The organism is Ruminococcus sporogenes (assembly GCF_054655175.1).
The window spans coordinates 57,672-173,014 of sequence record NZ_BAAHOA010000003.1; the positions used below are offsets into that span (position 1 = coordinate 57,672).

Below are 115,343 nucleotides of genomic sequence, written 5' to 3' on the forward strand. Positions count from 1 at the left end.
AAAAGAATCTATAACGGTTGTAGGAACTGATGTGTCCATGCATGTAAGAACAACTATTACAATAAATCCCAAAACTATATTCATAAACGCTCCTGCTAAAACGACAATCATTCTCTGCCACACAGGTTTGTTTCCGAATGCGCTGCTGCTGTCGCTTTCAGCGTCTTCTCCCTCCATAGCGCAGAAACCGCCTATCGGAAACAGCCTTACTGAATATTCTGTTTCTCCCCATTGCTTTTTCAGCAGACACGGGCCCATGCCCAAAGCGAACTTATTCACTCTTATTCCGCATAGCTTTGCCGCGGCAAAATGTCCGAACTCATGAATAAGTATAATAATTCCGAATATCACAATAGCGAGAATATATTTCATTGCTGCCTCCTAATTTATCTTGCTTAACACATAATCTCTTGCTTTTTTATCCCATTCAATCACGTCCTCAAAACACGTTATATCATGATACTTAAATTCCTTAAACGCTCCGTTTACAAGATTTCCTATCTGATTAAAGCTGATTTTTCCGCCGAGAAAATGCTTTACAGCCTCTTCATTAGCGCCGTTTACTATACACGGATAAGCTCCCCCAATAGTAATTGCACCGACGCAAGCAGAGAGACATTTAAATGTTTCATAATCGGGCTTTTCAAAGGTCAAGGTTCCGCAGTCGGTAAGAGAAAGGGGCTTGCAGTCGCATTTAAACCTGTCCGGATAGAGCAGGGCATATTGTATAGGTATTTTCATATCAGGCGTCCCCATCTGAGCAATTACAGAATTATCGTTATACTCAACCGCTGAATGAACCACGCTTTGCCGGTGAACGACTACTTCAATCTGCTCAGGCTTTAAATCAAAAAGCCATTTTGCTTCAATAAATTCAAGTCCCTTATTCATGAGAGTAGCGGAATCGATAGTTATTTTGTTTCCCATGCTCCAGTTAGGATGGTTCAATGCCTGCTCTATCGAAACGTTTTCCAATTCACTTAATTTCTTACCGAAAAAAGGTCCTCCCGAGGCCGTTAATATTATTTTTTTTAGCTGCTCTCTCTTATTACCCTGCAAGCATTGGAATATTGCTGAGTGTTCACTGTCGACCGGATAAATTTTTACATTTTTTTCAGCCGAAAGCTTCATAACAAGATTTCCGCCTGCAACAAGAGTTTCCTTATTGGCAAGCGCAATATCCGTCCCGCTCTCAATAGAGGTAAGAGTGGGAAGAAGCCCTATCATTCCTACAACAGAATTGACAAGCATATCAATTTCCCGGTCCGCCGCTATTTCACAGAGTCCTTCCATACCGCTGACAACCCTGACTCCGTATCCGAACAGCGCGTTTTTCAGATTAACCGCATATTTCTCATCGTATATACAAGCGGTTTTTGCTCCGGTTTCAATACACTGCTTTGCAAGAAGCTCCCAGCTTGAACGCGCCGCCAGCGATTTAACAGAAATGTTATGCTTTTTTGCAACTGAAAGAGCCTGAGTACCTATTGAACCCGTTGATCCTATAACAGAAATCATTTTCACTCTGCCCATATAATTATATGCCGTAAAACGGCATAATACCATCCCTTCACGATATTTTCGAAAAAAGGGGCTTATCAGCCCCTATTTCATTTATATATACTTATCAAAGAAACAAACGCATAGAAACAGGGAGCGACAAAAAGTACGCTGTCAAACCTGTCCATAGCACCGCCGTGTCCCGGCATAATATTTCCATAATCCTTTATTGCGCACTGCCTTTTCAGAACGGACGCTGAAAGATCTCCTATAGTTCCGACAACCGCAAGAGCCATTCCAAGTAAGCAGACTTCAAAATAATTAACGCTGACAGTACTGTCCGTAACGAGAGGAAGTATCTTTGAATATCCAAAGTTGATAAGCATAAACAGCAGACCTGTAACAACAATTCCGCCGATAAAGCCCTCCACAGTCTTTTTGGGACTGACCTCCGGGCAAAGCTTATGCTTTCCGAAAAAAGTTCCTGCAAAATACGCGCCTGAATCAGCGAGCCATGCGCCGCAAAGTCCCATTATAAGATACATAAGACCATGCGTTTTATCCATACCGTTTAATATAATAAGACAGCTCATTGCTTTGCTCACTAAAATTGTACAGGATAAAATGAATAACAATCTGTAATATTTAAGCGTTTTATGCTGCGCTATATAAGTTATGAAAATACATAATATCAATATTAAATTAACTGCAAACCTATATTTGGAAGCGGATCCGTATGCTAAAAAAGGAGAAACAGCGCCGTAAATAAAAGCCGGAATGCAGGTCAGCCGCAGTCTGAGACATCTTCCTGCCCTGAAAAGCTCAAAAAGCATCAGCAGCGTTACTGCCGCAATTGCAAGCTTAAGCAGTATAGTGTTGTGCAGTATCAGAATAATAACAGCAATAACGATTCCGACTGCTGCGGAAATAAGTCTTACCCCCATGTCATACTCCTCCGAATCGTCTTGAACGGCCGGCATAATCGATCAGAGCCGCTTCCAGTTCCTTTTCCGAAAAATCAGGCCATAAAACGTCTGTAAAATAAAATTCGGCATATGCGGACTGCCATATCAAAAAGTTTGAAATTCTCAGCTCTCCGCTTGGCCGTATCAGCAGATCCACGTCCGGCACGTCCCTTGTATATAAATTTGCTCCAAACGTTTCCTCTGTTATATCCTCAGGACTGATTTCACCGTCCGCCGCTTTATCGGCAAGTATTTTTGCAGCATGAACAATCTCGTCTCTACCGCCGTAATTTATCGCCAGAAGCATAGTCATTTCCCGATTATCCTTCGTATCCTCTTCGAGATCGTTCATTTTCTTTTGAAGATCTTCGTCAAATATGGATTTATCTCCAAGAAACAATACCCTAACTTCTTCTCCGATGTAGTTTCTTACGTCTACAATATATTCCCTGAACAGCTCTATAATAGCTTCAACCTCGTCCTTAGGCCTTTTCCAGTTTTCAGTGGAAAAAGCGTAAAAGGAAATATTTTTTATGCCTATATCCTTGCAATATCGAGCTATTCTCCTGAAATTTTTAGCGCCCTCCCTATGGCCGAATCTTCTGGGCATAGCTCTTTTTTTAGCCCATCTTCCGTTGCCGTCCATGATGAAAGCTATATGTCCGGGCAGGTTATCGGGGAGACCGCCCGTTTCATTTTTATTTTTTTTGAAAAATGCCATTATTCAGACCTTAAAGACTCATGATTTCATGTTCCTTTTCAGAAACAAGAGAGTCAATGTTCTTACAGAATTTATCAGTCAGGTTCTGTATCTCTTTTTCACAGTCCTTGAGATCGTCCTCAGTTATTTCAGAATTTTTCTTCATAGTTTTAAATGCCTCCATAGTATCACGGCGTATGGAACGAACGGCAACCTTTGTCTCTTCGCCGTACTTTTTTATTTCCTTGCATAATTCCTTACGTCTGTCCTCTGTCGGCTGCGGGAAAACAAGACGAAGCGCCTTACCGTCGTTTGTCGGAGTAATGCCTACGTCAGATGTTAATATAGCCTTTTCAATAGCCTTTATTGAAGAAGCGTCCCAAGGCTGTATAACCAATATTCTGGATTCGGACACCGAAACCGCAGCCATCTGATTAACCGGAGTGGGAGTTCCGTAATAATCAACCATAACCTTATCAAGAACCGCAGGATTCGCTCTGCCGGCTCTGATAGATGAAAATTCGCCTTTAAGTCTTTCTGTTGATTTAGTCATTTTTTGTTCAGCTTTTTTAAGTGTATCCTTCATAATTTCAGTTCTCCTTAATAATCGTTCCTATATTTTTGCCCATAACAGCGTCGTAAATATTATCCGGTCTGCTCAGGTCGAAAACCAGCAGACTCATATTATTGTCCCGACACATTGTAGCCGCGGTACTGTCAATTACGCCAAGTCCCTGATTCAGCACATCGCTGAAATTAAGCGTATCGTATTTGACCGCGTCGCCGTATTTGTTCGGATCCTTGTCATAAACTCCGTCAACCATCGTAGCCTTAAAGAATATATCCGCCTCAATTTCCACAGCTCTAAGAGCGGCGGCAGTATCAGTTGAAAAAAATGGATTACCTGTGCCGCAGCCAAATATAACGACTCTGCCCTTCTTCAGATGACTCATAGCCTTAAGCCTTATATAAGGCTCTGCAACCTGCTGCATAGTTATAGCTGTCTGAACCCTGACGTCTATATCCAGAGATTCAAGCACGTCCGCTATTGCCAGAGCATTTATAGTCGTTGCCAGCATTCCCATATGATCGGCTCTGGTTCTGTCCATTCCCCCGCTTGAACGGCCTCTCCAGAAATTTCCTCCTCCTACAACAATACCGATTTCAACACCTGCGTCCAAACATTTCTTAACGCTTTCGCATATATTTGTAATAACGCCGTAATCGAGCCCGAATTTATTTTCTCCTGCAAGCGCCTCGCCGCTCAGCTTTAATAATATTCTCCTGTATTTGGGTTCCATTTTTACACCTCTCAAATTATTCTTTATATTATTTTACACTAAAATCATAAATCTGTAAAGTATAATTTCATATTTTTGCAAAAAAGAAACTCAAAATTATATTTTATTCTGCTTTTATAGTTATTTCACTTTTTGGCTCGATATAATTTGCATAGATATTAAATGCGTCGTGAATGGTAAGCCAGTAATCATAGGACAGAACTGTTACTGAAACATATTCCTTCCCCCCTTTTGTACCAAATGTAGCCAGACAGTTTTCCGCTTCGTCCGTATACCCGGTTTTTCCTCCTTCTATCAACGCTCCGGTAACCTCGTCGCCGTACATTCGGCCGAACATGGTGCTTTCAAGAAGAATTCCGTCGGGATGCTCTTTGGTTTTCGAAGTTGTATACTGATAAGTGGAGAGAATTTTTCTGCATAACTCGTCCTTCATAGCGTATTCCATAATCATTGCCATTTCAACAGGCGTACTGTAATGATTTTTATCATGAAGCCCGCTTGTATTAATAAAATGCGTATTTTCAAGGCCCATTTCATTCACCTTATCGTTCATAAGATCTACAAAGCCTTCCTCCGAGCCGCTGATTGCCGTCGCTAGACCGACCGTTGCGTCGGCGCCGGACGGCAGAACCGCCCCGTAAAGCATATCCTCCATAGTCACCGTTTCATTTTCCTCAAAGCCGGCCCGTGAAGCGTCCGCGTCAACGAGCGGTTCAAGTATTTCATGCGTCATAGTAAACGTATCGTCAAGAGAGTTTATATTTTCGGCTGCGACGATAAGCGTCATTATTTTAGTCATGGACGCCGGATAAATAATTTTATTCTCGTCCCGTCCGGCAACAATAGTGTTGTCGCTGACGTTTATTAAAACGCCGGCCTTGCTTACTATATCTCCTCCGAATAATGTTACATTCCCCGGATTTTCCGGATATTTAATTTTTATAACAGGTTTTTCAGTCGAATTTTCTATAATAATTGATTCCTCTGCCCATGAACCGTTTTCTCCGGCAATTCGCTGCTCTGATTTTTCAGTCCTGAATATCATTTTTACGCCGGCCAGCAACAGCGCTATAATCAGAAAAGCAAGAAAAATACATAATACTCTTATACCGCTTATTTCCTTTTTTCTTCCGTCACCAGACATATGCCTATATTTTCCTTTCCGTTTCGTAATACCGTATTTAATTTTATAACATTTAAATTCAATTGTCAAATATTGCTTTCAGCCTTATAAAAAAACTACCTGTCGCCGCAAAACAGCGTCAGGTCTTAATTAAATCACTGCTGAATATTTCGTTGGTCACAAGCAGTAAAACTGTTACATAAGCGGTAATATTATATGTGCCGGCGCTGTAAAAATAGATTATAAGTAACACTCCCGTCAAAACTGCGGCAAGCTTGAGTACAATTCCACACAATTTCCCATATCCGCCTAATACGACTCTGATTATACTTCCTCCATCAAGACTGCCGAAGGGCAAAAGATTAAATAATCCGAGTATCAGATTTATTCCGAAGGCGGAGTTCATGCCGCATACGGCATAACCCGCGGCAAATATAAAATTGAATAAAGGACCGCAGAGCAGTATAACGGCTTCATCACCTGCGGAAATAAGCCTGCATTCTCTCCGCATCTGTATACCGCCGGACCAGAATGTTATCCGGCTCATCTTAACGTTAAGAATAACGGCTGCAAGGCAATGTCCAAGCTCATGTATAACGCATGAAGCAAGCGCCAGAAATGCAAGGGCCGGAGAATTCAAAAGCGCCGTAAGACTTATTATAAACAAAAATCCGAATGTTACGGCTATTTCAAATCCGAAAACGCTAAATTTAATCATTAAAATATTTTAAAACTGTAAATACCGCTCTTTCAAATATCTTTTCAGTTTCACCGCCCGACATTTCTCTGAGCTTTTCAGCGTACCATCGAGTAATATCCGATTCCAAAATATTTATAACTGCAAAAACAAGCAGCAGGATAACGCATAACGTTAACTGCATTACCAATACGTCTCCTATGCGTTCCGTTTTTATGCTTACGTTATCATGCTTGGATCTTACAAGTTCAATCAGATCGACCGGCTCGTCTCCTCCGCTTTCTGCCTGCGTTTTTTCCTCTGCTTCAAGCTCTTCCATATAAACACCTCTTTATGTTACTGATTGATTATATGCCGTTGTGGAACCGAATATGACTTAAAAAGAGCGTTTCTTTAGAAACGCTCTTTTTGTAATATAATCAATTAAAAATTCAGATCTGCCCCTTCACTTTTGCAAGGGCGCCTTTTTCAAGTCTTGAAACCTGAGCCTGAGAAATGCCTATTTCGTCGGCCACCTCTACCTGGGTTTTTCCCTGAAAAAAACGAAGGTAAAGAATATTTTTTTCTCTTGGCTGAAGAGCCTTGATAGCTTCACGAAGCGAAAGCTCGTCCAGCCAGCTGTCAACATCGTTTTTATCGCCTATCTGATCCAGAACGTATAACGTATCTCCCGAATCCGAATAAACAGGCTCGTAAAGCGATATAGGATCGCTTATACTCTCCAGCGCCATTACTACGTCGCATTTTTCCGCGCCTACAGCTTTCGCTACTTCTTCAATAGTCGGTTCCTTCTGATTTTCCGCTGTAAGTCTTTCCTTTGCCTGCATCGCCTTATAAGCCAGATCCCGCATAGAACGGCTTACCTTGATATGGTTGAAATCCCGCAGAAATCTGCGTAGCTCTCCGGCAATCATTGGCACGCAATAGGTTGAAAATCTTACTTCCTTTGTCAAATCAAAATTATTAATTGCCTTGATTAACCCGACAACCCCTATTTGAAAAAGATCGTCGACGTCCTCGCCTCTGTTGGTAAACTTCTGAATAACGCTCAAAACAAGTCTTAGATTACCGTTTATAAGCTTATCTCTGGCTTCCTTGCTTCCTGTCCTCTGTATTTCCTTTAAAAGCGCGATTTTTTCGCTTTCTTTTAATACTGTCAGCTTAGATGTATTGATACCTGATATTACAACTTTATTATAAGCCATAGTCAATACCTCACAATATTTTTCTATTGTAATTATTGACATCTCCGCCATTATAATACATGTAAAGGAAAATTTGCCTAAATATTTTTTATAGCTTCTTTTTCTGCTAAAATAAAGTTTATTTTTACTTTTCGACTTATTTTTTAACTGAGAAACCGACGAATTGAAAAATGTATACGCCGAATACCCGCGATTTATACATTCATGCTAAAAAGGCCGCCATTAATTTTTAGAATATAAATTTTTGGCATTTATTAAAGCTTTTCCAATTCAAGCTTAAGTCTTTTGATTATTTTTTTCTCCAGTCTGGATATATAGGACTGGGAAATTCCTATAAGGTCTGCAACTTCCTTCTGCGTTTTTTCTTTCCCGTCAATCAGACCGAATCTCATTTGCATTATCTGCTTTTCACGGCCGCCGAGGGTTTCAACTGCGTCTCTGAGCATGTCTCTTTCAGCCTCCGTTTCAATACCCTTGTTCACTATATCCTCGTCGGTGCCGAGAATATCGGACAGCAGCAGTTCATTGCCGTCCCAGTCGATATTAAGCGGTTCGTCGATAGAAATCTCATTTCTGTGCTGTGACGACTTCCTCAGAAACATTAATATTTCGTTTTCAATACATCTTGAAGCATATGTGGCAAGCTTTATATTTTTATCCGGTCGGAACGTATTGACAGCCTTTATAAGACCTATTGTTCCTATCGAGATAAGATCCTCTACGCCTACTCCTGAGGATTCGAATTTCTTTGCTATATAAACGACAAGCCTTAGATTATGTACAATCAACGTTTCTCTGGCTTTAGGACTTTTTTTTTCAAGCAAACTGAAGGCCTCCGCTTCCTCTTCCTTGGTAAGCGGAGGAGGAAGAGTATCGGAACCGTTAATATAAAAAACTTCATCCCGAATTGATTTTCTCTTTTTGAAAATAAGTCTGTAAATCCTGTATAAAAATCTTCTGCACCAATTCATATCATAACAGTTCCTTTCATTTCAGCATAATAATTTGGGATTAAATATAGCGGGAACGTCTTTTTCATTAATCCCCACCATAGCGTCCACGCTTCTTTTTCTTCCTGTTTCTTCGTCGCAAATTAGTATCTCATCAGGAGTAAATACAGGAATCATTCCAAAATTACCTATCGTAGAATACGGTATAAATCTAACCGAATTTTTTTCATAGGCTTCTTTTGCATTTTCAAAGCTAATATCATATGAAAAATCTATAATTTTATTAAGATCGCTTCTTCTGCATATAATTACAGGCTTTCCGCTGAAGGAATCCACAAGGGAATTGCCGGAATCAGCTATTGCGTCAATCAACGATACATTATCCCCTTTTCTGATTACAACCTTATAACGATGCTTCATATCACAGCCCTTATCCATAAAAAATCTAAGGGCAGTTACTGCGAAATACGCTGCCGCTGTAAATACAACCAAACTAAGTAACGAAAAATCAATATAAAAATATGAATTCCCCATTGCCATAAATTTCGGCTCAAAAATATTATACAAAAGCATAATAACTCCGCCGAATATAAAATTCACTATGTAAAAATAAGCCACAAGCTTCAGCGTATGCCGTTTATCCTTGATTCCAAAGGCCAGCGCCGTTATTATTACCGCTGCAATCGCCTTGATAAGAAGCGGGATAATAAAATATATATCCGGAAGAAATATGGTAAGTGAAAACAAGCTGCCTACCGTTGCGGAAATAAGGCATCTTGAGGTTTTCAGAGGAGTGTGCGTCAGTTTCGACGTCGCTCTTAACAGAAAGAAATTAACGTAGATGTTCAGCACAATGAGTACATCAACATAAATGCATTTCATATTATGCCCCTTGCTTTTTTATTTATTATAATACTCTATTCCCAAAATTTATGTCGATTAGTGAGAACGCATTATTTTTGTAAGATTGCACAAATCGGCAATCGCTCCATAATAAATAAAAACAGAGGTTATTTTCATATGAAAATAACCTCTGTTCAAAATCAAGCCTGAAAACTTTATTTATTCTTTTTTTTATCCTCGCATAAAGCATTTGAACATCCGCTGCAATTTTTACAGCATCCGCAGCCTCTGCCCTTTACCTGATTGTAAATATTTTTGATAAGCATAGCAACGCCAAGTATAATAAGACCAATACATAAAATTATAACCAAAACACTTATCACATTCATAACCGCCCCGCCTCACATTATTAAACTGCCTATTTGAAAAATAAGCAAAGACGCTATATAAGCAACGCTTATCTGTATAGCCGCTATTCCTAACGCCCATTTCCAACTGTTCATTTCACGTTTTATAGTAGCGAACGCTGAAATACACGGTACGTACAGCAAACAGAATACCATAAATGAATATGCCGAAAGAGGAGTAAATATTCCTGATATAATGTTTGTAAGAGCCGCGGTACTTTCAGCCGAATAAAGCACGCTTAACGTCGAAACAACCGCCTCCTTGGCGACAAGACCGGATAAAAGCGACACGGCGGCCTGCCATGTTCCAAACCCCAGCGGTGAAAAAATTGGAGCTATCGCGCCCCCTATTGCGGCGAATATACTGTCTGAGCTGTTATCAACCATTTTTAGTGTCGGAGAAAAATTTTGCAGAAGCCATATAACTATACTCATAGCAAATATTACAGTACCGGCCTTAATAATAAATCCTTTCGTCTTTTCCCATGTATTTTTAATAACTGATTTCACAAGAGGACGCCTATACGGCGGAAGCTCCATTATAAACGGCGCTTTATTTTGTTTAAATAAAGTTTTCTTAAACAGCGCCCCCATAACAACGGCTGTCAGCATTCCTATAATATACATACTGAATACCACAAACCCTTTATAAGCGCCGAAAAACGCTCCTGCAAACAAGGCGTAAATAGGAAGCTTTGCTCCGCACGACATAAAAGGCGTAAGCATAATCGTCATACGGCGCTCGTTAACATTTTCCTGGGTCCTTGCCGCCATGACAGCCGGAGTAGTACAGCCGAAGCCCATAAGCATCGGTATAAACGACTTGCCTGACAAACCCAGCTTACGGAGAAACCTGTCGGTTAAAAACGCAGCCCTCGCCATGTAGCCGCTGTCCTCCAAAACAGACAAGCATAAAAAAAGTATAGCGATCTGCGGGAGAAATACAAGCACTCCGCCGACTCCTCCTATTATACCGTCGGCAATAAGCCTTGACGTCCATTCCGGAGCTGAAACCGATTCAAGTAATCTGGAAATGCCCGGCGAAATAATATTATTGAAAAAATTTTCAATCAGGTCGCTTAAAAATGTTCCAACGGATCCGAAGGTAAGCATAAACATTACAAGCATTATAAGAGCAAATACCGGAAACGCAAGAAACCTGTTAGTAACAACTGCGTCTATTCTGTCTGAAACCGTAGGCTTATCCGACGATTTAGGCTTGATAACAGTCTTTCTTACAAGCTCTTCTATGTAACGATACCTTGCGTCTGCTACCAGCGCCTCCCTGTCGTTATATGGCGAACGTTCCTCGTATTCCTTTGCTATTTTATCAATTTCATACTTCTGTTTATCGTCAAGCCTTATATAACGGTTTACAAAGGAGTCTCCCTCAAGCAGCTTTGACGCATAATACGGATACGGCTCGTCTGCCGCCTTGCTTCTGCTTACGATAACTGCGAAAATGCTGTTGAGCGCGTTTCTGGTTGTAAGATTATAATCTATTTCACAGGGCTTATGCTGATGATTAATAACATGACGTATTTCCTCTGCTATCTTATCGGTGTTTTCAGCTTTTCTGGCAGAAATCGGTATAAAAGGTATGCCGATAAGCTCTGAAAGGTATTCACAGTCTATATCTCCCCCGCCGGCTCTTACATCATCCATCATATTAACGGCTATAACCATCGGCTTGTTCAGCTCTATTAGCTGAACTGTAAGATACATGTTTCTTTCAAAATTTGTTCCGTCTATAATATTTATTATAGCGTCCGGATTTTCTTCAAGAAGAAATTCCTGCGTAACCCTTTCCTCAATAGAATAAGGCGAAAGAGCATAAATACCGGGAAGATCAACTATCTCGTAATCCGAGTCCTTCATCATTCCCGTCTTTTTTTCAACGGTAACGCCCGCCCAGTTGCCAACATATTGATTACTTCCGGTCAAGAGATTAAAAAGCGTGGTTTTACCGCAGTTAGGATTTCCTATAAGCGCTAATTTCCGGGACATTTATAGCTCCTCCTTATTCAGAGGTCTGACATTTATATTCTTAGCCTCTGAACGCCTTATCGAAAGCTCGTATCCGCGCAGTCTGATTTCAATAGGATCTCCCATAGGAGCCGTCTTTTTGACCTTTATTATAACGCCGGGAGTTATCCCCATATCAATAAGCCTGCGCTTAAGAGGCCCCTGTATTCCAATCCTTGTAACCTGCCCGCTGTGTCCGATTTTTATATTATCAAGAGTGATTTCTTCCATTTTATCCTCCGATTGGTTAGCCTATATTTACTTTTATTATACCATTCGCAATAATCAAAGTCAATCTATTAATTTTTATTCAAATAAAGCAAAAATATTTCAGGAAGTATTCGATTAAAAGATATTAAATCCTCAAAAATTATATGTATAAAAAAATTTTAATCATAAACACAATAAATTAAAATAAATATTTTTGTATTTTCACTAAATTTTCACTTTACAAAGTTCGCAAATTGTTATATAATTACAAGTGTAAAGGAGTATAAGCTCCCTATGAACAAAAAATTTATATTTACGGAGGATTAATACAATGGCAAGATTTACTTTACCCCGTGACCTCTACCACGGCAAAGGTTCTCTTGAAAATCTCAAAACCTTAACTGGTAAAAAAGCTATCGTAGTGGTCGGCGGCGGTTCAATGAAAAGAAACGGCTTTCTTGATAAGGCAGTAGATTACCTTAAAGAAGCCGGAATGGAAGTCAGATTATTTGAAAACGTTGAACCGGATCCTTCAGTTGAAACTGTTATGAAGGGCGCGGCTGCGATGACAGAATTCCAGCCGGACTGGATCGTAGCAATGGGCGGCGGTTCTCCCATAGACGCCGCAAAGGCAATGTGGGCGTTCTATGAATATCCGGAAACCACCTTTGAAGATCTTATCACTCCATTTAACTTTCCTACTCTTCGCACAAAGGCAAAATTCTGCGCTATTCCGTCAACATCCGGCACCGCAACTGAAGTTACGGCATTTTCCGTAATAACAGACTATTCAAAGGGTATAAAATACCCCCTTGCAGATTTTAATATTACCCCTGACGTAGCTATCGTTGATCCTGTTCTTGCCGAGACTATGCCGAAAAAACTGACGGCTCATACAGGTATGGACGCTATGACTCATGCTATCGAAGCATATGTTTCTACGCTTCACTGTAATTATACCGATCCGCTTGCGCTGCATGCTATAAAGATGATCCACAGCGATCTGAAAAAATCCTTTGACGGCGACATGACGGCCCGGGATAATATGCATGACGCTCAATGTCTTGCCGGAATGGCATTTTCAAACGCGCTTTTAGGTATCGTTCATTCCATGGCGCATAAAACCGGAGCCGCATTTTCCGGAGACCATATAATTCACGGCTGTGCAAACGCAATGTATCTTCCGAAGGTAATCAAATATAATTCTAAAAATGCGGAAGCAGCGGAGCGTTATGCTGAAATAGCTAAATTTATTGGATTAACCGGAAATACAAACGAAGAATTGGTTAACGCTCTGATTTCAGAACTGCGGTCAATGAACGATCAATTAGAAATTCCGCAGGCAATTAAATATTATGGCGCGGGCGGCGTAAAATCAGAAACAAGCGTAATAGACGAAAATGAATTTATAGAAAAATTACCTGAAACAGCAAAAAATGCTATTGGCGACGCATGCACAGGATCTAATCCGCGTCAGCCAAGTCAGGAAGAAATGGAAAAGCTTCTTAAGGCATGTTATTATGACCTTGATATTGATTTCTGATAATTATTTAAATTCAAAGCTCAAAGCAGCGGCTGAACTTCTGTTCAACCGCTGCTATTTTTATAATTAATATTTTATGTACATCGGCGCCGACTTTTCTATGGGACAATCATTTTTATACGGACATGCATTATGATAATAGCTGACATAACTGCACTCGCTTTTTACCTTTACATAATAATTGATTTCCTTTAACTTATATCCTATATTAACAAAATACGTAGTATCCTGAACAGGGCAATAACCGAACTGAATTATGGACTTATCCATTCTTACACATCCTTCAACTTACTCATAGTTTAATTATAACCCATATGGGATATTTTGTCAATGACACAATTCGTCTTTATAATTTTTAAAGTAATAACGCCGGATTATCAGGCATATAAATAATTGTAATCAAAAACAAAGGAGATTGTAAAAATGATCAATGATGAAAAAAACAACGTCCACAATGTGATTCTGGAGGGAAGAAAAAATCTGACTATATCCGGAGTTACCGACGTAGACAGCTTCGACGAACGCTGTATATCTCTTTACACGCAGCTTGGCGAATTAGTAATAAAAGGCCGCGAGCTTCATATCAATTCAATGAGCGTTGAAACTGGAGATATGACCATAGAAGGAGATATATGGGCGTTAAATTACGGCGATAAAGATAAGAAAAGCTCCGCGACGTTTTTAGGCAAGCTTTTCAGATAAAACAATCGTAGGAGGATTATAATGGATGGACTTGAAAGCTTTTTTACCGCTTCGCAGCAGCTAAGGCTTTTTGTTCTTTCCTGCGCCTTCGGCATACCTATCGGTATATTATTCGATATTTTCCGGGTTATAAGAATGTTTTTTTCTCATGGAAAAATATTAGTGGCGGCAGAGGATATACTGTTCTTTATATTTTACGGTATTTTTCTTATGTGCTTTACAATTACCGCGGCAAGAAGCGAATTCAGATTTTATTTCTGCGCCGGAAATTTCTTAGGATTTATTCTTTATCATTTTACCTTAGGAAACGCGGTTTCATCAGCTATAAAAAAGACAGTAATGGTTATTAAAAAGGGATTATATATTATTTTACGTCCTGTAAGCAGAAAGATTGTACTTTTATGTGAAAAATATACGGCTTTTTTTGTGGGAAGTTTCAAAAATATCAAATTGAAGAAAAAAAATACCGAAACCCCCTTGAAAGTAAGGCATGATTTAGTGTATAATAATAAAGTACATAAAAAGAGCAAAAGAAAGAACGTGAAAAAAGTTGAAAAGAAAACCGGGTAAACGCAAAAGCTTATTCAGCTTTATATCAAAGTTTATAACTATTGCCGCAGTAATTGGTTGCTTTGCGTCAATTATTATAACACAGTCAAACCGCGCGGAAATGCAGAAGGAGCTTAATTCAATCAACAAGAAAGCTGAAGAAATTGAAGCCGAAAACGTTGAACTGCAAAGAATCCTTGAAGATGATGATATGGACGCTTATATGGAAAAGCTGGCTATCGAAAAAATGAATTATGCATATCCTGATGAACGCAGATATTATGATACGTCAAGGAACTAAAACAGCTTGAAAAGCTTAAATATTTAATCATTATAGGGGGATCTTGTATACTATGCAGCTTGAAATCGGAAAGATATACGATGGTAAAGTTAAGGGAATTGCTCAATACGGAGCTTTTGTAGAAATTGAGGGCGCCGGTACAGGAATGGTTCATATTTCTGAAATTGCCAATTCGTTTGTAAAGGACGTTAAGGACTATCTGTCAGAAAACCAGATAGTTAAAGTAAAGGTGCTTTCAATAAGCGACGATGGTAAAATCGGTCTTTCTATAAAAAAGGCCAATGAAAACGACGAAGAACAGCTTAAACCGACTAAACGGCCGGAAAGAAAGCCAAACGTTTGGGAGCCTAAGAAAAAGCCTCCTGTTACCGAACTGGGATTTGAAGAAATGCTGACTCGTTTTAAGCAAAACAGCGAGGAAAAGATTTGTGCGCTGAAGCGAAATACAGAACGGAAAAACGGATCACGAAGAAAATAATTATCGGCGGACTGTCTTAGGACGGTCCGTATTTGTAACCATAATAAATATTCCGCATAAAATAATAATGGGGCTTAAAGCTCATTATACTTATTTATCGGAGATTATTTTTATGGAAAATATAAATTACACTATGAATAGTCTTGAAGAGGGGCGCTGGGGCCGTGTTATACGGTTAGATACCAAGGGAGATATGCGCCGCAGACTTCAGGATATCGGACTTGTTGAAGGAACAATGGTTAAATGCCTTAGAAAAAGTCCGTCAGGAGATCCTGTCGCTTACCTTATAAGAGGCGCGGTAATAGCTTTAAGAAGCGCAGATTCTTCAGAAATATATCTGGCTTAAAATTAATTCAATGAGGGCGACAGCCCTCATTTTTATTTGACAAAAGGAATAAAATATAGTAAAATGAATAAAAGTCATTTTAGGAGATGAATAAGCTTGAATCTGAAGGATTTTTATAAAGGAAACCTCTTTGATTGCTATAATTTCTTTGGGGCACATAAAGAAAACGATGAATTTATTTTCAGAACATATGCCCCGGCCGCCAAAGAAGTAATGATATTCGGGAGCTTCAACGACTGGAAGGAAGAAGAAATGAAAAAAGACGAGGGAGGTATATTTTTATTTAAAACAAATAAGGCCTCCTTCGGTGATATGTATAAATACGTTATCTATACTAAAGACGGTCATAGATACGAACACTGCGATCCTTACGGCTTCGGAATGGAGCTTCGTCCCGCGTTTGCCTCATATATAACGGATTCTGACGAATATAGATTTACTGACGAACGGTGGCTAAAGAATAGAACAAAGAATTTCAACAGCCCAATGAACATATACGAGTTGCATCTTGGTTCATGGAAAACTCATAATAACCAATGGTATAACTACAGCGAGCTTGCAGATATTCTTATCCCCTATGTAAAGGAAAATCATTATACACATATTGAATTCATGCCAATATCCGAACACCCCGCCGACTGCTCTTGGGGCTATCAAAATACAGGTTTTTTCAGTCCTACGTCCAGATACGGCAAGGCGTCGCAGCTTATGGAATTAATAGATAAATGCCATAACGCCGATATAGGAGTTATCCTTGATTTCGTTCCGGTTCATTTCGCTGTGGACGGATACGCTCTTGCACGTTATGACGGAACATACTTGTATGAATACCCTCCGTCTGATGTAGGTATCAGCGAATGGGGCACTTGTAATTTTAACCATGCAAAAGGAGAAACTCGCAGCTTTATACAGTCCTCCGCAAACTTCTGGCTTGATAAATTTCATTTTGACGGGCTTAGAATGGACGCTATAAGCAGAGCCATCTACTGGGGCGGAGATCCGGCCAGAGGTGTAAACGGATATACGGTGGAATTTATTAAAAATATGAACAAAGGATTGCAGGAACGCCACCCTACCGCTATGCTTATTGCAGAGGATTCGACCTCGTATCCTAAGATCACTGCTCCCGTTGAATATGACGGACTCGGCTTTGATTACAAGTGGGATCTTGGCTGGATGAACGATACTCTTGATTATTTCCGTACTCCCCCATGGGAAAGATGCAATCATTATCATAAGCTAACGTTTTCTATGGCATATTTTTATAACGAGCTGTTTCTTCTGCCTTTTTCTCACGATGAAAACGTTCATGGAAAAGCTACTATAATACAGAAAATGTACGGAGATTATGAGGAAAAATTCATGCAGTGCAGAGCGCTTTATATGTATATGTATACTCATCCCGGAAAAAAGCTTAATTTTATGGGAAATGAATTCGGTCAGTTCAGAGAATGGGACGAAAACCGAGAACAGGATTGGGAAATCCTTCATTATCCTATTCATGACGCTTTTCATAAATACATTAAGCAAATCAGCGGCATATATTGCTCCAGAAAAGCCCTGCATTGCGGCGAATATAATATGAAAACATTTAATTGGCTTGTGGCTGACGCTGCTGAAAAATGTGTTTATATCTATGAAAGAGCTTTTGAAAACGATAAAATTATCTGCGCATTTAATTTTTCCGGAATTGAACAGGAAATCAGCTTTGAATTACCTGAGAAATCCTCACTCGAACTATTTATACACAGTCGGTGGGATGAATACGGCGGCGATGTTTCAAAAAGCAATATAACTATTAATACGGAAATTAAAAATAAAAAGAACACCATAACGCTGAAAATTGAACCGCTTTCCGGTATGCTGTTTAACAATATAATATGCTGAAATTTTTCATGGAAATAAATATGTTTATAATTTAAAATTATTGGAGATTAACATGAAAAGAAAAACAATAACCGCATTATTCATTTTAACGGTAAGTATTGTAATACTTATTTGCGCAATAATCGGTAAAAACAAGAATGAAAAGCAATATATAAATAAAAATGAAGTTATTGATAACAGTCAGGATATTATAATTAATACAGAACCGGAAATAATATTAACTGATAAAAACATCGTTGAATCAGACGCTTCAGAAATACAAGCACCTGAAAGCTCCCCTTCAGATTATTATGAAAATGTCGAAATAACTACATCCGAGAGTAAAGAATATGAAAAATACGATATAAAAATTCCGGAAGGTAAAATTACCTTACCGGAAAAATTTAGTCAGAATATTAAAACTAAAGAAAATCAAACAGATGAAAGTTCCCTTTTAACATCTGAAAAAACTAATAAAAATGAAATAGAGCTTCCTGTTGTTCCTGTAAATTAATGAAAAATACCGCTTATTTTAAATAAGCGGTATTTTTTTAATTACCCTTAAGCATTTCCCAATACATATTAATATATAAATCGGCCGAATTATTCCAACTGAAATCCTCATTCATATCGCGTTTTATAACGGCATTCCAGCTTCTTTTATCTTCGTAAAGCTCCTTTGCTCTGAGACAAGCATTAAGCATATCATGGGCATTATAGGTTTTGAATGAAAAACCGTTGCCCTTTTCACCGCCGCAATCTCTAACAGTATCTCTCAGACCGCCGGTTTCACGAACAATCGGAACTGTTCCGTATCTCATGGCAATCATCTGCGCCAGACCGCAGGGTTCACTCTGAGAAGGCATAAGAAACATATCGGCGCCTGCATAAATCTTACGTGAAAGCTCCGGAATAAATCCAAGTGAAACGCTTACCTTATCCCTGTAACGCCATTCCATTTCCTTAAAGAAATCCTCGTAAACTTTTTCACCGCTTCCCAATATTGCAAATTTAAAGCCTGCTTTTATCATATCCTCAAATACATAGCGAATAAGATCGATACCCTTATGTGAAACAAACCGCGTTACAATGCCGATAACAGGCTCCGTTCCCTCCTGAAGCCCCAGCTCCTCCAGTAGAGCCGCCTTGCATATTTTTTTACCTGTGATACTTTTTGAAGAATAATTTTTTGCTATAACCGGATCAGTTTCAGGATCGTATCCGTCTATATCAATTCCGTTTAAGATACCGCAAAGCTTATATCGCTTAGGAACAAGGGCTCTGTCCATTCCGTGAGAATACCACGGATCAAGAATCTCCCACGCATAGCTTGGACTTACCGTAGTCACCTTATCCGAGGTTTCTATCGCGCCCTTCATCATATTTATATTTCCGTCATATTCCAGCAGACTGGTATGGTACATAGGAATGCCCATTACTTCATTTAAAACTTCCTTGCCGTAATTTCCTTGGTATTGAATATTATGAATAGTAAATATAGTTTTTATATTTTCATAGCCCTGCTGATATTTATAAAATATTTCATAAAACACCGGTATCATTGCTGCCTGCCAGTCATTAGTATGAATAATATCAGGCTTAAAATCAATACAGCGAAGCATTTCAAGCACGGCTCTTGAATAGAATACAAAACGTTCGCAATCGTCAAAAAATCCGTATATGCCGTCGCGTCCGAAATAATATTCATTGTCGATAAAATAATACGTAACGCCGTTGCAAATGGAAGTAAAAATTCCGCAATACTGCTTACGCCAAGAAATATCAACCGTAATATGAGTTAAAAAAGTCATATTAACCCGAAATTGAGGCTTAACGCATTTATATAAAGGAATAACTACACGGCAGTCATGCCCTTTTTTATTTATAGCCGCCGGAAGAGAACCTGCAACGTCCGCAAGACCGCCGGAAGCAATGAACGGATTAGCTTCGCTTGCCGCAAATAAAATATTCAATATTTTTCATCCTTTCAAAACGTCATATTACCGCATTTTTACCTATGTAAAGAGGATAAGACGCCGAACCCGTCATTATCTTTTCATCTCCTATTTCCACGTTTTTATCAGTAATAACAGAGCTTATACTGCATTTTTTGCCAATTACAGTATCCTGCATTATAACGCAGTTCTTAACAATAGCGCCCTTGCCTATTTTAGCCCCCCTGCATAGAACACAGTTTTCAACAGTTCCGTCGATAACGCATCCATCAGCTATAAGCGAATTTTTAATATCCGATTCAAGTCCGAACTTTACCGGACCGTTATCACGTATTTTCGTATAAATAGGCGAAGATTTTATAAACAGATTATCTCTGTTTTTAGTATCAAGAAGCGCCATATTTGCGTCATAATAAGCTCTTACAGAATCAATTTTAGAAAAATATTCCTTATGCTCATATCCCATTATTTTATATTCGTTCTTTTTGGCCTGAAGGACATCCTTTGTAAAGTTATATTCGCTTCTGCTTGCTGAATTAACTACAATATTTCTTAAAACCTCCTTAGCTATAACGAACATATTAAGAGATATTGAACATTCTCCTGCAATCTGAGGATTTATCATAACATCGTTAATTCTTCCTGTTTCATCAAAACCGAGTATAGTTGCCGTCTGCTCATTGCTGCTGTCATAGGGATATTTGCCGTAAATAACAGTTATGTCCGCACCGTTGAGCTCATGAAACGCCACCGCCGCTTTATAGTCTATAGTAGTAACAACGTCACAGTCAGACATAATTACATATTCCGCATTTGAATGCTCTACAAATTCCCATACACCGTTGAGAGCCTCAAGGCGGCCTCGATACATACCGCTGTCAACATGACTGAACGGCGGAAGCAGATGTAGACCGCCGTTTTTACTTGACAAATCCCATTCTCTTCCGGAACCCAGATGATCAAGAAGCGAACCGTAATTTGATTTTGTAATAACCCCGACTTCCTTGATTCCCGAATTAACCATATTGGAAAGCGGAAAATCAATAAGCCTGTAACGTCCGCCAAAAGGAATTGAACCCATAGTTCTTTTTTTTGTAAGATCTATAACGTCAGAATCATGCATACTTGCAAAAATCAAACCTAAAACATTTTTCTTAGCACCCATTTCTATTCTTTTCCTCCTTAGACGTTCTTGGATATAATATCCTTAGGAAGAACCTCTGCTCCCTCAGAAATATCTACATTATGTCCGATTACAGCTATGCCCCATTCGTCTCTGTTCTCAACGGTTTCAGGACTTAAACCGATTTTTGCGTTTTCATGAACAACACAGTCTTCTCCGACGATAGAATATTCAACAACAGCTCCCGACTTGATAACCGTTCCCGGCATAACTATACTGTAATTCACAGTTGCCCCCTCTTCAATCTTAGCGCCTGCAAATATAATTGAAAAATCCACCTTTCCGTTAATAGTGCTGCCCTCTGCGATCATTGAATTTTCCACCTCGGCCGTACTTCCTATATACTGTGGAGGCATATTATTGTTTCTTGTATATATCTTCCATTCGTTATCATAAAGATCCAGAGGAACGCTTGGACTGAGAAGATCCATATTTGCTTCCCACAGACTATCAAGAGTGCCAACGTCCTTCCAATAGCCGTCAAAAGTATAGGCAAAAAGATTTTCCTTTTTATCAAGCATTGAAGGAATTATATCCTTGCCGAAATCCTTTGAACCGTTATTGGCATTCTCATTTTCTATAAGATATTCCTTCAGCTTTTTCCATGTAAACACATAAATACCCATTGAAGCAAGAGTCGATTTCGGCTCCTTTGGTTTTTCGGTAAAATCAACAACTCTCATATCGCTGTCACATGTCATAATTCCAAGCCTGGTCGCTTCCTCTAAGGATACTTCCTGAACGGCGATCGTCAGATCGGCGTTATTCTTTTTGTGAAAATCCACCATCTTAGAATAATCCATTTTATATATATGGTCGCCTCCGAGAACAATTACATACTCGGGATCGTATCTTTCAATAAAGCTCATATTCTGGTAAATAGCGTTCGCCGTACCCTCGTACCACGAAGCTCCCAACGAGGTCTGATACGGAGGAAGAACATGAACTCCCCCATGAAGCCTATCGAGATCCCACGGCTGCCCGTTTCCTATATAATCGTTCAGCACCAGCGGCTGATACTGCGTTAATACTCCTACCGTATCAATTCCGGAATTTGTGCAGTTAGAAAGCGGAAAATCTATAATCCTGTATTTTCCGCCGTATGGAACAGCCGGCTTTGCCATATCCTGTGTGAGAGCATAAAGCCTGCTTCCCTGACCGCCGGCAAGAAGCATGGCGACGCATTCCTTTTTTATATACATAATTTTTCCTCCTGACTTTGCCGCACCCTTGAAACGGCAAAATTTATAATATTTATTAAAAAAATGTTAAAGCATCGTATTATCGTTAATAATCTTATCAGTGATCTTTTTCTTTTTTCCTGTAGTCTTCTTGCGCTTTTTATCTTCTTTATCAGGAATAAGCATACTCTTCGGCTTCTGATAAGGATAAGGCTTCAGATAAATAACCGAAAGCGGAGCCAAATCAAGAGAAATACTGTCGTCAAAACCATGCATAGGATAGGATTTTGATTTCATTAATTCTGACGTAATGCCCTCTCCCCCGAATTCAACTGCGTCCGAATTAAAAACAAGCTTATACTCTCCTTCAAAAGGCACGCCGATTTTATAGTCATTTCTCTCAACCGGTACAAAGTTGCATACGACAATAAGCTCTCCGCCGTTATCGTCAAATCTTCTGAATGCAATAACGCTCTGACGGTAATCATCGTTAGATATCCAGCTAAAGCCCTGCCAGGAATCATCATTTTGCCATAAAGGCGCGTTTTCATAATAAAACTTATTCAGCTTTTCCGAATAAAAATGTATTTTTTTATGCTTATCCTCTTTAAGGGCGTTCCAATCCAACTGAGACTGATAATTCCATTCGGCAGTCTGAGCAAACTCCTGACCCATAAAAAGAAGCTTTTTACCCGGATGTGCCATCATATAAGCCAGAAAAGCACGGTATGAGCTGCATTTCTGCTCATAGCTCCCTGGCATTTTTTCAAGCATAGAGCATTTTCCGTGAACCACTTCGTCATGTGAAATAGGAAGAACATAATTTTCAGAAAAGCAGTAAAAAAATGAAAAAGTAAGCTTATCATGATTGAATGCTCTGTAAATAGGATCAAGGGACATATATTGCAGCATATCGTTCATCCAGCCCATATTCCATTTGAAGTTAAATCCGAGACCGCCTATATCCGTCGGTTTCGTAACCATCGGCCAAGCAGTCGATTCTTCCGCAATCATTAACACGTCCGGATTTTTAAGGAAAACCGCTTCATTCAGGCGCTTTAGAAATTCAATAGCCTCAAGATTTTCCTTTCCTCCGTAAATATTCGGACACCATTCCCCATCACGCCTATCATAATCAAGATAAAGCATGGAAGCTACCGCGTCTACGCGAATCCCGTCTATATGGAACTCGGAAATCCAGTAATTAGCGCTCGATATCAGAAAAGAACAAACCTCGCCTTTTCCATAATCAAACACTCTGGTACCCCAGGATTTATGCTCGCTTTTTCTTTCGTCTGTATATTCATAGCAGCAAGTGCCGTCAAATTCGTATAACCCACACGCGTCCTTAGGAAAATGAGCCGGAACCCAATCTATAATAATACCTAATCCGGCGTTATGGAACATATCTACCATGAGTTTGAAATCGTCAGGAGTACCGAATCTTGAAGTCGGCGCAAAATAACCGGTTACCTGATATCCCCATGATCCGTCAAAAGGAAATTCTGTCAGCGGCATAAGCTCTATATGCGTATATGACATTTTCTTCATATATGGTATAATTTTCTCAGCAAAGCTGACGTAGCTTAACGGATTATCGTTGTCGTCGTGCATCCACGAACCGAGATGAACCTCGTATATATTAACGGGACTCTTATATATTATTCTTTTTGATTTTTCAGAAATCCATTTCTCATCAGTCCATTTGTATGAGCATTCATAAATTTTTGAAGCCGTTCCAGGTCTTGTTTCAAAATGATGCGCATAGGGATCAGATTTCAAAAGGAATTTTCCTTTAGGAGTTTCAATGCAGTATTTGTATGAGTCAAACTGAGAAAGACCGGATATAAACGTTTCCCATACTCCGTCGGCAATCTTTTCCATATAATTTGCATTCCGGTCCCATTTATTAAAATCACCGACTACTGACACATTTTTTGCATTCGGAGCCCAGACACGAAAGCAATGACATTTGCTGTTATTATTTTCTGCCGAATGTACGCCGAAAAATTTGTAAGCTTCGCTGTTTTTCCCCTGGTAGAACAGATATAATGGAAATTCGTAGGTTTCCGGAATATTACCGGATTTAGCTGTGTTCATGTCAATTCCTCCTTATTACATATATTTTAACATTTTTCGTATCAGTATTCAAGCTTTTTTATGCAAAATAAATAAATTTCATAAATTCTATATAGTTTCACTTGTATATTTTAGTGCAATTGCCACAAACTATATGTTTAAATTTTTCACAATAAATTTCATTATGAAAATACGGCCGTTTTTCTTTTATCAGACTGCCTTTCAATTATTTTAAGTGCGGCTACCGTTATATCATCTCTGAGCATGGCTTTACTCTTTTTTCCCGCGCTCTCGCAAACGTTATCCGCTATTGTTTCAAGCTGCCCTACTGTCATTAGCTGTTCTTTAATATAAAGATAAAGCGATTCGTCCACACCATCTGAAAGCATTACCAAAATATTTTCCTTGCTGAAATTGCATGTTCTTGAAAAAATCTGCGTATCCGGAATTATGCCTATCGGATTTGACGGCGAATTGAACATCATTACCGAATCGTCATACTTGATAAGTGTTGAAGACGCCCCGGATTTATATAATGTAAGCTCGCAGGTTTCAAGGTCGATTCTTGCTATATCCAAAGTAGCAAAGCTTTCCTCTTCGGATTTTGTTAGCATTATTGAATTTATCATTTTAACGGCGCTGCTGCAATCTATACCGGATTTGATAAGCCTTTTAAACAGCTTGGACACTATTGCCGAGTCAAGAGCAGCCTGCTTGCCGCTTCCCATACCGTCAGAAATAAAAATGTATGCATAGCCTAATCCGTCTTGAAAGAATCCCCAGCTATCTCCTGACGGCTGACCGTCCTGCGCACTGCTCTGTGACGCTGCAAATTCAACGGTGTATTTTGTCTGCCTGTTGAAACGATATCTTGTTTCTCCGCCGCAGCTAACAGGCTCCGACGCTTCCATAGGAACATGAAATTCTTCTGAAAGGATTTCCGCAAGCTCAGTTTCAGTTTCCTGAGGCTTTTCCTTTACATATATTTCTGCTATAAGACGATCATTATTGTTAAAATACGCTATTGCAGTTGTATATTCAATATCCGACTCTTCAAGAATGCTGCATAACGCCTGAGTCATATTTTTGCTGTAGCTGAAATTCATTTTATCAGACAGCGAGGACAGAATTCCTTCGGTCGTTTCCATCTGGGAAAATAAAAAGCTTCTGCTTTCGTTAAGCCTTGCCGAAAGCATTTTATTGATTGCGTCCTCTTTCCGGCATCTCAGAAAATTTTCCACAATATCGCGCTTCCGGCTGCAATGATCGAGTCCTCCCGGAAAATTATCAACGCTTGGCAGACTCTGCTTTTCAAGCCTCAAAAAGCAAGCGTTTGTCTTTTCATAGTTATTTTCCCAGCATATAAGCTTGTTACGGCATTTTCCGCATACCCTTGCGCTGACCTCGTTTACCGTATTAAATGGAATCGTATTCTTTTCAAGACATTTTATAATGTCCTCAACATTCTGACGCACGTCTACCAAAGCCCCCGCTACAAAATCCATTCTGGCTTTAACAAGCTGTTCGCCGCCGTCCTCGCTGACGTCCCTTATAACCTGCCCGTACATAATATACTTTTCCGGTATGAGCATAAAGACGATACAGCCTATTACTGCGTCTGCCTGAAGAAAAAACGAAGCGTCGTTCATGCCCGTCAGCAGCTGGCCGCAGAAATTTACCGTAAGAAAAGCGGCTCCAACGCTTACCTTGCTGTAGTCAGCCGCGAAGCCTGCCGCAAAGCCCGCTATACCGAGAAATGCGGCCGGAAGTCCAAGCTTTGAAGAACTTAAAAATATTCCGGCAGTAGTCAGGACTCCGCAGATTACGCCTCCGGAATGCCTGAAGCGTTTAGCGGCGCAAAGAATGACTGCTATTCCTGCTATTCTGCCGATATTAATTACAGATATTTCAACAGAGCACAAAGCCGAAACCGCAAGCATAAAAACAACCGCCGCCGACGTTTCAGTTTTACGGTCAAGCTTAAAGGGGTGGTCCATACAAATAAGTATACTTGAATTATATATGAAATATACCGAAACGCCCATGAGAATAGCAAGTAAAATATGTATAATAACAGACGATATACTTCTTTCTATCAGCAGTCCGAATATCAATCCGGAAAAGGCCAAACTGATAGCGGCAATACCTCCGCAGAATACGGGTGAATCCTCATCTCTTATGATCCATTTCCCCACCGTAATAAGAAGCAGCGCGCAAAGAACCATCGCAGCGCCTCCGATACCTCCGGATGCCAAATATGTAATCAAACTGCCGGCCAGCACCGCCGCAGAATATATCGGTGGAACCGCCGCTGCAAGAGCGCAGTTCAGCGGCGACGGACCGCCTCCCAGCGTAGAATATGCAAGAAGCATAGACGCTCCGAGCGTCATAATCATCAGAGGAATATTTAACCTATTCCCGCTTTTTTCCAAAACCATTTCTTTAAACATCTTTTTAACCACCTGCTATAATTATTTACTGTGATATTTAACAGTATTCTATATAATTATATCCAGTTTTACAGCAAATAAATGTCATTTTAACACATAGCTTTTAGACGGGAAATAATGTATTTAAGGCAAAACAGTATATTTCTGCTAAGTTCTGATTAAATAACATTTTTAAGTCGGTTTGCAAATAAAATCAATTCTTCCATAGATAGCTGCTCAGCCCTGATGTTCTTTTCTATACCGCAAAATTCCAGACATTCAGATAATAAACTTTTTGGAACTCCAAGCACAGACGAAAGGGAATTTACCATTGTTTTCCTTCTTTGAGAGAAAGCTCCTCTGACTACTTTAAAAAACAGATCCTTGTCGTCAACCATGCTTCTGTAATATTTATCAGGCTTTATTCTTATAACTGCGGAATCCACATTAGGCGAAGGCATAAAGCTTCCTCTTGACACCTCAAAAAGCAGCTCGGCTTTTCCGTAAAACTGAACCGCTGCGGTAACGGCTCCGGCCTGCCTTGTTCCGACCTTTGCACATAATCGCTGAGCCGCTTCCTTCTGAACCATCACAGTTATCGCTTCAACGGGTATGCCGCTTTCAAGTAAAAGCATAATGACCGGAGATGTAATATAGTAAGGAAGGTTTGCACAGACGGCAGTTTTCATTCCGGCAAATTCATCTTTAATCAGTTTTTCGAGATTTATTTTCATTATATCGCCGTTTATAACGTTTATATTGTCAAATTCTGAAAGCGTTTCATTTAAAACAGGCATAAGTCTCTTATCTATTTCCACTACAGTTACTTTATCAGCCCGTTTTGCAAGCTCTGCAGTCAAAACACCGAAGCCCGCGCCTATTTCAAGTATTCCGTAACCATTTCCGGCAAAACCGAATTCGGCAATTTTAGGACAAACCGTCGGATTTATCAGGAAATTCTGTCCCAATCCCTTAGAAAAGGAAAAACCATATTTTTCCAAAAGCTCTTTAATAACGCCAATATTAGTAAGATTTTTCATAATTGCATTTCCTTATTACTTTATTTTCGTACTATTGCATAATGCGCCGAAATTTTATATAATTAAAGTATAAACTCTAAAAAATCGGAGGTCATTATGAAAAGACGTGACAAAATTAACTACTATCTTGATATTGCTGAAACAGTTTTAGAGAGAAGCACATGTTTAAGACGCAATTTCGGGGCAATAATAGTTAAAAACGATCAGATCATATCAACCGGCTATAACGGCGCGCCGAGAGGACGCCAGAACTGCTCGGATACCGATATATGCAGCCGCGACAGATTAAACATTCCAAAAGGACAAAGATACGAGCTATGCAGGGCTGTCCATGCCGAGGCAAACGCTATAATAGCCGCTTCGAGAGCAGACCTGATAGGCTCAGATATTTATCTCGCCTGCCATGACGCAAAAACAGGAATGATCGACGGCAACATAGAACCTTGTATGATGTGCAAACGATATATTATCAATGCCGGCATTTCCCGCGTCATCGTAAGAAAAACCAAAGACGAATATAAAATAATCTATGTCAGCAGCTGGATAGAAAACGAAGAAACCATAGCCGAAGCCGGATATTGATAAAATTGTTTTATTATACGTTTTTATTATACCATTTTTTTATGAAACAGTCAAAAAAGTTTGATTAATTTAACATGTATTTAACTGTTGACATATGTGCGGAAATATGTTATATTTGATACGCAGACACAAGATATAGTATGTTAGTTGTTGCTAACGACACTATATTTAGTGATTTCAAAAAAAATAAAGGAGAAAAAATATGATTTTCAAGAACGGCGAATGGAACGAAAAAATCAATGTGCGCGATTTTATCGTCAGAAATTATACACCGTATGAGGGCGACTCAGGATTTCTTGCGCCTCCGAGCGATAAAACCGTTAAGCTGTGGAATGAAGTTTCCGATTTAATGAAAAAAGAGCGTGAAGCAGGCGGCGTTCTTGATATAGATGTAGAAACAATTTCTACAATAACCTCGCATAAGCCGGGTTATATTGACAAGGAGCTTGAAACGATAGTAGGTCTGCAGACCGACGCTCCGTTAAAAAGAGCTATTATGCCGTTCGGCGGAATCAGAATGGTCCGCAGCTCCGTAGAAACCTACGGAAGAAAGCTTCCGGATTCTGTTGAAAATGTATTTAAATACCGGAAAACTCATAACGACGGCGTTTTCGACGTTTATACAGACGATATGAAAAAGGCAAGACACGCCGGAATTATAACGGGACTTCCCGACGCTTACGGACGCGGAAGAATAATCGGAGATTACCGCCGTGTGGCTCTTTACGGAGTTGACAGACTTATAGAGGATAAAATTGCCGCTAAAAAATCACATGATTACGATCCGATGTACGGCGATACCGTAAGAGATCTTGAAGAAATTGCGGAACAGATAAAGGCTCTCAAAGAGCTAAAGCAAATGGCGGCTTCATATGGCTTCGATATATCAAAGCCGGCTCAAAATACAAAAGAGGCTATACAATGGCTTTATTTTGGCTATCTCGGAGCAGTCAAAGAACAAAACGGAGCGGCTATGTCTCTCGGCAGAGTTTCAACATTCCTTGACATCTATGCCGAACAGGATCTGGCTGACGGTACGTTTACCGAAGATGAAATACAGGAAATGGTAGATCATTTTGTTATGAAGCTACGCCTTGTAAAGTTTCTGAGAACTCCCGCCTATGACGAACTGTTTTCAGGAGATCCCACATGGGTTACGGAATCTATTGGAGGAATATGCGAGGACGGTCGCCCTATGGTAACCAAAATGTCCTTCCGTTTTCTTCACACCCTTACGAATCTTGGTCCGGCTCCAGAACCTAACCTTACTGTTTTATGGAGCCACAAGCTGCCTGAAAACTTCAAAAAATACTGTGCTGAGGTTTCTATAAAGACATCGTCCATACAATATGAAAACGATGAAATTATGAGAGAAAAATTCGGTGATGATTACGGCATCGCTTGCTGCGTTTCAGCAATGAAAATAGGAAAGCAAATGCAGTTTTTCGGCGCAAGAGCAAATCTTGCAAAGGCTCTGCTCTATGCTCTCAATGACGGCCGTGACGAAAAAACCGGCGAAATGCTCTGCGAGGGCGTCGGACCGATTTCAGACGGGCCGCTGAAATATGACGAGGTACTTGAAAAATACGGTTATGTTTGCGAATGGCTCTCAAAGCTCTATATCAATACTCTGAATATAATTCACTTTATGCATGACAAATACTGTTATGAACGGCTCCAGATGGCCTTGCATGACGAAGAAATAATAAGAACCTCCGCCTGCGGTCTCTCAGGTCTTTCAGTTATAGCGGATAGTCTTTCGGCAATAAAATACGCTGCCGTTACGCCTATTAAAAATGAAAACGGACTTATAGTAGATTTTGATATACAAGGAGATTATCCTAAATTCGGAAACAATGATCCAAGAGTAGACGAGCTTGCCGTTGGAGTTGTCGAGAGATTTATGAAACGTCTTTCCAGACGCAGAACCTACAGAAATTCTATACCGACAATGTCTATTCTTACTATTACTTCAAACGTTGTTTACGGTAAGAAAACCGGTTCTACCCCTGACGGCAGAAAAGCCGGCGAGCCTTTTGCTCCCGGAGCCAATCCAATGCACGGAAGAGATTGCAACGGCTGCGTAGCTTCGATGATGTCCGTTGCCAAGCTTCCTTACGAAAGCTCTGAAGACGGAATATCGTATACATTCTCTATAATACCTGAAGCGCTGGGTAAAACAGATGAAGAAAAAATCAGCAACCTAACTACCCTGCTTGACGGTTACACTCGAGAAACAGGACATCACATCAACGTAAACGTACTAAACAGAGAAACCTTGATCGACGCAATGGATCACCCTGAAAAATATCCGCAGCTTACAATTCGCGTAAGCGGCTATGCCGTAAATTTTATCAAGCTGACCAGAGAACAGCAGGAGGAAGTGTTAAAAAGAACATTCCATACTAAAATGTAAGGCGGAATTTTAATGACGTACGGTTACATTCATTCCTTTGAGAGTTTCGGCGCTGTAGACGGACCTGGAATAAGATTTATAGTATTTCTTAAGGGCTGTCTTCTCAAATGCCTTTACTGCCATAATCCGGATACATGGCGAGGAGAACAAAGCTTAAAAATGACTGCCGTCGAAGTAATGCAAAAAATTATACAGTATAAAAATTTTATATCCGGCGGCGGAGTAACCATTTCCGGAGGCGAACCGCTGCTTCAGCCGGAGTTTTGCCGCGAATTGATAGATCTATGCCATACGGAAGGAATTCATACGGCGATTGATACAAGCGGAGCCGTTCCTCTTGAAAAGTCCGGCACAGCAATTAAAAAAGCCGACTTGCTGCTGCTTGATATAAAGGATATCGACGAAAACGACTGCGTCGCTCTGACGGGAAGGTCTAATAAAAATACGCTGAAAACACTTGATTACTGCGAGGAAATTTCAAAGCCTGTATGGATAAGGCATGTAATAGTGTCGCAATATACGTTATGCTATGAAAAGCTAAAGCGTACTGCCGAATATTTAAGCCGTTACAAATGCATTCAAAGAGCGGATATTCTTCCTTATCATTCTATGGGAAAATACAAATGGAACGAACTGGGACTTGATTATAAACTTGATAATATTCCCGAACCGACTAAAGAAGAAATTGATTCCGCGCGCAGAATATTTAGAAAATACAATATCAACGTAATATAAGAAAAGGACGCTTTATGCGTCCTTTTGCTTTTTTACATTTTTCTTTTTTAAATTAAATTTTAAGCTGTTTTATAATATCAGAAAAAAATGATTACACTAAAACATCTGTGTCGGTTTTGAATAAAGATAGCCTTGAGAAAAACGTATATCGTTTTGTTCTACAATTTTCTGAATCTGATAATTTTCAACAAATTCCGCAATGATTTCCTTTGAATGCTTTCTTGCCCAATATGAAATCATTTCAAGGAATTCAAGCGCATAAATATCGCTGTTTATATTTCTTATAATTTCACCGTCAATTTTTATATAATCGGACTTTATTTTGAAAATATGTACAATATTTGAAAATCCGCTGCCAAAATCGTCTATAGCAATTCTGCCTCCCGCCTGATGAACCTTCTCAACAAATTCGAAAATAACCTGATAATCGTCTATTTCTTCTGTTTCTGTCAATTCAAAAATAAAATTTTCAGGATGAGACGAGGATCTGAGAGAGGTAAGAATCGCATGTACCACCTTATAATTATAAATATCGCTGATATTCATGTTTATTGTTACCTGCTCTGTTCTGTCACAGAAAATTTTCATTACTTTATTTATCATTATATATGATATATCGGCATAATATCCATATTCCTTTGCAATTTCCATAAAGTGATAAGGAGTATATACATTTCCCTCCGAATCTTCGATACGCATCAGCGATTCATACATTTTAATAACGCCGCTCTCATTATCTCGTATACCTTGAAAATAAGGAATAACCAAATCATTTGAAATCGCATTATTTAGAATCATAATCATTTTCATTTTCTGCGCATTAAATTGTTCCAACCCAAGCTCGGCAGTATACAGCAAAAAACAAAGCTTTTTATTTCTCATCCTAACCAGCGTCAGCTCCGCCTTTTTTATCATATTATCCTCATGCATCACAACAGAAAATTCACTTACAGGAACATAAGACGAAAACTTGAATTCAGAAAGATAATTTTGTAATATTCTTAATTTTTGTATAAAATCATCGTCAGGAATATCCGAGTTTGCAGTTAATATCAAGCAAGTGGCTTTATAGACATAAAAATCATAATCATCATTGTTTATAAAATTAATGATTGTTTTATAAAAGCGATTAAGATGCAGAATAAATTTGGTTTCACTCATAAACGCTTTCAGCAGATTTTCATTTTTCATGGTTATCATGCACATTTTATCAAATTTACCGGTATTATAATCAAATAAAAATTTAGTGACATTTCCCAATCCGGTAACGCTGTCTATGAACAAGGTTTTCTCTATTTCATGGCGTCGGGCAATTCCTTTTTCAAAATCTGTATGGGAAATAAGATAATCTATAATATTAACTTTATTATTTATCAGTTCGTCAGCACGGCTTTTTAGTATATCAACATTAAGCTTAACTCTGCTTTCGCTTTCAGAAAGCGATGCGATTGCGAAGGAAAAATTGCAAAAACGGTTTATATTCTGAATGTTTCCTATTTCTCCGGCAACAAGCGCACCGCACAAATTTGTCTTTGAAAACGGAAGCAGTTCCCATTTAGCGCAATTGCTAAATATATCCTGACGTGAAACGCAGCTATATCCGATAATAACCTCCGACGGATATCTGTTAATATTCTCGCATACCGATTCACATACATCAATAGTTTTCTGAATACTTGAATAAGATATTCTGACTATATCCCCCGCTTTTGCCTCGCTTGGAACATACATAAGAGGCTCAGGTTCATTGGGAAATACTGAATATTGTTCATTCTGAGGAGAATAGGTAATAGCCCAAGGCACATTGCTTCTTTCAGCCTTAACCAAAGGAAAAAGAACCGTTGTGCTTAACGCCTCGCTGAAATCAGCAAAATTTATTCCCAAAAGCTCCTGATACCAAACCACCGCGTCTACGCCGTCAACCGATCTTATTATATTACCGTCCGCCTCTGTAATAGTATGAAGCTCTCCAACCGGTTCTGTTACATATATGACATCGCTGTATACTGAAAGCTTTTCAGAGTCTATTACTAATCCGGCAATTGAATTACGGTAAACTCCGTTTTCATTAAACACGAAGCTTTCAGGCTCAAGCATATCCAAAAGAGGCGTTTCATTAGTGTTAGCAACTCCTCCTATAATCTGCACCTCGGAAGCGTTTTTATTAAGACGCTCCACAAAATCATCAATCTTCATAAACGGACGAGAAGCCATGATAATCATAAATTTTGATCTGCTGCCCAATACACGATCAGTTAGTTTATCCGCTATATAAACGCCCTCCAGATCTCTTCCGGCTTCATCAACAAGACTGAATTCAAACGACTTTATATTCGCGCAATTAAAATCTGTTATAGAAACAAGACAGCAGTCAGTCAGTATTTCTCCTTTGTATATCACACCCGACGTACTGCTCCCGATTATTTTAGCCTTCGGAAAATAAGTCAGTATTTTATTTGCAAAATCCATAATTGACTCATATCTGTGAACACATGTATGAATTCTTATTAAATATTCTCCATGTTCTGAAAGCTCGTTAGCTTTTATCAGTTCTTCAAACCTCTGATCTGTTGAATATATAAATCCTATATTTTTCATACTAACCTCCATTCCGCCGCTGATAGTAATATAGCATAGAATTTTTCTCCAGAAATTAAATTAATATGCAGTTCAAAATCTTTTATTTTAATTATAGCATATATTGTATACTTCGTCAATTTTTCTTACCATTATTAATTTAATTTTATCATATTTCACAATTTAGCTTACAATATATATGCAAATTAACTATTGTCTTCTAATTTTAACAAGCGCAAATAATTTAACATATTAAAATTAAATTATGTATTGACATCTAAAAAAAATTGTGATATAATATTAAAGTTGTTGGTTGAAGATATAATCTTTTTAATATGCAGGTGTGGCGAAACTGGCAGACGCGCCAGATTTAGGTTCTGGTTCCGAAAGGAGTGCAGGTTCAATTCCTGTCACCTGTACCATATAGCGCTGACAAAATAGATGAAAGTACAAAAAAGCCCGTAGTTACGGGCTTTTTGGATACCCAAACGGCGAAAAAAAGAAGTTAAAAACCATAGATGAAAAAAGCCGAAAAACACCGGCTAATGGGATTCGAACTCCCAACATTTAAATATTTCAGGAAATGCAGGCATATTTGAGAAAAATAATCTCAGATATGCTCTTTGTAAATATAAAAAATAGTATTTAAGTTTGTGCTATCGAACAGTTCTAAATTGTAAAAAGTCTTGTAAATACTGACTTTTTAGCAGATGAAGGCAAAAATAGTAATAATTTTTGATACATTGGTGCCCAAATGGTGTCCTGATTTCCTATGATGGTACAAAACGACACGAGCAGATATAAAAGAAAACTATACTATGTGAGAGCGAAAGTACTCGTTGCTTTCGCTCTCTTAGCTACCGCATAAGAAGGGGTAGGCGCACTTGTCAATGGAGAGCCAAGCCCGTTCATCTCGACTGTTGACGAGGGGCTCTGTTACTTCGTATAAATGAGGAAAGTAATTGAAAAATCTATGTATAGTTGCTATGATATAAACATACAAAGCGACAAATTTTAATTTGTTGAATAGATAATTTAAGCGAGGAAAATATATGAAGAATAAAGCTGTTTGCTTTTGTAATCTTGCATTAGGGTTACTTTATATTGCCACTACGGTTTGGGGGTATTCCATCGCTTTTCCTATGAAAGAATATATCCATTTAGCCGAATGGTGTTGCATATCGGGATTGCTCGGCGGAACGTTCTATTTATTTGCATTTATATACGAGTTTGTAACGAAAAAAAGACTCAATGCGATATTTTATCTGAACACTGCGGTCGTTTTGTCGCTTATACTTATAGCAACGATAATTATGCAGTTAAATGTTGACGAAGCTTTTGTCTTTATACATATAGTAAACCCGATACTCATTTTAATATACTTTTTTGTGTTTTGTGATTGTTCGGAAAATAAAAAGATATTGAGCGTTATAACCTGCATTACTTTCCCGATATTTTATATACTGTTCGCTCTATGTGTTTGGCAGAGTTCAGGTCAATGTCCGTTTCCTGCAAGCCTGATTTTGGTGTGGGATAATGTCTTAATTCCGATAGGTATAATTTTTGGCTTATGTGCATTGATTATAGGACTAAGTTTCGGCTTTTTTTATTTGAATCGATTAATAAGAAAATTGATTTCAAAAAAATAATAAATTCCTGTTTGGTGTGGGGTTGGGTATTCCCAACAAGTAAAAATCTCTCTTTCTGTCATAGGATTGTCCTAATTGCCTTTGTAAATATAAAAAATAGTATACAAAATTTCAAGGACCGTTTTGTCTGATATCACGAAAGTGATGTTAAACAAAGCGGTCTTTTTTACGCCCTGAAGGAGGCGACAGCAAAAGGCATATAGAAACCGCAAATAAATATTACGGAGGGATAAAATGAAAAAGTTAAGTTTTAACAGTACGCTCAATCACAAGAGGGACGGTTACAATACCTATTATGTCAGCGTGGAAAAGGTCGTTACGCTTTACGGCAACGAATTTTTAAGGCTGAAAAACGATACCCTTGACGATAATTACTGGATCGCCAGGTATCATAATCTGATGCGCATAGACAGCGAAAATGTTTGCTTGAACAGCGTGAAGATATCCGTTCTGTACAGATCAATGAACTTGATATTCCTTTTCAATCGGAAATAGAGGTAGAAGCTAAGCCGCTGCAGACGGAAGAAGAAATGGAAATCAGCCGGAATGAAGAACCCGAAATGAATCTTAAAATGTAAAGGGAAAGCGGTCTTTTTGCGGATAAGTGAGGTGAAAATTTGTAAGGAAATTTTAACGGTATCAAAAGACGGAATTTCGGAATCGAAATAGAAATGACAGGACTGACCAGATGTCAGGCCGCAAAAGCGGCGGCAAAGACGCTCGGCGGACAGGTATCCCATAACGGAGGGTTTTACGATAAATATACCGTAAGCGACAGCAAGGGCAGAAGCTGGTCGTTCGTATCGGATTCCAGTATTATCTGCAAAAACCGAAACGGCGAGGCGGCTTCCAGAGCCTACAGCGTGGAGCTGAATTCTCCTGTGCTGGAGTATGATGATATACCTCTGCTGCAGGAGGTGATCAGGACTCTGCGGCATGCCGGAGGAATTACCGGACCCGCATATAAATGCGGAACGCATATCCATATCTCAGCGGACGATTACACGCCCCGGCAGATTAGAAATCTTGTAAATATCTTCTCAAGCAAGGAGGATTACCTGTGGGAAGCATTGCAGGTCTCGTCAACCCGCGAGTGGTACTGCAAGAAAATCGACAAAAGTTTTGTGGAAAAACTAAATAAACGAAAGCCGGATACGATAGAAGAAATAAAAATGCTGTGGTATAACGGAAATATGTCGGAGGAGCATACCCATTACTCAGAAACAAGATACAGAGCGCTGAATCTTCATAGCTGCTTTCAGCACGGTCATTATGAGATCAGATGCTGCAACGCAAGCCTTCATGCCGGAGAGATCAGAAGCCAGATAGTCCTGGCTCTGGCAATAAGCAACGCGGCGGTTACAAGAAAGTTCTGCTCCACTAAAGTAAGCGGCAGCGACAATATGCGTTACAGCTTTCGGGTATGGCTTCTGAATCTCGGACTCATAGGGGACGAATTCAAAAACTGCCGCATGGCTTTATATTCCTGATACGAGCATAAACTATCCCGTCATGTATTCGGGAGATAACGATTATTACCTGCATAGGGCGTATGACGGCGGCTATTTGTATTCGGGGTCCGTTTTTCTTGACGGCAGATGCGCGCGGAAGCTTTCAGACGGAATAAATATTCTCTACGGTCACAATATGCGTAACGGATCTATGTTTGCAGATGTAATTAATTTTACGGACGAGAGCTATTTTGAAGCTCGCGCCGTCGGCTGGCTGACTGTTTCGGACAGCGTGTACCGTATTGACTTTTTCTCTCTTTCACAGCCGGAATGCTACAGCGGCTTTTACGACGTGACAAAAGATATATCCGTCTGGCTTGACGGTCTGAAAGAAAACTCTTTTATTTGGAAAAATATCGGCGTATCTGAAAAAGATAAGTTTATTTCACTGTCCACCTGTACCGGAGCGGAGGGAGCCTCCAGAACTGTGCTGACGGGAAAGCTTACAGAGGTATGACATGAGCAGAAAAGAAAAAAAGACGGACTATGCTGCAGAGCTTGAGAAATCCTTTAAACGCTGGGAGTATTTAAAGGAACACGGCGGCTCCGATCCGTCTTATTCAGACGGAGTCAATATGAATCTTGTAAGAAATCATATTCTGTATTTCAAGCATAAAATTGAAAGCGGTATGTCTGAAAAGGATTATCCTCAGATATATTTTTGCAAGACGCCGCCGGAAACAGATCGGGACTATATGGCGAGAGCCGATGAAATACGGGAAAACGCAAGAAGTTCTCTGGAGATCATGGAACAGGATGAGAATCTGCTGTATCTCCGTGAAAGGATCAGGGAACTGTCCGACCGCCAGATAAAAGATATGAATATTTTAGTTGTAATTAATTACCCGAAAGCTCTGCATACTGCAATAGCTGAAGACGATCTCATAACGATGCGCAGATTTGAAAATACAGACAATTACCTTGAAAGCTTCAGACGGACCGCTGAAAAAGCGGCTATGGCAGAACCGGAAGAAAATCTGCAGCTTTCAATGTTCTGAATGGAGGAAAAATGAAAAAGAAGAAAATAACCGCGCTTTTAATTTCCGTATGCCTGCTGACTGTATTCTGCTGTATAACGGCATACGCCGACGGAGATGTCGCAGGCGCTGTGCAGAGTACATGGTACTCTGCAAAAAGTCAGATAAAATCGATCGTTAACAACGTCGTATTCCCTGTGATAGACGTAGTTCTGGCAATTCTGCTCTTTGCCAAGCTTTCTTTGGCGTACATGGACTACCGCAAGCACGGTCAGTTCGAATGGACGGCTCCGGCAATAATTTTCGGCTGTCTGCTGTTTTCACTGACCGCTCCGCTTTACGTCTGGTCTATCGTCGGAATGTAAAAATGAAGGGAAAAGGTATAGCCGATATGCAATAAAAGCGGGAAAAATGCCGCGGAAGATTGTTGGGTTATGATATAGCTATTTGGCGGATAGTGTGGTATTGTAGTGTCGGAGGTGAAAGGGGTGGATATATCAGACGAGCTGTACGATAAATTTACACAGGAACTGGACCGATCGCTGTACTTAAGCTCCGAGTACGGCGACATCATAGACAGATTCAATAAGCTGTTTGATAAGTACGCTGATAAGGAAGGCTCTCAAAAATTAGACGAGTTGATCGGAGAGTTTGGAACAGTCGTAGCAAAAAATATCGGAATATCTGCAATGAAGCTCGGAGCAAAGCTTATAGTCTCTCTGCTGAGATGAACGCGTGTAAAGAAAATCAAAAAATAAGGAAAGGCGTCCGCAGGGCTGCTTTTCTTTTTCAGGAGGTGGAAAATGTCGTATATCCCATTTACAGAAGAACAAAAAATTGCCGCAAACAGCGTAGATTTAGCCGATTTTCTGAGGCTGAGAGGAGAAAAGCTGGAATCGGCAGGGAGGGAACACAAGCTCGTTTACTACGACGGCAGCGGCAAGCACGACAGTATTACTATAAACGGATCAAGATGGTTCGACCATAAAAATCAGGTGGGCGGCGGAGCCGTAAAGTTCATGCGGTATTTTTACGGTATGGATTTTCAGACTGCGGTTCAGGAGCTGTTAGGTCGCACGATTACTCCCCTATCCCACAGTCCGCCTAAAGCGGCTGTGCGGGAGGAAAAACCGAAAGAATTCAAATTGCCCGAAGCAAACGGCAATATGCACAGAGTGTTCGCCTACCTCATAAAACAGCGGTTTATTGCTCCTGACATTATCTCGTACTTTGCAAAACGGCATACGCTTTATGAGGATAAGGAGCATCACAACGCTGTGTTTGTAGGAATTGATGAAAACGAGGTACCGCGACAGGCAAGCAAGCGTTCAACTAATTCTTTCGGAAAAACTTTCAGAATAACCTGCGGGGGTTCGGATACTCGGTACAGCTTTGCACACTTCGGCGAATCGGAAAAGCTGTTTGTGTTTGAAGCTCCGATCGATATGTTAAGCTATCTTACTTTGAATCCCGAAAACTGGCAGCAGCACTCGTATATTGCCATGAACGGCGTGTATGAAAACGCCGTTATTACCGCTCTGGAAACTCATTTCCTGAGAGCTGCGGAAGCTTACTCTATACCGACGGAAAGTTTTTAAATATTATTTACAGACAGCACGGAGACGTATTTACCGATAATACAAAGTTCAGGGACGCTCATGAGGAAACAAAAAACAACATATACGACTTTATAAGCTGCAGCTCTAAAGCGGCTATCGTTGTGGACTGTGAAAATTCAGACGTGTACAAGCTGTACAGCGTACTTAAAAATCTAAATCAGGACGAGCTGTCAAAGGTTGAAAAAATAGTTCTTTACGACGACAGCCATACTACCGAGGGCTGGGACTGGTTAGAAAAGTTTACCCGGATACCCGTTGAGCATGTAGAAGCAGACAGAGTAACGGGCAGAAAGTCTCTGGTGGATATTAAAATGACCGCCGGAGTTTGTACTGATTTTTATAAGAACGATATTACGTCATTTATTTTAGTGTCAAGCGATTCTGATTACTGGGGTCTGATTTCCTCTTTGACTGAAGCGAGATTCCTTGTAATGTATGAGTATTCGAAATGCGGAGAAGCAATCAAGAAAGCTCTTACCGAGCACGGCATATACTACTGTTCCATAGACGATTTCTGCTCCGGAAATATTGAAGAACTTAAAAAAGCGGTGCTGTTCGACATCCTTGAAAAGTATCTGCCCGACATTATATATCTTAACGGCAGAGAGCTTGTAAAACATATTTATGATGAAGCCCGTATTACGGCAGGCGATCAGGAAATGGACGTATTCTATAAGAAGTATATAAAGACGCTGAAGCTTAAAATAGACAACGACGGAAATTTCAGTATAGAGATCAGCAAATCATAGGAGATGATATAACTGGCGAAAATAATCGTAACAAGCCGTTATTTAAAAAGCGGCAGCGGAAACAGAAAACAGTTGTACCGCTATGTAAAATACATAGCGACCCGCGAGGGTTCAGCGCCGATACCGAATACAAACGAACACGCTCCTGCCGCTAAAAAACAGCAGGAGCTGATTTTTTCTCTGCTAAAATGTTTCCCCGACGGCAAAGAGTTATTTGAATACGAGGACTACCAAAAGAATCCTACCGTCAAAAACGCTTCCGCTCTCATATCGGAAATACTTGACCGGAACATGGACCGCCTTACAAGCCGTAAAAACTATGTAAGCTATCTTGCTAACCGTCCGGGCGCTGTTAAATTCGGTAAGCATGGTTTGTTCTCACAGTCGGACGAGCCTGTCGAGCTTGAAAAGACCGCAAAAGAGATAGCGGCTCACGGAGGAAACGTCTGGACTCATGTCGTTTCCCTGCGCAGGGACAGCGCTCAGGCGATGGGCTATGACAGGCGGGACTTAGTCAAGCGGCGGATCGCTAATATTGCAAAGAGTTAGATGGTACGCCGCGTTTCATGATAAGAAAACCAATCCTCACGCGCATATAATCGTGTACTCCGCCAACGAGCGCGAGGGATTCCTCACCAACCGCGGAATAGAAAAAATACGAAGCGGCTTTGCAAACGATATCTATCAGGACGAGCTGCACCATTTATATCAGCAACAGACCGACCTGCGAAATCTTCTGAAAAAAGAGTCGTCAGAGTTTATGCGCAGGCTTGTAAATGATATTGCAGGAAACGCCTTTGAGGATACGGAGCTGATAAAGCTTGTTGGTAAACTTAACGATCAGCTTAAATCTGTAACGGGCAAAAAAGTATACGGATATTTAAAGCCGGAGGTCAAACAGACAGTCAACGAAATTTTAAAGGCGAAGCTGTGAACAGGGATCTGAGCAAGGCTGAGAAATATCTGCTCATGGCAGATAAGGACAGCGGATACGCTTGCTATTACCTCGGAAAGCTTTATCAGGAAGAAGAAATATATGACATTGACAAAGCTGTTGAATGGCTTGAAAAAGCGGTAAATTATGATGAAGTCAAGGCGAATGCTTCGTATTCGTTAGCTAAAATACTTTTGGAAGATAACAAATATCATAATTCGGAACGTGCGGTTAAGCTGCTGGTATCGGCAGCGGATGAAAACAATTGGGCTTCGTTTCTGCTGGGAAGGCTTTATCTTTTCGGTACGGAGGATATTGAGAAAGATAAGGAAAAGGCAATGGAATGGCTTAACAGGTCGGCGGACGACGGAAACGTTTATGCTCAGAATTTTCTGAATGAAAGCAGAAGCTTTGAAAATACATTGCTGGCAAATACGGTTTTAAGCTTGTTCATAAATCTCAGCAGATGTATTGAAGATGATTACAGAAGAAGATACAGATCGGTCAGGATGTCCGCAGACAAAAAGCTTAGGCGTATGGTAATTGAAAAGAAACAGGCGATGGGGATTAAGGAGGAACAGAAACAATATTTTGGCTAATTCTGCTAAAATTTTATTGCTATTTTTACGCAAATTATAGAAAATTAAATTAAATTTTAAAAAGTGACAAAAAAGCTGTTGAAATATAAGAGAATTTATGATATTATGTAAAATAATATAGTCATACTTAGTTATTTAAGATTTAATATCATGTGTATTTAACTTGGAGGAAATTATGGATTACGAATACTATTATTATCAGGCAAAAAATAGATATTATGATGCATGCTCTGAGATTAATAGCTGTCAAAATAATGTAAATAATTTAGAAGGAAATAAGCAAGTTAAAATTTCAGAAATAAATAACTTAAAAGCACAATTAAAAAAATATAAAGATGCATTATCAGATATAGAGAATGCAATAAAAAAGGAAGATGATATGCAAAGCTCTATGTCAAAAATTAATAGTAGTGTCAACAGCATATCTGAAAATTTCAACAATATGGCATATTCAGATTCGGTAACACAAAAGAATCTGAAAGATGTTTACAGTACAGAAGCAGACAAAACCAAGAGTACATTAAACAGTACCTTTGAAACACTAAAAAGCAAAAAATCGATTGTAACTAATAAAATTTCAGAATTAGAAGTAAATATTCAGCGCTCTGAAACTGATTTGCAAAATATTAAGAACGAAATTAATTCGATGAATTCTAATATACAAAGCTGGATTACAACGAAAAATAACGCATCGTATGATATGGAGTACTATCGACATAAAATGTATGAAGAGGAATAAATAGATGGCGACTATTACGTTATATTCAGGCAAGATCAATCAGATGCCAAGTCTGATAAACGAAGCAAAAAAATCCGTAAAGGATTACAAGACCGAATTAAACCGGCTGAAATCAAAGGTTATGAAAATCGACAGCAGTATATGCAATGTGGACGATTTAATAAACTCAGTAAAAACGTCTACGGAAACACAGGAAGATAAGATAGAATCCCTTGATAAGCTGAAAGATAAGGTAAATGATTTTATTTCGGATGTCGTGCGTATAGACGGCGACGCGGCCGAGGCAATCAATAAAAGTAAAGACGATTTTTACGATAAATATTATTATTTGAAGCCCGAATGTGAAAAGAGTAATTGGGAAAAGTTCAAGAACGGCTGTAAAAAGGTCGGCGAGTGGTGCAAGGAGCATTGGAAAGGTGCTATGGCATTAGGCGCATTGTTTGGTGCAGGTATAGGAGGTCTTTCCGGCGGTATTATTTCTGCTGCTACAGGCGGTTCATTCTGGGATGGATTTGAAAGCGGAGCATTTTCAGGAGCCATTGCAGGAATCATTTCAGGAGGAATGGGATTTGGATTGTCTGCCGGCGGTAAAGCGGCTTTAGGACTTGGAAAAACTATGCTTATTGGCACTGTGTCTGGATCAGGGTCATCATTAATTAGTGACTTAGGAGATATATTTATAAAGGGCGAGAATACTTCAGTCGGACAGATACTTTTCAAAACTGCATTTTCAGGAATATTTGGAGCAGCATTTTCAGGAGTTAGCTATGGTTTTTCTAAAATCCTCGGTTCATGGCTGATAAATTCTTCTTGGTTATCAAGATCAAAAGAATTATTTAGGTTTGGTAAAACTGCTAATACTAATTATGGGAAAATAACATCTTATACAACAGCAAATCCCAAGGGTATTTCAATAAATTTTTCGAGCTATAATTCTAAATCATTTAGAATTGAATTTGATGTGTCAAGATATTTACATTATCATTTCCCATCTTTATTTGGAAGCAAAGCTCATATTCCTTTATCTCCAATAATTGATTCGAGTATATCTCGTATCATCTCAAATTATTTCTTAAGCGAGGAGTAGTTGTTTTGAAAAACAAGAATGAAGTTTTTATAAGATACAGAATAGATAAAGATTCTATCGTTTTTTGGTGTTCGGACATTAGTATAAATAATTCTGCCACTACAGTATTAAATAACTTTTTATATGATTTTTCCATAGAAAAAAATATATTTTTTCATGGTTACAGATTACCTGAAGAGCATCTTCCCAAAATGGTAGATACAAAAGCGATTTTGGAAAAATCGGAAATTATTCTTGATCCATTTAATATTTTATTGCACTTAAGCAATGCAAAAATAAATATAAATTATTTTGATTATGCATGCGAAACAATGATATATTATTTTGATAATAATATTAAATGGACTGATTTTTTGGCAACCTCTATTATTAATCAACCTATTAATTATATAAAGAATGGGACTTTATTAGCTTATTTTGCTTCTGTAGATCAAGGGGCAGATTATTGGTTTGAATGCAGTAAAGATTATGAAGAAAATGTGTTGAAATTACTTCATGAACTATCCGTATTAGGATGCAGAATAGAACAAGTTTCTCATTTATCGTTTCCATATTCCATATAAATAAGACCGAGAATTTTGAAAATATATTTGGACTTGAGAATAGAAGTTTCATGGAAATTTCTCTCGACATATACGGGTCTGTTGCATTTGCATTTGTTTTAGGGAAAATATTTGAAGGTCCTACAAAAGCAATTACAAAGAAACTAGCCAATAAGTTCCCCGGAATACCGGCTTTGGAAAGGTTGGTTGGTACACATAGCTATTCAGCAGATTTTGCACGGCAAATAACTAGAGCAGCAAATAAACAAGTACCATTTAAATTAGATATTTTTAGTAGATATTTCAAAACTTTTCGCAATGGTGTTTTTGGTGGATATATAGAAGGATTTTTGGAGAATATTGGTCAAGTTGGAATTGATGCAATAACAGAATAAAGGAGTGATCGTTAGTTGAGAAATAAAAATAATTATTTTGAGATCAAACATAACGGATATGCGTTATTGTTTTTATCGGCAATACTGTTCTCTTTTATAATTATACTTGAAATCATCGATTTTGCTGTACACTTTTTTAAAGCAAATTGGTTTATGTATATAGGATTGCTTGTCTTTTGTACTTTACTTTGTTTTCCTGTATTATTTACTACTCTAAAAATTCGCATACAAGATAATAAAATAACGGTTGTTAAAACCTGCGGTATACGATTTAAAATAATGACTGATGAGATAAAGAAAGTTACTATTATTAAACCTGATACAGTTGAACGAGAAACAAATATTGTTACACGAATAAAAGTGCATGCAAGCGGAAAAAAGTTTTATGTTGACAGTAAAATGAAGAATTATGATAAATTTTTGGACTATATAATTGAGAACGTTGACAGAGAAATAATAGAATATAAAGTTAGGCTTCGATATCAACATTTTTAGGAGAAAATCTTGAAAATATTACTGGAGGACAAAAAAGATCAAATTTTGAAATATTATTTGACACTGGATTAAGTGCAGGAACATCTGCGTTATTCAGTAAGGTTTTGGGTAAACTTTCTGGTAAGCTTTCTAAAAATTTCTCTAAAACTTTCCCTGCTTTAAAAAGGTTTTCCGGCAGAGGAAGCTATGAATCCTCATTTAAAATGGTATTAACAAAATTAATACGGGGGAAGTAATAAAAAATTTCATTATAAAACAATTCGAAATGGTGTGATTTCCGGACTTTCTGGAGGAATATTAAAAAATATATCGGGTGGATTTTTTGATGGTATCAAGGAATGGTATGACGAATGGAATGCACTACCACAAAATTAAAAATATAATAAAGAAGGTATTAATTAATGAAATCAAAAACCAAATTTACTGTGAAGATACCATCAGCAATTTATAAAGGAGAAATTTTTATATTTGTTTTTTTCGTTGTTATGAATTTAATGTATACGATTTTTGGTGAGCCCCCTCACTTTCCAATGTATATTTCAACAATATTATTTATTTTTATTCCAATGGTCATTTCCTTATTGTGGATGAGAAAATTTAAAATCTCAGTAAACGGCAGCAAAATTACTGTTGGAAGGTTTTTGGGATTTAAATATACTGTAGATGTTTCAGAAATAACAACAATAAAATGGATAATTAAGGAAACCAAATTAGGGATTAACGAAAAGATTCTAATATATGTGAATTCTAAGAATTTTACTGTCGAAACCCTTATGGAGGGATTTGAAATAATGTCGAAATACCTTGTTGAAAATGTTAGTTCTGATAAAATTGTTTATATCAAAAATAAAAAAGATGATGTATTGTGAAAAAGTTTCGACTCGAGAATTATAAACGGCATCTTGGATTATATACTGGAACCATTAAAAAATATTACAGATAGACACGAGGGCATGTGGAATGTAATTCTTAAGAATTGAATCTAAGGAGTTAATGTGATGGCCGAATTTGTTTTTAAAGTTGTGTTTTCTAAAAAAAGACTTCCATTTGAAATGGCTTTCTTTATAATAGTTGAGACGGTTCTATTTTATATCAGGAAAGAATTTGTCAGTGCCGCTATATATATAATGTTTGCCGCTTATGCTCTTTTGATCGCTTTTTTCTTAGCATCTGCAACCTTGCTGTTTTATGTAAAAGTGAAAGGCTCAAATATTAAGGTTAGAACACGTTTCGGCAGAAAATATGAATTTAACGCTTCGGATATTGAGAAGGTAATATGTTCAAAAAGAAGTAGTGTTAAATATGGTCCATTATTCTATATTACAGTAATAGCAAAGTCAAAAGAACTTTGTATGGAATGTAGGATGGTAGGATTTAACGAAATGGCAGGATATATTCTTGAAAAATACCAAAACGGTGAGATTAATAAACAAGCAATATCCGAGAACTGCCAAAAAGAACTATACCGATATAAAAATCAAGAGTTTTTAGAAAAAAAGAAGAATAAGAGGTCATGAAAAATATATAAAATAAACTGATCAGACTTGTTTTTAATATGGCAATATATTAGGAAGTGAACATATGTCAACCATTACGTTATACGCAAGCAAAATTAATCAGATGCCAAGTCTGATAAACGAAGCAAAAAAATCCATAAAGGATTACAAGACCGAATTAAACCGGCTGAAATCAAAGGTTATGAAAATCGACAGCAGTATATGCAATGTGGACGATTTAATAAACTCAGTAAAAACGTCTACGGAAACACAGGAAGATAAGATAGAATCCCTTGATAAGCTGAAAGATAAGGTAAATGATTTTATTTCGGATGTCGTGCGTATAGACGGCGACGCGGCCGAGGCAATCAATAAAAGTAAAGACGATTTTTACGATGAATATTATTATCTGAAGCCCGAATGTGAAAAGAGTAATTGGGAAAAGTTCAAGGATGGCTGTAAAAAGGTCGGCGAGTGGTGTAAGGAGCATTGGAAAGCGATTGTTACAATCGTAATCGTAATTGCCGCTGTAGTAATTCTTGTGGCCTGTCCGGCATGCGGAGCTTTAATAGCGGGAGCTTGCTGGGGAGCAATATCCGGAGCAGTAATAGGTGGAGTAGCCGGAGGGATTACAAGTCTTGCCGCAGGCGGTTCATTCTGGGAAGGCGTTGAAGAAGGCGCATTCTCAGGCGCAATAACCGGAGCAATTTTTGGAGGAATTGGCGGAGCAGGTTCTATTCTGGGAACAGTGTCTAATTCATGTAAGTTATTTAATGTAATGAAGTGGACATCAAGAATTACCGGTGTTATTTCAGGCGGAATGGGATTATTTGACACTACTGCATTGGTTGTTGGTCTTTTTGACCCGGAAAATGCATTTGTTCAATTTAATCAGAAACTGCATACAAGTAAATTATATAACGGTTTTCAGTTTACCGTTAGTGCATTGGCGGTCTTTAGCAGCACTACATACAGGGCAATGGGTAAACATAGAGAAACATTAACTTGTTTTGTAGCGGGAACAATGATTCTGACGGCTACAGGTTTGGTTGCAATTGAAAATATCAAAGCAGGAGATAAAGTCATTTCGACAGATCCAGAAACATTTGAAACTGCCGAAAAAACTGTACTTGAAACATACATAAGAGAGGTGAACAAACTTGTTCACCTTACAATAAATGGAGAAGAAATAATTACGACATTTGATCATCCGTTCTATGTAAGAGAGCAAGGATTTGTAAATGCTTGCGAAATTTGGGTAGGCGCTCAACTACTTGATGTAAACAATAACATTTTAGTTGTAGAAAACACTCGCTTTGAACTTGTAAAAAAACCCGTTAAGGTTTATAATTTTCAGGTGGAGGACTATCATACTTATCATGTTGGTGAGAATGAGGTTTGGGTTCATAATGCGGATTATGAAATTGAATTGTCAAGAAGTGAGTATCCTGAATCTGCTAAGCATATTGAAGATGCAATAAAAAAAGGTCAACCTGATGAGCTTACTTTAGATAGAAAAAGTGCTTATGCTAATAGAAAAGAAAGCTTAAAAGGAACGAAAACGGTTCCTGGAATGGATAGAGATGAATATCCTTTTGCAATGACTAAAGAGGGTGGCGCAGGTGCGGATATTCGTCATATACCATATTCTGACAATCGAGGTTCAGGTTCATATTTGAGATGGCAATTGGATAAAATCTCTGACGGAAAAACATTTAAAATAAAAATTGTGGATTAAGGAGTAGCAATATGATTAATGTTGATTTATGGAAAAAAATAAATAAAATGCTTCAGTCATCAGACCGAAAGATCGAATTGTTTCAATGCGACGAAGTGAGAGGAATAAATATTATAAAAGAGATAGGGTTGAATAATACCACAACTTTATCAACTATAATTGCCAATTGTGCAGGAGTTATTGTAGATGATTGTATACGTATTCTTGGTCAAGGTGATGTTAATGTTCATGGGATTTACGAAGTAAATTTAATTGAAAATGGTTCTGCAAATAGAGTTATGGGAATGCTTTTAGTAGCATTCGATATTTTCGGCGGTCTTTTTGCAATGAATATGGGAGCTATCAATGATGAGATAGGTGTTATTTATTACTTTGCACCTGATACATTAGAATGGGAATCAATTGAAATGAATTATTCTGAATTCCTTCAATGGTGCGTGTTGGGGAATATTTCTAAATTTTATCAATCGTTTAAATGGAATGATTGGCGACAGATGGCTAAAGAGGTAAAATTTAATGATGGGATATTAATCTACCCTTTTTTATGGTCTAAGGAACATAACATAAACACCGCTGAGAAAAAAATAGTTTCATTTAATGAATTATTTAATCTTAATATGGATTACAGAAAAAAATTTTTTGAATAAAGTGATTTATATGTCGGTAACGGATATGTTATTTCAACAGCCCCTGAAACATTTGAAACCGCTGAGAAAATTGTTCTTGAAACATATATAAGAGCGGTAACAACTCTCGTTCATCTGACTGTTAACGGTAAAGAAATTATTACAACTGTAGACCACCCGTATTATGTAAAAGGCAAGGGTTTTGTTAATGCTGGTGAACTTGCCATTGGAAATGAACTTCTTGATTCAAGCGGCAACATACTTTTTGTTGAAAAGTTTGATGTTGAATTGACAGAAAAACCGACTAAAGTATATAATTTTCAGGTGGAGGATTTTCATACTTACTATGTTGGTTCGTTGGGTGTGTTGGTGCATAATGCTGGTGATGATTATGCTAAACCAACTGAACCATACAATAGAAAAAAGCATTATGGCAATACTCCAACAAAGAAGGACAGGCAAGTAATAGGTGGTTCGCCAGATCATGATCCTCCACTGGTTAAACGATATTATGAAGGTAATCCTAGCATAGGTGAAAAACCAGGTTATCAAATGACTGCTGCTGAAAGGCGAGCAAGCGCACAGGATCGTAGTCGAATGAACCCTTCAACTAAGGCAGAACAAAATTCGCAAGGTGGACGAATGTCAAAATATTCAAAGGAGATGAAAAAGAAGTATGGACTTGATAAAAATGATTAAAGAGCATTACTTATTGAATTGGAATGAATATTCCGAATGTATTTTTAATAAAGAGCATATTCATGAATTATTGCCCTCATTTAATGTACTAAAATTTGCACCTACTGAAAAAAGAAACTCATGGATTTACGCAACTTGTGGAATGTCAGAAAATGATGAGGAACAGGGGTTAGAATTATTTATACTCGCACCAACTGAGAATGACTTTTTAATTAAGTTACTTGCTGCTATAGCACATTACCATGCTAGTGGAAATGTTCTTAACTTAGGGCACACGGTTAATTTTGGTTGCGCTTGGTATGAAGAGTCTAAATGTGATCATGGTTTAATTTCATTACCATATTTATATGGACCGAATTTGGAATGGCTGAAATCAGGTGCTATGGATATTAGGTTTTTATGGCTCATACCGATAACCGCAGAAGAACTTCAATATAAAAAAGATTGCGGTATAGAAGCTTTGGAAGATAAATTTGAAGAAACGCAGTTTAATTACATTGATCCTTTTCGTAACAGTGTGGTATAATAAGTCATTAAAATAAGTTTACATAAATTTGCATAATAGGTCTACATTCTTATGAGGATTCCAAGCTTATTCATTTAGTTATAAATGGCGAAGAGATCATAACTGCTGTGTCTGGATCAGGGTCCTCACTAATTAGTGATTTAGGCGATATATTAATTAAAGGCGAAGGTATTTCATTTGGAGAGGTACTTTTTAATACCACGTTTTCTGGTGTATTTGGAGCTGCCTTTGCTGGTATTGGTTATGGGGTGTCTAAAGGTTATACTGCGTTGAAAACGATAATCAATAGCAAAAACAATCCTTTAAATATAAAACCAAAAGTATCAAATCCTAAATTAAAAAATATTGTTGATGATTTGTACAAGGGGAAAAATGGTAACAATACAATTGGAAACGGCACAACTATGGATGCTGTTAGAAATGAATTAAAAACCGGCATGCCAACTAATGGGAAATTTCATTTGCAAAAAGCAAAAGATTATGTGAATGCATTAGATAGAATACTGCGAAGAAATGATGTTAGTGATGCAGATAAAGCTATAGCAAAAACATTATTAGAAGATCTAATAAAAGCAATATCAGGAAATTAAGTTAATCGTCATTTTTGTCATTAAACAAAAATTTAGCTTGTAATGATTTATCTCAATGTAACAGGAGGTTTATTTATGTTTTTATATAAAAATGCAATTGAATGTTTAATTGAAAATATACCAGAATTAAAGTCTTTATACGAAGAGGATCAAGAATATTACGAGGATTTACCATATGTTTTTTACGAATCTGTTTTTACAAAATATATTGTAGAAATGCTTGAGAAGAAAATGGATTCAAAATTGGTACGATGCTTTGATTTTGTGGAGAAAGGTCTTAGTGAGGGAGATACAGATTTTAAAAACCTATTAGAGGTTTCTGTTATTGAAGCGTTATTTTTTGAAGGAAAATTTAATGATAAGTATACTTTGAGCTTTTTAGGTAAGACATCACAACAAAGTTTGAGAAAATGTAATAATATTTGAGCACTCATTTTGTGTAAAAGGTAAGGGCTTTGTCAATGCTGGTGAACTTGCCATTGGAGATGAACTCCTTGATTCAAGCGGCAACATACTTTTTGTTGAAAATTTTGACGTTGAGATAAAAGATCAGTTCGCTAATATCTTTATGGTATTTAATAAAATCAAATATAAAGTTATGGAGGTGCAAAAATGCAAACCAATCAAGAAAAAACAGCACAGCTTTTAGCCGATTCGCAATTTGCTTTCATAAACAGCCAAAACAGCGAAGCTCTGCATCTGGCGAATGAAGCGATAAGTCTTGCTCCCAAGAATCCTGACGGCTATAAATGTGCTGGAAACGCATATATGTCATTGGGTGATTATAACAAGGCTGTTGAGAATTATGCTTTAGCGGTTAAATACGATTCTAATAATGGCAACAGGTACTATGATCTAGGCTTTGCCCTCGCTACTAACGAAAAAACAGCGGACGCTATAAAAAATCTTGCAAAAGCCGAAGAATTAGGCTGTTCGCCTGAGAATACGGTGCAGCTGTATAATCTGCTCGGAATTATCTGTTTCGATATCGGAAGATATAAGGACGCTCTTGTAAATCTTGAAAAAGCGGAGCAGATAATCGGCGTGGATATGGATATCATGAAGCGCAAGGTCATTATTTACGGAATGAAGAACGATATCAGAAACGGGCTTCTGACTACCAATCAGATGAAGCTTGTCGCTCCGTCCGACTACACAGGCTATCAGCTTGCATTTAAACTGCTTTGTCAGGCGAAGCGTCTGGAAGCCGCAGAACGGGAGCTTGAAATGGCAAAGAAATATGCCGAACTAACCATGGATTATTATTTTGACTGTGTGACCTTTGAAATCCAGAATTATCAGACCGATCAGGACAAGCAGCACTATAATAAGGCGCTGACATTTATTGAAGAAGCGCTTAAAACGTTAAAACCCACATCTGCTGAATTGATCGAAAGTTATATCAATGCCGCAGAAATATATCTGCAGCTTGAAAACCCTGACAAGACAATAGACTGTCTTAATTCAGCGCAAAATCCTGCCGAGTCATATAATCTGGGATTTGATATTATTGATAAGGAATTTGAGCCTGTCAATCTGACAGAATACGACGTTGAGGAAATGATTGAGGCCGATAAGGAACGCATTGCCGAAGAATACGGCGATTACGGTCTGGAGCAACTTGCCGAAAGTATTGAACCTGATGAAAACGGTGCAAGAGAATATCTTACGAACGTTGAAGATGAAGCCGCTACCGAGGAAGCGACGTACAAGCTTGACAAATCGGAAGAGATTGAATTGTCTCCCGAAAATATCGATCAGATTAATCGTCTGTATGTCGGAGCTTATACGCTGAAAAAGGAATTTAATAAAGTAATTAATTATGCAAGAAAATTGCAGACCAGCGAGAGCGTTCATAGTATGTATATTGGTAAATACAGTGAAGTAAACGCTTTTAAAGAACTTGGCAGTCCGGATTCCGATCAGAAATATGAAGAAACAATAAAATTCTTCAGAAATGCTATGATTAAGGATCCGAGTGATATTGCAGCAGTAACATTCCGTATTCAGTGTTATATGGATATTGGAAATTACATCCAAGCTGAACAGCTTTGTGATTTGCTGTCATCAGAAATAAGGAAGCCGCTGCTTGAAAAAATACAGGAAGCAAAGGCTGCGGGGGGTGATAATAAATGAGCTTAGAAAAGGACATTAAGCTTAAAGATACAGCTTTTACAACCGCCTCTGCGGATATGAAAGCGCTTAAAGACAGAGCAGAAAAGCTTAAGGCGGAATTGAATAGTATGTATGAAGATCTCACAACGGCGCTGGACACACCGGCAGGAAAAGAAATTCAAATAACCGCTAAAAATGTCCTTATAAAACCAATTGATGATCTTATACTTGTAATCAAGCAGATGTCAGAAACGCTGGAAGATATAATTAGTTCAGATTATTATAAAGGCGTATTTGACAAATATGCAAGCTTGGTTCAGAATCTTTAATGTAATTAACAGGAGGAAAAGACTATGGCAATGGGAAGTACCGGAACAGTAAATGTGACGCCGGAAATGATCAATAGCGCAATAAGTGCGATTGAAGAGTATGAAACTACAGTAAAATCACTGTATTCAAATCTAGAAAGCACGATGAGCGAATTGATACCGGGCAATTTCAGTGGAAGTGCGGCGCAAGGTTTTAAACAGTTTTTCGATGAAAATATTACTAAACTTGCTGACGCAAATGATGAAAGCACAGCAGTAGCACAAATAATCAAGCTTTTAAAAGAAATAGTAAACGGAATCTCTGACGCAATTCCGAAGGATAATGACGGTCTTGACGATCAGCTTGCAGAGCAAAACACAAAAGCTATGGGAGGTAATTAATTATGGCAGGATGCAGAATAGTAAATCAGGGCGTACTTACAGCTCTTCAGTCAATTGAATCGTGTCGTGCTTCTTATGCAGAAGCGGGACAAACATTGATCAGCTCATTAACCAGTGCAATTGCCGATATGGAGGGAGCGGCAAAGGACGCTTTTCAAGCTTTAATTGATAAAGATATAAAAAAATTTGCAGAAACCGATTTGCCTGAAGCAATCAAAGGTATGCATACTCTTCTTGAGGAAAACAGAAGGAACTTCGAAGAAGTTGATCAGAAAATAGCGGATAATATAAGCGGCAGTTAAATACATAAAAAAAGCGCAGCCTGATATTTTTTTGATTAATAATTTAGGCTGCGCCTTTTTTCGGAGGTGCATACATGGCTTTTAGAATACTTAATGAAGAAGAAATTTTATTGCTTACCGATAAACAGCGTGAGAATTATGAAAACGAACTTGAAGTCCATTGTCAGAGAGCAGCTTTTGTAGAAAAGCTTACCGAAATTGAAAAAGCTGAAATCAAAGAGTATAAACCGTCATTGCACTCTGTCTTCGTTATTAAAGAGCGTCCGTCGGCATTTTTCACAAAACCCGAACCTACGAACTTTAATTTTAAGCGTTTGGTTAAACCTGAGCTTCCTCTTAAACTTTATGGCAAATCAGATATTAAAATTGATTTATCTGAAATTATTAATAAAGCAGATGTAACTAAAGGCGGCAGTAAATTGAACAATATATCTTCCTTAACTACTAAAACGAGCGGTTTCATTAAATACGAGCCGAGGCGATATAATGTCACAAAATTTTCTAAACCAACCGTACCTAATAGAAATTTTATTCAGGTATATACCGTACTTCAGGAACACGTAAAATTTAAAACTCCTTTAAATATAAACTTTAAGCCTTTCAATACTTCTGTTCAAACTAAAGTGGTCTTATCCAACATATCAAAACCTTGTAAAATTGAGAGGTCTTTTGTTAAACCCGATAAGCCTAAGTTTAATAATAAAATAAATAACAGACATGATATTCATATAAAAAACTTTAAAATGCCTGAATTTAAATTGAAAGCTTATTCAGATATATATAAACCAAATATAAAAATTGACGATTTTAAACCTATAAAAATTAATAAACCTGAATTTGAAATCAATGTTACAAGTAATATTAATTTCAGGTCATTTAAAATGCCGGAAATCGTATTGGAGAATATGTCCGGTGTGTTTATTCCTAAAGTTGAAATCAAAGGTTTTCAGCCTCCTGCGAAGCCTGCCTTCAGCATTACGGTAAATGCCGGAGCTGCAAATATTAAACCGTTTAGTATGCCTGAGCTTGCTGAAGCAAAACTGCCTGAAATAAAGAAAATAAGATTCAAACACCACAGATTCAGCAAACCGGATATATGCAAGTTTAGCGTTAATACGAATATAGCTAATAACGTCAATATAAAAACCTTTGAAAAGCTTCAGACAGTTAAACCCCAAATGTCTGAAATATCCAAACCGGAAATTAAAATGAAAAATTTTTTAAAGATTCAAAATACTGATGTTAAAATTTCTGCACAAGTTAAACCGGCAGCAGCGGTAAGAACCATTAATTCATTTAAAATTGCTAAACCAACGTTTGCCGATATTATAATTCCCAAAAAATATGCAGAATTAGACGTCGGCGAAATAATTAAACAATTCAAGGAACTGTGATATGAAGAATAACGAAATAATGATTTCTACAAAATTTGAATTTAATAATCATAAAACTCAAATTTTGTCTTTTCTCGTGCTTAAGGACATTACGCTCAGCGCTTTGATTGAAGCTATATATTATGGATTGAAAAAATCAAAGGAATATGGAGATTGTTTCGAGCTTTTTGATGAATATATCCGTACACGCAAGGAACTTCAAGTACTATATACGTCAAAGGGCAGTCATAGTATTATTGATTTTACACAAAAGGTAAAAGACGGAGAAGAAAGTAAAAGAATTTATGACATGGAACTTTTTAAGCTTGGATTTGTTACGTCAAGCTGTATTTTAGTTACACTAAATACCGAAGTGAAGAATTCTGCTTTATTTACGAAGGTTGAAAACAGTTATATTTTGAAGGAAAAGGATTCTCTTGAATATAATATAAGTACCCGCAGACTAAATGTTATCGAATCTTCTGTGATTGATATTATATCTCCGAACGATATGCCTCAAAGGGATAAATCAACGCTTCTTGATGTAGTTATTCCTACGGTACTTTCAACAGGAGGTATGCTTGCCGCACGATTTTTGATAATGAGGCTGGCGCCCGGCGCATCGTCTATGGGAAATACAATGCTTTTGATGTCAGGAGCAATGGGCGTAGTATCTTTGGTAACTTCATTTTACAGCTATATGAAAAAAAGAACTGATTATAAGAAAAACGTAGAAGAGTGGAAAACCAATTATGAAAATTATATTTCAAGAATCATCAAAACAATTAAAGAATGGCAAGAAAGCGACATAGTATATCTGAACAGCGTATATCCAAATATGGATACCCTTTTTAACAATACGTCCGAAATTAACAATATTATTTTTTCTCGTTCTCAAAATGATAATGACTTTATGAAGATATCTCTTGGAACATCCAATGAAGTCAAACCGCTGTTTGAAATCAAATCTGAGAAGAAGGATAATATTTTTTATGATATATATTATAAAATGCGCAAAAGCAATGATGGAATTGATATAATAGTTCTTTCAAAAAAAGCGGATAAAAAACTGAAAAAGCTAACGCCCGAAGAAATTTCTGAAAAGGAAAGAAACAAATTTTTACTTACGGATCTGGCATATAATTTTGCTAATAAAGGAGTAGATGAGAAAAACGATGAAATTATAGGCTTTAATTACCTGAGAAGCGTAAGCGGAAAAAACCCTCCCCTGCTGCTTGACCTGAAAAACTGCGGAGCTTTGGGCGTAATTTCAAACGATATTCAAACGTCTCATAGTTTTATTCGTCATATTATATTTGAATTGTCATATTATCATTCGCCTGAAGATATTCAGTTTGTTTTTTTCTTTGATGAAGAAAAGAATCTTGAAAGGCAGAATGCGCTTATAGAAGATTACAGATATTTACCGCATACCAACGAACTGTTTGACGGTATTTCACAATTTGTTTTTGATAAAGAAAGCTCCGGTATAGTTTTTGGACAGCTTCTGAGTATTATGAATAATCGTTCTTCAAATAAAAGAGAAGACATTGAGGATGGAATTTCGGATCAGAAGCAAACTCAGGTTGTATGCGTGGTTTTTTATGATTATGATATTAAGGAAACAGGTTTTTCAAAATATCTGCCCGAAGTTCCGAAGGAAGGAGAACCATATGTAAACTCGCTTGGATTGACTTTCATTTTTATTCAGGCGGTAAAGGATATGCTGCCGAAATACTGCGGTAATATTGTTAATATTGATAAAGAAAATGAAAAGGAGAGAAAAGTAAGTCTTAGATACAATATTCTCAGCAGAGAAACTTTGAACGTTTTAAGCGAGGATAAGGATGATAAAACTAAGGCAAACGATACAGATAAGCTTATTGAATATAAATATTTCCGGAATGAATACATTTTCGATCATGAAAAATACAGAGACAAATATGCTCTTGCTTTTAAGCAGCTTAGCGCAATTTATTATACGCGAGTTGCGGAAAACGGTAACGTTCCGTCTATGGTTACTTTGTTTGAACTTTATGGTTATAACTCAGAGAAGATTGAGAACGGAGAAGTAAGGCGAAGCATAGCTGAAAGCTGGAAAAATACAGAAAAAAATGACGTGACCAGAAATCTATGCGTTCCGATAGGCAAAAATGAACACGGATCTATGTATCTTGATTTGTATGAAAAAGCGGACGGTCCTCATATGCTTGTTGCCGGAACAACAGGATCGGGTAAATCAGAATCAATAATCACTTATTTAATAGGATTGTGTATGAAATTTTCTCCTATGGATCTTAACCTTATGCTTGTAGATATGAAAGGCGGAGGATTTTCAGACCGATTGGGGAACTTACCTCACTGTGTAGGCGTGGTAACGGATACTGCCGGAGAAGACGAAGGAACTTCTGCGGCGTATATGCTCAAGCGTTTTCTGGAATCTCTGAACGCTGAGATTAAAAGACGCAAATTACTGCTTTCAAGCTTTGGAGTTGATAATGTAGACTCATATATCAGAGCTCTTAGAATTATAAGACAAATTAAAGAACTTGAGAGCGAACCGGAAAATACTGAAATAATTTTGAAATTAAAAAAGAAGCTGAATGAAAAGCAGACAAAGCTTTTAGATAGGGATCTGAAAGAGCTTTCACAATTATCTCATCTTGTACTTGTTGTTGACGAGTTTACTGAGTTGAAACGCTTTTCTAATGAAAGCAGCGATGTTGATTTTATTGCGGAAATAACCACCATCGCGCGTGTCGGCCGTACTTTGGGATTTCATATAATTCTTGTATCTCAGAATATAGAAGGAGCAATTACAGACGATATCAGAGTTAACTCCAAAGCAAGAATATGCCTAAAGGTAGCGACAAAGCAGGCGTCTAAAGAAATGATAGGAAACACTGCCGCTGCAGCGCCGACAATGCCGCTTAACGGACGAGCCTATCTGCTTGTCGGAACAGGTACAAGATTTGAATATTTTCAGTCCGCTTATACCGGAGCTAATAAGAACCTGAATATTGAACAGCCTGTTATCGTTACTCAGGTTACGAATTCAGGAAAGTTCAACAGTGAATTTTATTCTTCTAAAAAAGATAATATAATTAAAAAGAAAAAAAGTGAAAATGTCAGCGAACATGATACGCAGCTTGCGTATATAGTCAATACGATAATAGATATAGGCAAAGAATCGGAAAAACCGCGTCAGATATTTCTGCCGCCGCTGCCTGCGATAATTTTAGATAAAACAGAATGGGAGGGGTTAGATTGAGCCGTGAGAATATGCTGTGTACGCTTGGCAGATTTGATATACCCATAATTCAGCTTCAACCGCCGTTTACTGTCGATCTTCTTGATTCAAATCTGATTTTATTCGGTTCTGCAATGAGCGGTAAAACAACTTTTCTTAAAACTCTAATTAATATTCTGCATAAACAGTTTGACGAGCACGATGAACAGATTTTTATACTTGATTTCGGAGGCGGATTATCTGATTATAGGAATATGCCTTTGGTATCTGCATATTTTGATAATTCTAATGAAGAATACGTTAAGCGGGTATTCAAGATAATGGATAATATTCTTAAAGAAAACATCCAAGCGCTTAACGGAAAAAATTTTCGGGAAGTATCTGATCAGCCCTTGCATACTACGTTCATAATTGATAACCTTAATGCCTTTATAGATGAACCGAGGTATACGTCATATCATGAGAAGCTGTCCAAACTGTGCCGTGACGGATTGTCTAAGGGAATTACAATTACAGTAACAGCAAGTGAAACGAAAGGTATTACTTCTTATCTCGGAAGCTTCAAGCAGAAAATTGCACTGGATATGCCGGCCGATAAATATATAGAAATATTTAGCGGTAAGGCGGATCAGATAGGTAATAATCCCGGACACGGTTTTGCAAACGTCACAATAAAACCATCGGGAGTTACAGGAACCTTTCGAATGAATCTTCCTTACGAAATACAGTGCTTTAAAGCTCAGGATTTGGACGAAATTGAAAGCCGCGATAAAAGAAATGAAACTTTATCGTTTAGATCTGCGCTTGGGAAAAAATTTGGTTATAACAGTGATACTGGAGAGTATAAAAAGCATGTAAAAAAATATCTTACGTTTCCAAAGGAGCTTACAAATTCTGAATATGAAAAGCTTAAGCAAATTCCGCATACTAAAGGCCACTCCGTAATTCCTGTGAGCGTTGGCCTCGATTATGTTGATTTTTATCCTGTGACTGTGGATTTGGGCAAATCTCATATTATCGCAATTTACGGAAAAAAGGAATTCGGCAAAACAAATTTACTAAAACTGCTGCTTAATGGTTTGGTAAGTCAGAAAAATAATGTACGATTGGTATTTTTTGACGATGGGCGCAATCAGTTAAGCTGCTTGTATGATGAATATAAAAATAGCCGGAATTGTGTGCTGATAAATAAATTTGATAAAAAAGATCTGCCTTTGAAAGACGGGACGACAATTAGCCGAAAAATTTCACCTCTGCAGCAATTCTATATATATCTCAATGAAAACTATATTGAATTGGATAAAAGGTTTCTTGCCGGTATATATGGCGTAAGCGAGAATCTCAAAAAAGAATATGAAAATATTCCCGACTGCAATGCCGTAGAAACGCCTTTTACTGCATTTGTAATTCAGAGTAAATTGATTTATTTAAACACACCTGACGGCAAACGCTTTATAAATTCAATACTTCCACAGCTATCTGCCGTCGCGGAAGAACGCGGTTTTTTGTTTATCTTTACTGATGTTCAGAAAATCAGCGACAGTGAACAGAATTCTTTTTTTAATAACAATATTTCAACTGCATTTTTATTGGATAATATTGCAGAATTTGCAGGAGAAAGAGGTCAGAAAACCATTTTCGGAAATATGGATGTAAAAACATTAAAAGAGGATTATGCAAGATGCGAGTTAGGCGACGGGTATTTTTATGACGTGGAAGCGGATAAATTATCAAAGCTAAAATTTATTAAATATTGAAAGGATGTTGACTATGTCAGGATCAGCTTTTGTATCAGCGGATATTGAAAAGCTTGTAAGGTTTGAAAGCAGAAGCAGAAACGCAATTGACGAATTCAGTGCTATTAAGAAAAAATTCAATGACATTAATAAAACGCTGCTGGATAATTGGAAGGGTGATGGAAAAGAAGCTTATCAGCAAGTATCGGACCATATACTTGAAAACATAGGCGGAATAAAAGATATTTTGGATTCTATAAACGAATGCGTAGTTAAAGATACAAAAGACGCTTATCTGAAGCTTGACGAAGAGCTCGGCGATTTTAATAAAAATCCTAAAACTGAGGAAGGAGCATAATTCGTATGGGTAAACCGACCGTAGGCGAGATTGCTCCGCAAAAAGGAAATATAAGAATAAAAAAAGAACAGACAAAGCTTTCCGAGCTTGAAAAAAATTCTCCAGAAAGCATTTATAAATTGATTTTTACTGAACATAAAGGTAAGGAAACAGTAAACAATGAGCAATGAGATTTTCGGAACTGATTTTAAATATACCATAGACTCCTCTTACGGTATAAATAAAGACGGATTTATAGCTATAGGTACTGAAAGTATCGTATATAAAGGACTTAAAACAGCATTAAAAGGCGGACTGCAATTTTCATGCGTATTAAAGTTTAAGCCGAAGACGGTTCCTGTCAACGGAGAAATTGTAGACAGACTCGAAATTTTTAAAAATGAAGAACTGAAAATTTTTGAGGAACTTCAGGAATGCAGATCTATTGTACGTATATATGATGTTATTGAAGATTTAGGAATGTTCAGTCTTCCGTGTGACAAAATTAAAATAGGAATAATAAATAATACAGGTTATTTCTGCGTTGTTGAGGAATTCATTGACGGCTGGTCGCTCGAAGAATATTGCCGTGAAGAACGATGGAAACTGAAAAAAGTCGAGCAGCTGGAAAACGGATTAAATAAAATAGTGAATTACCATGAATTCACCGAAGAAGAAAAATACCGTATCAATCTAAGCTATTATAAGAATTATGATAACGTTCTAAAATACCAAAATGAAATTTTTCAGTTTATGATAAATCTCTGCGATATCCTTGAGTTTGTAACCGAAAAAAAACAAATTTTACATATGGATATCAAGCCGGAAAATATTATGGTAACAAAATATGGCAAGGAATTGGTTTTAATAGATTTCGGCAGATCAAAAAGAATTAACAAGTCTGAAGGATTTGCTTTGAGCAAACTATCTAAGGTTGATTACAGAGATAATGAAACTGTTGAAAAAATGTTTCAGCACGGTACGTTGGGTTATGCGGCTCCCGAATGCTATGCAAAGCCGGCCGATGGATCTGAGTTTCCTTTTGAACTCAATTTTACTCAAGGTAAATTGTCTATCGAGAGCGATATATTTTCATTTGGAGCAACCTTCTGGGAGTGTCTTAACATTTTTGAGTTAGTAACGAAAAGCCGGAAATTTTCAGAAGATGTTCATGATTTTTATAAAGATAACTTTTTAAACGATAAAGCTTATTGCAGCAGAGATTTATCCTTTACTTCAATACATTATCATAAGAAGCTTGAAGACGTTATTAAAAAATGCACGAGGAAACGCAGCATGGATTATTTGAATCAGGACAATGACAGTTTCTATCATTCATATAAGGATTTAAGAAGGGATATAGAAGAGGCGAAGAACTCATCGCCCACAATTGTCAGATCAGAAAATATAAAGGTAAGAAACGCTTTTAGTATGTTTGGAGGAATGATTGCGTTATGTATGACTTTTTTAATAATATCAGGCGTTTATCGTATAGTGGGATTTAGTGTTGCTGAACAAAAGTGGTCTAATCTTAATTCAAATTATAACGCAACTCAATTTCATAAATTAGAAATAGTTGCAGACGATCTTATCAAAACTGCCCCTAACGGAAGATTTGACGAAACATACTCTATGATTGCAGAATTTACTTATAAAAACGGAGATATTGATTATCAGGAGGCCGCTCTGCTTGTAAGTATTCTTGAAATCAAAAAAACAGACTTATTGAACGAATACATCGACGAGATAATGCAATATGCCAACTCTAAAAATTTCAAGGAAATTTCAACAGAAATTATAAAACTTGATGTTAAAAAGAAAGGCATAGGTTACGAACTGGCTGAAGCAATATACAATGTAGAGGTAGGAAAATCAGGTATATTGGACGCTTATGGCCTACTGGAAAAACTTAAGGATAACGGACGGTTTAAAAATGCTGTTGTCAAGCTAAAAAATGTACTTGACAACGATGAGTCTATTGAGCTAATAGCTAAAAATAAAAATGTAAGCAGAGCCGAAATCCAGCAATTCTTAAAAGACGTTCACACTGGGAAATGAGGATTAGATATGAAAAAAATATTACAAAAATATTTGCTGCTAAAATACATAGTATACTCGTTTGTAAAAACATTATTAATTTCATTGCTGACTATAGGCGTGCTTTTTACAGTACTTATTCTGACGGGCGCATATACTGAAATTGAAAACAGACTTGACTTGAAATATAATTCTCCTTGGATATTGGGGCCATTAGTTATAGCGGCAGTATTAGCGGCGGCATCGTTTATCTTTGGACTTATTATGTACCTTTATAAATATAAAAGAAACATATCAAAAGGCGAATTTTATAAGGCGCTGTCCGGCGTAATGGATGAAAAGGAAAATTGAAGATAATTTAAAAGCTATCTGTACGGAGGTTTTAAATAATAAGCATTGATTTAATGGTGATTATAATTAACTGCATAAAAACATTCGGCTTTTTTTCAGCTGAAACATATTGAATATAAACAGAACGGAGTGTTTAAAATGAAAAAAAGAATTATGGCTGTATTTATGATAATTTTATTTACTGTAAATAGTTTTCCCCTTTCAATATTAACTGCTATAGCCGAGGAAATTAACTTAATCGAAGTATCTCTAGACGACGATTTTACAGAAAAAATAAAAGTTATAAATAAGCAGTACGACGGTACTGTAACAGCCGAAGTCGATTTTTCTGACGTAGAAATTAATAATAAGAATCCGGAAGACGAGGTTTACTTTGCCGCTTCAGCTGAATTTGCTAACAAGAACGCTTCTGAAGGTCCTATTAAAGTAACTATTAATAATATTCGGTTGGAAGGCGCGGATAAAAGTAAATATAAAATTATAAATAATATAAACAGCATTGAAAAATATGCATATATAACGCCTAAAATAATAACAGTTACGCCTGAAGCGAATTCTATATTCAACGGGCAAAATATACCCGAGATCGAATATAGTATTGATCAAACAAACATAATTGCAGAGGATTCTGTAAAATTTACTGTAAAAGTTGATTTACAGAACGGTTTAGCCGGAATCGGAAAATATAACTATACTTGTGATTCGGATAATAAGAATTATATAGCTTCAATTGCAGACAATATCAAATTCGAAATCAAGGAATATGATCCTGAAATTACGGCTATTCCTGATAATGAAAGCAATATATACTATACTAATAAAGCGGTTCTTCATTCACCGGAAGGTTTTTTAATAAGCAGCGACGGTATCAGTTTCAGTGATTCTATTGACGTGGACTTATATGCAACACATAATAATGTTCCTAATGAAATTACATATTACCTAAAAAATATTGACGCATCTTCTCCGGCTATAAATGCTGTAAGCAAAGAAATGAAATACGAGTATTATTGTAGCTGCGATATACCTGAAATTATAAGATCGCAAATAAAGCCGTTAAGTTCAGAGGACAATTTAAATCCGTTTTCATTTGGATGGGTAAGCAGCGGCAGTGTGGCTGTAGAAATTACGGCAAATGGTACGGAAATTGATCAGAGAACATCTATATCTCTGAATAATAATGGATTTGAAGAAGAAAAAGAAGCGGAAGGCACGCTTGGCGAAGACGGAATATGGTATTATTCTGCTGAATTCATAATAAATTTGACCGATAAAGAAGCCGATGATTGCTATTTAACCGCACATTCACTTAATGAATCCGGTTTGGAAAATGAGAAACAGCTTATACTGACAGATGAGTACAGTAATACTGCTCAATATAATCAAAATCGTATTATTTTTGATAAGATAAAACCGTCAGTTGATGAAAACATGAGTATTTACTATAACAATAACGAACGTTATGTAGAAGTTAAAGGAGAAATATATGACGCCGATTCCGGTATAAATAAAATTGAGTATCAATGGAACGATGACAAGGAAGATGGATATACTATTTACGAATTTGACATCAAAGGCAACGAAAATCCAGTAAGAAATGTTAATTTTAATATAAACACAGCTTATGGCAATTTTAATGATGACTATGTTGATTTATATAGCCTGTATTTAAAAATTACCGATAACGCCGGAAATATATCAATCGTTACTATAAAAAACAGTGAGAATGGACGCGATACAGAGCCTCCCATTATAAACGACATTTATTTCCGTAAAAGCGTAGGAAGTCAGGACGATACGGATTTATCTGAATTTATGAATATAACCGAAAACGGAAATTTTGCTAAAGAAGAAATTGAACTTGTTGTTGACGCTGAGGACGTATCTGAAACAAAGTATAAATCCGGAATTGAATCTGTTAAGTTATACGACGGTTATAGCTGTAAAAATTATGAGCAGTATGAAATGAATGGTCAATACATATTTGAACTTCCTTTGAATACAAAGATAGAAAATATGGTTATAAAGCTTACAGACAAAAACGGTATGGAATCTTGTATAAATGTAAACGATAAAATGGGGTTAGATTCAAATCTGCTTATCATTGAAAACGACGCGCCTAATGTAGACTTTATCGTTAAGAACACATTGAATAATGAAGTGAAGGTTTCAGATTTTAACGATTTGCAATTAAATTCCGATGGGAACATTTGGTATAATGAAAATGACAGCGAAATATCATGCGAAAAATACAACGGTAATTTTATTATTTCTGTAAATGATTTTTACAGCGGAATTTGCAAGGTTGTAATTTCGGAGTCTGGTAAGAATCTAGTTGATAATACATTTGATAATTTAGAAGAAATAAAAACCGAATACAATTTTTCAGTAAAATCGTCAGAGCTGGATAATGGAGAACATCACTATATAATTGAAGTTACGGATAATGCGGGTAATGAAAAAATTTATGAACAATTTATATACGTTGATAAAGAAAAACCTAATGGAAATATTTCAATTGAAGGTCCTGATGGTAAAGTAATTAATGGAGAGCTTTGGTTTGATAAAAATGATATAATTACAGTTCGTGTAAACGCTGATCAAGATCTTTCCGGTCTTGATGAAGTTATAATTTACATAAATAATAAGGAATTCATCTTTAAAGGCGATCAGATTATAAAAGACAAAAACGGTTATTATGTTAAAGTAAACACAAATGATCTGATTTATAACGACGAACATAAATATCAGATATCGGGTTCATTAATTGACGTTGCTCAAAATACGTTTAATTTAAAGCCTCTTACCGTTTACATCGACTGTTACCAACCATCGATTGACAGATTTACAGTTGAGAAAAAAAACAATGTAATTGAAAAAGTATTAAACGTTCTTCCTTTTGGCGTATTTTCAAACGATACTCTAATTTTTAAGGCTTATGTTTCCGATCCGGAGTTTGACAGCGGAATAGATTTTGTAACTGTTGAGTACGACGGTTTGAATAAGCCGATAATTATGCACAACGAGGGCAACGGTATTTATTCTATTGAAATTCCGGCTGGAACAGAAGTTTTTCAGAGCGATATTATAGTTACCGCTTATGATAGATATGGAAAAACAAGTCCTAATTGTCCTAACCTTGAAAATACAGAACAGGGAAAAGGCGTTTCAAATAACGTTTTCGCAATGATAGAAACAAACAAACCTTATGTAAATATAAGTAAACCTAAAGGCGACGGTATTAAAAGAACAGACGGTCAGGTATGGTACAATACTAATAAAACAATTGCTGCATATGTCCAGGATGAGGATTCGGGTATACGCAACGTAAATATAAATGTTAACGGAATTGATATAACAGAAGATAAAAACAATTTTATTATTCCTAAAATATCCGATACTATGTCGGCTGGAAATAGAGATAATTCTAAATATGTTTATACCTTTGATACAGACTATTTAACCTCTATAGCCGGAGAATCTGAAGATGGTAAATACACTATATATATTGAAGTTACAGATAATGCAGGAAACGTAAATTCACAGGCTCATACCTATTATATCGATAAAAGCAACCCTGTTATCGAGAAGTTTGAATTTGTTCCTCATGCGTCGGACAGCATTAGTCAAACCAACGAATATATAGAATATCTGGAATATGGTTTTTATTTTAAAAAAGATTTTATAGCAAATATATATATTTCAGATGTTTTGCCTTCTTCCGGACTTAATAAAATTGAATATCGCTTAGTATCGTATGAGAATGGAAAAATAAAAAATGAAGATATCGGATATAAGATAATTTCGGACGGCGTGGCAGCTTTGGAAATTCCGGCTGGATTTAAAGGGCAGATATTCGTCAGGGCTTATGATAAAGTCGGAAATTATTCTGACGAGGAAACGCCTAAGGCTTTTGTTTCAGATAACGTCCCGCCGGAAATAAATATAGTAGGTATGGACAAAACCAGCCGTCGAGATGCGATGAGTCATATGCTCTATACGTCTGATGTTACTTTTACAGTTACCGTATCAGACGAAAAGTCAGGTATAAAGGAAATCGGATACTCGCAAAGTTCTGAAAAAAATAGTTTTGACAGAGTATCAGTTATTATAGGCGATAATAGATATTCTGTTGGCGATGATATAGGAGAAGGCTGGATAGTTTCAAAGGTAGATGAAAATCTTGTTACCGAGGTTACTAAGACATTCACATTCAGCAGTGATGATAATGATATAATACTGTCATTTGATTCAATTGATAATTCGGGTAATGTAAATGCGGGCGTTCAATGTGATATGTTTACTATAGATAAAACGGCTCCTATTATAAATGCCGAAATCAGCAGCGGAATTAATAATACAAATTATTATAATTCTGAAAAAAAGGCTTTTATCACTATAACTGTTATAGAAAGAAATTTTGACGAAAATCTAATAAAGACAGTTATAGAAAATACATATAACGGCAGAATACCCAATCTTTATTTTGAAAGTTTGTCTTTGACAGAGCATAAGGCGGTTATAGCGTTTTCAGAGGGCGACTATACGTTTGATATCAGAGGAACTGATTTGGGCGGTAATTCGGCAGAAATAAATATGGATTATGAGAAAATCAGGAGATTTTTTGTTGATGAAACGCCCCCGGCTATTGAAGAAAATTTCAGCGAGTTTATAAATGAAGATACCGGAAATTATTTGAATACGAAAAGAACCGCTGTAATAAAGATTATAGAACATAATTTTGATCCTAATTTAATGGGGCTTAAAATTACAAGAAAAGAGGCCGGCAGCATACACAATGAAAACGGTTTTGAAGATGTTACTTATTCGATGGTTAGTATGGCGGATTGGATCAGCGAAGATGATAAACATACTTTATCAATTACGTTTGATGTCGATGCAGTATATATGATTGAAATATTCCCTTCAGACCCTTCAGGAAATCGTTCAGAATTCAGAATATCGGAGATATTTGAAATTGACACGACCATACCAGTTGTCGCTTTTAAAAACGGAAACAGTGTTACAAAAGATAATGATATCGAATTTTTGGATGTATATACCTACGAAAGAAAGGATGAATCGACTCCGACAGTTGAGTTTACAGATTTGAATTTCGATCATATAAAATATATTATTACGGAATATACTCCGGAATATATAAACGGAAAAGAATTAGCAGATGTAAGGCCAGTTAACGTTTATATGGATGAAGATAAGAATAAGTCAGGAACTATCGGCAAAAGCTTATTCACACTACCTGATTTTAATAAGGACGGAGTTTATTCGGTAGAATTAACGGCTGTAGATAAGGCAGGAAACGAAAGCGTATTAAATTCAAATACATATATGAGAATTGTAAATAATGATGTTCTGGCTTACATTCCAAACAGTAATTTAACTGCAAAAACAGGATGGTATTCATTCCAATATGAAAACGGTGATCCTATTAGTATGAAACCCGATAATTTCAGCGATATAGAAATTATTGTTATTGCTAAAAGCAATACAAATACGGATATTGTTTTGAGAGATTATAATGGCGAAGAAAAAAATACCAATCTACAGGCTGAAACGGAAGATCAGTTATATGGTATAAGCGTAAACAGGTATACGTTAAAATCAGATTATTTCAAAGATAATTTTCAGAACGACACAGATATAGAACTGTATTTATCAGTAAAAAATGAAGGTCGAAGAATAGATTTAGGCAAAATGCATATTGATAATATCGCGCCTTCCTGTGAATTACCGGATGAATTTGAATCATGGCATTGGTATTTTGGTGAAGATCAGCGTACAATTTCCGTATTGAATATAAATGAACTGCTTGACGAAACAAAATGCAAGGTATATGATAATGGCATGGAAATTGACTTTAATTATTCAAGTCAAGATAAAAGTCTTACGTTTACACTTGAAAAGGGTTGGCATAATGTAGGAATTAAGCTGGAGGACGTCGCAGGAAATATAAATAATATTCAGGAAATAAGCAATGTTTATGTTGGATACTTTTGGCTGTGGATTATTGGCTTGTCATCATGTGTAATAATTGGAGCATCTGTTTTTATTTTTTACTTGGTAAGAAAAAAACGCAATAACTAGTTAAACTAATGAAAGTGATTACTTTAAAAGCTGTAAATTGAAAATATAAATACCTAACATGGCATTTTCCTTTATTTTTTTGACACACCCCCCTTGTCACCATGAAACGGGAAAGCTAATAAGAAAAAGGAATATATATAAATACAAAGAGAAGTGTATAGTAATTTAAAACGGAACGTGTAAAAGCGTTCCGCTTTTTTTGTCTGTGAATTTATTAATTGTTTTACTCTGCTTAATAACAATAAATAAGAGTTAATATCCAAACTGCGCGGAAACGTATTTCTAAAAGGCTATATTAATGTCAGATGAATTATTTATACCATTTAAGCACATATTTCGGCATTAATATAAAAATATAGACAACTTAGTGGTATAATTAAATATTAGCAAAAGCAACCAATAAAACCAAAGAGTAAACAAGCTTTTAAGGCGTGTTTAGCTCAAACTCTGTTGTGCTTTAAAGGCAGAACGGAGTTTTTTTATGCTCATTTTTAAGTGGCAGTGCTTTGTCGCCAGATATCCTTATACTTTCGTTTTTAAAATAGGGGTCTTAAAACGCCCCTCCCACTCCCTTATAAGTAGAGGTGGAAAAAAGCCTCCTGGATGATAATGAACTTCTATTTAGCAAAATATGCCAGCGGCATATTTCGGGCCCCCTTGACCGGAGAATCAGGCAATGAGGGCGGCTCTATGAGAACCACAGAGGGATGAGATTTCCATGAGATCGATAAGCTGTCGATCGTTTCCGGTATTGGATAAATTTCGTGATAAATCGTCTGATGCAACGAATCAGACGAAGGCAAAACGATAAAAGCTTGTCCGCGCCATAATCATGTTTATTCCATAAAGGAAATCGGATATAAACGACAGAAAGAGCTGATTAAATGAATAATGTTTCTAATGAATAATGTTTCTAAGGATAAAAGACGCAGGGAGGAATACGGCTGGCAGCCTGTGGCCGGCGACGGATCAGGTATTTCGCTGAACGTTCCCTGCGTCAGATTACCGGATAATCATAAATGCAAGGGCTGCGTATAGTACAGCAGGGATACCGACGTTCTGTACTGTCCGTTTGCCAAATGCATAAGGAAAGACCAGCTATAAAAAGTCAATACCCAAAATGAAAAAATCAAGATAAATTTTTAGGATTTTTCGTAGGGGTTGGCAAATAAGGTCTGTTCTCTTTGAGAATAACAAAAATAATATTACAAAGCTTGCGAGCAACACCTCCGACAGCAGTGAGATGGTGCTTGCCTCTGGCTCTGAGAGATTGATAATATTCAGATAAAACGGGGTCGCAGAAAGCGGCACGCTGTGCGGCAAGCCAGATAGCTCTGCGCAGATAAGGTGAACCACGCTTGGAGATTTTGTTTTTAGTTCCTGAAAACTCTCCCGATTGTTTAACGGTAACGTCAAGTCCTGCAAAGGCAACAAGCTGATTAGGACGTTCAAAGCGGTTGATATCGCCGATCTCACTGACGATGATTGCACCAAGAACATCACCGATACCGGTGATAGTGGTTATGTATTGATTGGTTTCGTGAAGAAGATTTGAAATCTGTTCTTCAAGCTCAGAAAGCTGATTTTCAAGGAAAACAACCTGCTGCATAAGCTGCTTGATCTGAAAAGAAAAAGCGTCTTTTGCAAAGGCGATACCAAAGGTGTTTTTAGCAGCAGCTTTGAGTTCTTCAGCCTTCTCTTTGCCAAATTTACCGTGACTTGCTTTGTTCAAAATGTTGGTAAGCTTTCTTGTGGAAATTGCAAGCATATCTTCAGGTGTTGGGCAGTTCAGAAGCAACTCGGTTGATGAGCTTCCGAATGTATCTGAAAACAGCTTGTCATACTCGGGGAATACTTGGTCAAGCAATGCAATTACACGTCTTTTGCAGTCGCCGCAGGCGTCCACAAGTGCAAGACGATAGCGTGAAAGCTGTCTTAATGCAATGATATTTTCCTCAGAAAGCGAGGTTGCGGAATATTCTCCGAAACGCATAATCTGAGCGATGATATATGAATCCTTAGAGTCGTTCTTGGTCTGACGAATATACATTTTTCTGAAAGCTTCGGACTGAATAGGGTTGATAACCTTGACAGTATATCCAAGCTCAAGGAAAAAAGCATATACGGAAAGCCAGTAGTGACCAGTTGCTTCCATTCCGATGATAACATCGTCAGGAGCAATTTCAAATTTTTCAAAAACAGCAAGGATTTTTCCACAGCCTTGCTTGTCGTTGGAGAAGGGGATGCTGTCAAGCAGAGTTTTGCCGTTTATGTCGATGACGGAAGCCTCGTGCTTGTATTTAGCGATGTCAATTCCGCAATAAAACATTGTGATACACCTCGTAAAATTTTGTTACAGCAAAGGTTATCCTCTGTATTTTACGGAAATACAACCTCGTTAGATATTCAGCACTTAAATGCTATCCAGCTCATTCGCATCTGTCCGTAAAGCAGAGGCGCTACTCTTTCAAAGGAAGCCTTGCTTCAAGGAAGCGAACAGCGCCCTCTGACTGTACAGATTTATTATCTCACATTTCTGTGTGATAAACAAGAGGTTTCATAGGGGTTCTCTTTAAATTACCCTTAAATTTATTATACGAGGAAGCGATAAAAATGCTGATTAAGCGGGGAGATATATTTTATGCGGATCTGAGTCCGATAATAGGTTCAGAGCAGGACGGAATACGTCCCGTTCTGGTTATACAGAACGATACCGGAAACAAATACAGTCCTACCGTTATAACGGTACCCATATCCTCCAAAAAGAAAAACAGCCTTCCGGTGAATTTGCAGGCGGCGTGTACGGAACTGTAAATGCAGAAACTGCTGAGTTTACTGAGATAATTCCGGAGGAAGAAATAATTCAGTCAAACGCCGAGCTTCTCTCGGATATCTATTCAGACGAAAGTATGTCTTCAGATTTGCTCACAGAAATAAGCGACACCGTTTTGATTGATTCTTCAAGCGCTGTTTCTGCGGCAAAGGAAACAGAGGAAACCGCAGATCAGACAGATATACAGGTAATTATACTGACGGAGAATATGTCTGCGTTCGGTAGAAGCAAAAGCTGAAACATCAAGTATAAATGTAATAACTAAGGATGATGATGAAGTAACAGAGATAGTCGAGGAATATTTAAAAGAAAAGTATAAAAAAGAATTTGAAATAGCGTTAACCGATAGACCAAGCAGCATTTATAATAGTTATTATTTGACTGCATACGATGAAAATTATGATTCAATGAATATAACAATTACGTTTGCAGATGAAGAAAATTATACAATATCAGACGATGTTTTACGAAAGTACCAAAGATACCCAATAACAGCTTGACAGAAGAAATAAAGGAAATTGTAAGCTTGTGTGAACAACTTGCACCGAAATACGGAGAAAAGGCATCATGGTTTTTACCTCCGGAATCGGATGAAGAAATTACTAAATGAGAAAACGAAAACAACATATCCATTCCAGAAACATATAAAGAATGGTTGGCGTTTTCATCTGAAGTAAATATATTAAACACCATTGCTCATTTTTATCCACCCTGCAAGTTTAGAATTAATTCTAAACTTATATCTGATGATCTGGACAAAATCTTTGTTCCTCAAAATCTAATGGAGATGTATTATAATTTTATTCTAAAACAAATCGTATTGTCATCTTTTCTTATTGCCCGAATATCTCCGTGATGCCGATGAACAATAGACTGAGCTATTGATAAACCTATTCCAAATCCCGATCCGGAGGTCCTTGCTTTATCCGAGCGGTAAAAGCGATCAAACAGTTTATCCAAATCTGTTTTATTTACATTATCAAACGTATTGCTGACGGTAATTACAAGGTGTTTTTTATAATGAAGTTCAAGTCTGATCTCACCGGATTCATCGCAATACTTTATTGCATTATCAAGTAGAATTGACACAAGTTGACGTACCTCGGATTCGCATCCGTAATATAGCACATTATCAATAATTTCAGATGATATTTTTTTGCCTTTCAAATTTGCCAACTCAGAAAATTCAGAATATACATCATTTACCGCCTCGCTCAGATTAAAGCTTTCAAAGCCTTCATTTTGCTTTTCTTCGTCCATTCGTGAAAGGGTGACAAGTTTATTTACAAGCGCGCTCATTTGCTGTCCCTCATAGCGGATATCGTCAAGCCATTCGTTCTTCCCAAGCTCTGATTCGGCAATATCTACGTTTGTAAGTATCAGCGTAAGCGGCGTTTTCAATTCGTGATTAGCGTCTGTGACAAACTGTTTCTGCTTTTCATAGCTTTCAGCAGCAGGTCTGACAGCGAATTTTGACAGAATGATAATCAGCACAACTACCGCTAATCCGCTGATCGCAAATGTGCCTGCCGTTGACAACATATAGGAAATATTCATAGAACGAAACATACTGCCGTTTATAAAGACAACGGTGGGATTTCCGTTAGTTTCGTAAATTTTATAACGGTAATCATTATACCAGCCTCGTTCTTTGTTTTTTTCAACAACTATATCTGCCCATTGTTTGGCATTTTCTTCTGAAACACTGGAAATAAACGTTGTATCTACCTTGCTGATCCGTTCCGATTTATCATAATAAACGATAAAATATCTGATTGAAAACGGAGTTTCCTGATCAATAAAATCGGGCATAGGCCGGCTATGCTCAATATTATTGAATTCCGGTGTGGGCTGTTCGGGAAACGCTCCGCCGTTCTCCGAAATAATATCGCACATCATATCTATCATGTTATTCTGTTTTATGCGATTACTTGCGAAAATAACTCCAATCATAATAAGCAATACAGTTAAAAAAGATGCGGTGCATATCAGTATAAACTTACGTCTTAAACTGTATATCATGTCTGAACCTCCAGAATATATCCAGCGCCGCGGATAAATCTGATTTCAACAGGAGCTTTTATACTGTTTATCTTTTTTCTAAGATTGGAAATGTGCGTCCACACAACGCTTATATCGCAATTCGTATCCCATCCCCATATATGGGATATGATACTTTCTGTCGAAATGATGTAATTTGGACGCTGTATAAGCATTTCCATGATCTGGAGCTCTTTTCCGCTTAGTATAACATTTAGTGCATTGCACGAAAGCTCATATGTTGAACAATTCAGATTCAAACCGTTAAACTTAATTATATTTGGAACGTAGTTATTCTTTCTTCTCAGCATAGCCCGTACCCTTGCAAGCAGCTCCGAGGTTGAAAACGGCTTTGAGAGATAATCGTCCGCGCCTGCATCAAGTCCTTCAACACGCTGATATACTTCTGTCTTTGCAGTCAGAAACATTGCAGGCGTATCGATATTCTGTTTTCTGAGAAGCTTCAGAACCTCAACACCGTCAAGTCCAGGCATCATAACGTCAAGTACAAGACCGTCATAATTATTGGTGAGTGCATAATCGAGAGCGTCGTTTCCGTTTGATACGCCGTCAACGATAAACTGATTTTTTTTAAAAATATGCAATAGTGATTTCAGCAGTCTTGCATCGTCCTCTGCAATTAAAATTCTCATAGGGCAGCCTCCTTTATATTTATAATATCATATTATCCTGAAGATAAGCTAAAGAAAAAAGCATAATTTTATGAAAATTCAAGACAACGCCGCACTTATTAATAGTGTAACGTTGCCTTGAATTGTTTTAGATATTATTAAGACGTATGAAGCGCGTCAATCGGCTGTAATTTTGAAGCCTTTGCAGCGGGATAGCTGCCAAATCCAACGCCTATTACAGCGCAGAACGCAATAGCCGCAAAAGCAATAGCGCGGTTTATGTCCGCAGCGCTGTCGGTAAGGAAATTATATCCGCTGACAATCAATACGGATAGTCCAAGACCGATAAGACCGCCTAATACGGAAAGTATGCATGCCTCGCATAGGAACTGAGTAAGGATATGCCTGCGTTTAGCTCCTATTGCTTTACGAATGCCGATTTCCCGTGTACGTTCTGTTACGGAAACAAGCATAATGTTCATGATACCGATACCGCCGACTACAAGAGATATTGCCGCTATGCCGCCGAGAAGCAGACTCATTGTACTGTTCACATCATCCATAGCGTCTAAAACTTCCGATTGATTGTTTACTGAATATGCGTCTTCATCTTTTGTCAGACTATACAGATAGCTTTCAATATAGTTTACAGCCCTTTCAACAGTATCGGCGCCGGAAGATTTCACATAAAAGCTTGAAATTGTATTACTGCCCGTTATTTTTCCGGCGGTAGTAATCGGAATAAGAATACTGGAATTATCCGAACCGACAAGACTGCTTCCCTGTTCTTCAAGCACTCCGACTACTTTGTATAATTTGTCGTTTATTGTAATAGTACCTCCCGCCGCGTCCCATGTACCGAATAAATCTGCCGCTACATCCGTACCGATAACGGCAACGTTTGTGTTCCACTCAATATCCGATTGCTTAATTAATCTGCCTCTTTGAATAACGGCCTCTTGAACATCAAAGTAACTTTCCGTCACACCTATAACAGAATATGAGCCGGATTCAGAATTTTTCTTTGCGGTTTGATTACTTGAAATTACAGGCGCCACAGTATCAATCAATCGGTTTTCCGAAAGATCTTCCAGCTCCTCTAATGCAAGGCTTATTTCTTTATCAATAATCTGTGCTGTAATTTTATCGGAGCCCATATCTGAAATACTGTTCGTAATACCGCTTGCCGCTCCCTGTGTAATGGAAACCAGTATAACTACAGCCATCACGCCTATAATAATTCCGAGCATTGTAAGCAAAGAGCGCAGTTTATTGTTGTATATCGATTTGAGAGAAAGCTTAATGATTTTCCACGTCATAATTTTCGCCTCGCTTCATCAGTCAGCATTCCGTCATGAACATACACTTTTCTTGCCGCCTGGTTTGCAACATTAATGTCATGAGTAATCAGCACGATTGTATTTCCCTGTTTCCACAAGCTCTGTATGATATCCATTATCTCTTTGCTTGATTCAGAATCCAGATTTCCGGTAGGCTCATCTGCAAGAATAATAGACGGCCGATTGGCAAGTACCCGTGCTATAGCCACCCTCTGCTGCTGTCCTCCTGAAAGCTGCGACGGTTTATGATATATTCTGTCAGAAAGTCCTACTTGTGCCAGTGTTTTCAGTACGCGTTCCTTCCGTTCTGCTTTTGGTATTTTATGATATAAAAGCGGCATTTCAACATTTTCGTATGCAGTCAAATCTGAAAGCAGATTAAACTGCTGAAATATAAATCCGATTTTTGTGCCTCTGATTTCACTGAGTTCATTTTCAGTACAGTCATCCACATAATCGCCGCTGTCCGGAATATCAAGACAGCCAATAATATTCATAAGAGTGGATTTTCCGCTGCCGGACGGTCCAAGTATAGATACAAATTCATGAGGCTTAACGTGAAGATTTATATTTTTGAGTACCGGAACCTCAACTTCTCCCAAATCGTAAGATTTACAGATATTTTTCAAACGAATCATTCGCGTTCACCTCACTGCATTCCGCCGAAATCGGGCATACCGCCGCCTTGAGGCATATTGTTCGGATCAAAGTTTTCAAAGTCAATATTACCAAAATCAAGATTTCCCGGCATGCCGCCGAAGCCTCCGGTTTCATTGGCTGAATCTGAACCTGAAAGAGTTGAAGTTACTTTTGTAACGATGATTAAATCACCCTCAGATAACTCTTCGCTTTCAATTAGTATATAGCTTCCGTCTGACATTCCTGTTTCTATCGTTACAGTGTCAAGGTCTGATAGTATGATTTCATCTTCGTCGTATTCCGTTCCGCTTTCAGAGCCGTTAGGTGCAAGGTATACATAGCTGTTGTCACCGCTTGTCTGAACTGCCTCAACAGGTATAAGCAAGCCTTCTCCGCTGCTTTCAATTACAATTTCCGCGCTTGCACTCATTGCAGGATAAATTCCTTCGGCATAATCAATCTGTATTGTAATATCATAAGAAACGCTGCTGCTGTCGTTACTGCCGTTATAGGAAACTGCAGAAACAGTACCGGTATATTCTTCGGAAACGGCGTCAACATTTACAGTTACTTCCTGTCCTTGCTCTACGTCTGAAATTTCAAGCTCGTCTACAGAAATATTCAGTTCGAAACCGTCCTTGCTCATAAGCATTGCAATTTAATCACCGGATGTAATCTCGTCCTTCTCCTGAACGTCTACCTCAAGTACTATACCATTATATTCGGCTTTAATTTTGGTAGTTTCATCATCTTCATTTTTAAGAACCGCCAATACATCCCCCTCTGTAAACTCATCTCCGGCAGAAATGTTCAGCTCGGTTATTTTAAAATTTTCTTTTTGTTCTATTGTATTAGACGACATTTGCCCGTTATTGGATATATCGACGGTTTCATCAGTTTTTTCTTCATAACATTCCGGATATGGCGCAGATATCGTTTCACTCCTTATAGGACTGAGCGAACCGCTTCCGCTGATTGTAGTATCCACATCACCGTATGTAATTTCTTCTGCTTTGTATGTGGTAATTGCGGTTGCTGCCACATCATCGCCCTTTATGGCCTTTAGCATTTTAGGGATAAATATAATTAATACAGTCAGAATTATCGCGATTATACTAATCGTGATAATTGTCTTTTTTATTTTTGCATTTCTGCGTTTCTGCGTTCTTTCTGCATGCATTCTGATTTTTTCCTTTCTGCCGTTTGCCGGCGCCGATTCAATATATTTTCTGAGTATAGATTTATAAATAATTTGTGGAATTTCAATCGCTTCAACGCCTTTTCCGTCTGAACAGGTGAATTCTGTCAGCAGCGCAACCAACTTTACGCCTGATATGTTATTGGATTTTTTTACCTCGTTTGTATATTTATCGGAAGCTTTATTTATAAACTCTTTTGCAAGTTCTTTCGAAATACCCGTTGCATTTGCTATTTCGGCAGCGTTAAGATTTCCAAAGCGATTTACGATCCAGATAATTCTCATTTCATCATCAATCTTAGCTATAGGATCTGAAAGCGCTTGATATTTCTTACTGACTGCCGGTTGTTTTATCTTACTGAAAGTATCATCTGAAACGATATCCTTTACACTGTCATTCAGCAATTCAACAGAAAATAAAGCGGCAAAATCCTCTGAAGGTGGTGATTTTCCTTTTGCTATTTTGTTAAGCGTTTTCATCCAGCAATTTAACAGCAGAGGTACGGCAGTACTGCTGTCAAGCGTTGTAAACCAACATATAAACCATATTCTTTTCAGTGAGCTTTTTGACAGTTCCTCTATGCAGGCGAAGTTGTGCTTCTTAATTTTTTTGTACAGTTCAATGTCCATACGGAACCTCCTGTAATTTAGTACACTTCTATCATAAAGCACAGTACTAAATTTTCACTAAAGAAAACAGTGAATGAAAAGTGAAAAATAGATGAAGGAGAGATAAGCAGCAAAAAAACTAACCTTTCCGTCTCTGCACCTCTTCAAGCATCTCCAACATGTTTTTTATGGGACAACTTCCCGAAGCGATCATTTATCCGCATATTTAAGGAGCAAAACTCGATTAAAAGCTTTGCTCCGTAAAACGAAATTTCAAATATCATATTATCATGACGTTTTCCATAATAACATCTGGACATTTTGAACCATTCATCTATTAAAGAGTTTAAAGTGGTTTTAATAACACAGCATGTCGTATTTTCATTTATCTCTGCATAAGATGTTAAAAAAATTTTGAAATACGATATATTAATTTGATCCATCCACTCTCGTTCACTGCGTACTTTGCAAGCGTCAGAACCGTTATTTAGCAGACTGTTTATTTTTTTGAGTTTCAATCATTTGGGACATTCTTTCGTCTATTCTTGCCTTATTTTTTTCGTTAAGCTGGTTGAATTTTTCAGTAAAGCATGATGAAGATATTTCTCTGCAAAATGTTTTATTATTAGTCCTTCCGGCTATGTAATCCAGTGAAACGTCATAATAATCTGCTAATTTGATTGCCTTTGAAAACGGTATATCGGTTTCTCCGCGCTCATACTTTCCATAATGATTAGCAGATACTTCAATTATCTCAGAAATTTCTGCCTGAGTTAAATCGGCATCCTCTTTTAAGTCTTTCAATCTCTGGTAAAATGCCATTAATATAACCTCCATTTATAAGATGCAATATAAAATTCTATCATATAAATTGGACGATAATTCAATTTTCAAATATATTTGGTATATTATGTCAATTTTTCAATCCTATAGCTTGTATTTATATAATTAACTTCCTAAAATAATCTGAATACTTCTGTCACCGCTATTGCAAACCCATATAATGTGTATGTAGGATTTTGTTTAGAATCCATTGACAAAACAGTTAAAATAATCTATAATTATAAGATAGTCCATTTATTAATGATTTTTGATAAGGAGTTATAAAGACATGGCAAAAAAGCAAATATCCAGAGAAGGCTTTGAAAAGCTTCAGGAGGAATACACGAGACTTGTGACAGTCAGACGTGCTGAAGTCGCACAAAAGCTGAAAGAAGCGAGATCATTCGGCGATTTGTCTGAAAATGCCGAATATGACGAGGCTAAAAATGAGCAGGCCTTACTTGAAGCACAAATTGCTCATTTAGAAGAAACTATTTCAAATGCCGAGGTTGTTGAAGACGATAATATTTCGATTGATGAGATCGGTATTGGTTCAATAATAAAAATTAAAAATATCAGCTCTGAAAATATAGAAACCCTTCAGATCGTAAGTACGACAGAAGCAGACGCCAACGAAGGAAAAATTTCTGATGATTCGCCTATAGGAAAAGCCGCAATGAAAAAAAAGGTAGGAGACATATTTATAGTTGAAGCTCCTGTTGGCGAGATTAGATTTGAAGTTATTGATATATCAAAGTAAAAAAGGCGGATTTTGACAATGAATGAAAATCAGAATAATTTAACAGAAGAAATTTCAGAACAGGATATAAATATATTGAAAAAGGTCAGGCTAGAAAAACTTGACGAGCTTAAATCTAAAAATGCTAATCCTTATGAGATTACAAAATTTGAAGTAACCGGTAAAAACTCTGCTTTGAAAAAGCAATATGAGTATGATGAAGAGCAGGCGAAGCTTATTGCAGGTGAAAACGACGAAAAACTTGCTGAGGAGTTAGATAAGCTAAAGGGTAAAATCGTTACTATTGCAGGGCGCATAATGAGCTGGCGCGATATGGGAAAAGCAAACTTCATCGACTTAAGGGACGATACCGACAGAATACAGATTTATGTCAGAATGAATGATATTGGTAAAGATGAATTTGCCGAATTTAAGAAATGGGACATCGGAGATATTATCGGAGTAGAAGGGTATGTATTCAGAACTCGCAAGGGAGAAATATCCGTTCACGCATTAAAGGTTAAGCTTCTTTCAAAATCTCTTCTGCCCTTACCTGAAAAATGGCACGGTTTAAAGGATCAGGATATACGGTACAGGCAGCGATATGTTGATCTTATTGTAAATCCCGGCGTTAAGGAAACTTTTGTAAAGAGAAGCAGGATCCTACGTGAAATCAGAAGTTATCTTGACAATCTGGGTTATATAGAGGTAGATACACCTGTTTTGCACACTCTTGAAATAGGAGCTGCCGCAAGGCCCTTTAAAACTCATCATAACGCGCTTGATATTGATATGTATCTTAGAATTGAAACAGAGCTTTATTTAAAAAGGCTGATTGTCGGCGGATTTGACAGAGTTTACGAGGTAGGACGCATATTCCGTAATGAAGGTATGGACACCTCTCATAATCCTGAATTTACTACTATCGAAATGTATCAGGCTTACACCGATTATAAGGGAATGATGGAGCTTATAGAAAATATGTACGAAAGTCTTGCATTGAAGATTTGCGGAAGTACTACGGTAAAATACCAGGGCGAACAAATAAATCTTAAGGCTCCATGGGAAAAGCTGACGATGATTGAAGCGGTTAAAAAATATGCGGGCGTAGATTACAATGAATGGAATACTGATGAGGACGCAAGAAAATGCGCTGAACTTAACGGGCTTGAAGTGGAGGAAGGAAAAAAAGCAACTAAAGGTCACGTTTTAATCGCCTTTTTCGAAGAGTTTGTTGAACCAAAACTAATACAGCCTACAATTATTTATGATTATCCGGTTGAAAATTCTCCTCTCGCCAAGAGAAAGCCGTCTGATCCGGCTTTTACTGAAAGATTTGAATACTTCATTTATGCAAGGGAAATGGGAAATGCCTTTTCAGAGCTTAATGATCCTATTGATCAAAGGGAGCGGTTTGTTCGTCAGGTTGAGGCAAAAAAATTAACCGGAGCTAATGCGGAAGTTGATGAAGATTTTATAACTGCTCTTGAATATGGAATGCCGCCGACCGGTGGACTGGGACTTGGTTTAGACAGACTTGTTATGCTTTTAACCGATAGTTCATCTATAAGAGATGTGCTTTTATTCCCGACAATGAAATCCTTACCTAACAACAAGGATTAAAAACCCAGTGTTTATGCGGGTTTGCGGACACGAAAAATCGAGAAGTCTTACATCTCTACATCAAATCTACATCAAACGGTGCGTAGATTTGTGCAGAGGTGGAAAAATCGTATATTTTACAAAATGAATGGGCAGTTCCATAGCGGGATTGCCCATTTGTCAAAATAATGTATTAAACAAATCTGAATTTGCGAGGTAACGAATATGGAACCGGTTAAAAATTATTATGGTAACCTATGTACAGAAATGTATGAGATTTTACACAAAGACGCACCTTTAGACGAGTTGTCATTTTATCTTTCTTATGCTGAAAAGGGAATGAACATTTTAGAACCTTTATGTGGAAGCGGTAGATTCTTAATTCCTTTTTTAGAAAGAGGATTCAATATATGTGGTATGGATATGTCTACAGAGATGCTTGCAAAATTGAAAGAAAAGACATCCGTTGCCAAAGTAGTTCAAGGGGATATTCTGGAATATGATTCGGAAGAGAAATATAACTATATTTTTATATCCTCTGGTTCAGTATCCTTATTTACAGATATGGAGATGTGCAGAGCAATTTTGTACAAGATGAAATGTCTGCTAAAAAAAGATGGTAAGTTTGTTTTTGCGGTTGATACAGTGACAAATAGATGCCCTGACGATTCAGACTATCATATTTTAATATCTGTGAAAACAAAAGAAGGATTTGATTTAGTCCTTAAGGGAAAGAACTTTTATGATGAGAAAACGCACACCCAGTTCTCTCCGAGTATTTATGAGTTATACAATGGAACGGAATTATTGCAACAAGAAGAAATGAATTTTCAAACTCACCTTTACGAATTAGGTGAAATGGAATCATATCTAAGGGACATAGGTTTCACAAAAATAAGAGTATATTCGTCCTATGATAAAGTTGTTGCTGAAAATAATCAGAGCGAAATGTTCTTATACGAATGTTCTGTTTGACAACTTCCGGTTTGCAGAATCCAAAAACTTAAGAACAGAAAGTACCCCTTGTAAGAATAAAAATTCTACAAGGGGATTTTTTGCTTAAATTCGCAAACTACAAGGTTTCCCCGATTTCCAATACAATATATTTGCAAAGGAGGTCGAGGATTTAATATGAACAATAGCAGATATGCGTTCTGAGTTGGTATCGAAGTGGTCAGACAAAAGCCTTCCGCTTACGCCTGATAAAATAACCTATGGCTCAAATAAAATCGTTTGGTGGAAAGCTGCCTGTGGTCACGAGTGGCAGGTAAGCGTTAAGGCTCGTTCCGGCGGTGAAAATTGCCCTTTTCAGTTTGACATCTTTCGCTTTTTCTCCTTTCGCTGTATTCATAACCGAACTTATATCAATCGGCTATGTATCAAGCCGCAGTATTTGTTCTCAATACCACCTGCGGATGGCAGACCGTTTATACAGCCCGCAAGTCTACACCGTTGAGGGCAATCCCGGCGATTCCCGCAAGCTGAGCAGCTATGCGGTGGGAAGTAGAGTTATCTATGGATATGGCTGTCCAGCGTATTAAAACAACAGCCGCTTTTGCGGCTGTTACATATGAATTGGTAGGAATTTTTAGAAAACTAAAGCGTACTTTCTTGACAAAGACATAAGGTTTGAGTATAATAATAGTAAAGTAATTGACTATCAATAAATTGACCAATATACTACTTATATATTAGTGAGGTGATGTAAATGACCAAAGAAGATAGAAAGAATGCTTTTCTCTACTGCAAATTTAGGGATGAGCAATTTGCGCTGTATGATGAATATGCCAAGAACAATGGTATTTTGATGAATACATTTCTGGTATTGAATGTTTTGTTTTATGAAAAAGACGGAATTACTCAGAAAGAAATCTGCAAGAGAACCTTTGAGTCCAAGCAAACGGTAAACCTTATCGTCAAGAGTCTGCTAAAAGACGGGTATGTGACGCTGGAGGAAAATACAGAGGACAAGCGAAACAAGACCGTGAAAATGACTGACGAGGGGCGCAGCTTTGCCGAAAAGCCTGTCCGCCATATCACATGGGCAGAGGATACGGCAATGTCCATGTTCACACCGGAAGAACAGGAACAGCTTATTGACCTTTCAAGGCGTTTCACAAGAAATCTTGAAAAGCTTGTCAAAGGAAGTGAGGATGAACAATGATTATTAACACAGGCGGACGGACAGATACTGTCCAATATTACAGCGAATGGCTCTTGAATCGTTTTTCGGAAGGCTATGTGCTTTCCCGCAACCCGTTGTTTCCAAATAAGGTTACACGCTATGAGCTGACACCCGACAAGGTAGATTGCGTGGTATTCTGCTCAAAGAATTACAAACCCATTCTGTCACGGCTTCATGAGATTACGGATAAATTCAATACATACTTTCACTATACCATTACTGCATATGGCAAGGATATTGAGCCGGGTGTTCCGTCTATTGATGAAAGTATGGAAACGCTTATTGAATTATCAAAGCAAGTCGGCAAACAGCGTGTGGCATGGCGGTATGATCCTGTGCTGCTAACCGAAAAGTACACGGTAGAAACGCATTTGCAGACCTTTGAGCATATGTCAAAAACGCTTACACCCTATATTGACCGTTGTATTTTCAGCTTTGTAGAGATGTATAGGAAGCTGGAAATAAATATGCCTGAGTTGCTTCCGCTATCGGCTGAGGATATGGAAGCATTGGCGCAGGGACTCGGCTCCATTGCCGAAAAGTATGGAATCCACATTCAGACCTGCGGAACAAACGGGGATTTTACCCGTTATGGTATTCAGTCTTCCGGCTGTATGATGCTGGATATTCTCGGCGGCGCGAATGGGATTGTGTTTAAGGACAGAAAACATAAAGGCACAAGGCATGGGTGCCATTGTATTGAAAGCCGTGACATCGGCGCATACGATACCTGTATGAACGGCTGTAAATACTGTTATGCCAACAAAACGCCCCGCAAAGCCTTTGAAAATTACAAAATGCACGATCCGGAGTCCCCGCTGCTGCTTGGGCAGATAAAACTGGACGACACCATTCAGCAAGGAGGGCAGAAATCGTTTTTGAAGAAGGAGAATTGAAAAATGGAATTTAATGAAGTAATCACCCAAAGAAAAACCAGCAGAGAGTGGACGGATAAAGAGGTTGACTTTGAGGCAGTCAAAAGAATCATCGAAGCCGGTATGAAAGCTCCTTCGTGGGATCATTACCGCAACTGGCAGTTTATCATTCTCCACAACTTTAGCTTTGCCAAATATATAGCAAATAAATTTGATATTGGCAGATATGAGAACAGAAAGCTAAATTTGGCACAGAAAATGTATGCGTATGCTATGCCCCTGCAATACACAATGCTGGTGGACTGTCCCTATGTGATTGTGCCGTTGTTTAAATGTAATAAACTTAACGGAGAATGGGTAAGTAAGCTTAATCCTTTAACTACGGCATGGTGTGTCGCAGAAAATATCATGCTCGCTGTTATCAATGAGGGCTTGGGATATTCCCTGCGTATTCCGCTGAACAAGGAGCATGATGTTGTACTAAACCAGCTTGGCGTACCTCATGGCTGGATGACACCTTGCTTTATCGGAATCGGCTATCCGAAAGAGGACGCACTTGTTTTGGAACAGTACATCGCTGATCCTGAAGGACATCTGCATATGGGAGCGTGGTAATATGGAATCTCCGATTGTGAATGAAATACAAGTGAAAAGTGTACTATCAAAATCCAATCTACCTGTATGCGAGTATTCCGTAAACCCCTATGTGGGCTGCACTCATGCCTGTAAATATTGCTATGCCAGCTTTATGAAGCGGTTTACAAACCACCTTGAGCCGTGGGGAGATTTTTTGGATGTGAAATATTGGGCGGAGATTAAGAATCCGCAAAAATACGCCGGAAAAGAACTTTTTATAGGCTCAGTTACCGATCCGTACAATCCGCAGGAGAAAATATATGAGCGCACTCGTGCGCTTCTGCTCCAGCTTCAGGGCAGCGGGGCGAAGCTCAGCATTGCGACTAAATCCGATTTGATTCTGCGTGATTTGGATTTGATTAAGAGTTTTCCCGACGCCCGTATTTCATGGTCAATCAACACATTGGACGAGGAGTTTAAGGACGATATGGACAAAGCGGTGTCGATAGAACGGCGGCTTAAGACAATGACAGCATTTCATGACGCCGGAATACGGACGACCTGCTTTATTTCGCCCATTTTTCCGGAAATAACCGATGTGAAGGCGATTATTGAACAGGCAAAGGAACATTGCAATCTGATCTGGCTTGAAAACCTTAATCTGCGGGGCGGATATAAGGCGGTTATTATGGATTATATTGCCGAGAAATACCCGCAGCTTGTACCTCTTTATCAGGCGATTTACATTAAAAATGACCGTAGCTATTGGGTATCGCTGGATACTGAGCTGAAACATTATGCATATGAAATTGAACTTGATTATGTAACCAATGATGATAGTATGGCAAGACCGTTCAACGCACCGCCTGTTATTGTCAATTACTTCTACCATTCCGAAATAAAAAAGTCCGCAAAGAAAGGAGGCAACAATAATGCCTGAATTACCGGAGGTTGAAACAATCAAACGGGTGCTTGAACCTCAGATTAAGGGACTTAAAATTATGAATATAACGGTAGAGAAACCTGAAGTTATATCCCGCCCAACTGCCGATGAATTTTGTAATCTGCTTATCGGACAGCAAATCTCGTCAGTGTCGCGCAGAGGTAAGTTTTTAATTATACATACGGACGGTAGGGACAATATCATTCTCCATTTGAGAATGACAGGCTGTCTGCTTGTAACCCCGACGGACTATCCGCAGGAAAAGCACACCCATGTGATTTTTCATTTGGATAACGGTACGGAGCTTCGTTTTTCCGATACCCGACGGTTTGGGCGTTTTTGGCTGATACGCAAAGATGAAGCGGATACATACAGCGGTATAGACAAACTGGGGCTTGAGCCGTTTGACGACAGCTTGACTGGTGCATATCTGCAATCCCGGTTGGGAAAGCGGAAAAAGACAGTCAAGGAGCGCCTGCTCGATCAAAGTATAGTTGCGGGAATCGGCAACATTTATTCCGATGAGATTTTATTTGCAGCAGGGATTTATCCTGCACGCCCTGCAAACAGTCTGAATGAAAAGGAATGGAAACGCCTTGCTGTAGTAATCCCTAAGCAGCTTCAATTTTTTATTGAAAAGAATGCCCTAACACCGGAAGACTATCTGAAAAGTAAAGGACAGAATTATCGCAACGCACCGTTTTTACAGGTTTACGGTCACGATGGGGATTGCTGTCCAAAATGCGGGGAAAAACTTTGCCGCATTGTCGTTGGCGGCAGAGGCAGCGTATATTGCCCGAATTGTCAAAAAGATTCAGCAGAATAGAAAAAAGATTAAAATGTCTTGGCTTGTCAGACGATATGATAAAAGCTGCTCTTAATAAATAACAGAAACAATAAGTATACAGCCCTATCGGCGCCGTATACTTAATTTTATCGGAACAATGCAATATTGCTCCGTTTTCAGTTAAAGAAACTCATAGGATGAATAATATGCTCGCCCTTCGGATCAAGATCTGACAGCTTCCTGTCGGTCAGCATTATTCCCCTTTGCACCGAGAAATGTCCGAACCTGCTTCTCAGCCCGTCCACAACCGATTCTAATTCCTCCTGCTTTTCAAGCCTTCTCGTTTCAGGCAGCAGGGAAAGCTGCATAAAGTCAACAGGCTCCAGATCGCACGCCCTGACGCTCAGACTGCGGACAGGCTTTCCGTTGGCGTGCTTTTTGTAAAGCGCAAAGGAAAGCTCAAAAATCGACTTAGCCGTCCTGTTGGGTATCTCAAGCTTTCCCTGCCGCTCGATCCATTCAAGCTCGTTGTCTCTTATTCCGAGCTGAACGGTACGGCAGATAAATCCGTATTCCCTTAGCCTTGCAGATACGCTTTCGCATAATACCGTCAGTATGATCCTTATATCCTCGTCGGAGATCAGATCTCTGGGGGCGGTCGTGCTGTTGCCAACAGTCTTGATAAGTGATTTAGCTCCGATATTGGAAACCGGAGAAGTGTCCAGTCCGTTTGCAAACTGCCACAGAACGATTCCCATTTTTCCCAGCCAGAATTTAAGGCTTTCTGGGTTGGCGTTTGCAAGATCGCCTATTGTGGATATTCCCCTGCGTTTAAGCTTGTTATGTGTCGCTCTGCCTACATAAAGAAGCTCTTTCACAGGCAAAGGCCAGACTACCTCCTTAAAACGATCGCATTCAATAACGGTAGTAGCGTCCGGTTTTTTCAGGTCGGAGCCGAGCTTGGCAAAGATCTTGTTGAAGGAAACGCCTACAGAAACTGAAACTCCAAGCTCTGATTTTACTCGTTTTCGTATCTTGTCCGCAATTTCCTCTCCCGAACCGAAAAGTCTTGTGCTGCCTGTAACGTCAAGCCAGCATTCGTCAAGACCGTAAGGCTCTACCTGATCGGTATATTCTGAATATATCTGGCGGACGAGTCTTGAATGCTTCATATACAGCTCATAGTGAGGAGGAACAAAAACTATGCCGGGACATTTCTGCTCCGCCATCCACTTGGGATCGCCTGTCCTGACGTCGCGGCTTTTAGCTTCATAGTTTTTGGCAAGAACTATTCCATGACGAGCTTCAGGATCGCCGAGAACGGCAAGAGGCTTTCCCCTGTATTCAGGATGATAAAGACATTCGACAGAAGCATAGAAATTATTAAGGTCGGAATGAAGAATGATTCTTTTGTTCAAAATATCGCCTCCTGTTACAAACGTGTGTTCTGTATTTATTATAGCACATTTGTTTGCGTTTGTACAGAGGAAATATTTATTTCTTGATTTTAAAACATATTTCATAAAATTATAATTAGCTGAATCAGGTATATAACGGATGTTAAGAAATATAATTGGATATTAACATGAGTTTATATGTGTTTTATAATTTGACCGACATTCCGATAGTGATGTACAATATGCTATATTTGCCAAAACATCGCTAATATGGCTGAATCGGAAAGGATAAAAGCGGCAAGGTGATTATACCTGCCGCTTATTTCAATACACACCTTACTACTATGTCTTTCAATCACGTTCGCGCTGATTGGTCTTTTATATTGTTTTAGGTTTTAGAAATCATTTTATTTCTGCTTTTCCTGAACTTCAAGCATCTGAGACATTCTTTCATCTATTCTTGCCTTATTTTCACTATTTAGGCGACTGAATTTCTCAGTAAAGCGTGACGATGATATACCTTTACAAAATGTTTTGTCATTAGTTCTTCCGGCTATATAATCCAAGGAAACATTATAATGGTCAGCTAATATTATCACCTTAGAAAACGGTATATCGGTTTTTCCTCTTTCATATTTTCCATAGTGATTAGTTGATACCTTGATTATTTCTGAAACTTCCTCCTGTGTTAAATCGGAATCCTCCTTTAAATCTCTCAGTCTTTGGTAATATTCCATAAATACAATCCTCCATTAATAATATATGATTAAAATTCTATCACATAAATTGTACGGATAATTAGTTTTCAAACTTATTTGGTAGATTATGTTAATTTATCAATTTTATAGCATGTATTTATGGACATTATTTATATAAGCCTATAAAATTATAGACAAAATATTTTTATCTAAATAAAACCAAAAACTGCAACTTACGGATATCTATTAAATTTTATCTTGACATATTTAAACAATTATTTTATAATATAGCTTAGATGATTTAAATATTGAAGTATGATCAAACACGTTTTGATAATAAAACGGAATCTCATTATATTATAGGTACAAAACCTCTGATTATATTTAAATACTTTAGACGGCGTTATATTTTATATGCGATATACAAATATAAATTATCAAAGAAAACATTTACCATGAATTTAATGAGTGGCTTGCACAAAAATACATATAAGAGAATTTTCCTTAAGAAAAACTTCAAATTCTTCAAATAATAAATCGAAGGCTACAGAACCGGAAATTCTATGAAATTTCAATTTTATAAATTAAGTAATTTGAAGATCAAATAAATTCGAATAAAATATAGTAGCGTTTAATTCGGCAATATGCTATAATTATTAAAAACTATAAGGAGTAATTATGGAAAACACGGATTTAACAACAAATGGAATAATTTACAAAGCGGCGCTTATCAGCGCCGATACCGGTGAATTTGACGCGGAATCGTCAATTAAGGAGCTTGAAGAGCTGGCTCAGACCGCCGGCGTAGAAACTTCATTTTATTCTATACAAAAGCGTCCGTCATATGACAGCGCCACCTGTATAGGTTCCGGAAGGCTGGAGGAAATTGCTGAAAATGTCAGGGCTATGGATATAAACCTTGCAATCTTTGACTGTGAGCTTACCGCCAATCAAACAAAAAATATAGAAAATATTCTCGATATACAGGTAATCGACCGCACAACTCTTATACTTGATATTTTTGCCCAGCGCGCTCGCACTAAGGAGGGACGTATCCAGGTTGAGCTGGCTCAGAATAAATACCGCCTTGCTCATCTTGCGGGAAGAGGAATTGAAATGTCAAGGCTCGGCGGAGGTATCGGCACAAGAGGTCCGGGAGAATCCAAGTTAGAAACTGACAGACGTCATATTCGCAGGAGAATTGAAACGCTGGAAGCTGAACTTAAAAAGCTTGAAAAGCGCAGAGGCTATTACCGTGCAAGGAGAAAAAAGGATAATATTCTGACCGGCGCTATTGTCGGCTATACTAACGTCGGCAAATCAACGCTTCTTAACGCTCTCACAGATTCTAATGTGCTTGCTGAAAACAAGCTTTTTGCCACGCTTGATATAACGTCGCGTATGCTGGAACTGCCCGACGGAAGAAGTATTATGCTTACTGATACAGTAGGACTGATTAGGAGACTCCCCCACCAGCTTATAGAAGCGTTTAAAAGTACTCTGGAGGAAGCAGCAACCGCAGATATTATTATCAATATTATAGATATAAGCGCAGAGGACGGACTTGAACAGGCGGAGGTCACTGATTCTCTGCTCAATGAACTTGGCTGCGGCGGAATACCTAAAATAAGAGTATATAACAAAGCAGATAAAATCGAAAATCCTGAAAGCTTACCCAATGACGATAAAACCGTTATAATATCGGCTGAAAAAAGAATCGGATTTGAAAATCTTCTCAGCTGCATCGCTGCCAATCTTCCGAAAACTTCGGTAAGACATACTTTTCTCATTCCATATAATCAGACGTCAGTTATAAATCTTATACGCGACGGCGGTAAGCTTTTTTCTGAGGAATATACTGAAAACGGAACTATGATAGACGCGCTTGTAGATTTTAAGCTGCTCCACCTTGTAAGGCCTTATATAGTAGAGCCTTAAACGGAATCCTATCAGCAAATACGATATAATTACTATTCTTTCTATAATAAACCTAAAAAAATCCCCTTATCAGACCTGATAAGGGGATTTTTTCTTTATATTTTCATTCCGATATCCAATGCTTTTAAATTTAAACCTACCAGAGTTTCCTTAGACGCCGGAATAATTTTTTTGAGCGCGCTCTCAACTGATTCTATATCTATAATACCAGTTTCCTTTAAAAGCTTTCCGCAAAGAATAATATTCGCCATACCGGCAATTCCGTTTTTTTCAGCTAAGGCAGTCGCAGGCACATAATAGCTTTGAATATCTTCCCTTTCACACTTCTCTTCAATCATTGACGAATCAATAAAAGCTTTACCGTCCGATTTAACCTTGTCAATAAATCTTCTGTAAGACGGTGAATTCATAATAATCAAATAATCAGGATTCACGAATAATGGAGAGCTTATCGGAGCGTCAGAAATATTGACTGAACAATTTGCGGTTCCGCCTCTCATCTCAGGACCGTAAGACGGAATCCAGCTTACCTCCCTTTCCTCAATCATACCGCAGTAAGCAATAAGCTTACCGGCAAAAAGTATCCCCTGCCCTCCGAAGCCTGAAAAAATTATACTTTTATTCATTTGCTCTCTCCTTTGCAGACGAATCCTTATAAATGCCCAGCGGAAAATAAGGCATACATTCCTTCCTCAGTCTTTCAAGAGATTCCACCGGCGAAAGCCCCCAGTTCGTCGGGCAGGTTGATAAAACTTCAACTATCGAGAACCCTTTTCCGTCACGCTGGTTAATAAAAGCCTTTCTTATTGCTTTCTTAGCGTTCATAACCTCCTTGGGAGAATCAACGGAAACCCTCTGTGCAAGAGCTGTGCCGTCTATCTGGGCAAGTATTTCGCACATTTTTACCGGAAATCCCGCACTCTGCACATCTCTGCCGTAAGGGGTTGTCTGAGTAACCTGCCCCGGAAGCGTTGTAGGAGCCATCTGTCCGCCCGTCATTCCATACGTTGTATTGTTTATAAATATTACCGTTATATTTTCGCCTCTTGCGGCTGCATGTACCGTTTCAGCGGTACCTATTGCCGCCAGATCTCCGTCGCCCTGATAAGTAAAAACAAATTTTTCAGGCAGGGAGCGCTTTACTCCGGTAGCCACAGCGGGAGCTCGTCCATGAGGAGCCTCAATCATATCGCAGTTAAAATAATCGTATGCCATAACGGAACACCCTACCGGGCAGATTCCGATCGTATCCCCTTCTATCTCCATCTCGTCAATGATTTCACAAATAAGTCTGTGTACTATTCCATGAGTACAGCCCGGACAGTAATGCATGCTGACGTCGGACAAAGAATCAGGCTTTTTAAAAACTATGCTCATATAAATCTCCTTATAGCTTGCCGTTGATCTCAGTTAGTTTATCTATTACTTGTTCGGCTGTCGGTATTATCCCGCCGGTTTTTCCAAAAAAATCAACGGGCAGCGAACACTCAACCGCCAGCTTAACATCGTCGATCATCTGCCCCATGCTCATTTCAACGCAAAGAAAACGCTTGGCAGTTTTCGCTGTTTTTTTATAATCCTTTACCGGAAACGGCCATAACGTTTTCGGTCTAAGAAGCCCTGCCTTAACGCCTCTTTTCCTGGCTTCAGATACGGCGGCTTTACATATTCTTGAAGCCGCGCCGTATGCTGTAACAATTACTTCTGCGTCGTCTGTCATAAATTCTTCAGAATCAGTCTCGTCCGCCTCTATTTTTTTATACCTTTCAAATCTGTCAATAATGGATTTCTGAAGCTCGTCCGGATTAAGAAATAAGGAATTAATAATATTATGCTTTCTTTTATTTCTGTGTCCGTTAGCCGCCCACGGCTTGTCCTGATTATTATTGCTTATTTCCGGAAAAACCACCGGTTCCATCATCTGTCCCATCATACCGTCAGACAAAATCATTACGGGAATCCTATATTTATCAGCAGTTTCAAACGCTTTCACACACATATCGGCCATTTCCTGAACGGAATTAGGAGCAAAAACAATCATTCTGAAATCTCCGTGACCTGCCGATTTTACAGCCTGCCAGTAATCGGACTGCGCCGGCTGTATGCCTCCTAAGCCCGGACCTCCCCTTTGCACATTCACTATAACGCACGGAAGATCACTTCCGGCAATATAAGATATACCCTCTGATTTAAGGCTGATCCCCGGCGACGACGAAGACGTCATAGCTCTCACTCCGGCTGAGGCGGCGCCTAAAACCATATTTATTGCAGCGATTTCACTTTCCGCCTGCAAAAAAACTCCGTTATTCTTCGGCATCTTTTTCGCCATATAGGCCGCTATCTCGGTCTGGGGAGTTATAGGATAACCAAAATAGCATTTGCAGCCTGCACGTATAGCCGCCTCCGCCAATGCCTCGTTTCCCTTCATTAAAATACGTTCCATATTTATTCCTTCACCTGTCTTTCAACTATGATAGCGCATTCAGGACACATTACTGCGCACATTGTACATCCGGTACATTTTTCAGGACAAACGCATTCAACAGTGAAGTACCCGTTTTTATTCACTTTATCCTTCTGTATGTCTATTATTTTCTGCGGACATGCGTTTTTACACAGTCCGCAGCCCTTGCATTTATCAAATATTATTTTTATACTTCCCATAAATTTTATCCTCTTAAAATATATTTTCAACGTAAATGTCCACATATTCAGTGATATTATCTAATGCAGAACATTTAAGAAATGCCGGAGCGGTGTGACATAGCAGCGGAATTCCGGTTATATCCGACAGCTTTTCAGCAAAAGAAAAGGAACCGGTAATATCCTCTATTGCCGTTATTTTCCCTATATTTGAATTATTCACGATTTTAGTATGCTTCATTCTTGCTGATTTTTCAATACTGTCTATTAAATTAACAGCGGATTGAATATCGTTATAGGTATCCCGATATTTATTTACAACATAAATCATATCTGTATTTTCGGTATACTTTTTTAAAACATAATTAAAGCTGCCTAAAATTATTGCTCCTGCGTCATCTCCTCCAATATCGAGAATAATGTAATCGTTTTCACAAATAATCGCTTCTAAATCAAAACAAACCGCAGGTATATCTAAATTTGTATTAGCATATGCCGTACCGGCATATGAAATATTATTTTTCTTAAATTTATCCCTGAAATCCGCAGTACGGAAATAAGGATTAACAATATCCATATCCGCTATCGCTGTTTTAAAACCTTGTGCCGCATATCTGAAAGCCAGATTAATAGCGTAGTTTGTTTTTCCGCATCCGTAGTGACCGGTTATTATCTGTATTTTTTTCATTACCGCCTCCATTTTTAATTATAGTACTTTTCACATTTCAATTCAATACCTTATAAAATAAAAAAATGTTTATCAGACAGTTTTTTTATCATAAAAGGTAATATTATAGCGTTAATTTTTTAAACCAATATTATTTTCAGCTTCTTATACCTGCTCTTTCCCTTGACATTAGCATTCATTATGTTTATAATAAAAAAGAAATCAGTATAAATTCGCATGATTGAATAATGCAACGATATTTGTCATAGGCTTTAACTATGGTTATAAAAATATTATAAGGAGATTTATTATATGATCAAAATAATTACAATAAGTCGTGAATATGGAAGCGGCGGAAGACTAATCGGCAAAAAAACTGCTGAAAGCCTTGGATGGAAATTCTATGATAAGGAAATTATTGAAGCGGCGGCTAAGGAAAGCGGTCTTTCCGAAAGCTTTATCGAGCAAAGCGGAGAATATGCTTCCGCTACAACCAGTCTGCTTTTTAATCTTTCTGTGGGCAACAATCTTAACAACGGTATCATGTCTCTTTATAACGAGGTATTCAACGCTCAGCGCAGACTAATTGAAGGCTTTGCGAATAAAGAACCTTGCGTTATCGTCGGTCGCTGCGCAGATTATATATTAAAGGAACGCGATGATTGTATGAATGTCTTTATTCATTCCTCCGCTGAAAACAGAATTAAAAGAATTACTGAAATATACGGCGATGAAATAAAATCTCCTGAAAAGCGTCTAAAGGAAATGGACAAAAAAAGACGTGTTTACTGCCGTAATTTTACCGGTAATGACTGGGGAAACATACATAATTATCATCTTTCGATTGACAGCGGCTTTTATGGAATTGAAAAAAGCAGTGAAATTATCATAAATGCAATAAAATAATTATATTTAACCGTTCATTTCAGTAATGAACGGTTAAATTTATGAAATATATCGTATAATACCGATTCCTTCCAAATTAGCTTGACATTTGTGAATAAATATTGTAAAATATGCATATATATTTTATTAAGAGGGGGATGTCTATGTTTTTTAAGAAAAAACTGATATCCATCATTACGGCTGCGGCTTGTATTTTTACCGGTATTTGTTTTTACGGCGACAATACCTTCGAATCAAATACCGTAAGCGCTGCTGAAACGACCGGAAAAACAGCGTTTGAGCTGACGTCTCAAATGACCGTAGGATGGAATCTGGGAAATACTCTGGACTCATGGAATTCAAGTCTGAAAGTTGATTCTCCACCGAAAAAATTTGCAACCTGCTGGGGAAATCCCGAACCGACGCAAGAGCTTTTTAACGCGATAAAAAACGGCGGCTTCAACACGGTCAGAATTCCTACTACATGGTTTCAGCATTTGATTTATAATGAAAATACCGATACATATGAGATTGATAAGGTATGGATGGATTATGTAAAGCAGACAGTTGATTACGCTTATAATTTAGATATGTTCGTAATTTTGAATGTTCATCATGAAGAATGGGTAAATGTTGAAAGATTTACAAGCGAAACTTATGCCGACGCTTCTCATAAGCTTGAGGATATTTGGTCGCAGATATCGGATACATTCAGTAATTATGACCAGCGACTTATTTTCGAGGGTATGAACGAACCTCGCGAAACCAACAATCCGTCAAATAGCGAGTGGGGCAGCGGAGATACTAACTCATGGAATTATATAAATAATCTTAACGAGCTTTTTGTAAACACTGTAAGAAATCAGGGATCACCGTCAAATAAAGAACGTCTTTTGATGCTCCCCGGTTATTGCGCGTCTGCTCAGTATGAGGCAGTAAACAACATTAATATTCCTGAAAATTCAGGCAACATAGCGCTTTCTGTACACGCCTATACTCCTTATTATTTTACAATGGACACATCGGATAAAGCAAATCACAGCTTTCCCGGAAAAAGCGGCTGGGGCGCCGATTATGAAACCGAATTAAGAACGTTATTTTCAACATTGAAATCAATTTCAGATAATAAAAACGTACCTATAATTATCGGAGAATTCAGCGCGTCTGATTTTAATAACAATTCCGACAGAGAAGCATGGGCGGAATGCTATTTATCCAATGCAAAAGCAGTCGGTATACCATGCGTGCTATGGGACAACAACGTATCGTATAACGAAACCGGCGAAGCTCATGGATACCTTTACAGGGCTACAAATACATGGTATAAAAACTCCATAGGCGTTATTAAGAAAATCATGGATACTCTCGGAGTTACCGATTATAGCCTGCCTGAATATCAGGAATATGTAAAGCCCCAGTTCTCATGGGATAAAATGGAAATAGGTGATAATTGGATTGAAATGTATCGTTCTGACGAAGGTAAAAATCTTGCCGCGTGGAAAAATTTCACCGTAAGCAACTGGAAAGAACTCATATCCGAAGATTACGAATACATCATGTTTTACGATTCAGACGACGCTCCTACATTAATTTTTCAAGGCGGTTGGTTTACTGTAAATTCTGACGATTCAATGGCAAAGGATTTCGTAGCAGGTTTTACCTACGATGAAATAATTTCCACACTTGAAGCTAATCAGGTTTCACTTGATCAAATGAATAATATGTTTATCAGCGCAGGAGCTAAATCTGCTACGATTTACGCTTTATATGCCGTCCCGCTTAATCAGTCACAATTAAACGGAGATGTAAATGAAGACGGTGAAATCAACGTTGCCGACTTAGTTTTACTTCAACAGTATTTAGTGTGCAAATCGGAACTAACCGATACACAGCTTAATGCCGCCGATTATAATTCTGACGGCGTTGTGAACGTGTTCGACGCTGTCGCTCTGAGAGTTTCGTTTCTTACTGTTTCATAAATAATAATACGAATTTTAAAAACGCCTTACTGAAAATAACTTCAGTAAGGCGTTTTTTTATACGTATCCGATAACGGAAGAAATAAATATTGCAAGCATAAAAACAGGAGCAATATATTTCATCATTATTCTATACATTTTTACTGATTTAAATTTCGAATTCAGTTCAATCTCATCTTCGATTATTTTCGTTTTAGCTACATATCCTATAAGAATACATGTAAATAAAGCTACAATCGGCATTAGTATATTGTTGCTGAAAAAATCAAAGAAGTCAAGCAGCTGTTTTCCGGCAATAGTAAACCCGGACCAAATACTGTAACCGAAAACGGATAATATGCCAATTGCAAACGCTGAAATCATGACGAAAATACATATCGTTTTTCTTTTTGCTTTTAATTTTTCACATAAAATTGAAACAATAGTTTCCATAAGCGATATAGAAGACGTAAGGGCGGCAAGTAAAACCAAGATAAAGAACACTGCGCCGATTATTTTCCCTCCCGACATAGAAGCAAAAACATTTGGGAGCGTTATAAACATAAGCTTCGGTCCCGCGCTGAGAGCGTCCTTATTTCCTCCTGAGAATGCAAAAACGGCAGGAATTATCATCATTCCGGAAATAAAAGCAACAGCCGTGTCAAACAGCTCGATATGTCTAACCGATTTTTCGAGATTATCCTCCTTACGCATATATGAACCATAAGTAATCATAATACCCATAGCTAGCGACATTGAATAAAATAGCTGTCCCATAGCGGCAACAAGCGTCTTAAGTGAAAATTCTTTAAAGTTTGGTTTCAAATAATAAAGCAGACCGTCAACCGCCCCGTCAAGAGTAAGAGTATACACTGCAATAACTATTGAAATAATTACAAGCAGAGGCATTAAAACTGTACTTACCTTTTCAATACCCTTCTGAACTCCCATAAGCACTACAGCAGAGGTTAATATAATAAAAATAGCAAGAAATAAAAGCGGCTGACTCGTACCCCCTATAAAAGAATTAAAAAATGTTCCGTCGTCAGCTGCACCTGCTCCTGTCCCGGTCAAATATACCGTAAGATACTTTAATACCCATCCGCCTATCACACAATAATACGGAAATATTATTATCGGAACGGCAGCCGCAATCCACCCAAGAGGAGCAAATTTCCTGCTTATAGACGCGTAAGCTCCGATTACGCTTTTACCTGTTTTCCTTCCGATTGCAATTTCAGTTATCATCAGCGAAAAGCCGAAGGTCACTGCCAAAATAATATAAACCAGCAGAAAAATACCGCCTCCGTATTGAGCGGCAAGGTATGGAAATCTCCATATATTCCCTAAGCCTACGGCAGAGCCGGCCGCCGCGAGAACAAATCCTATACGGGTGCTGAACCCGACGTGATTCTTTTTTTCAGAAACCATTATTACACTCCTTTTTTATACATGTCTTAATTATACTATACAAGTAAAATGCATGTCAACTAAAAACATATTTTTTTAAATACAAAACTGCATTTTATACTGCTATAACAACGATAAGACGAATATAATACTTAAATTTATGTATTGTATGAGTTTTTTTTCATATAATTTAAATATTAAGTTTCAGAAGGCTAAAGCACGTTTTTCGGCAAATTATGATCTGTTATAAATTATTTTGATTGTTTTTGAATGTTTTTTCTTAAATTCTCTTGACATTTGAAAAAAATCATGGTATTATATATCCATACCAATCAAATTCATTCAATTTCAATCATTTTATTTCAAGGGAGAGTAAAACTAAATGCTAACAGAAGAAAGATACAGTAAAATCCTTGAATGTTTAAACGAATATAAAACTGTAACAGTAACCCAGCTTGCGGAAGCCTTGAACGCTTCTGAATCAACTATAAGACGCGATCTGAATTCGCTTGCAACAATGAAAAAAATTATAAAGGTACACGGAGGAGCCACCGTTTTAAACGACAGCTTTAATTTCAGCGAACACCCAGTTGAAGCAAAGGAAAAAATGTTTTCAGAGGAAAAAGCGGCTATTGCAAAATATGCGGCTTCCACTATTAGAAAGAACGATTTTGTTTTTATAGACGCGGGAACCACCACAGATAAAATGATTGATTTTATTACTGAATCGTCTGCGATTTTTGTTACAAACGGATTCAGCCATGCCAAAAAGCTTGCAAGGAAAAATTTCAAGGTTTATATTATAGGCGGACAAATCAAGTCTTCCACAGAGGCCGTTATCGGAACGGAATGCGTAGAGGCTCTGAAGAAATTTAATTTCACAAAATGCTATATGGGAACAAACGGTATTTCACTTGCCGCCGGATTCACTACTCCCGATACAGATGAAGCCGCTGTAAAGAAAACTGCGATACTGCATAGCTATGTAGCATATATTCTGGCAGATCACTCCAAATTCAATCAGGTTTCATCAGTTACATTCGCTCCTGCAGACAGCGCGTGTATAATAACAGATTATCTGCCTGATAAAAAATATAAGGAAAAATGTATAATAAAGGAGGTTATAGTATGATTTATACCGTCACATTCAATCCGGCAATAGATTATGTTATGAGACTTAAAAGCTTTTTGACGGGAACTGTTAACAGATCCGACAGAGAAGAAATTTATTTTGGCGGAAAGGGTATAAACGTATCTTTGGTATTGAAGGAACTGGACGTTGAATCGGTGGCGCTTGGATTTTCTGCCGGGTTTACCGGAGAGGCCATCGAAAAGGGAGTAGCGCATAAGGGAGTCAGAACAGATTTTGTAAGACTCGACAGCGGAAATTCAAGGATTAACGTAAAAATAAAGGCGGAAACTGAAACAGATTTAAACGGACAGGGGCCGGATATCAGCAATAACGCAATAGAAAGGCTGTTTGAAAAGCTTGATAAACTGAAAAAAAACGATACATTAATATTAGCGGGAAGCATACCAAACACACTGCCCGAGGATATATATGAAAAAATTCTTGAAAGGTTATCCGGTAAAGGCATAAGATTTGTTGTCGACGCTACAAAGGATCTTTTAGTTAATGTATTAAAATATAAACCGTGGCTAATAAAACCTAATAATTTTGAGCTTGGCGAAATATTCGGAATTGAAATTTCAAAAAAAGACGATATCATATTTTATGCCAAGGAGCTTCAAAAAAAAGGAGCTGTTAACGTACTTGTATCAATGGCAGGAGAAGGCTCTATTCTTCTTGACGAAAACGGAAACGCTCATATAATGGGAGTACCCGACGGAAAGGCTGTTAATTCGGTAGGTGCCGGAGATTCTATGGTTGCCGGTTTTATAGCCGGATACGCTGAAAAAGCTGATTATGATTACGCATTAAGACTTGGAACAGCTTCCGGCAGCGCAACCGCATTCTCAGAAGGACTTGCGGAAAAGGAACTTATTAACAGACTGATGGAAAATATTAAGTCTGAAAAATAAAGAAAGGGATGATTATTTATGCGTATAACAGATTTATTGAAAAAGGAGAGTATAGAGCTTAATTCTCCTGTTTCTACAAAACAGGGCGCCATCGACAAGCTTATCGATCTACAGGCAAAGGCAGGAAACATAAGCGACAAAAACGCTTATAAAAAGGACATACTTGCAAGAGAACAGATGAGTTCAACCGCAGTCGGAGACGGTATCGCCATACCCCATGCAAAAAGTGAGGCTGTCCGGCAGCCGGGTCTTGCAGCAATAACCGCACCCAACGGAGTAGACTATGAATCTATGGACGGAAAGCCCTCAAATATCCTATTTATGATAGCCGCGCCTAACGACGGCGACCTGCATCTTGAAGTATTGTCTAGGCTCATGACTATTCTGATGGACGAGGAATTCAGAAGAAATCTTCTTGCAGCAGATACCAAAGAAAAATTTCTGAAGGTGATCGACGAAAAGGAAGCTGAAAAATTCCCTGATGAACCTAAAGTTCAGCAACAATCTGAAGCAGGATACAGAGTACTTGCTGTCACAGCCTGTCCGACCGGTATAGCTCACACCTATATGGCGGCAGAAGCCCTTGAAAAAGCCGGCAAAAAGCTTGGTTATACAATTAAGGTTGAAACAAACGGATCAGGCGGCGCCAAAAACGTTCTTACCAGAAAAGAAATAGAAGAAGCTGACGGAATCATAATAGCTGCCGATAAAACAGTTGAAACCGCCAGATTCAACGGCAAAAGGCTTATCAGCGCTGCCGTTTCAGACGGAATAAAGAAGCCGGAGGAGCTGATACAAAAAATTATTGACGGAGACGCGCCTGTTTATAGACACAGCGGCAATACTATCAGCAATGACAGCGCTGAAAATGAAAGATTTACACGCAAAATTTATAAGCATCTTATGAACGGTGTTTCCAACATGCTGCCATTCGTTGTTGCAGGCGGTATTTTTATAGCGATTGCGTTTTTGATTGACACTATTTCCGGAGCTCCGCAGGATTCAAATTTTGGTACTAACACGCCTGCGGCCGCATTCTTTAAAACCATAGGCGGCTATGCTTTTAATTTTATGATTCCGATACTCGCCGGATATATCGGTAAGAGCATTGCCGACAGACCGGGACTCTTAGTAGGTTTTGTAGGCGGTTTCCTTGCAACAACCGGTTCTACATTCTCAGCGGTCGGCGGAGATATTCCGTCCGGTTTCCTTGGAGCTTTATTTGCAGGATTTGTCGGCGGTTATCTTATGCTGGGACTTAGAAAGCTCTGTGACAAACTTCCTCAGGCTCTTGAAGGAATAAAACCTGTACTGATTTATCCGCTCGTAGGTCTGGGATTGATAGCTGTAATAATGTGCGCTGTAAATCCATTTATGGGTATGATCAATACGGGACTTACAAACTTCCTGAACACCATGAACGAATCCAGTAAAATTGTTCTCGGCTGTATTCTCGGCGGAATGATGTCAATAGATATGGGCGGTCCGTTTAACAAGGCGGCTTACGTTTTTGGTACAGCCGCAATAGCCTCGGGAAATTACGACATTATGGCGGCAGTTATGATAGGCGGAATGGTTCCTCCTATAGCGATTGCGCTGGCGACAACATTTTTCAAGAAAAAATTCACAAAGGAAGAGCGAAAAAGCGGTCCTGTCAATTATATAATGGGACTAAGCTTTATAACTGAAGGCGCGATCCCTTACGCAGCGGCAGATCCTCTCAGGGTAATTCCGTCCTGCCTGGTCGGCGCGGCAGTATCAGGCGGCTTGTCAATGCTGTTTAATTGTACGCTTATGGCTCCACATGGCGGTATATTCGTATTTGCCGTTGTAGGTAACTGGCCCATGTATCTGCTTTCTCTTGCGATTGGTTCAGTAGTCGGAATGCTTTTACTGGGACTTCTTAAGAAAAATGTTAATGAAGATTAAGAAAAGGAGAAATTATTATGGTATCAAAGACAATAACACTCGTAAACTCACAGGGATTCCATATGCGGCCTGCCGGAGCATTCGCAACTGCAATGGGGAAATACAAGAGCGAGGTAACAATTAAATTCAACGGAAACGATATAAACGGTAAAAGTCTTATGAATATCATTGCCGCTTGTATAAAGTGCGGAAGCACGATTGATCTGATATGCGAAGGCGAAGATGAGGACGAAGCCCTAAAAGAAGCCGTTTCATTGATTGAAAGCGGATTCGGAGAATAACCGGATTAATAATTTCGCTCCGTGGTATCACATGGAGCGAAAAATTCTATAAGGGAGGAAACGATATGATGAAAGGAATCGGAAGCTCGGAAGGCTATGGTATCGGCAGAGTACTGACTATAAAAGAAATAAACCTTGAATTTACGCCTAAAGATAATTGCGTGCCTTCAGAAGAACTTAAAAGATACAAGGAAGCGGTAGATAGGTTTTGCAGAAAAACAGAAAAAACCGCGGAAAGAATAAAGTTAACCGTCGGTCAGAAAGAAGCTGAAATTATTTCAGGACATATTCTCATGATAAGGGATCCATATATGAACGGAGAAATAGAAAAGCTCATTGAAAACGGACAATGCGCGGAAAGCGCTCTTGTAACAGTCTGCGATATGTTTTCAATGGTTTTTTCATCGGCAGACGACGAGCTTACAAAACAGCGGGCAACTGACGTTATAGATATTAAAAATTCCATTCTTTCCATTCTGCTTGGAACGGAAGAAACAGATATATCCGACGCTCCTTCAAAAACCGTTTTGGTGGCAAAGGATCTTACGCCGTCAATGACGGCCTGCATAAACAAATCAAATATCGTCGGTATAATAACAGAAACCGGCGGAAAAACTTCACATTCAGCAATACTGGCAAGAGCAATGGAAATACCGGCCGTTCAAAGCGTATCTAACGCTCTTGAAAACCTGACCGACGGCTGTATGGTAATTGTCGACGGCGTAAAGGGGATTGTAATCGCCGATCCAACTAACAGACAGCTTGACGAATATACAAAAAAACGAGTGGATTTCATTGAAGAACGAAAATCGTTAGCTGGTTATATAGGAAAAGAAACGGTTACCTCAGACGGTATCAGGGTAGAGCTTGCCGGAAATATCGGAAAACCGGAGGACGCTAATAAGGTCGTAGAAAATGACGGAGAGGGCGTCGGTCTTTTCAGAACAGAATTTCTTTTTATGGACAGAGCCTCACAGCCAAACGAGGACGAACAATTTGAGGCTTACAAGAAAGTCGCCCTTATTATGAAAGGAAAGCCTGTAATAATAAGAACCTTAGACGTAGGCGGAGATAAAAACATCCCCTACCTCGGCATGCCTAAGGAGGATAATCCATTTCTGGGCTTCAGGGCTATACGTTACTGCCTGAAAAACAAGGAGCTTTATATGACACAGCTCAGGGCTTTGGTAAGAGCAAGCGCATATGGTGATATTAGAATTATGGCGCCTTTGGTAACCTGTGTAGATGAATTAAGAGCCGTAAGAGAAATGGTAAGCAATATTATGAAGGAATACGATACCATTGGAGTTCAATATAATAAGAATTTAAAAATCGGAGTTATGATAGAAACTGCCGCCGCGTCAGTTATTGCGGATTTACTTGCCCGTGAAGCAGACTTTTTCAGTATCGGTACAAATGATCTTACGCAATATACTATGTCGGTAGATAGGGGAAATGCAGACGTAGCTTATTTATACTCCACTTTTAATCCAGCAGTTCTGCGTTCAATAAAGCATATAATCGCCTGTGCAAAGGAAGCCGGTATACCGGTTGGAATGTGCGGAGAAGCGGCGGCGGACAAAATGATGATACCCTTATTAATCTCATTTGGGCTTGATGAATACAGCGTCAGCGCCTCTTCTATATTAAGCGCCAGAAAAATAATTTCTCAATGGAGTAAAAAGGACGCCGACGCTCTTGCAGAAAAAATAATGAAGCTTAAAACAGAAAAGGAAATTACAGAAGAATTAAGTAAAGCAATAGGATACTAAGGTTAAAAAATATCCCGTACTCTAATGTACGGGATATTGTTTTTACTATATAGAATCACGATTTAAATATTCTATGAACCTGTTAAACCTGTCTAATCCCTCAGACGTTCTCTTAAATACTCCGGCGTCGAGCAAAACCTGTTCAAATACGGCTCCGATTTCCTGCTTTAAAATGTCGCCTGCACTGCTAGAATCCGCTTCAGGATGACGTTTACGCACATTGTCAAACCATTTACTGTGACATTCAAGTCTTTTATCGCCGCTTATATCTTCTCCTCTGCACAGCGCTTTTTCCATAAGTTCAATATCGCGGGCAAGACGTTCAGGTAAAACTGCAAGCCCCATTACTTCTATTAATCCTATATTTTCCTTTTTTATATGATGAAGCGCCGAATTAGGATGAAAAATACCGAGCGGATGATCTTTATCGGTAAGATTATTTCGTAAAACAAGATCGCATTCATATCTATTTCCTCTCATTCTGGCAATAGGAGTAATAGTATTATGCAAAACTCCGTCAGTCTCGGCAAATATTCCGACCTCCGGATCGCTGTAGCCTCGCCACGCCTTTAAAATATGACAGCAGGCGTTTGCAAGAACGGTACGGTTTTCGCATTGAAGTCTGATTACAGACATAGGCCATTTTACTATACCGGCCCATACGCCGGGAGTCTTAGGCATTAGGAATTCCTTTTCAACACCGGCTCTTTCCATAGCAAATGTATATCGTCCGCCCTGAAAATGCTCATGCGTTAGAATAGAGCCTCCAACAATAGGCAAATCCGCATTCGATCCTATAAAATAATGCGGAAGAAAATCAAGGGCGTCAAATAGCTTTTCAAAAACAGTCGGATTAATACTCATCGGAGTGTGATCGCCATTAAATATAATACAATGCTCGTTAAAATATCCGTATGGTGAATACTGAAAAAACCATTCCTTATCCGATATTCTGAAAGGAATCGGGCGCAGATTCTGTCTTGCCGGATATGCAATTCTTCCGGCATAGCCCGTGTTCTCTATGCAGAGCTGACATTTAGGATAATTAGTTTTAGGACTTTTAAGAGCGGCGGCAATATCGCGCGGATCCTTTTCAGGCTTGGACAGATTAATTGTAATATCAAAAACTCCATAATCGCTTTTATAAGTCCAGCATATATTTTTTGCTATTCTACCTGAACGAACATAATTTGTGTCTCTGCTGAATTTATAATACCAGTCTGTTGCCGACCGGGCGTTAGTTTTATATCTTCTGAAAAACTCCATTTTTACCTCATGGGGCATTTTAGTTAGATGTCCCATAAGCTTTGTATCAAGCAGATCCCTTGAAGCTGACGAATCAATAATTATTCCTTGCTCGCACGCATACGACAATAAACCGTCTAAAATTTCTTCCAATGACATTTCAGGAAGGCTTTGCGGTTCTTTCCACTCAGAAATCTGAAGCTCGTGCATAAGCTGATTTCTGACGAATATGCTGTCGTCCTGCGCAATAAGCTCATTAGAAATGCCGTAATTTATTAGGTTCTGTATTAGCTGACAAATCATATTAATCTCCTTACGTTTCTGCTATTCAGCTATATTTATACCTCCGAAATTTCTGATTTTCAAACGGTAGCAGCTTTTATCGCCGAAAAGCTCATTCATAGCGTTTTCATAATCACAGCATTTCGATAACGGAACAAACGCCTGTATGGTGCCGGCAAATCCTCCCCCATGAACTCTTACAGCTCCTTTGTCCTTCAGTATTTTTTCACTGATCAGCAACGCAAGCGGTATCCCCTGCTCCTGAGGTTTACTGCATGAATAAAGATTCTGAAGCCATTTTGCAGAAGAATCTCCCGATTCTTTTACAAGACTTAAAAATTCGTCAAAGCTGCCTTTTGACAATGCGGCCGCTTCAAGTCCGGCGCGCTCATTTTCTGAAAAGAAATGTGCAGACCTGAGAATAGCACGGTCAGAACATTTCTTTCTCAGTTCCGGAATTGCCTTATAAAATTCAATGAAATTAACCTCGCGCAGACAGCTTTTTCCAAAATGCTTTGCAACAAGATTCATTTCCTCCGGAACAGATACATAATCATCGGTCAGATCAGCGTGACTTCCCTTTGTATCGGTAATGCACAATTGATAACCGGAAGTCTCAAAGCCGCATTCAATCTTTTTAATAACAGGATCGACAGCGCTTTCAAAATCTATGAAGACAAAGCCTCCGACAGAGCTGACCATCTGATCCATAAGACCGCTTTTCTTTCCGAAATATTCATTTTCTGAATATTGACCAATTTTAGCTATTTCAACAGCGCCGGCCTTACCGCTGTTATAATGGCTGTCAATAACTGTTCCTATCAACACCTCAAACGCCGCCGACGACGAAAGACCGCTTCCTCCTAAGACATCGGATACGGTATATGCATCAAACCCACCGATATTAACGCCGATTTCACTGAACCGCGACGCTATACCTCTTATTAATGAAGCCGATGTTCCTTTTTCTGCCGAATGAACGGACAAATCTGATAAATCCACGCAATCCTCAGGATAGCCTTCGGAATGAATTCTTATTACTCCATCGTTGTGAAAGCTAACAACAGCTATAATATCAAGATTGATAGCCGCCGCAAGTACGCAGCCATGCTGATGGTCAGTATGATTGCCTCCGACCTCCGTTCTTCCGGGCGCCGAATAAACCGCTATATCCTCACGATTCGGATACAGTCTCGCAAACTCCTCCGCCGCTTTTTCATACCTCCGCCTTTGACTCATTATAACGTTCTCGTCTTCACCGTATAGTTGTCCAAATATAACATCGTAATCGCCGTTTTTAAGGTTTTTATTAAAATCTGTTAGTTTCAAATCAGATCCTCCCGAATTTATACAATATCATATTACTATTTTACCATTTTCAGCAGATAAAAATCAAGCTTTATTTTATAATTTCAATTTCAGCCGTCAATAGAAAGGGATATACAGAAAAACCTGCATATCCCATATTTTCTCAATTCTTAAATTCTAATGCAGTATAAAAATAATCTTATATTTTTTCTGCAAAAGAACAACTTTAATTATTTTAAAGCTTTTTTAACCTCTGCAACTATATTATCCTTGCATAATCCAAATTCCTTAAGCAGATCGGCGGCGGGACCGGAATAACCGAACTCATCGTTTACACCGATTTTTATCACAGGAACAGGATAGCATTCTGTAACAGCCTCTGCAACAGCGGAGCCAAGACCGCCGATCACGCTATGTTCCTCAACTGTCATAAGAATTCCTGAATTTTCAGCAGCCTTGCAGATCAGATCCTTGTCCAGCGGTTTGATTGTATGAATATTAATGACTCCCGCGTTTATACCTTCTCCTTTAAGCTCGTCAGCGGCAGCTACAGCCTCGCTTACCATCAATCCGGTAGCAATAATAGTAATATCACTGCCCTCTCTTAACGTAACTCCCTTTCCAAGCTCAAATTTGTATGTTTCCTTATTATTGAATACCGGAGCCGCCAGACGACCAAATCTCAAATAAACAGGTCCGTTATGAAGTATAGCCGCTTCAACCGCAGCTTTAGCCTCAACATCGTCCGCCGGACTGATAACAGTCATTCCCGGAATCGTCCTCATCAAAGCAATATCCTCGTTGCACTGATGAGTCGCTCCGTCCTCGCCAACTGAAATACCGGCATGAGTAGCCCCTATCTTAACATTCAATCCGGGATAACCAATTGAATTTCTCACTATTTCATAAGCCCTTCCTGCCGCAAACATAGCGAAGGTACTTGCAAACGGAATCTTGCCGCATGCCGCAAGACCTGCCGCAACACCCATCATATTTGCCTCTGCAATTCCGCAATCAAAAAATCTTTCCGGATAAGCCTTTTTAAATATTCCTGTTTTTGTAGCCGCCGCAAGGTCTGCGTCAAGCACAATAAGATCGGGGTATTTATCCGCAAGCTCTGTAAGCGCTTCTCCATAGCTTTCTCTCGTTGCTTTTTTTATAACCTCTGCCATTTGTTTAGCCCTCCAGTTCTTTCAGCTTTGCGTCAAGCTCGCTCATAGCTTGCTTATACTGTTCTTCATTAGGCGCTGCGCCGTGCCATGAAACCTGATTTTCCATAAATGAAACGTCCTTACCCTTTATACTTTTCTGAATGATTACAACAGGCTTGCCGGAAATTTTATCGGCTTCTTCAAACGCTTTCTCAATAGAATCAAAATCATGAGCGTTCATAGTTATAACATGCCATCCGAAAGCCGCAAACTTATCTGTTATAGGCTCAGGCGAACAAACCTCTGCAATCGGACCGTCTATCTGAAGACCGTTATTATCAACAACGGCAACAAGATTATCAAGCTTCTTATGAGCGGCAAACATTGCCGCTTCCCAAACCTGACCCTCTTCAATCTCACCGTCGCCCAAAACAGTATAAACCCTATAGGATTTATTATCGAGCTTTCCGGCAAGAGCCATACCGCATGCGGCGGAAATACCTTGTCCTAACGAACCGCTTGACATGTCGACGCCGTTTATATGAATACAGGGATGTCCCTGAAGAGCTGCACCGATATGCCTTAAGCTTTTAAGCTCTTTTTCCGGAAAATAGCCTTTAAGAGCAAGCGCCGAATAAAGAGCGGGAGCACAATGGCCCTTTGAAAGAACAAACCTATCTCTATCCGCATTATCAGGATCATTTTGATTAACGTTCATTTTTTCAAAATAAAGATAAGTAAGCAGGTCTGCTATGGAAAGAGAACCGCCCGGATGTCCGGATTTAGCATTATAAACGCCCTCGATAATTCCCTTTCTTACCTTGCATGCGGTTATCTGTAGGCTTCTTTTCTTATTGCCGTCCATGTTTTTACCTCCTGGTATATTAATTATATGTTTATATTCTTATATACTGCCTTCATATATCATATCAATCAGCTCGGCAATAGCGCAGTCATTGCTCGTATGCTCAAGCACAATATCCGCTACATCCTTTAATGCCTGCTGAGCATTTGCTGTCGCCGCGCCAATATCCGCAGCCTGAAGCATCTCTATATCGTTATGGTAATCGCCTGCAGCGATGACCTTCATGTTATCTATTTCCATAAGCTTTATATATTCCCTAAGGGCAGAGCCCTTCGAGCTTCCCTTTGGAAGCATTTCAATAAATATATCATGAGAACGAACAAAATCAACAGGATAATTCTTAGCGGAAACAAACTCCTCAAGCTTAGTTATCAGAGCAGGCTCGGTTGCAAAAAGTATCTTGAACCATTCTCCCTTAGGAACCATATCCAAGGTCGTATAAACAGGCTCGACCTGACATATATTCGTATGCTCCTTCTCATAATCATTATTGCATACTACATAAATATTGTCAAGCCTTAATACCTCTCCTCCCGGATTTTCCATAAATTCAAAAAGCTCTTTCCCGATTTCTGCTGCACATTCAGGCAAAAAGTCGGTATACATAACCTTCTTGGTCAAAATATCATAAATAAGCGAGCCGTTATAAAGAATCACAGGAAGATCCACTTCAAGCTCCTCAAAGTATTTCATAGCCGACTGAATTGTTCTTCCCGTTGCAACTGTAAACTTTCCGCCGTCAGCCCTGAATCGCTTAATCGCCTCCTTGTCCTTCTGTGACAAAATTTTATTATCCGGAAGGAGTGTTCCGTCCAAATCAGTTATAAGCAATACGTTGGATAAATCAGACATAATTACCTGACCTTTCGTAAAATTTCTTTAAAATAATCCGGAAGCACGCTGTCAAACTCCATATATTCGCTTTTAATCGGATGAATAAATCCGATTTTCTTTGCATGAAGACACTGCCCGTCAATTCCGCTGTAAATTTTTCCGTAAACCTCGTCGCCCAAAACCGGATGTCCCTTATATGAAAGATGAACCCTTATCTGATGCGTCCTGCCCGTTTCAAGTCTGAGTCTTAAATGAGCGCATTTTTCATATTGTTCAATTACCTCATAATGCGTTACGGCATCTTTTGAATTTTTATAAGTTACGCACATTTTCTTGCGGTCATTCGGATTTCTGCCGATGGGAGCGTTAATCGTGCCGCTTAGCTCTTTAAAGCGTCCCAACGCCACAGCCTCGTATTCTCTTGTAAAGCTGTGATTTTTTATCTGCTCTGCAAGACCGGAATGCGCTGCGTCCGTCTTTGCTACAATCAGTAATCCGCTGGTATTTTTATCTATTCTGTGAACTATGCCCGGACGTATAACTCCGTTTATTCCGGAAAGTCTCCCGTCGCAATGATAAAGCAGAGCGTTTACAAGAGTTCCGCTGTAATTTCCCGGTGCAGGATGAACTACCATTCCCTTAGGCTTGTTCACTACAAGCAGACTATCGTCCTCATAAACAATATCTATAGGTATGTTCTCCGGTTTCGCGTCAGTATCGACAGGATCAGGAATTTCCAAAGCTATATTATCCCCGTTACGGCACTTATAATTTTTTGATATAGGCGCGTCGTTTACAAAAACATTTTTTGTTTCAATCAGTTTCTGCAAGGCGCTTCTTGTCAATCCTGTATCCTGTAAAGAAAGCCACTTATCTATCCTCATTCCTTCCGCAGAATCGGACGCATGAAATGTCAAGCTATTCATTATTATCAGCCTTTATTTCATTCTGAGACTTTTTGCCGCTTTTATCAAAAAATAGAATATATATCAAAAGAAGTGCGGCGCCGATTGTTACGCAGCAATCCGCAAAGTTAAAAATGGCAAAATCAAATAACTGCAAATCGAGATAATCTACAACTCGTCCGCCTCTGAAAAGACGGTCTATTATATTTCCGAGTCCTCCGCTTATAATAAGCGTCAAACAGAATACCAGCATCTTTTCCTTACGATGTCTAATCATATAAAAAATACAAAAACCCATCAGAATTGTTGTAACTATAACAAGTATCCATCGCATTCCGCTGAAGCTTCCGAACATTGCTCCGTCGTTTTCAAGATATGTTAAATGCATTATATCAAAATCGCCGATTCTCAGAAATTCCCTTGAACCGCTTTCCTTTAAATGTTCAACAGCCCACCATTTAATAAGCTGATCCGAACCTGTTAAAAGAACAATAGCTGAAAACGCAAGAATTAATGTAACTATAACGTTTCCTCCTTAATTACAAATATAACTTGCCGCTTTTATTAAACGGCAAGTCATAAAATCATGTTTATTTTACAACGGACGCACAACGGCTGCAAAGCGTCGGATGTTCGCTGTCTTTGCCTACTGTTTCAGAGTATACCCAGCACCGTTCACATTTTTCGCCTGTTGCCCTGACAACCTCAAATTCGGTTTCGCCGTCCTTATCGTTTATAACGGAAACGCCTGAAACGATGAGAATTTCAGCAAGCTGATCAGACAATTGGCTATACTTCTCAAACATTTCCCCGCCGGAATGTATTATAATATTAGCTTCAAGAGATTTACCGATAACCTTCTCATTTCGCTTTTCTTCAAGCGCCTTATTAACTGTTTCCCTTGTACTATATATCAATTCCCACTTTTTAACAAATTCATCACTGAACGTAATACCGGATTTTTCAGGCATCTGATTCAGGAAAATACTTTCGCTGTTATCAGAATCGCTGTGCGGAAGATAAGACCAGATCTCCTCGGCAGTAAACGACATAATAGGCGCCAAAAGTCGTGAAACACCGCTTAGAATTCTGTACATAGCAGTCTGAGCCGAACGTCTTTCAAAAGAATTTTCTCTCTCACAATAAAGCCTGTCTTTGATAATATCAAGATAGAAATTTGACATATCCGTAACACAGAAATTATGAATGCTGTGAAATACCACATGAAAATCAAAATCATTATAACCCGACTGAACCTTATCTATAAGACTGTCAAACCGCATTAACGCCCATTTATCAATTTCAGGAAAATCCTCGTAGGCAACGCAGTCCTTATCAGGATCAAAGCTCTGTCCGTTTGAAATATTTCCAAGTATAAATCTTGCGGTATTTCTGATTTTTTTATAGGCGTCTGAAAGCTGTCCCAATATTTCCTTTGAAATCCTGATATCAGAATGATAATCGGAGGAGGCAACCCAAAGCCTTAAAATATCGGCGCCGTACTGATCTATTATCTCGGCAGGATCAATTCCGTTTCCAAGAGATTTATGCATAGTTTTGCCCTGACCGTCAACAACCCAGCCATGAGTGCAGACAGCCTTATACGGAGCAGTCCCCTTATATACGACGGATGTAAGAAGAGACGACTGAAACCATCCTCTGTACTGATCCGCGCCCTCAAGATAGAGATCAGCCGGCCAAGAAAGTGAATCATATTCGTCCATGACGGCTGTATGCGACACTCCGCTGTCAAACCATACGTCCATAATGTCGTATTCTTTGGTAAATTCTCCGCAGCCGCATTCACATTTAACGCTTTCCGGAATAAATTCCTTTACTTCTCTTGTCCACCATGCGTCAGCGCCTTCCTTACGGAAAAGCTCTGAAATTGCCTTTATTGTTTCATCGGTAACAATAGGCTTGCCGCAGTCCTTACAATAAATAATCGGAATAGGAACTCCCCATGTTCGCTGTCTCGATATACACCAATCGCTTCTGTCACGTACCATTCCCTTGATTCTGTCCTCGCCCCATTCGGGAATCCATTTAACATTTTCAATAGCTTTTACAGCCTCGTCCTTAAAACCGTTCACTGAACAAAACCACTGCTCTGTCGCACGGTATATAATAGGACTGCTGCATCTCCAGCAGTGAGGATACTGATGAGTAATTTTTTCACTCGCCAGCAACGCTCCGCACTCCTCAAGCTTAGCTGCAATAGCTTTATTTGCCTCGTTCGTATCAAGACCCGCAAATTCACCGGCTTCCTCAGTCTGCCTGCCTCTTGCGTCGACGCAGACCAATATATCGATATCATCATAATTCTTGCAAACTTCAAAGTCCTCTACGCCGTATCCCGGAGCAGTATGTACACATCCGGTACCGCTTTCCAAAGTAACATGATCACCCACTATAACCGGCGACAGTCTGTCATAAAGCGGATGCTTTGTCTTAATATACTCCAATTCAGCGCCCTTGAAGGAGCCTATAGTTTCATAGCTCTCAATACCTGCCGACTTCATAGTAGCATCTGCAAGCTCAAGCGCAGTTACATAGTATTCATCATCATTCTTTACAAGTGTGTATTCATATTCGGGACCAAGACATATAGCGAGATTACCCGGTATCGTCCATGTGGTCGTTGTCCAGATAACAAAATAAACCTTGGACAAATCAATACCCATGGAGGTAAAAATACCCTTATCGTCAACAACGTTAAACTTCACATAAATCGACGTGCAAGGATCGTTTGCATACTCAATTTCTGCCTCGGCTAAAGCCGTATTGCAATCGGGACACCAGTAAACCGGCTTCAGGCCCTTATACATATAGCCTTCCTTTGCCATTTTACCGAAAACTTCAACCTGTCTTGCTTCATATTCGGGCTTTAAAGTCAAATAAGGATCGTCATAATCGCCAATGCTTCCAAGACGCTTAAATTGCTCCATCTGACTTTTTACATGCTTTAGAGCAAAATTTTTACACTGCTTTCTCAGTTCGACCGGAGGTATGGCGCCGTTTTCCACGCCGATATCCTTCATAGCCTTCAGTTCTATAGGAAGTCCATGAGTATCCCAGCCCGGAACATAAGGAGCGTAATAGCCGGACATATTTTTATGCTTGATAATAAAATCCTTCAGGGTTTTGTTAAGAGCCGTTCCAAGGTGTATCTGTCCGTTAGCATAGGGAGGACCATCATGAAGAATATAAGGTTTTTTATCCTTATTTTTTTCAATCATTTTATAATACAGTCTTTCATCTTCCCACTTCTTTAGAGTTTCAGGTTCTCTTTTAGGAAGATTTCCCCTCATCGGAAAATCCGTTTTCGGCAGATTCAAAGTCTTGTTATAATCCATTGCCATTATACTTCTTCCTTTTCGATTGATGTTTGATTACCGCTTTGGGAGTTGTTCTGACCGAACTGAAGATCAGAAAATCTTGATTCGTATACCCCTTTAACGTTTCTTGCTGAAAAGCTTGACGTTGCAAAGGGATCGGGCTTTGGAGGTTCTTCTTCCTCCGTTTCATACTCCTGAATTTCTTCCTCTTCCTCTATTTCAATTTCAGGCATAGCTGAAATCATTTCAAGATGTGATTTATACATATCAAAGAGCGTTTTCTTGAATTCGGTAACCTGTCTCTGCGCCTCATAAAGATTCTGCTTTTCTTTCTCAATTTCCTGCCTGTTCTTTTCCATGGCGGCTTCATGCGCAACGGTTGCCTCTTCGATCAATTCATTGGCTTTGGATTCAGCCTGTGCGATGATTTCGTCGGCTTTTTCCTGAGCCTCCGCCACAACCTTATGCCCCTGCTTCTGAGCCCCCAGCAGCGCGTCCTTCAAAGCGTCCTCATCCTGACGATATTCTCTTACCTTATCGGCAAGTATCTGGATTTTACTATGCAGATCCTCTCTTTCAGCGTCAATTTCGTCAAATTCTTCAATCAGCATAGCCAGAAAATCGTCTATTTCCTCCTGCTTATATCCAAATGCAGCTTTTTCAAATCTTTTGTCTCTTATATCACTTGCACTTATCAACGTTAATCACCTCTTAACAATATTTCTGCACAATAATATGCAGTCTGCCTTTCTTTGATATTCCCGAGATTTCTTCTACGCGAAATTTGCCGTAACCTCTG

Annotated in this window: 116 protein-coding genes, 1 tRNA gene and 1 pseudogene (2 of these 118 cut by a window edge); 69 read left to right on the plus strand and 49 right to left on the minus strand. The window is 38.4% G+C overall.

Translation table 11 applies throughout. From position 1 onward, the window contains the following. From rseP to ACYQ0N_RS10525, 15 genes are all read right to left on the minus strand, one after another. Nucleotides 1–372: the start of an RIP metalloprotease RseP gene (gene rseP, locus ACYQ0N_RS10455; protein ID WP_177532815.1), read on the minus strand. Its footprint begins 675 nt before the window's first position; the window shows 372 of its 1,047 coding nt (coding positions 1–372); the start codon lies at nt 370–372; the stop codon falls past the left edge of the window. A 9-nt stretch (nt 373–381) separates the two neighbouring features. Then, a complete protein-coding gene (gene dxr, locus ACYQ0N_RS10460; protein WP_460162646.1) occupies nt 382–1,533 on the minus strand; it encodes a 1-deoxy-D-xylulose-5-phosphate reductoisomerase in 1,152 nt (383 codons plus the stop codon). 77 nt (nt 1,534–1,610) lie between these two features. Beyond that, on the minus strand, nt 1,611–2,444 hold the full coding sequence (locus tag ACYQ0N_RS10465; protein WP_177532816.1) for a phosphatidate cytidylyltransferase: 834 nt from the start codon (nt 2,442–2,444) through the stop codon (nt 1,611–1,613). 1 nt (nt 2,445) lies between these two features. Further along, nucleotides 2,446–3,186, minus strand: coding sequence for an isoprenyl transferase (locus ACYQ0N_RS10470; protein ID WP_177532817.1), 741 nt, complete (start codon nt 3,184–3,186; stop codon nt 2,446–2,448). Between the two features lie 10 nt (nt 3,187–3,196). Then, nucleotides 3,197–3,751 carry a ribosome recycling factor gene (frr, locus tag ACYQ0N_RS10475; RefSeq protein ID WP_460162647.1) on the minus strand — a complete coding sequence of 185 codons (555 nt, stop codon included), beginning with the start codon at nt 3,749–3,751 and terminating at the stop codon, nt 3,197–3,199. A gap of 4 nt (nt 3,752–3,755) precedes the next feature. After that, entirely contained in the window at nt 3,756–4,466 is a 711-nt protein-coding gene (gene pyrH, locus ACYQ0N_RS10480) for a UMP kinase (protein WP_177532819.1), read from the minus strand. Nucleotides 4,467–4,569: 103 nt separating this feature from the next. Next, nucleotides 4,570–5,610 (minus strand): D-alanyl-D-alanine carboxypeptidase family protein, encoded by a 1,041-nt coding sequence (locus tag ACYQ0N_RS10485; protein WP_460162648.1) that lies wholly within the window; start codon nt 5,608–5,610, stop codon nt 4,570–4,572. Between the two features lie 118 nt (nt 5,611–5,728). Continuing rightward, on the minus strand, nt 5,729–6,307 hold the full coding sequence (locus ACYQ0N_RS10490) for a site-2 protease family protein (RefSeq protein ID WP_460162649.1): 579 nt from the start codon (nt 6,305–6,307) through the stop codon (nt 5,729–5,731). Then, nucleotides 6,300–6,605, minus strand: coding sequence for a hypothetical protein (locus tag ACYQ0N_RS10495; RefSeq protein ID WP_460162650.1), 306 nt, complete (start codon nt 6,603–6,605; stop codon nt 6,300–6,302). Before ACYQ0N_RS10495 ends, ACYQ0N_RS10490 begins: the two co-directional genes overlap by 8 nt. Before the next feature lie 112 nt (nt 6,606–6,717). Next, the gene (sigG, locus tag ACYQ0N_RS10500; RefSeq protein WP_460162651.1) at nt 6,718–7,491 is read right to left on the minus strand and encodes an RNA polymerase sporulation sigma factor SigG; all 774 of its coding nucleotides are present in this window, start codon (nt 7,489–7,491) and stop codon (nt 6,718–6,720) included. A gap of 254 nt (nt 7,492–7,745) precedes the next feature. Next, nucleotides 7,746–8,462, minus strand: coding sequence for an RNA polymerase sporulation sigma factor SigE (sigE, locus tag ACYQ0N_RS10505; protein ID WP_177532824.1), 717 nt, complete (start codon nt 8,460–8,462; stop codon nt 7,746–7,748). A gap of 21 nt (nt 8,463–8,483) precedes the next feature. Further along, complete coding sequence (locus tag ACYQ0N_RS10510; RefSeq protein ID WP_460162652.1) at nt 8,484–9,323, minus strand: sigma-E processing peptidase SpoIIGA; 840 nt, start codon at nt 9,321–9,323, stop codon at nt 8,484–8,486. 176 nt (nt 9,324–9,499) lie between these two features. Next, entirely contained in the window at nt 9,500–9,673 is a 174-nt protein-coding gene (locus tag ACYQ0N_RS10515; RefSeq protein ID WP_177532826.1) for a FeoB-associated Cys-rich membrane protein, read from the minus strand. Nucleotides 9,674–9,685: 12 nt separating this feature from the next. Then, complete coding sequence (feoB, locus tag ACYQ0N_RS10520; protein WP_460162653.1) at nt 9,686–11,698, minus strand: ferrous iron transport protein B; 2,013 nt, start codon at nt 11,696–11,698, stop codon at nt 9,686–9,688. Beyond that, complete coding sequence (locus ACYQ0N_RS10525; protein ID WP_460162654.1) at nt 11,699–11,947, minus strand: FeoA family protein; 249 nt, start codon at nt 11,945–11,947, stop codon at nt 11,699–11,701. A 310-nt stretch (nt 11,948–12,257) separates the two neighbouring features. On the opposite strand from ACYQ0N_RS10525, the gene ACYQ0N_RS10530 reads away from it, so the two are divergent. Next, nucleotides 12,258–13,469 carry an iron-containing alcohol dehydrogenase gene (locus ACYQ0N_RS10530; RefSeq protein WP_177532829.1) on the plus strand — a complete coding sequence of 404 codons (1,212 nt, stop codon included), beginning with the start codon at nt 12,258–12,260 and terminating at the stop codon, nt 13,467–13,469. 66 nt (nt 13,470–13,535) lie between these two features. On the opposite strand, the gene ACYQ0N_RS10535 is transcribed toward ACYQ0N_RS10530, so the two are convergent. After that, nucleotides 13,536–13,739, minus strand: coding sequence for a hypothetical protein (locus ACYQ0N_RS10535; RefSeq protein WP_177532830.1), 204 nt, complete (start codon nt 13,737–13,739; stop codon nt 13,536–13,538). Between the two features lie 153 nt (nt 13,740–13,892). Here ACYQ0N_RS10535 and yabP point away from each other — a divergent pair, with 153 nt between their 5' ends. From yabP to ACYQ0N_RS10570, 7 genes are all read left to right on the plus strand, one after another. Continuing rightward, a complete protein-coding gene (gene yabP / locus ACYQ0N_RS10540) occupies nt 13,893–14,171 on the plus strand; it encodes a sporulation protein YabP (protein WP_177532831.1) in 279 nt (92 codons plus the stop codon). Between the two features lie 21 nt (nt 14,172–14,192). Next, on the plus strand, nt 14,193–14,741 hold the full coding sequence (yabQ, locus tag ACYQ0N_RS10545) for a spore cortex biosynthesis protein YabQ (RefSeq protein WP_460162655.1): 549 nt from the start codon (nt 14,193–14,195) through the stop codon (nt 14,739–14,741). Then, entirely contained in the window at nt 14,722–15,021 is a 300-nt protein-coding gene (locus tag ACYQ0N_RS10550; RefSeq protein WP_177532833.1) for a hypothetical protein, read from the plus strand. The genes yabQ and ACYQ0N_RS10550 overlap by 20 nt, the downstream gene beginning before the upstream one ends. 52 nt (nt 15,022–15,073) lie before the next feature. Next, nucleotides 15,074–15,499 (plus strand): S1 RNA-binding domain-containing protein, encoded by a 426-nt coding sequence (locus ACYQ0N_RS10555; protein ID WP_177532834.1) that lies wholly within the window; start codon nt 15,074–15,076, stop codon nt 15,497–15,499. A 112-nt stretch (nt 15,500–15,611) separates the two neighbouring features. Next, nucleotides 15,612–15,845, plus strand: coding sequence for a FeoA family protein (locus ACYQ0N_RS10560; RefSeq protein ID WP_177532835.1), 234 nt, complete (start codon nt 15,612–15,614; stop codon nt 15,843–15,845). A 96-nt stretch (nt 15,846–15,941) separates the two neighbouring features. Next, entirely contained in the window at nt 15,942–17,732 is a 1,791-nt protein-coding gene (gene glgB / locus ACYQ0N_RS10565) for a 1,4-alpha-glucan branching protein GlgB (protein WP_460162656.1), read from the plus strand. Between the two features lie 52 nt (nt 17,733–17,784). Then, nucleotides 17,785–18,225, plus strand: a complete 441-nt coding sequence (locus ACYQ0N_RS10570; RefSeq protein WP_460162657.1) for a hypothetical protein — start codon at nt 17,785–17,787, stop codon at nt 18,223–18,225. A 37-nt stretch (nt 18,226–18,262) separates the two neighbouring features. On the opposite strand, the gene glgA is transcribed toward ACYQ0N_RS10570, so the two are convergent. From glgA to rsmA, 6 genes are all read right to left on the minus strand, one after another. Further along, nucleotides 18,263–19,684 (minus strand): glycogen synthase GlgA, encoded by a 1,422-nt coding sequence (gene glgA, locus ACYQ0N_RS10575; RefSeq protein ID WP_460162658.1) that lies wholly within the window; start codon nt 19,682–19,684, stop codon nt 18,263–18,265. Nucleotides 19,685–19,706: 22 nt separating this feature from the next. Continuing rightward, entirely contained in the window at nt 19,707–20,831 is a 1,125-nt protein-coding gene (gene glgD / locus ACYQ0N_RS10580; RefSeq protein WP_177532839.1) for a glucose-1-phosphate adenylyltransferase subunit GlgD, read from the minus strand. A gap of 17 nt (nt 20,832–20,848) precedes the next feature. After that, entirely contained in the window at nt 20,849–22,051 is a 1,203-nt protein-coding gene (locus ACYQ0N_RS10585; protein WP_177532840.1) for a glucose-1-phosphate adenylyltransferase, read from the minus strand. Nucleotides 22,052–22,117: 66 nt separating this feature from the next. After that, nucleotides 22,118–24,130, minus strand: a complete 2,013-nt coding sequence (gene glgB, locus ACYQ0N_RS10590; RefSeq protein WP_177532841.1) for a 1,4-alpha-glucan branching protein GlgB — start codon at nt 24,128–24,130, stop codon at nt 22,118–22,120. A gap of 161 nt (nt 24,131–24,291) precedes the next feature. Further along, nucleotides 24,292–26,559, minus strand: a complete 2,268-nt coding sequence (locus tag ACYQ0N_RS10595) for a SpoIIE family protein phosphatase (protein WP_460162659.1) — start codon at nt 26,557–26,559, stop codon at nt 24,292–24,294. A gap of 158 nt (nt 26,560–26,717) precedes the next feature. Further along, entirely contained in the window at nt 26,718–27,578 is an 861-nt protein-coding gene (gene rsmA / locus ACYQ0N_RS10600; RefSeq protein ID WP_177532843.1) for a 16S rRNA (adenine(1518)-N(6)/adenine(1519)-N(6))-dimethyltransferase RsmA, read from the minus strand. A gap of 96 nt (nt 27,579–27,674) precedes the next feature. On the opposite strand from rsmA, the gene ACYQ0N_RS10605 reads away from it, so the two are divergent. The 3 genes from ACYQ0N_RS10605 (at nt 27,675) to pflA (ending at nt 31,311) form a co-directional block, all read left to right on the plus strand. Continuing rightward, on the plus strand, nt 27,675–28,160 hold the full coding sequence (locus ACYQ0N_RS10605) for a deoxycytidylate deaminase (protein ID WP_177532844.1): 486 nt from the start codon (nt 27,675–27,677) through the stop codon (nt 28,158–28,160). Between the two features lie 202 nt (nt 28,161–28,362). After that, nucleotides 28,363–30,576 carry a formate C-acetyltransferase gene (pflB, locus tag ACYQ0N_RS10610; RefSeq protein WP_177532845.1) on the plus strand — a complete coding sequence of 738 codons (2,214 nt, stop codon included), beginning with the start codon at nt 28,363–28,365 and terminating at the stop codon, nt 30,574–30,576. Between the two features lie 12 nt (nt 30,577–30,588). Further along, nucleotides 30,589–31,311 (plus strand): pyruvate formate-lyase-activating protein, encoded by a 723-nt coding sequence (pflA, locus tag ACYQ0N_RS10615; RefSeq protein ID WP_460162660.1) that lies wholly within the window; start codon nt 30,589–30,591, stop codon nt 31,309–31,311. Between the two features lie 96 nt (nt 31,312–31,407). On the opposite strand, the gene ACYQ0N_RS10620 is transcribed toward pflA, so the two are convergent. Further along, complete coding sequence (locus ACYQ0N_RS10620) at nt 31,408–33,909, minus strand: EAL domain-containing protein (protein ID WP_177532847.1); 2,502 nt, start codon at nt 33,907–33,909, stop codon at nt 31,408–31,410. Nucleotides 33,910–34,225: 316 nt separating this feature from the next. Here ACYQ0N_RS10620 and ACYQ0N_RS10625 point away from each other — a divergent pair. The 39 genes from ACYQ0N_RS10625 to ACYQ0N_RS10815 all read left to right on the plus strand — a co-directional run bounded on the left by ACYQ0N_RS10625 (nt 34,226) and on the right by ACYQ0N_RS10815 (nt 70,213). After that, a tRNA-Leu gene (locus ACYQ0N_RS10625) sits at nt 34,226–34,310 on the plus strand. 1,461 nt (nt 34,311–35,771) lie between these two features. After that, the gene (locus tag ACYQ0N_RS10630) at nt 35,772–36,032 is read left to right on the plus strand and encodes a hypothetical protein (RefSeq protein ID WP_460162661.1); all 261 of its coding nucleotides are present in this window, start codon (nt 35,772–35,774) and stop codon (nt 36,030–36,032) included. A 143-nt stretch (nt 36,033–36,175) separates the two neighbouring features. After that, entirely contained in the window at nt 36,176–37,027 is an 852-nt protein-coding gene (locus ACYQ0N_RS10635; protein ID WP_444487340.1) for an amidoligase family protein, read from the plus strand. A gap of 22 nt (nt 37,028–37,049) precedes the next feature. After that, nucleotides 37,050–37,505 (plus strand): class B sortase, encoded by a 456-nt coding sequence (locus tag ACYQ0N_RS10640; protein WP_460162662.1) that lies wholly within the window; start codon nt 37,050–37,052, stop codon nt 37,503–37,505. Nucleotide 37,506: 1 nt separating this feature from the next. Further along, nucleotides 37,507–38,046 (plus strand): hypothetical protein, encoded by a 540-nt coding sequence (locus ACYQ0N_RS10645; protein WP_460162663.1) that lies wholly within the window; start codon nt 37,507–37,509, stop codon nt 38,044–38,046. An 11-nt stretch (nt 38,047–38,057) separates the two neighbouring features. After that, the gene (locus ACYQ0N_RS10650) at nt 38,058–38,390 is read left to right on the plus strand and encodes a DUF3852 domain-containing protein (protein WP_124100697.1); all 333 of its coding nucleotides are present in this window, start codon (nt 38,058–38,060) and stop codon (nt 38,388–38,390) included. Between the two features lie 123 nt (nt 38,391–38,513). After that, a complete protein-coding gene (locus ACYQ0N_RS10655; protein WP_460162664.1) occupies nt 38,514–38,756 on the plus strand; it encodes a hypothetical protein in 243 nt (80 codons plus the stop codon). A 72-nt stretch (nt 38,757–38,828) separates the two neighbouring features. Beyond that, nucleotides 38,829–39,623, plus strand: coding sequence for a DUF3991 domain-containing protein (locus tag ACYQ0N_RS10660; RefSeq protein ID WP_460162665.1), 795 nt, complete (start codon nt 38,829–38,831; stop codon nt 39,621–39,623). Between the two features lie 116 nt (nt 39,624–39,739). Then, complete coding sequence (locus ACYQ0N_RS10665) at nt 39,740–40,393, plus strand: NYN domain-containing protein (protein WP_460162929.1); 654 nt, start codon at nt 39,740–39,742, stop codon at nt 40,391–40,393. Between the two features lie 72 nt (nt 40,394–40,465). Continuing rightward, nucleotides 40,466–40,942, plus strand: a complete 477-nt coding sequence (gene mobL / locus ACYQ0N_RS10670) for a relaxase MobL (RefSeq protein WP_460162666.1) — start codon at nt 40,466–40,468, stop codon at nt 40,940–40,942. Next, nucleotides 40,929–41,327 carry a relaxase MobL gene (gene mobL, locus ACYQ0N_RS10675; protein WP_460162667.1) on the plus strand — a complete coding sequence of 133 codons (399 nt, stop codon included), beginning with the start codon at nt 40,929–40,931 and terminating at the stop codon, nt 41,325–41,327. Before mobL (ACYQ0N_RS10670) ends, mobL (ACYQ0N_RS10675) begins: the two co-directional genes overlap by 14 nt. Next, on the plus strand, nt 41,324–41,926 hold the full coding sequence (locus ACYQ0N_RS10680; protein WP_460162668.1) for a tetratricopeptide repeat protein: 603 nt from the start codon (nt 41,324–41,326) through the stop codon (nt 41,924–41,926). The genes mobL (ACYQ0N_RS10675) and ACYQ0N_RS10680 overlap by 4 nt, the downstream gene beginning before the upstream one ends. 175 nt (nt 41,927–42,101) lie before the next feature. Further along, a complete protein-coding gene (locus ACYQ0N_RS10685; RefSeq protein ID WP_460162669.1) occupies nt 42,102–42,665 on the plus strand; it encodes a hypothetical protein in 564 nt (187 codons plus the stop codon). A gap of 4 nt (nt 42,666–42,669) precedes the next feature. Continuing rightward, nucleotides 42,670–43,752, plus strand: a complete 1,083-nt coding sequence (locus ACYQ0N_RS10690; protein WP_460162670.1) for an alpha/beta hydrolase family protein — start codon at nt 42,670–42,672, stop codon at nt 43,750–43,752. 5 nt (nt 43,753–43,757) lie between these two features. After that, nucleotides 43,758–44,315 carry a hypothetical protein gene (locus ACYQ0N_RS10695; RefSeq protein ID WP_177858510.1) on the plus strand — a complete coding sequence of 186 codons (558 nt, stop codon included), beginning with the start codon at nt 43,758–43,760 and terminating at the stop codon, nt 44,313–44,315. A gap of 50 nt (nt 44,316–44,365) precedes the next feature. Beyond that, nucleotides 44,366–44,689, plus strand: a complete 324-nt coding sequence (locus ACYQ0N_RS10700; RefSeq protein ID WP_177858508.1) for a hypothetical protein — start codon at nt 44,366–44,368, stop codon at nt 44,687–44,689. A gap of 15 nt (nt 44,690–44,704) precedes the next feature. Then, complete coding sequence (locus ACYQ0N_RS10705; RefSeq protein WP_177858506.1) at nt 44,705–45,184, plus strand: hypothetical protein; 480 nt, start codon at nt 44,705–44,707, stop codon at nt 45,182–45,184. A gap of 401 nt (nt 45,185–45,585) precedes the next feature. Further along, nucleotides 45,586–46,053 carry a hypothetical protein gene (locus ACYQ0N_RS10710; RefSeq protein ID WP_460162671.1) on the plus strand — a complete coding sequence of 156 codons (468 nt, stop codon included), beginning with the start codon at nt 45,586–45,588 and terminating at the stop codon, nt 46,051–46,053. 129 nt (nt 46,054–46,182) lie between these two features. Continuing rightward, on the plus strand, nt 46,183–46,701 hold the full coding sequence (locus ACYQ0N_RS10715; RefSeq protein WP_177858502.1) for a hypothetical protein: 519 nt from the start codon (nt 46,183–46,185) through the stop codon (nt 46,699–46,701). 64 nt (nt 46,702–46,765) lie between these two features. After that, the gene (locus ACYQ0N_RS10720; protein ID WP_460162672.1) at nt 46,766–48,418 is read left to right on the plus strand and encodes a polymorphic toxin-type HINT domain-containing protein; all 1,653 of its coding nucleotides are present in this window, start codon (nt 46,766–46,768) and stop codon (nt 48,416–48,418) included. Nucleotides 48,419–48,429: 11 nt separating this feature from the next. Then, entirely contained in the window at nt 48,430–49,065 is a 636-nt protein-coding gene (locus tag ACYQ0N_RS10725) for a DUF2625 family protein (protein WP_177533176.1), read from the plus strand. 30 nt (nt 49,066–49,095) lie between these two features. Then, nucleotides 49,096–49,743 (plus strand): polymorphic toxin-type HINT domain-containing protein, encoded by a 648-nt coding sequence (locus tag ACYQ0N_RS10730; protein ID WP_460162930.1) that lies wholly within the window; start codon nt 49,096–49,098, stop codon nt 49,741–49,743. Continuing rightward, nucleotides 49,721–50,269 carry a suppressor of fused domain protein gene (locus tag ACYQ0N_RS10735; RefSeq protein WP_177533177.1) on the plus strand — a complete coding sequence of 183 codons (549 nt, stop codon included), beginning with the start codon at nt 49,721–49,723 and terminating at the stop codon, nt 50,267–50,269. Before ACYQ0N_RS10730 ends, ACYQ0N_RS10735 begins: the two co-directional genes overlap by 23 nt. 107 nt (nt 50,270–50,376) lie before the next feature. Then, the gene (locus ACYQ0N_RS10740) at nt 50,377–50,859 is read left to right on the plus strand and encodes a hypothetical protein (protein ID WP_177533178.1); all 483 of its coding nucleotides are present in this window, start codon (nt 50,377–50,379) and stop codon (nt 50,857–50,859) included. 75 nt (nt 50,860–50,934) lie between these two features. Next, the gene (locus ACYQ0N_RS10745; RefSeq protein ID WP_177533179.1) at nt 50,935–51,285 is read left to right on the plus strand and encodes a DUF7674 family protein; all 351 of its coding nucleotides are present in this window, start codon (nt 50,935–50,937) and stop codon (nt 51,283–51,285) included. 52 nt (nt 51,286–51,337) lie between these two features. Then, nucleotides 51,338–51,508, plus strand: coding sequence for a hypothetical protein (locus tag ACYQ0N_RS10750; RefSeq protein WP_460162931.1), 171 nt, complete (start codon nt 51,338–51,340; stop codon nt 51,506–51,508). Beyond that, nucleotides 51,472–52,995, plus strand: coding sequence for a tetratricopeptide repeat protein (locus ACYQ0N_RS10755; protein WP_460162673.1), 1,524 nt, complete (start codon nt 51,472–51,474; stop codon nt 52,993–52,995). The genes ACYQ0N_RS10750 and ACYQ0N_RS10755 overlap by 37 nt, the downstream gene beginning before the upstream one ends. Continuing rightward, on the plus strand, nt 52,992–53,303 hold the full coding sequence (locus ACYQ0N_RS10760) for a hypothetical protein (protein WP_177533181.1): 312 nt from the start codon (nt 52,992–52,994) through the stop codon (nt 53,301–53,303). The genes ACYQ0N_RS10755 and ACYQ0N_RS10760 overlap by 4 nt, the downstream gene beginning before the upstream one ends. A gap of 24 nt (nt 53,304–53,327) precedes the next feature. Beyond that, nucleotides 53,328–53,684, plus strand: a complete 357-nt coding sequence (locus ACYQ0N_RS10765) for a WXG100 family type VII secretion target (protein ID WP_177533182.1) — start codon at nt 53,328–53,330, stop codon at nt 53,682–53,684. Between the two features lie 2 nt (nt 53,685–53,686). Continuing rightward, the gene (locus tag ACYQ0N_RS10770) at nt 53,687–53,986 is read left to right on the plus strand and encodes a WXG100 family type VII secretion target (protein ID WP_177533183.1); all 300 of its coding nucleotides are present in this window, start codon (nt 53,687–53,689) and stop codon (nt 53,984–53,986) included. Nucleotides 53,987–54,060: 74 nt separating this feature from the next. Beyond that, nucleotides 54,061–55,380: a hypothetical protein gene (locus tag ACYQ0N_RS10775; RefSeq protein ID WP_460162674.1), complete on the plus strand. Its 1,320-nt coding sequence runs from the start codon at nt 54,061–54,063 to the stop codon at nt 55,378–55,380. Nucleotide 55,381: 1 nt separating this feature from the next. Then, nucleotides 55,382–58,630: an FtsK/SpoIIIE domain-containing protein gene (locus tag ACYQ0N_RS10780; protein ID WP_460162675.1), complete on the plus strand. Its 3,249-nt coding sequence runs from the start codon at nt 55,382–55,384 to the stop codon at nt 58,628–58,630. Next, on the plus strand, nt 58,627–60,366 hold the full coding sequence (locus ACYQ0N_RS10785; protein ID WP_460162676.1) for an FtsK/SpoIIIE domain-containing protein: 1,740 nt from the start codon (nt 58,627–58,629) through the stop codon (nt 60,364–60,366). The genes ACYQ0N_RS10780 and ACYQ0N_RS10785 overlap by 4 nt, the downstream gene beginning before the upstream one ends. 13 nt (nt 60,367–60,379) lie before the next feature. Continuing rightward, nucleotides 60,380–60,703: a WXG100 family type VII secretion target gene (locus tag ACYQ0N_RS10790; RefSeq protein WP_177533187.1), complete on the plus strand. Its 324-nt coding sequence runs from the start codon at nt 60,380–60,382 to the stop codon at nt 60,701–60,703. 5 nt (nt 60,704–60,708) lie between these two features. Beyond that, on the plus strand, nt 60,709–60,873 hold the full coding sequence (locus ACYQ0N_RS10795; RefSeq protein WP_177533188.1) for a hypothetical protein: 165 nt from the start codon (nt 60,709–60,711) through the stop codon (nt 60,871–60,873). After that, nucleotides 60,863–62,740 (plus strand): protein kinase domain-containing protein, encoded by a 1,878-nt coding sequence (locus ACYQ0N_RS10800; protein ID WP_460162677.1) that lies wholly within the window; start codon nt 60,863–60,865, stop codon nt 62,738–62,740. The genes ACYQ0N_RS10795 and ACYQ0N_RS10800 overlap by 11 nt, the downstream gene beginning before the upstream one ends. Nucleotides 62,741–62,749: 9 nt before the next feature. Next, on the plus strand, nt 62,750–63,070 hold the full coding sequence (locus ACYQ0N_RS10805; protein ID WP_177533190.1) for a hypothetical protein: 321 nt from the start codon (nt 62,750–62,752) through the stop codon (nt 63,068–63,070). Nucleotides 63,071–63,208: 138 nt separating this feature from the next. Then, a complete protein-coding gene (locus ACYQ0N_RS10810; RefSeq protein ID WP_460162678.1) occupies nt 63,209–69,175 on the plus strand; it encodes an Ig-like domain repeat protein in 5,967 nt (1,988 codons plus the stop codon). A 900-nt stretch (nt 69,176–70,075) separates the two neighbouring features. Then, nucleotides 70,076–70,213, plus strand: coding sequence for a hypothetical protein (locus ACYQ0N_RS10815; RefSeq protein WP_177531628.1), 138 nt, complete (start codon nt 70,076–70,078; stop codon nt 70,211–70,213). 91 nt (nt 70,214–70,304) lie between these two features. Here the strand turns inward: ACYQ0N_RS10815 and ACYQ0N_RS10820 are convergent, their stop codons facing one another. Next, nucleotides 70,305–71,504, minus strand: coding sequence for an IS110 family RNA-guided transposase (locus ACYQ0N_RS10820; protein WP_460162679.1), 1,200 nt, complete (start codon nt 71,502–71,504; stop codon nt 70,305–70,307). 284 nt (nt 71,505–71,788) lie between these two features. Between ACYQ0N_RS10820 and ACYQ0N_RS10825 the strand changes: the two are divergent. Next, nucleotides 71,789–71,983 (plus strand): annotated as a pseudogene (locus ACYQ0N_RS10825) (type II toxin-antitoxin system PemK/MazF family toxin); the annotation flags it as partial. Next, nucleotides 71,974–72,246, plus strand: coding sequence for a hypothetical protein (locus ACYQ0N_RS10830; protein ID WP_460162680.1), 273 nt, complete (start codon nt 71,974–71,976; stop codon nt 72,244–72,246). The pseudogene ACYQ0N_RS10825 and the gene ACYQ0N_RS10830, both read left to right, overlap by 10 nt. A 554-nt stretch (nt 72,247–72,800) precedes the next feature. Here the strand turns inward: ACYQ0N_RS10830 and ACYQ0N_RS10835 are convergent. From ACYQ0N_RS10835 to ACYQ0N_RS10865, 7 genes are all read right to left on the minus strand, one after another. Beyond that, nucleotides 72,801–74,030, minus strand: a complete 1,230-nt coding sequence (locus ACYQ0N_RS10835; protein WP_460162681.1) for a sensor histidine kinase — start codon at nt 74,028–74,030, stop codon at nt 72,801–72,803. Further along, nucleotides 74,027–74,701: a response regulator transcription factor gene (locus ACYQ0N_RS10840; RefSeq protein WP_177533578.1), complete on the minus strand. Its 675-nt coding sequence runs from the start codon at nt 74,699–74,701 to the stop codon at nt 74,027–74,029. The genes ACYQ0N_RS10835 and ACYQ0N_RS10840 overlap by 4 nt, the downstream gene beginning before the upstream one ends. Before the next feature lie 137 nt (nt 74,702–74,838). After that, nucleotides 74,839–75,999: an ABC transporter permease gene (locus ACYQ0N_RS10845; RefSeq protein ID WP_177533577.1), complete on the minus strand. Its 1,161-nt coding sequence runs from the start codon at nt 75,997–75,999 to the stop codon at nt 74,839–74,841. Further along, nucleotides 75,996–76,658: an ABC transporter ATP-binding protein gene (locus ACYQ0N_RS10850; RefSeq protein ID WP_460162682.1), complete on the minus strand. Its 663-nt coding sequence runs from the start codon at nt 76,656–76,658 to the stop codon at nt 75,996–75,998. The genes ACYQ0N_RS10845 and ACYQ0N_RS10850 overlap by 4 nt, the downstream gene beginning before the upstream one ends. 11 nt (nt 76,659–76,669) lie before the next feature. Next, on the minus strand, nt 76,670–77,311 hold the full coding sequence (locus tag ACYQ0N_RS10855) for an efflux RND transporter periplasmic adaptor subunit (RefSeq protein WP_460162683.1): 642 nt from the start codon (nt 77,309–77,311) through the stop codon (nt 76,670–76,672). 6 nt (nt 77,312–77,317) lie between these two features. After that, entirely contained in the window at nt 77,318–78,487 is a 1,170-nt protein-coding gene (locus tag ACYQ0N_RS10860; protein WP_460162684.1) for a biotin/lipoyl attachment domain-containing protein, read from the minus strand. Nucleotides 78,488–78,949: 462 nt separating this feature from the next. Then, nucleotides 78,950–79,288 (minus strand): helix-turn-helix domain-containing protein, encoded by a 339-nt coding sequence (locus ACYQ0N_RS10865; RefSeq protein WP_177533574.1) that lies wholly within the window; start codon nt 79,286–79,288, stop codon nt 78,950–78,952. A gap of 289 nt (nt 79,289–79,577) precedes the next feature. Between ACYQ0N_RS10865 and greA the strand changes: the two genes are divergently transcribed. The 9 genes from greA (at nt 79,578) to mutM (ending at nt 87,034) form a co-directional block, all read left to right on the plus strand. Further along, complete coding sequence (greA, locus tag ACYQ0N_RS10870) at nt 79,578–80,048, plus strand: transcription elongation factor GreA (RefSeq protein WP_177533573.1); 471 nt, start codon at nt 79,578–79,580, stop codon at nt 80,046–80,048. Nucleotides 80,049–80,066: 18 nt separating this feature from the next. Next, nucleotides 80,067–81,650, plus strand: coding sequence for a lysine--tRNA ligase (gene lysS, locus ACYQ0N_RS10875; protein ID WP_177533572.1), 1,584 nt, complete (start codon nt 80,067–80,069; stop codon nt 81,648–81,650). 204 nt (nt 81,651–81,854) lie between these two features. Further along, the gene (locus ACYQ0N_RS10880; RefSeq protein WP_460162685.1) at nt 81,855–82,604 is read left to right on the plus strand and encodes a class I SAM-dependent methyltransferase; all 750 of its coding nucleotides are present in this window, start codon (nt 81,855–81,857) and stop codon (nt 82,602–82,604) included. A gap of 172 nt (nt 82,605–82,776) precedes the next feature. Continuing rightward, a complete protein-coding gene (locus tag ACYQ0N_RS10885; RefSeq protein WP_460162686.1) occupies nt 82,777–83,085 on the plus strand; it encodes a zinc-ribbon domain-containing protein in 309 nt (102 codons plus the stop codon). Nucleotides 83,086–83,337: 252 nt separating this feature from the next. Further along, the gene (locus ACYQ0N_RS10890; RefSeq protein ID WP_177533569.1) at nt 83,338–83,793 is read left to right on the plus strand and encodes a MarR family winged helix-turn-helix transcriptional regulator; all 456 of its coding nucleotides are present in this window, start codon (nt 83,338–83,340) and stop codon (nt 83,791–83,793) included. Further along, nucleotides 83,790–84,710 (plus strand): DUF1848 domain-containing protein, encoded by a 921-nt coding sequence (locus ACYQ0N_RS10895; protein WP_460162687.1) that lies wholly within the window; start codon nt 83,790–83,792, stop codon nt 84,708–84,710. The genes ACYQ0N_RS10890 and ACYQ0N_RS10895 overlap by 4 nt, the downstream gene beginning before the upstream one ends. Before the next feature lie 3 nt (nt 84,711–84,713). Beyond that, nucleotides 84,714–85,304 (plus strand): nitroreductase family protein, encoded by a 591-nt coding sequence (locus ACYQ0N_RS10900; RefSeq protein ID WP_460162688.1) that lies wholly within the window; start codon nt 84,714–84,716, stop codon nt 85,302–85,304. Between the two features lies 1 nt (nt 85,305). After that, a complete protein-coding gene (locus ACYQ0N_RS10905; protein ID WP_460162689.1) occupies nt 85,306–86,205 on the plus strand; it encodes a radical SAM mobile pair protein B in 900 nt (299 codons plus the stop codon). Further along, nucleotides 86,198–87,034: a bifunctional DNA-formamidopyrimidine glycosylase/DNA-(apurinic or apyrimidinic site) lyase gene (gene mutM, locus ACYQ0N_RS10910; protein WP_177533565.1), complete on the plus strand. Its 837-nt coding sequence runs from the start codon at nt 86,198–86,200 to the stop codon at nt 87,032–87,034. The genes ACYQ0N_RS10905 and mutM overlap by 8 nt, the downstream gene beginning before the upstream one ends. Before the next feature lie 137 nt (nt 87,035–87,171). Here mutM and dinB read toward each other — a convergent pair whose 3' ends face one another. After that, nucleotides 87,172–88,413: a DNA polymerase IV gene (dinB, locus tag ACYQ0N_RS10915; RefSeq protein WP_460162690.1), complete on the minus strand. Its 1,242-nt coding sequence runs from the start codon at nt 88,411–88,413 to the stop codon at nt 87,172–87,174. A 386-nt stretch (nt 88,414–88,799) separates the two neighbouring features. After that, nucleotides 88,800–89,129 (minus strand): helix-turn-helix domain-containing protein, encoded by a 330-nt coding sequence (locus ACYQ0N_RS10920; RefSeq protein ID WP_177533563.1) that lies wholly within the window; start codon nt 89,127–89,129, stop codon nt 88,800–88,802. Between the two features lie 639 nt (nt 89,130–89,768). On the opposite strand from ACYQ0N_RS10920, the gene hflX reads away from it, so the two are divergent. Continuing rightward, on the plus strand, nt 89,769–91,028 hold the full coding sequence (gene hflX / locus ACYQ0N_RS10925; RefSeq protein ID WP_460162691.1) for a GTPase HflX: 1,260 nt from the start codon (nt 89,769–89,771) through the stop codon (nt 91,026–91,028). A 95-nt stretch (nt 91,029–91,123) separates the two neighbouring features. Here the strand turns inward: hflX and ACYQ0N_RS10930 are convergent, their stop codons facing one another. The 5 genes from ACYQ0N_RS10930 to ACYQ0N_RS10950 are packed head-to-tail and all read right to left on the minus strand — an operon-like array spanning nt 91,124 to nt 94,359. Further along, entirely contained in the window at nt 91,124–91,654 is a 531-nt protein-coding gene (locus tag ACYQ0N_RS10930) for a 2-oxoacid:acceptor oxidoreductase family protein (RefSeq protein WP_460162692.1), read from the minus strand. Beyond that, nucleotides 91,647–92,405 carry a thiamine pyrophosphate-dependent enzyme gene (locus ACYQ0N_RS10935; protein WP_177533560.1) on the minus strand — a complete coding sequence of 253 codons (759 nt, stop codon included), beginning with the start codon at nt 92,403–92,405 and terminating at the stop codon, nt 91,647–91,649. Before ACYQ0N_RS10935 ends, ACYQ0N_RS10930 begins: the two co-directional genes overlap by 8 nt. Before the next feature lie 10 nt (nt 92,406–92,415). Continuing rightward, nucleotides 92,416–93,471, minus strand: a complete 1,056-nt coding sequence (locus ACYQ0N_RS10940) for a 3-methyl-2-oxobutanoate dehydrogenase subunit VorB (RefSeq protein ID WP_460162693.1) — start codon at nt 93,469–93,471, stop codon at nt 92,416–92,418. A gap of 2 nt (nt 93,472–93,473) precedes the next feature. Then, nucleotides 93,474–93,692: a 4Fe-4S binding protein gene (locus ACYQ0N_RS10945; protein ID WP_177533558.1), complete on the minus strand. Its 219-nt coding sequence runs from the start codon at nt 93,690–93,692 to the stop codon at nt 93,474–93,476. Between the two features lie 13 nt (nt 93,693–93,705). Continuing rightward, nucleotides 93,706–94,359, minus strand: a complete 654-nt coding sequence (locus ACYQ0N_RS10950; RefSeq protein ID WP_460162694.1) for a nucleotide-binding protein — start codon at nt 94,357–94,359, stop codon at nt 93,706–93,708. Between the two features lie 291 nt (nt 94,360–94,650). Between ACYQ0N_RS10950 and ACYQ0N_RS10955 the strand changes: the two genes are divergently transcribed. Further along, on the plus strand, nt 94,651–95,244 hold the full coding sequence (locus tag ACYQ0N_RS10955; RefSeq protein ID WP_460162695.1) for a cytidylate kinase-like family protein: 594 nt from the start codon (nt 94,651–94,653) through the stop codon (nt 95,242–95,244). Between the two features lie 143 nt (nt 95,245–95,387). Then, nucleotides 95,388–97,202 (plus strand): cellulase family glycosylhydrolase, encoded by a 1,815-nt coding sequence (locus ACYQ0N_RS10960; RefSeq protein WP_177533555.1) that lies wholly within the window; start codon nt 95,388–95,390, stop codon nt 97,200–97,202. A gap of 57 nt (nt 97,203–97,259) precedes the next feature. Here ACYQ0N_RS10960 and ACYQ0N_RS10965 read toward each other — a convergent pair whose 3' ends face one another. Next, nucleotides 97,260–98,612, minus strand: coding sequence for a sodium-dependent transporter (locus tag ACYQ0N_RS10965; protein WP_177533554.1), 1,353 nt, complete (start codon nt 98,610–98,612; stop codon nt 97,260–97,262). Nucleotides 98,613–98,973: 361 nt separating this feature from the next. Between ACYQ0N_RS10965 and ACYQ0N_RS10970 the strand changes: the two genes are divergently transcribed. The 5 genes from ACYQ0N_RS10970 (at nt 98,974) to ptsP (ending at nt 104,616) form a co-directional block, all read left to right on the plus strand. Beyond that, on the plus strand, nt 98,974–99,723 hold the full coding sequence (locus tag ACYQ0N_RS10970) for a DeoR/GlpR family DNA-binding transcription regulator (protein ID WP_177533553.1): 750 nt from the start codon (nt 98,974–98,976) through the stop codon (nt 99,721–99,723). Next, a complete protein-coding gene (pfkB, locus tag ACYQ0N_RS10975; protein ID WP_177533552.1) occupies nt 99,720–100,634 on the plus strand; it encodes a 1-phosphofructokinase in 915 nt (304 codons plus the stop codon). Before ACYQ0N_RS10970 ends, pfkB begins: the two co-directional genes overlap by 4 nt. Before the next feature lie 18 nt (nt 100,635–100,652). Next, nucleotides 100,653–102,563, plus strand: a complete 1,911-nt coding sequence (locus ACYQ0N_RS10980; protein ID WP_460162696.1) for a PTS fructose transporter subunit IIABC — start codon at nt 100,653–100,655, stop codon at nt 102,561–102,563. Nucleotides 102,564–102,580: 17 nt separating this feature from the next. Further along, nucleotides 102,581–102,844, plus strand: coding sequence for an HPr family phosphocarrier protein (locus tag ACYQ0N_RS10985; protein WP_177533550.1), 264 nt, complete (start codon nt 102,581–102,583; stop codon nt 102,842–102,844). A 65-nt stretch (nt 102,845–102,909) separates the two neighbouring features. After that, nucleotides 102,910–104,616: a phosphoenolpyruvate--protein phosphotransferase gene (ptsP, locus tag ACYQ0N_RS10990; RefSeq protein WP_460162697.1), complete on the plus strand. Its 1,707-nt coding sequence runs from the start codon at nt 102,910–102,912 to the stop codon at nt 104,614–104,616. Between the two features lie 45 nt (nt 104,617–104,661). Here the strand turns inward: ptsP and ACYQ0N_RS10995 are convergent, their stop codons facing one another. The 10 genes from ACYQ0N_RS10995 to ACYQ0N_RS11040 all read right to left on the minus strand — a co-directional run. Beyond that, nucleotides 104,662–106,164, minus strand: coding sequence for a UDP-glucose--hexose-1-phosphate uridylyltransferase (locus ACYQ0N_RS10995; protein ID WP_460162698.1), 1,503 nt, complete (start codon nt 106,162–106,164; stop codon nt 104,662–104,664). 21 nt (nt 106,165–106,185) lie between these two features. Further along, nucleotides 106,186–107,472 carry a galactokinase gene (locus ACYQ0N_RS11000; RefSeq protein WP_460162699.1) on the minus strand — a complete coding sequence of 429 codons (1,287 nt, stop codon included), beginning with the start codon at nt 107,470–107,472 and terminating at the stop codon, nt 106,186–106,188. A gap of 209 nt (nt 107,473–107,681) precedes the next feature. Then, nucleotides 107,682–108,623: a transketolase family protein gene (locus ACYQ0N_RS11005; protein ID WP_460162700.1), complete on the minus strand. Its 942-nt coding sequence runs from the start codon at nt 108,621–108,623 to the stop codon at nt 107,682–107,684. A 4-nt stretch (nt 108,624–108,627) separates the two neighbouring features. After that, nucleotides 108,628–109,467: a transketolase gene (locus ACYQ0N_RS11010; protein WP_460162701.1), complete on the minus strand. Its 840-nt coding sequence runs from the start codon at nt 109,465–109,467 to the stop codon at nt 108,628–108,630. A gap of 39 nt (nt 109,468–109,506) precedes the next feature. Further along, on the minus strand, nt 109,507–110,319 hold the full coding sequence (locus tag ACYQ0N_RS11015; RefSeq protein ID WP_177533545.1) for a Cof-type HAD-IIB family hydrolase: 813 nt from the start codon (nt 110,317–110,319) through the stop codon (nt 109,507–109,509). Nucleotides 110,320–110,321: 2 nt separating this feature from the next. Next, nucleotides 110,322–111,227, minus strand: a complete 906-nt coding sequence (locus ACYQ0N_RS11020) for an RluA family pseudouridine synthase (RefSeq protein WP_177533544.1) — start codon at nt 111,225–111,227, stop codon at nt 110,322–110,324. Further along, nucleotides 111,220–111,729 carry a signal peptidase II gene (gene lspA / locus ACYQ0N_RS11025; RefSeq protein WP_460162932.1) on the minus strand — a complete coding sequence of 170 codons (510 nt, stop codon included), beginning with the start codon at nt 111,727–111,729 and terminating at the stop codon, nt 111,220–111,222. The genes ACYQ0N_RS11020 and lspA overlap by 8 nt, the downstream gene beginning before the upstream one ends. A gap of 67 nt (nt 111,730–111,796) precedes the next feature. Next, a complete protein-coding gene (gene ileS, locus ACYQ0N_RS11030) occupies nt 111,797–114,568 on the minus strand; it encodes an isoleucine--tRNA ligase (protein WP_460162702.1) in 2,772 nt (923 codons plus the stop codon). Further along, the gene (locus ACYQ0N_RS11035; RefSeq protein WP_177533543.1) at nt 114,568–115,242 is read right to left on the minus strand and encodes a DivIVA domain-containing protein; all 675 of its coding nucleotides are present in this window, start codon (nt 115,240–115,242) and stop codon (nt 114,568–114,570) included. The genes ileS and ACYQ0N_RS11035 overlap by 1 nt, the downstream gene beginning before the upstream one ends. A gap of 13 nt (nt 115,243–115,255) precedes the next feature. Continuing rightward, on the minus strand, nt 115,256–115,343 hold the end of the coding sequence (locus tag ACYQ0N_RS11040; RefSeq protein WP_177533542.1) for a YlmH family RNA-binding protein. 662 nt of this gene lie beyond the right edge of the window; the window shows 88 of its 750 coding nt (coding positions 663–750); the start codon falls outside the window, past its right edge; its stop codon occupies nt 115,256–115,258.

Coding starts and splice junctions, on each gene's coding strand:
- dxr (WP_460162646.1), bottom strand. CDS start 1,533: ATGGGCAGAGTGAAAATGATTTCTGTTATAGGATCAACGGGTTCAATA.
- ACYQ0N_RS10465 (WP_177532816.1), bottom strand. CDS start 2,444: ATGGGGGTAAGACTTATTTCCGCAGCAGTCGGAATCGTTATTGCTGTT.
- ACYQ0N_RS10470 (WP_177532817.1), bottom strand. CDS start 3,186: ATGGCATTTTTCAAAAAAAATAAAAATGAAACGGGCGGTCTCCCCGAT.
- frr (WP_460162647.1), bottom strand. CDS start 3,751: ATGAAGGATACACTTAAAAAAGCTGAACAAAAAATGACTAAATCAACA.
- pyrH (WP_177532819.1), bottom strand. CDS start 4,466: ATGGAACCCAAATACAGGAGAATATTATTAAAGCTGAGCGGCGAGGCG.
- ACYQ0N_RS10485 (WP_460162648.1), bottom strand. CDS start 5,610: ATGTCTGGTGACGGAAGAAAAAAGGAAATAAGCGGTATAAGAGTATTA.
- ACYQ0N_RS10490 (WP_460162649.1), bottom strand. CDS start 6,307: ATGATTAAATTTAGCGTTTTCGGATTTGAAATAGCCGTAACATTCGGA.
- ACYQ0N_RS10495 (WP_460162650.1), bottom strand. CDS start 6,605: ATGGAAGAGCTTGAAGCAGAGGAAAAAACGCAGGCAGAAAGCGGAGGA.
- sigG (WP_460162651.1), bottom strand. CDS start 7,491: ATGGCTTATAATAAAGTTGTAATATCAGGTATCAATACATCTAAGCTG.
- sigE (WP_177532824.1), bottom strand. CDS start 8,462: ATGAATTGGTGCAGAAGATTTTTATACAGGATTTACAGACTTATTTTC.
- ACYQ0N_RS10510 (WP_460162652.1), bottom strand. CDS start 9,323: ATGAAATGCATTTATGTTGATGTACTCATTGTGCTGAACATCTACGTT.
- ACYQ0N_RS10515 (WP_177532826.1), bottom strand. CDS start 9,673: ATGAATGTGATAAGTGTTTTGGTTATAATTTTATGTATTGGTCTTATT.
- feoB (WP_460162653.1), bottom strand. CDS start 11,698: ATGTCCCGGAAATTAGCGCTTATAGGAAATCCTAACTGCGGTAAAACC.
- ACYQ0N_RS10525 (WP_460162654.1), bottom strand. CDS start 11,947: ATGGAAGAAATCACTCTTGATAATATAAAAATCGGACACAGCGGGCAG.
- ACYQ0N_RS10530 (WP_177532829.1), top strand. CDS start 12,258: ATGGCAAGATTTACTTTACCCCGTGACCTCTACCACGGCAAAGGTTCT.
- ACYQ0N_RS10535 (WP_177532830.1), bottom strand. CDS start 13,739: ATGGATAAGTCCATAATTCAGTTCGGTTATTGCCCTGTTCAGGATACT.
- yabP (WP_177532831.1), top strand. CDS start 13,893: ATGATCAATGATGAAAAAAACAACGTCCACAATGTGATTCTGGAGGGA.
- yabQ (WP_460162655.1), top strand. CDS start 14,193: ATGGATGGACTTGAAAGCTTTTTTACCGCTTCGCAGCAGCTAAGGCTT.
- ACYQ0N_RS10555 (WP_177532834.1), top strand. CDS start 15,074: ATGCAGCTTGAAATCGGAAAGATATACGATGGTAAAGTTAAGGGAATT.
- ACYQ0N_RS10560 (WP_177532835.1), top strand. CDS start 15,612: ATGGAAAATATAAATTACACTATGAATAGTCTTGAAGAGGGGCGCTGG.
- ACYQ0N_RS10570 (WP_460162657.1), top strand. CDS start 17,785: ATGAAAAGAAAAACAATAACCGCATTATTCATTTTAACGGTAAGTATT.
- glgD (WP_177532839.1), bottom strand. CDS start 20,831: ATGGGTGCTAAGAAAAATGTTTTAGGTTTGATTTTTGCAAGTATGCAT.
- ACYQ0N_RS10585 (WP_177532840.1), bottom strand. CDS start 22,051: ATGTATATAAAAAAGGAATGCGTCGCCATGCTTCTTGCCGGCGGTCAG.
- glgB (WP_177532841.1), bottom strand. CDS start 24,130: ATGAACACAGCTAAATCCGGTAATATTCCGGAAACCTACGAATTTCCA.
- ACYQ0N_RS10595 (WP_460162659.1), bottom strand. CDS start 26,559: ATGTTTAAAGAAATGGTTTTGGAAAAAAGCGGGAATAGGTTAAATATT.
- rsmA (WP_177532843.1), bottom strand. CDS start 27,578: ATGAAAAATCTTACTAATATTGGCGTTATTAAAGAGCTTTTGGAAAAA.
- ACYQ0N_RS10605 (WP_177532844.1), top strand. CDS start 27,675: ATGAAAAGACGTGACAAAATTAACTACTATCTTGATATTGCTGAAACA.
- pflB (WP_177532845.1), top strand. CDS start 28,363: ATGATTTTCAAGAACGGCGAATGGAACGAAAAAATCAATGTGCGCGAT.
- pflA (WP_460162660.1), top strand. CDS start 30,589: ATGACGTACGGTTACATTCATTCCTTTGAGAGTTTCGGCGCTGTAGAC.
- ACYQ0N_RS10620 (WP_177532847.1), bottom strand. CDS start 33,909: ATGAAAAATATAGGATTTATATATTCAACAGATCAGAGGTTTGAAGAA.
- ACYQ0N_RS10630 (WP_460162661.1), top strand. CDS start 35,772: ATGAAAAAGTTAAGTTTTAACAGTACGCTCAATCACAAGAGGGACGGT.
- ACYQ0N_RS10640 (WP_460162662.1), top strand. CDS start 37,050: ATGTATTCGGGAGATAACGATTATTACCTGCATAGGGCGTATGACGGC.
- ACYQ0N_RS10645 (WP_460162663.1), top strand. CDS start 37,507: ATGAGCAGAAAAGAAAAAAAGACGGACTATGCTGCAGAGCTTGAGAAA.
- ACYQ0N_RS10650 (WP_124100697.1), top strand. CDS start 38,058: ATGAAAAAGAAGAAAATAACCGCGCTTTTAATTTCCGTATGCCTGCTG.
- ACYQ0N_RS10660 (WP_460162665.1), top strand. CDS start 38,829: ATGTCGTATATCCCATTTACAGAAGAACAAAAAATTGCCGCAAACAGC.
- ACYQ0N_RS10685 (WP_460162669.1), top strand. CDS start 42,102: ATGGATTACGAATACTATTATTATCAGGCAAAAAATAGATATTATGAT.
- ACYQ0N_RS10690 (WP_460162670.1), top strand. CDS start 42,670: ATGGCGACTATTACGTTATATTCAGGCAAGATCAATCAGATGCCAAGT.
- ACYQ0N_RS10700 (WP_177858508.1), top strand. CDS start 44,366: ATGGAAATTTCTCTCGACATATACGGGTCTGTTGCATTTGCATTTGTT.
- ACYQ0N_RS10710 (WP_460162671.1), top strand. CDS start 45,586: ATGAAATCAAAAACCAAATTTACTGTGAAGATACCATCAGCAATTTAT.
- ACYQ0N_RS10715 (WP_177858502.1), top strand. CDS start 46,183: ATGGCCGAATTTGTTTTTAAAGTTGTGTTTTCTAAAAAAAGACTTCCA.
- ACYQ0N_RS10720 (WP_460162672.1), top strand. CDS start 46,766: ATGTCAACCATTACGTTATACGCAAGCAAAATTAATCAGATGCCAAGT.
- ACYQ0N_RS10725 (WP_177533176.1), top strand. CDS start 48,430: ATGATTAATGTTGATTTATGGAAAAAAATAAATAAAATGCTTCAGTCA.
- ACYQ0N_RS10735 (WP_177533177.1), top strand. CDS start 49,721: ATGGACTTGATAAAAATGATTAAAGAGCATTACTTATTGAATTGGAAT.
- ACYQ0N_RS10745 (WP_177533179.1), top strand. CDS start 50,935: ATGTTTTTATATAAAAATGCAATTGAATGTTTAATTGAAAATATACCA.
- ACYQ0N_RS10755 (WP_460162673.1), top strand. CDS start 51,472: ATGCAAACCAATCAAGAAAAAACAGCACAGCTTTTAGCCGATTCGCAA.
- ACYQ0N_RS10760 (WP_177533181.1), top strand. CDS start 52,992: ATGAGCTTAGAAAAGGACATTAAGCTTAAAGATACAGCTTTTACAACC.
- ACYQ0N_RS10765 (WP_177533182.1), top strand. CDS start 53,328: ATGGCAATGGGAAGTACCGGAACAGTAAATGTGACGCCGGAAATGATC.
- ACYQ0N_RS10770 (WP_177533183.1), top strand. CDS start 53,687: ATGGCAGGATGCAGAATAGTAAATCAGGGCGTACTTACAGCTCTTCAG.
- ACYQ0N_RS10775 (WP_460162674.1), top strand. CDS start 54,061: ATGGCTTTTAGAATACTTAATGAAGAAGAAATTTTATTGCTTACCGAT.
- ACYQ0N_RS10780 (WP_460162675.1), top strand. CDS start 55,382: ATGAAGAATAACGAAATAATGATTTCTACAAAATTTGAATTTAATAAT.
- ACYQ0N_RS10790 (WP_177533187.1), top strand. CDS start 60,380: ATGTCAGGATCAGCTTTTGTATCAGCGGATATTGAAAAGCTTGTAAGG.
- ACYQ0N_RS10795 (WP_177533188.1), top strand. CDS start 60,709: ATGGGTAAACCGACCGTAGGCGAGATTGCTCCGCAAAAAGGAAATATA.
- ACYQ0N_RS10800 (WP_460162677.1), top strand. CDS start 60,863: ATGAGCAATGAGATTTTCGGAACTGATTTTAAATATACCATAGACTCC.
- ACYQ0N_RS10805 (WP_177533190.1), top strand. CDS start 62,750: ATGAAAAAAATATTACAAAAATATTTGCTGCTAAAATACATAGTATAC.
- ACYQ0N_RS10810 (WP_460162678.1), top strand. CDS start 63,209: ATGAAAAAAAGAATTATGGCTGTATTTATGATAATTTTATTTACTGTA.
- ACYQ0N_RS10815 (WP_177531628.1), top strand. CDS start 70,076: ATGAATAATGTTTCTAAGGATAAAAGACGCAGGGAGGAATACGGCTGG.
- ACYQ0N_RS10820 (WP_460162679.1), bottom strand. CDS start 71,504: ATGTTTTATTGCGGAATTGACATCGCTAAATACAAGCACGAGGCTTCC.
- ACYQ0N_RS10835 (WP_460162681.1), bottom strand. CDS start 74,030: ATGATATACAGTTTAAGACGTAAGTTTATACTGATATGCACCGCATCT.
- ACYQ0N_RS10840 (WP_177533578.1), bottom strand. CDS start 74,701: ATGAGAATTTTAATTGCAGAGGACGATGCAAGACTGCTGAAATCACTA.
- ACYQ0N_RS10845 (WP_177533577.1), bottom strand. CDS start 75,999: ATGACGTGGAAAATCATTAAGCTTTCTCTCAAATCGATATACAACAAT.
- ACYQ0N_RS10850 (WP_460162682.1), bottom strand. CDS start 76,658: ATGATTCGTTTGAAAAATATCTGTAAATCTTACGATTTGGGAGAAGTT.
- ACYQ0N_RS10855 (WP_460162683.1), bottom strand. CDS start 77,311: ATGCTTATGAGCAAGGACGGTTTCGAACTGAATATTTCTGTAGACGAG.
- ACYQ0N_RS10860 (WP_460162684.1), bottom strand. CDS start 78,487: ATGGACATTGAACTGTACAAAAAAATTAAGAAGCACAACTTCGCCTGC.
- ACYQ0N_RS10865 (WP_177533574.1), bottom strand. CDS start 79,288: ATGGCATTTTACCAGAGATTGAAAGACTTAAAAGAGGATGCCGATTTA.
- greA (WP_177533573.1), top strand. CDS start 79,578: ATGGCAAAAAAGCAAATATCCAGAGAAGGCTTTGAAAAGCTTCAGGAG.
- lysS (WP_177533572.1), top strand. CDS start 80,067: ATGAATGAAAATCAGAATAATTTAACAGAAGAAATTTCAGAACAGGAT.
- ACYQ0N_RS10880 (WP_460162685.1), top strand. CDS start 81,855: ATGGAACCGGTTAAAAATTATTATGGTAACCTATGTACAGAAATGTAT.
- ACYQ0N_RS10885 (WP_460162686.1), top strand. CDS start 82,777: ATGCGTTCTGAGTTGGTATCGAAGTGGTCAGACAAAAGCCTTCCGCTT.
- ACYQ0N_RS10890 (WP_177533569.1), top strand. CDS start 83,338: ATGACCAAAGAAGATAGAAAGAATGCTTTTCTCTACTGCAAATTTAGG.
- ACYQ0N_RS10895 (WP_460162687.1), top strand. CDS start 83,790: ATGATTATTAACACAGGCGGACGGACAGATACTGTCCAATATTACAGC.
- ACYQ0N_RS10900 (WP_460162688.1), top strand. CDS start 84,714: ATGGAATTTAATGAAGTAATCACCCAAAGAAAAACCAGCAGAGAGTGG.
- ACYQ0N_RS10905 (WP_460162689.1), top strand. CDS start 85,306: ATGGAATCTCCGATTGTGAATGAAATACAAGTGAAAAGTGTACTATCA.
- mutM (WP_177533565.1), top strand. CDS start 86,198: ATGCCTGAATTACCGGAGGTTGAAACAATCAAACGGGTGCTTGAACCT.
- ACYQ0N_RS10920 (WP_177533563.1), bottom strand. CDS start 89,129: ATGGAATATTACCAAAGACTGAGAGATTTAAAGGAGGATTCCGATTTA.
- hflX (WP_460162691.1), top strand. CDS start 89,769: ATGGAAAACACGGATTTAACAACAAATGGAATAATTTACAAAGCGGCG.
- ACYQ0N_RS10930 (WP_460162692.1), bottom strand. CDS start 91,654: ATGAATAAAAGTATAATTTTTTCAGGCTTCGGAGGGCAGGGGATACTT.
- ACYQ0N_RS10935 (WP_177533560.1), bottom strand. CDS start 92,405: ATGAGCATAGTTTTTAAAAAGCCTGATTCTTTGTCCGACGTCAGCATG.
- ACYQ0N_RS10940 (WP_460162693.1), bottom strand. CDS start 93,471: ATGGAACGTATTTTAATGAAGGGAAACGAGGCATTGGCGGAGGCGGCT.
- ACYQ0N_RS10945 (WP_177533558.1), bottom strand. CDS start 93,692: ATGGGAAGTATAAAAATAATATTTGATAAATGCAAGGGCTGCGGACTG.
- ACYQ0N_RS10950 (WP_460162694.1), bottom strand. CDS start 94,359: ATGAAAAAAATACAGATAATAACCGGTCACTACGGATGCGGAAAAACA.
- ACYQ0N_RS10955 (WP_460162695.1), top strand. CDS start 94,651: ATGATCAAAATAATTACAATAAGTCGTGAATATGGAAGCGGCGGAAGA.
- ACYQ0N_RS10960 (WP_177533555.1), top strand. CDS start 95,388: ATGTTTTTTAAGAAAAAACTGATATCCATCATTACGGCTGCGGCTTGT.
- ACYQ0N_RS10965 (WP_177533554.1), bottom strand. CDS start 98,612: ATGGTTTCTGAAAAAAAGAATCACGTCGGGTTCAGCACCCGTATAGGA.
- ACYQ0N_RS10970 (WP_177533553.1), top strand. CDS start 98,974: ATGCTAACAGAAGAAAGATACAGTAAAATCCTTGAATGTTTAAACGAA.
- pfkB (WP_177533552.1), top strand. CDS start 99,720: ATGATTTATACCGTCACATTCAATCCGGCAATAGATTATGTTATGAGA.
- ACYQ0N_RS10980 (WP_460162696.1), top strand. CDS start 100,653: ATGCGTATAACAGATTTATTGAAAAAGGAGAGTATAGAGCTTAATTCT.
- ACYQ0N_RS10985 (WP_177533550.1), top strand. CDS start 102,581: ATGGTATCAAAGACAATAACACTCGTAAACTCACAGGGATTCCATATG.
- ptsP (WP_460162697.1), top strand. CDS start 102,910: ATGATGAAAGGAATCGGAAGCTCGGAAGGCTATGGTATCGGCAGAGTA.
- ACYQ0N_RS10995 (WP_460162698.1), bottom strand. CDS start 106,164: ATGATTTGTCAGCTAATACAGAACCTAATAAATTACGGCATTTCTAAT.
- ACYQ0N_RS11005 (WP_460162700.1), bottom strand. CDS start 108,623: ATGGCAGAGGTTATAAAAAAAGCAACGAGAGAAAGCTATGGAGAAGCG.
- ACYQ0N_RS11010 (WP_460162701.1), bottom strand. CDS start 109,467: ATGGACGGCAATAAGAAAAGAAGCCTACAGATAACCGCATGCAAGGTA.
- ACYQ0N_RS11015 (WP_177533545.1), bottom strand. CDS start 110,319: ATGTCTGATTTATCCAACGTATTGCTTATAACTGATTTGGACGGAACA.
- ACYQ0N_RS11020 (WP_177533544.1), bottom strand. CDS start 111,227: ATGAATAGCTTGACATTTCATGCGTCCGATTCTGCGGAAGGAATGAGG.
- ileS (WP_460162702.1), bottom strand. CDS start 114,568: ATGGCAATGGATTATAACAAGACTTTGAATCTGCCGAAAACGGATTTT.